Raw genomic sequence first — 112,856 nt, forward strand, 5'->3', positions numbered from 1 at the left:
CGCCCTTGAGATACCACCCTTGGATATCCTGCCTACTAACCCGCAGCAGTAATCCTGCTGGGGGACAGTGCCTGGCGGGTAGTTTGACTGGGGCGGTCGCCTCCTAAAGAGTAACGGAGGCTCACAAAGGTTGGCTCATGACGGTTGGAAATCGTCAGAAGAGTGTAAAGGCACAAGCCAGCCTGACTGCGAGACAAACAGGTCGAGCAGAGACGAAAGTCGGTCTTAGTGATCCGGTGGTTCTGAGTGGAAGGGCCATCGCTCAAAGGATAAAAGGTACCCCGGGGATAACAGGCTGATCTCCCCCGAGAGCTCACATCGACGGGGAGGTTTGGCACCTCGATGTCGGCTCATCGCATCCTGGGGCTGGAGCAGGTCCCAAGGGTATGGCTGTTCGCCATTTAAAGCGGTACGCGAGCTGGGTTCAGAACGTCGTGAGACAGTTCGGTCCCTATCTGCCGTGGGCGTAGGAAGGTTGAGGAGAGCTGACCCTAGTACGAGAGGACCGGGTTGGACGAGCCACTGGTGTACCAGTTGTCCTGCCAAGGGCAGTGCTGGGTAGCCAAGCTCGGAAGGGATAACCGCTGAAAGCATCTAAGCGGGAAGCCCACTCCAAGATGAGCCTTCCCATGAGGGTGCAGGAAGACTACCTGCTTGATAGGCTGGGGGTGTAAGCCCTGCAAGGGGTTGAGCTGACCAGTACTAATAACCCGATTGGCTTTACTTGCGGTGATGGACAAGACTTTTAACAGCTAACTTTCAGTATATAGTATCAATCCTAGTGGGAAAAGCGTAGGGGAAACACCCAGTTCCATTCCGAACCTGGCAGTTAAGCCCTACAGCGCTGATGATACTGCACCTTTCAGGTGTGGGAAAGTAGGTCCCCGCTAGGATTTATAGTATATACTGTAAGTCCTAAAGCTGCCTATTCATCATTTCAATCAACTCTTTTTAATAACCTATATATGGGTCTGGCACCTAACGTTTACTATGTTTTCCTGTTATCTAACTTATTTTATTATTAAATATGCATAGATAAAATATTTGACGCTTCATATTTTAATTAATTTGTTCTACTTATTGTGTAAGATTAGTATTCGTTCATTGATTATTCATTATTAATATTTTAGATTTTATTGTTTTATTATATTTATTTTCTTTACAACATCATTTTTCTAAAATATATTAATAAAAATAATTTATCTAATAGATTCATTTATAATTGTTTTAAAATTTAAGTTAACAAGTAATTTAAATTTTACATTTATATTACATTTTTAACTTATTTTTTTACTATTATTCTAAAATTAATTTTCAATTTAATTTTTTACTATTACATTTGCAATTAAATGTACTTTTTTTTGGTAATATAATCTTACAAATATTGTTTTTTTAAAGGGCGGGGGTATGACACTTGATGAGTTCATCGATCATTATTTTGAGGAAATTGAAAAAATAAATACCTATCATTTTAATTTTTTAGTAACTCATAGATTCACTTTTCCTAAACATAATTATCTTCAATTAAAAAGATTTATTGATACTGCAACAAATTTTTTGTCTGAAATTGATGATAATTTATTAAGAGGATTGACGGCTAAATTATATGGTGATGTCGATTCATTATATAAATATTACCAAAAATTTAAAAAAAAGACTGAATATGACGAGTATGTGTTTGTTAATGATTATCTAATGGAAGTTGACAGATACAAGGAGTTAAAAAACAGCCACGAAATGCTTAAAACTGAAATTGAAAGTTACAATAAAAGTATACAGGACACAGAATTAAAATTAAAACGATTTAAAAAAGTACCAAAAGATGAAAAAGAACTTGCCGAGTATAAAAAATTAAAAAAGAAACATGTTGATTCTATTTACTATATATCTAAAATTAAAGATGAATATTCTGAAGTTAAGAAAAAAATGTCAGAGTTAGAAAAGTATGAAAGAAAACAGTTTATACCGAAATTTAATAAATACAAGGAAATGCATCTTAAAAAACTTGAAAAAATTATAAATGTAAAGTTGTACTATTATGAAAAGTTATTATGGTTGCAGGCTTCAGAATCTGATTTAATAAAAAAATTTTTTGAAGAGTCAAATATTGATGGAGAGTTCTCTACAAAAACATTTATAAATTACTATTTAAAACACATAGATACAAGTAAAAGTTCAAATGGCGACTGGTATTCATATTTAAATGAGCTATTAAAGGTAATAGAATGAATTTATTTACAGAATATACAGAGGAAGAAATTGAGTTTTTATTATCACTGACTAACAATAAATATATAAACTTAAAAAAAGAGGTTAAGTTTTTGGAAAATATTGATGACTATGTTATAGATAAAGAAATAAAAAAAATAACCGTTAAAGAATTTGATCAAAAAAAGGTTATAGAAGATAATTACGATTTATTATACGTTATAGATGGTGAACTTGTGATACTTAAAGATAGTAAAATAATTAAAAAAATTAAAAATGATGAAGTATTTGGAATTAATAAGTTATTACATAACGAAAGTTATTATCTAGTTACAATAAAAAATACTAAAATATGTTTTATGGAACTAAAGAGTAAAAAAAGTGTTCTAATCAAATTATTAGATTATACTGTTAAGAAATGCTGTGAGCAAAAAATAGTTTAATTTTGCAAAAAATAATAAAAAACTCTTGACATATAAAATCAATTTGCATATAATTTCAGTCCACAAAGACAAGTTGGAGATGCCGGCGTAGCTCAGTTGGCTAGAGCAGCTGATTTGTAATCAGCAGGTCGGGGGTTCGAGTCCCTTCGCCGGCTCCATGTATTTCAGCGTTTGACCAGTTATACTGGTGGGGTTCCCGAGTGGCCAAAGGGGACGGGCTGTAAACCCGTTGGCGTTTGCCTTCGAAGGTTCGAATCCTTCCCCCACCACCATTGAGCGGGCGTAGCTCAGTTGGCTAGAGCGTCAGCCTTCCAAGCTGAGGGTCGCGAGTTCGAGTCTCGTCGCCCGCTCCAGTCATGACAAACTGGGAGCTGAGCAAACTGCTTATAATTGTTGTCTGCTCATATACTCCCGAAATTACTAATGTTTTGTGTTATAAAACATTGCTAGCAGTGTTTTTGCCCATATAGCTCAGTGGCAGAGCACTTCCTTGGTAAGGAAGAGGTCGCCGGTTCAATCCCGGCTATGGGCTCCAGCAAGGCCTTGTTGGAGTTCATTAATAGAGCTAATTTTTAAAAATTTTAAATGGAGGAATAAAATGGCAAAAGAAAAATTCCAAAGAACCAAACCACACGTTAATATTGGTACAATTGGACACGTTGACCACGGTAAAACAACTTTAACAGCAGCTATTACTGGTGTTCTTGCTCAAAAAGGTCTTTCTGAAATGAAAGATTATGACAACATCGATAATGCTCCTGAAGAAAAAGAAAGAGGTATTACAATTAATACTTCACACGTTGAATATGAAACTGAAAACAGACACTACGCACACGTAGACTGTCCAGGACACGCAGACTACGTTAAAAACATGATTACTGGTGCTGCTCAGATGGACGGAGCTATCTTAGTTGTTGCAGCTACAGATGGTCCTATGCCTCAAACTAGAGAGCACATCCTTCTATCAAGACAGGTTGGTGTTCCGGCAATCGTTGTATTCCTAAACAAAATGGATATGGTAGACGACGAAGAACTATTAGAATTAGTTGAAATGGAAGTTAGAGAACTTCTTAGCGAATATGATTTCGACGGTGACAATGCTCCAGTTGTAGCTGGATCAGCACTTAAAGCACTTGAAGAAGTTAAAGCTGGAAGCCTTGGTGAATGGAGTGAAAAAATCCTTGAACTAATGGCAGCTGTTGACGAATATATTCCAACTCCGGAAAGAGATACTGAAAAAGATTTCCTAATGCCAATCGAAGACGTATTCTCAATTTCTGGTAGGGGTACAGTTGTTACAGGTAGAATTGAAAGAGGTACTCTTAAATTAAATGACGATGTTGATATCGTTGGTTTCAAACCTACTGTAACTACAAAAGTTACTGGTATTGAAATGTTCAGAAAAGAAATGGACGAAGCTCAGGCTGGTGACAACGTTGGTGTACTTCTAAGAGGTATCAAAAAAGACGAAGTTGAAAGAGGACAAGTTCTTGCTAAACCTGGAACAATTACACCTCATACAAAATTTGAAGCAGAAGTTTACGCATTAACTAAAGAAGAAGGTGGTAGACATAAACCATTCTTCAACGGATACAGACCACAATTTTACATCAGAACAACTGACGTAACTGGAAGTGTAATTCTTCCAGAAGGTGTAGAAATGGTTATGCCTGGTGATAACGTAAAATTAACTGTAGAACTAATCGCTCCAATCGCACTTGAAGAAGGTACAAGATTTGCTATCAGAGAAGGTGGTAGAACTGTAGGTGCTGGAGTTGTAACTAAAATTATCGAATAAGGGTTTTCCCCTTATTTTTAAAGGACAGAGATGAGAGAAATTATTCATCTAAAATGCCAAGAGTGTGGAAGATTTAACTATCACACTACAAAAGAAAAAAGAGCACATCCAGAAAAATTTGAAGTTAGAAAATACTGTAAATGGTGTAACAAACACACTGTTCACAAAGAATCTAAACTTTAATTTTCGGGCTTCTGCCCTTTCATTTAGACTTGTACAGCAGGTCTAAATGAGCGGGCGTAGCTCAGTTGGCTAGAGCGTCAGCCTTCCAAGCTGAGGGTCGCGAGTTCGAGTCTCGTCGCCCGCTCCACGTGTAGGGCAGTAGCTCCAATGGTAGAGCGGCGGTCTCCAAAACCGCTTGTTGGGGGTTCGAGTCCCTCCTGCCCTGCCATCAACCAATTTTTGGAAGAGGTAACATGGGTAAATTAAAAACATTAATGGACTATATTAAAGCAGCTAAAAATGAGTTGGATAAAGTAATTTTTCCGACAAGCACAGAAATAAAACAGTCATTTATCTCTGTAGTAGTAGTTGTAACTGTAGTTACGCTATTTTTAAGTTTAGTTGATTTAATCATGAGCGGTATTTTAAAAGCCGTATTATAAGGAAACATATGAACTGGTATGCATTACAAGTATATTCTGGAAGTGAGCTTAGTGTTAAAAAAGCTATTGAAAATTTAAAAAACGAATTAAATCTTCAAGACGTTATTGGTGAAGTAATTGTTCCGACTGAAGAAGTAATTGAAGTCAAAAACGGTAAAAAGAAAATATTTGAAAGAAGTATATATCCGGGATATGTTTTCTTAGAAGCTGATTTAGATACTGAACTTTGGCATAAAATCCAGTCTCTTCCAAAAGTTGGTAGATTCATTGGTGAATCTAAAAAACCAACTCCTCTAAAAAAAGAAGATATCGAGCTTATACTCGAAAAAGCAAAAACTAAATCTGCACCTAAACCAAAAGTTTCTTTTGAAGAGGGTGAGATTGTTAGAATTAATGAAGGTCCGTTTGCAAACTTCACAGGAGAAGTTGAAGATTTTGATTATGAAAAAGGAATGCTTAAACTAAATGTAACAATTTTTGGTAGAAGCACTCCTGTAGAAATACATTACACTAAAGTAGAAAAAATAGTATAAAGGATTAGGGATGGCAAAAAAAGTAGTAGAAGTATTAAAACTTCAAATCCCAGCAGGTAAAGCAAATCCATCACCTCCAGTTGGTCCAGCGTTAGGACAAAGAGGTATTAACATTATGGAATTCTGTAAAGCTTTCAATGAAAAAACTAAAGACATGATGGGCTTTACAATTCCTGTTGAAATTACAGTTTTCAGTGACAGAAGTTTTACATTCATCACTAAACAACCACCGGCAACTGATTTATTAAAAAAAGCTGCTGGAATTCAAAAAGGTAGTTCAAACCCACTTAAAGACAAAGTTGGAAAAATTACTAAAGCTCAGCTTAAAGAAGTGGCTGAGAAAAAATTACCAGACTTAAACACTGACGATATTGAACAGGCAATGAAAATTCTTGCAGGTAGTGCAAGAAGTATGGGAATTGAAATAGTAGATTAATACCACTGGCGTGGAAGCAAAAAATTTGCGTAGGAGAGAAAATGGCAAAAAAACATTCAAAAAGATATCAAGAGCTTCTTAAAAAAATAGACAAAGATGTATATGCTCTAAAAGAAGCTGCTGAAAAAGTAAAAGATCTTAAGTCTGCTAAATTTGACGAAACAGTTGAATTGGCACTTAAACTCGGTGTAGACCCAAGACACGCTGATCAAATGATCAGAGGTAGCGTAGTACTTCCTCACGGAACTGGTAAAAATGTTAAAGTTGCAGTATTAGCAAAAGGCGCTAAAGCAGATGAAGCTAAAGAAGCTGGTGCTGATATAGTTGGTGAAGAAGAAGTACTTGAAATGATTCAAAACGGAAACCTAGATTTTGACATTTTAATTACTACACCGGATATGATGGGTAAGCTTGGTAGATTTGGTAAAATCCTTGGGCCTAAAGGGCTTATGCCAAACCCAAAAACTGGCACTGTTACTATGGATGTTGCACAAGCGGTTAAAAATGCTAAAGCTGGACAGGTTAACTTCAGAGTTGATAAAAAAGGTAATATGCATGTAGGTATCGGAAAAGCAAGTTTCGATGCTGATAAAATATATGAAAATGCAGTAGCATTTATTGAAAAAATTAATAAAATGAAACCTGCAAGTGCAAAAGGTAGATACATTCAAAATGCGGCTCTAAGTTTAACAATGAGCCCAAGTGTAAAACTAGACGTAAACGAATTGACTGAATATAAATAAAAAGGCTTTGGCCTAAGTCTAAATGACTTAGAAAGCAGGTGGGATTTCCCTTAATTTCCTGCCGAGTCTAAGTGAAAGGAGCTTTATGAAAAAAGAATTAAAAAAACAAATCGTAGAAGAGCTCTCAAAAGAATTTACCAATGAAGTTAGCGTATTCTACGCAGACTTCAAAGGTCAGACTGTAAAAGATTTAGAGGCTCTAAGAAAAGCTGTTAGAGAAGCTGAAGGTAAAGCAAGAATAATTAAAAATACTCTTGCAAAAATAGCTTTTGCTAACAACGGTATTGAAGCTGAGTTTGAAGAAAACAATATTTTTATCTGGGGTGAAGATCAAATCACTCTTGCAAAAATAATTACAAAACATGCAGCTGCAAACAAAGACACTTTTAAAATTAAAGGTGCAGTAATTGAAGGTGAAGTAAAAGACGCTGCTTATGTTGATGAAGTAAGCAAACTTCCAACAAAAGACGAATTACTTGGAATGGTTGCATTTATGATGAAAGCTCCTGTTGCAAAATTTGCATGGGCTTTAAATAAATTAATTGAAAAAAAAGAATCTGAATAAAATAAAAAATAAATAGGAGGAGTTACTATGGCTTGTACATTTGAACAAATTTTAGAAACTATTGAAAACTTAACAGTTAAAGAATTAAACGAATTAGTAAAATTATTCGAAGAAAAATTTGATGTAAGCGCACAACCTACAGTTGTAGCTGGTGCTGCTGGTGGAGCTGCTGGTGGAGCTGCTGAAGAAAAAACTGAATTCGACGTAATTCTTAAAGATGCTGGTGCTAAAAAAATCAACGTAATTAAAGTTGTAAGACAAATTACTGGTGCTGGATTAAAAGAAGCTAAAGAAATCGTTGACGGTGCACCTTCAACAATTAAAGAAGCTGTAAGCAAAGAAGAAGCTGAAGAAATTAAAAAACAACTTGAAGAAGCGGGAGCAACTGTAGAAGTTAAATAATTTCTCCCCTTGCTTTTTTTTATATATTTTGATATATATACAATCTCTACTAAATATTCTGCGCAGGAGAGCCTATGTTAAACCAATTAAAATCAGCCAATAGATTAAGATTAGATTTTTCTAAAATCCCACAAATATTGGATATTCCGAATTTACTACATTTACAACAAAACTCTTTCCAAGATTTTATCAATCTTAAAGAGCCTGAAAAAAGTGGTATTCATAAAGTTTTTAAGTCAATGTTTCCGATTACAGATGCCCAAAACAGAATTACTCTAGAGTATGCCGGTATAGAATTTAAAAAACCGAAGTATACTGTTCGTGAATGTATGGAAAAAGGTCTTACATATTCTATACCTATTAGAATTAAAATCAGACTTATCGTTCATGAAAGAGATGAAAAAACAGGTGAAAAAATTGGTATAAAAGATATTAAAGAACAAACTCTTTATATTAGAGATATTCCTTTAATGACGGAAAGAACCAGTTTTATTATAAATGGAGTAGAAAGAGTTATCGTAAATCAGCTTCACAGAAGCCCGGGTGTTATTTTTAAACAGGAAGAAGCACAAAATTCAAATAAACTATTATATTCTGCTCAAATTATTCCTGACAGGGGAAGCTGGGTATATTTTGAATATGATGTTAAAGATGTTCTATATGTAAGAGTTAACAAAAGAAGAAAAGTTCCTGTAACAATACTTCTTAGAGCTATGGATTATTCTAAAGAAGATATTCTTAGAATGTTTTATCCAATTATTGATATCAGAATACGTGATAATAAATTTTTAATGCCTACTAAAGCTTTACAAGCAGGCAAGCTAGATTATGATTTAAAAGATCCAGACGGCAATATCATATTAACGGCAGGTAAAAGACTAAGCGATAGAAAACTTAAAAAAATTCAAGAGGAATTAGAGTTTGTCGAATATCCAATTGAAATACTTATAGACAGACATTTAGCTGAGCCTATTTATGATCCGGTAACAGGCGAAGTATTGTTTGATACGTTAACAGTATTAAATGAAGTTAAACTTAAAAAAATTCTCGAATCACAGATAGAAGATTTTAAAATTGTTAACGATTTGGCTGAAGGTGTTGATGATTCAATTCTTAGAGCTTTCCACCAAGATATCGAAACACTTAAAATTTTAAGACAGGTTGAGGGAATTGAAAACGAAAACGATTTAGCAAGAATCAGAATTTACAAAGTTATGAGACCTGGTGAACCTGCAACACCTCAAACAGCAAAAGAACTGTTTGATAAACTTTTCTTTGATCCTGAAAGATACGACTTAACAAAAGTCGGTCGTATGAAAATGAATCATAAATTGGGCCTAAACGTTCCTGATGACGTAACTGTTTTAACTTATCAAGATATTATTAAAACTATTCAATATCTAATTGGAGTTAAAAACGGGGTTGGTCAGATTGATGACAGAGATCATCTTGGTAACAGAAGAATTAGAAGTATCGGTGAGCTTCTGGCGAACAGACTGCAAGACGGTCTTGCAAAAATGCAAAAAACTATCAGAGACAAAATGACAACTGTTACAAATATAAATGATCTGCTACCAATGGATCTTGTTAATACTAAACTTGTAACAACAACGATACTTGATTTCTTTGCAACAGGTCAGCTTTCACAGTTCATGGATCAGACTAACCCGCTTAGTGAAGTTGCACATAAAAGAAGACTTTCTGCACTTGGTGAAGGTGGGGTTACAAGAGAGAGAGCCGGATTTGAAATCAGGGACGTTCATCCGAGCCACTACGGAAGAATATGTCCGATTGAAACACCCGAGGGTCAAAATATCGGTCTTGTTAATACACTTTCAACATATGCAAAAGTTAACGAGTTCGGATTTATTGAAGCTCCGTACAGAGTAGTAAAAGACGGTCGTGTAACAGATGAAGTGGTATATCTGACAGCAACTCAGGAAGAAGAAAAAACAATCGCACCTGCATCTGTTAAAATCGACGAAGAAACAGGTGAAATTCTTGATGATTTAATTGAAGCGAGAAAAGACGGTGAAATTATCCTTGTCGATAAAAAAGAAGTTGATCTTTACGACCTTAACCCTAAAATGATTGTAGGGGTTGGAGCATCACTTATTCCATTCCTTGAGCATGACGATGCCAACAGGGCATTGATGGGGTCAAACATGCAGCGTCAGGGTGTGCCTCTACTTAGAAGCGAAGCTCCGATGGTTGGAACTGGAATGGAAAAATACGTTGCGCGTGACGCGTGGCAAATTGTTAAGGCTAAAAGAGGCGGAAAAGTAATTAAAGTTGACGCTAAAAATATTTACATTTTAGGCGAAGACGAAAACGGTGCTTATATTGACCATTACGGACTTGAAAAATATCTAAGAACTAATCAAAACACATGTTTTGACCAAAGACCTATCGTAAAAGAAGGCGATGTAGTTAAAGCAGGCGACGTAATTGCCGACGGTCCGAATATGGATAACGGTGAACTTGGTGTCGGTAAAAACGTTATGGTTGCATTTATGCCTTGGAACGGATATAACTTCGAGGATGCTATTGTTCTAAGCGAAAGAATTATTAAAGACGATGTTTATACATCGGTTCATATTTATGAAGAAGTTTGTGAAGTAAGAGAGCTTAAACACGGACTTGAAGAAATTACAGCTGATATTCCGGGTGTTAAACCTGAATATTTAACTCATCTTGATGAGAGCGGTATTATTAAAATCGGTACATACGTAAAACCAGGAATGATTCTGGTAGGTAAAATTTCACCAAAAGGTGATGTGAAACCGACACCTGAGGAAAGACTACTTAAATCAATCTTCGGTGACAAATCAGGACATGTTGTAAACAGCTCGCTTTATGCACCTGCAAGTATGGAAGGTGTTGTAATAGACGTTAAGGTTTACACTAAAAAAGGTTATGAGCTTGACGAAAGAGCAAAAGCTGCATATGATGAAGAAAAAGCTAAAATTGAAGAAATTTATAAAAATCAGTTAAGCATCATTGATAAAGAAGAAGTTTTGGCTCTTGCAAATCTTTTAGCAAACAAACCTCTTGCAAAAGATGTAGAACTAAACGGTAAAACTTATAAAGCGGGAGAAAAACTTCCAAAAGATGAGCTTGTAAATATAAACAAATTTCTTCTTTTAAGTTTAGTAGAGTATTTTGACGATGCGACTGTTCAGGAGTTTGAAAATATTAAAGCTAAATATCTGAATGAGAAAGACAATATCAGAAAAGAATACGATGAAAAACTTGAAGTTCTTGAAAGAGATGACATTCTGCCAAACGGCGTAGCTAAAATGGTTAAAGTTTATATTGCCAATAAAAGAAAAATCAAAGTCGGTGATAAAATGGCGGGTCGTCACGGTAACAAAGGTATTGTAAGTATTATCGTACCGCAGGAAGATATGCCTTATATGGAAGACGGAAGAACTGTAGATGTTGTACTAAACCCTCTGGGGGTTCCTTCAAGGATGAACATCGGACAAATTCTTGAAGTACATCTTGGACTTGTAGGTAAAAACCTTGGTAATCAGCTTCAAAAAATATTAGAAGAAAAACAGGCTGATTATGTAAATAAATTAAGAGAAAAAATGAAAGAAATCGTTGAAGTTGCACATTTTGGTGAACATTATAAAGATTTCTTAGATTCACTTACAAATGAAGAACTTCTTAAATACGCTCAGGACTGGGCTAAAGGTGTGAAATTTGCAACACCTGTATTTGAGGGTGTAAATGAAGATGAGTTTAAAAAGCTGTTTGAACTAGCAAGAATTCCGGAAGACGGAAAAACTCAGCTTTATGACGGAAGAACGGGTGAGCCTATTAAAGAAAGAGTAAATGTAGGATATATGTATATGTTAAAACTTCATCACCTTGTTGATGACAAAGTTCACGCGAGAAGTATAGGACCATACAGCTTAATTACTCAGCAGCCTGTAGGTGGTAAAGCACTATTCGGTGGTCAAAGATTCGGGGAAATGGAAGTTTGGGCACTTGAAGCATACGGTGCGGCATACAACCTTAAAGAAATGCTTACAACCAAATCTGACGATGTTGAAGGTAGAAACAAAGCTTACAGAGCTCTTACAAGAGGAGAGAACGTTCCGATTGAAGGACTTAGTGAAACATTCTTTGTATTATCTAAAGAGCTTAGAGCGCTTGGACTTGATTTAGAGTTTTATAAAAAGGAAGAAGACAATGAAGAAATTTAAGTACGTAAAACTTGACTGGGATGAAGAGAACAGACCAAAAGACATAGATGCTGTTCAAGTTAAAATAGCATCTCCGGAAGAGATCCTTTCTTGGTCTTTTGGTGAAGTTAAAAAGCCTGAAACTATTAACTATAGAACTCTAAAACCAGAAAGAGACGGGCTTTTCTGTGCAAAAATTTTCGGACCTATAAATGATTATGAGTGTCTTTGCGGTAAATACAAAAAAATGCGCTATAAAGGTATTGTTTGTGAAAAATGTGGGGTGAAAGTAACATCTTCTAAAGTTAGAAGAGAAAGATTCGGTCACATTGAACTTGTAACTCCTGTAGCGCATATCTGGTATGTTTCAAACCTTCCAAGTAGAATCGGAACGCTTCTTGATATTAAAATGAAAGATCTTGAAAGAGTACTTTATTATGAAGCGTACGTTGTATATGAACCTGGTGACGCTCCCGTAAACAAAGGTGATGTATTAGTGGAAGACGAATACAGAAAACTTGTTGAGCTTTACGGTGATACAGGTTTCCATGCTGAAATGGGAGCTGAAATTATTAAAAGAATGCTTGAAGAGCTTGATTTAGCTGAAATGTATCATACGTTAAAAGAAGAGCTTAAAAACACAAGAAGCGAAGCAAGAAAAAAAGACATTGTTAAAAAACTTAAAATTGTTGAAGGTTTCTTAAACTCTGACAACAGACCTGAGTGGATGATTATGTCAGTAATTCCTGTACTTCCGCCAGATCTTAGACCTCTTGTTGCACTTGACGGTGGTAAATTTGCGGTTGCTGATGTTAACGACCTTTACAGAAGGGTAATTCACAGAAACCAAAGACTTAAAAGACTAATCGAACTTGATGCGCCTGAGATTATTATCAGAAACGAAAAAAGAATGCTTCAAGAAGCCGTTGACGCACTGTTTGACAACGGAAGAAGAGGTAATACTATTAAAGGTGCAAACAAAAGACCTCTTAAATCATTAAGTGATGTTATTAAAGGTAAAACAGGAAGATTTAGACAAAACCTTCTTGGTAAAAGGGTTGACTACTCAGGAAGAAGTGTTATCGTAGTTGGACCTAACCTTAGAATGGATCAGTGCGGTCTTCCTAAAAAAATGGCGCTTGAACTGTTCAAACCGCATCTAATCGGAAAGTTAGAAGAAAAAGGTTACGCGACGACAATTAAACAGGCAAAAAGACATATTGAAGAAAAAACACCTGAAGTTTGGGAATGTCTGCAGGAAGTTGTTGATCAGTATCCGGTACTTTTAAACAGGGCGCCGACACTTCATAAATTATCTATTCAGGCATTCCATCCGGTACTTATCGACGGTAACGCAATTCAATTGCATCCGCTTGTTTGTGCGGCATTCAACGCCGACTTCGACGGTGACCAGATGGCTGTTCACGTACCTTTAAGCCAGGAAGCAATTGCCGAAGCAAAAGTATTGATGTTAAGTTCTATGAATATTCTATTACCGGCTTCTGGTAAAGCTATTGCGGTTCCTTCACAGGATATGGTACTTGGTATTTATTATATTTCTCTTATGAAAGACGGAGTAAAAGGTGAACATAAACTGTTCGCATCACCTGAAGAAGTGCTTGCGGCATTTGACGAAGGTGCTGTGGATTTACACGCAAAAGTAAAAGTAAAAGTAAAAGGTGAAGTTGTTGATACAACTCCTGGTAGAATGATTTTACATTCAATCGCACCTGATTTTGTACCGGTTGAGATGTACAATAAGATCATGAAGAAAAAAGATATCTCAAACCTTGTAGATTATGTATATAAATACGGCGGACTTAAAGTAACCGCGGAATTTTTGGATAACCTTAAAAACTTAGGTTTCAAATATGCGGCAAAAGTCGGGGTATCTATTTCTGCTGCTGATATCGTAGTTCCGGAAGAAAAACAGCAAATCGTAGAAGAAGCGCTTAAAAAAGTAAAAGAAGTTCAGGAACAGTATAAAAAAGGTCTTTTAACTGATCAGGAAAGATACAATAAAATTATCGATATCTGGACAAAAGCCAACAACGATATCGCAGATAAACTGATGGAACTAATGAAAAAAGACAAAGACGGATTCAACTCAATTTATATGATGGCTGACTCAGGTGCGAGGGGTAGTGCGTCTCAGATTAAACAGCTTGCAGGTATGAGGGGTCTGATGGCAAAACCTAACGGTGAAATTATCGAAACACCGATTATCTCAAACTTTAAAGAAGGTCTAAACGTACTTGAGTTCTTCATCTCGACTCACGGTGCGAGAAAAGGTCTTGCGGATACGGCCCTTAAAACGGCAAGTGCAGGGTATCTAACAAGAAAACTTGTTGACGTTTCGCAAAACTTCAGAGTAATCATGCAGGATTGTGGAACTCATGAAGGTATCGAAGTTACTGATATCGCAGACGGTTCTACTCTTGTAGAAAGTCTAGAAGAGAGAATTTACGGAAGAGTTTTAGCGGATGACGTTTACGATCCGATTACTAACGAAGTGCTTTACACTGAAGGTACGCTAATTACAGAAGAAGAAGCGAAAGAAATCGTTAGAAAAGGTGTTAAATCTGTAAAAATCAGAAGTGCTCTTACATGTAAAGCGCCTAAAGGTATCTGTGCTAAATGTTACGGTATGAGTCTGGCAGAAAGAAGGCTTGTAAAAGTTGGTGAGGCTGTAGGTATTTTGGCTGCTCAGTCAATTGGGGAACCTGGTACACAGTTGACACTAAGAACATTCCATACAGGTGGTATTGCGGGATCTACTCAGGAAGAGAGACAAATTGTAGCTGAAAAATACGGATACATCAGATACTATAACATTGAAACATACGACAGAGACGGCAAAAAAATCGTTGCAAACAGAAGAAACGCGGCTGTATTATTAGTAGAACCGAAATTAAAATCGCCGTGTGACGGAATTGTAAGAATTGAAACACAGCACGAAGAAGTACTTGTTGAAATAGAATGCGATGACGGAACTGTTAAAAGATATTCATTAAGAAAAAATGACCTTGTTAAGGGTACTGAACTTGCAGGTATTGCAGGTAAAACCGAAGGAAAACTGTATATTCCTTATAAAAACGCAAGAGTCAGCAAAGATGATGCTATAGTTGAGGTAATTAAAGAAGCATGGTATATTCCTCAAAGAATACCTTACGGTGCTGAGCTTAAAGTTGCTGATGATGAACCGGTTCCTTTGAAAGTTGAGGCTAAAGCCAGCGGTATGGTTAAATTTTATAAATTAACGGGTGATCATTTAGAGAGAATTTATGATATTAAATCTGGAAGTGAAATTGGCCTTGATAATGAATATAAGGGTCTGTTTGCGGTTATTGTTGATGATAATGATAGAGAGGCAGACAGATATTATATTGTTAGAGGTTCTAAAATTCTTGTAGACGACAACGCTAAGATTAAAGCGGGTGATTTAATTGCCGAACCTATTAAAGGTGAGAGCAAAGTGATTGCTGAGTGGGATCCGTTTGCGAATCCAATCCTGGCTGAGGCTGACGGTGTTGTTAAATTTGAAGACGTAATCGACGGATTTACTGTTACAACTCAGGTGGATGAATTAACGGGTGAGAGCAGAATTATCGTAAAAGAATATTTACCAAAAGGTTATCAGCCAAGAATTTTACTTGCGAATAAAGAGAAAGTATTCGAATATGTGCTTGAGCCTAAAACAGTTATTCACGTTCAGGAAGGCGCTGAGGTTAAACAGGGTGATATCTTGGCTAAAACACCAAAAGCGGTTGCAAGAAGTGCCGATATTACAGGGGGTCTTCCAAGAGTTAACGAACTGTTTGAAGCAAGAAGACCTAAATCGCCTGCGATTATCAGTGAAATCGACGGTACAGTTAAATTCGGTAAAACCGTAAGAGGTAAACAAAGATTGATAGTTGAAGGTGAAACAAGCGTAAAAGAATACCTTGTACCTCAGGACAGACAAATCCTGGTACACGAAGGCGACTTTGTACATGCTGGGGAGAGACTTACTGACGGTATTATTTCAAGCTATGATATTCTTAACATCCTTGGAGAAAAAGCGCTTCAGCAATATATCGTTGCAGAAGTTCAAAAAGTATACAGACTTCAAGGGGTTAACATTAACGATAAACATATCGAACTTATCGTTAACCAGATGCTAAGACAGGTAAGAATCTTAGACAGCGGTGATACTAAATTTATCGAAGGCGACTTGGTAAGTAAGAAAATGTTTAATGAAGAAAATGAAAGAATTAAAAAATTCGGCGGCGAGCCAGCGATTGCAGAACCGATGCTTGTAGGTATCACAAGAGCGGCTATTCAGAGTGACAGCTTTATATCAGCAGCGTCATTCCAGGAAACAACAAGAGTTCTTACGGAAGCAAGCATTCAAGGTAAATTCGATTATCTTGAAGATTTTAAAGAAAACATTGTTCTTGGTAGGGTTGTACCTGTTGGTACTGGTATGTTCTATCATCATGAGAGAGATTTAAAACTAGATCACGAATAATTTCTCTCTTTTCCTTCCTAAAAGTCAATAATCTACAAAATTTCTTTGAAAATTCATTAAAATTTGATATTATTTCACACTAAAAAAGTTAGTAAAATCACAGAAAAGGAAAGCTATGCCTACTATAAACCAATTAGTTAGAAAAGGTAGAAAACAGGTAATTAAAAAATCTAAATCACCTGCACTTGTAAGCTGTCCTCAAAGAAGAGGGGTTTGTACAAGAGTATATACTACTACTCCTAAAAAACCTAACTCAGCTTTGAGAAAAGTTGCAAAAGTTAGACTTACTTCAGGTTATGAAGTAATTAGTTACATCCCGGGTGAAGGTCACAACCTACAAGAACACAGCATCGTGCTTGTAAGAGGTGGTAGGGTAAAAGACTTACCAGGGGTTAAATATCACATCGTAAGAGGTGCTCTTGATACAGCTGGTGTTAAAGGAAGAGTACACTCAAGAAGTAAATACGGTACAAAAAAAGCTGACGCAGGTAAGAAGTAATATAGTGTTTAAGCGAATAAGCGCTTAAGTTGTGAAGTAAAAGGTACAGATATATAAGTTATAGTTGGTTTTGGTTATAGTAGGAGCAACATTATAAGTGTAAAATGTAAAGTGAAAAGTTATTAATTTTTAATTTTTCACTTTTAACTTTTAACTTGAAATTGCTCCTCACTGCCAAAAGGTAGAGTAAGTCCTGTGAAATGCAGGGTAAAAAACTGAAGAGAAGGAGATATTATGAGAAGAAGAAGAGCCCCAAAAAGACCGGTAATGCCGGATCCGGTATATAACAGCGAAGTAGTTACAAAATTTATTAACAAAGTTATGTGGGACGGTAAAAAAACATTAGCAGAGAGAATCGTATACGGTGCGATTGAAAAATTAGACGAAAAAGGTGAAGAAAAAGGAATTGACCTATTCTTCAAAGCGATTGAAAACGTAAAACCTTTACTTGAAGTTAGAAGTAGAAGAGTCGGTGGTGCTACATACCAGGTTCCAATGGAAGTAAGACCTGAAAGACAGCAGACTTTATCAATCAGATGGATTGTTGACGCTGCAAGAAACAGAAACGAAAGAACTATGGTAGAAAGACTTGCAAACGAACTTTTTGATGCTGCAAACGAAAGAGGAGCGGCATTTAAGAAAAGAGAAGATACTCATAGAATGGCTGAAGCTAACAAAGCATTCGCTCACTATAGATGGTAAAAACAAATTAAAAATGAAAAGTGAAAAGTTAAAAATGATTTTTCTTTTCTTCTTTTCCCCTTTCAAATTTCACACACAATCACAAATAAGGAGATAATATGCCAAGAAAAACCCCTTTACATATGGTAAGAAACATTGGTATCGCCGCGCATATCGACGCAGGTAAAACAACAACTACAGAGAGAATCCTTTACTATACAGGTGTTTCTCATAAAATCGGTGAGGTGCACGAAGGTGCAGCTACAATGGACTGGATGGATCAGGAAAAAGAAAGAGGTATTACAATTACTTCTGCAGCAACTACATGTTTTTGGAAAGACCACCAAATTAACATTATCGATACTCCGGGACACGTTGACTTTACAATCGAAGTTGAAAGAAGTATGAGGGTACTTGACGGTGCCGTTGCGGTATTCTGTGCGGTTGGTGGTGTTCAGCCTCAGTCTGAAACAGTTTGGAGACAGGCAAACAAATACAGAGTTCCAAGAATCGCATTCGTTAACAAAATGGACAGAATCGGTGCGGATTTCTATAACGTTGAAAAACAGATCAGAGAAAGACTAAAAGCTAACGCAGTTCCAATTCAGATTCCAATCGGTGCGGAAGACAACTTCAAAGGTGTTGTTGATTTAGTTAAAATGAAAGCTCTTGTATGGGATGACGAAGCTGCGCTTGGAAGTAAATATGAAGAGCAGGAAATTCCTGAAGATTTAAGAGAAAAAGCTGAAGAATACAGAGAAAAAATGATTGAATCAGTTGTTGAAACTGATGAAGCGTTAATGGAAAAATATTTTGCCGGTGAAGAGTTAACTGAAGAAGAAATTAAAAATGCTATTAAAAAAGCTACAATTGCTATTGAGATCGTACCAATGCTTTGCGGTACTGCATTCAAAAATAAAGGTGTTCAGCCGTTACTTGACGCGGTAATCGATTATCTTCCGGCTCCTGATGAAGTTGACTGGATTAAAGGTATTGATCCTAAAACTGGTGAAGAAATCAGTGTAAATCCAAGTGACGACGAACCGTTTGCAGGTCTTGCGTTCAAAATTATGACTGACCCGTTCGTTGGTAAACTTACATTTACAAGATTCTATTCAGGTACAATTACTTCAGGTAGTTACGTACTAAACGCAACTAAAAACAAAAAAGAAAGAGTTGGTAGACTTCTAAGAATGCACTCAAACAAAAGAGAAGAAGTTAACGAATTCTACAGTGGGGAAATCGGAGCAATCGTTGGTCTTAAAAACACACTTACAGGGGATACTCTTTGTGATGAAAAAAGACCAATTATTCTTGAGAGAATGGAATTCCCAGATCCGGTTATCAGCGTAGCTGTTGAGCCTAAAACTAAAGCTGACCAGGAAAAAATGGCAATCGCTCTTCAAAAACTTGCTGAAGAGGATCCAAGTTTCAGAGTGACAACTGACGAAGAATCTGGACAGACTATTATTTCTGGTATGGGTGAGCTTCACCTTGAAATTATTGTAGACAGACTTAAGAGAGAATTTAAAGTTGAATGTAACACTGGTAAACCTCAGGTTGCATACAGAGAAACATTCAAAAACCAAGTTGAGCAAGAATACAAATACGCAAAACAGTCAGGTGGTAGAGGTCAGTACGGTCACGTATTCATCAGATTAATTCCACAAGAGCCTGGAAAAGGTTATGAGTTTGTTGATTTAATTAAAGGTGGGGTAATTCCAAGAGAATACATCCCGGCAGTTGATAAAGGTATCCAAGAAGCTGCTCAAGGCGGTGTTTTAGCTGGATTCCCGGTAGTTGACTTTAAAGTTGAACTTTTCGACGGTTCTTACCATGACGTTGACTCAAGTGAGATGGCGTTTAAACTTGCTGGTTCTATGGCATTTAAAGAAGGTGTTAAAAAAGCTAACCCTGTTATTCTTGAGCCGATCATGAAAGTTGAAATCGAAGTTCCAGAAGAGTACATGGGTGACGTTATCGGTGACATCAACAGAAGAAGAGGTCAGGTTAACTCTATGGAAGATGTACACGGAATCAAAAAAATTAACGCATTCGTTCCACTTAGCGAAATGTTCGGTTACTCAACAGACCTTAGAAGTATGACTCAGGGTAGGGGAACATACTCAATGGTATTCGATCACTATGAAGAAGTACCAAGCAACATTGCTGATGAAATTATCAAAGAAAGACAAGGTTAATTCCTTGTTTTTTTCTTTTTTATATTAAATAAGTGTCAGGCACCTTATGTGTAGACACAGAATACTTTTTTCACTTTATAAACTGAAGAAAAAAACTAAAACCAGTTTTTTCTTTTGAATAATATTACACCTAAGTAAGATAAAAAGAATGACCCGATTATTATAAACGGCAGTGCCCATTGTTTGTTTTCAATAAAAAGAGGGACATTCATACCGAATAAACTGTAAATAACGGTCGGAATCATTAAAATAATTGAAATTGAAGTTAGCTGTTTCATGACAATGTTTAAGTTATTGGATATTACGGAGGCAAACGCATCCATCATTCCGCTTAAAATATCAGAGTATATCTGTGCCATTGTTAAAGCCTGTTTATTTTCTATAATGGCATCTTCAAGCAAATCTTCATTTATTTCACTTTTTATGTTTTTTGAATGGTTAAGTTTTGCTAAAATAATTTCATTTGCTTTAATAGAGGTAATAAAATATACAAGACATTTTTCCATTTTTAATAGATCAATAAGCTCTTTATTTCTAATGGACTGTTCGAGGTCTTTTTGTATTAATGAAATGTATTTATTGATCTGTTTAAGATATCTTAAATAAATTTTGCCGGTTCTAAGAAATATTTTTAAAATAAAATTTAAATTATCAGGAATCTTTTTATAATATTTTTTTATAAGGTTAAGTTCGTTTATTGGAAGTATTTCATTTTCTTTTGCGCAGAGAGTTAAAATATATTCTTTGGTTATAAAAATACCTAACGGCACTGTAAAATACGGGATATCATTATTAATATCATATATAGGGATTCTAAGAATTATAAGAGTGTAATCATCTTCATATTCGATATGAGAAACTTCATCCGGGTCTAAAATATCATTTATTACGTCTGAGGGAAGGTTTAGTTCTGTTTTTAAATATTCCAGCTCTTTATCTGTAGGATTTACAACATTAATCCAACAGTTAGTTTCAATTTTTTCTATTTCTTCGATACCGCCTGTTAATTTAAAATATTTAACCATAACAAAACCTTCCGGCAGAGATAATAAATAATTATAATACTAATTTGTTTAAATGTCCATAAAAGAGGAAAAATTAAAGGAAAGATTTAATTTTTTTAAGATCCAGCTGTTTTAAAATATTTACATATTTATTGTAATCATTTCCGTAAAAAAGAAGTTTTAAGGTATATTTGTCATTCAACTGAACGGCAATTACCCCTTTTTGTAGTTTTTTATCAATATAAACCGCACTTTTAAAGCCGTTTATTGTTAAATGTTTTAATAAGAAATTTTTTGTGTCATTGTTTACATTTAATTTTAAAATACCCGGAATTCTGTTTTCAATTCCTATATAAACAATATTGTTGGAACATTCATATTTTTTAATAATTTTAAAAAAGTCATTTAATGCTATTGGGGCATTTTGCGGTGTATAATAATTGATACTTAAACATTGTGCAAAACTGTCTGGCAGAATATGAGGAGACAGTGCAAAAGAAAGGCTCGCTATTAACGGTAAAATTATTTTTTTCATTTCCCGCTCCTTGATGATGGGTTGTTTTAATAATTATAAATCTTTTAATTTAAAGATGTATTAAATTTGTGTTTTTTAACTGTTTATTATTGACAATGAAAAATAAAAGTTATAAAATGCGTTATATACAATTTTATATAACGAATAAGGAGTGTTAATGTTTTACACCTACGAAGAAATTGACAGGCTTGTTTCTGAAGATATGCCGTTTTTTGATTTGACTCAGAAACTTCTGGATATAAAAGAAAAAGGAAAAATTTCATTTTTTACCAGAAAAGACTGTATTGTAACTGCAAGTGAGCTTATAGAAAAACTGGCAAAAAAACTTGAGCTTAAAGTAGTATTTAAAGAAAAAGACGGACGATTTGTTAAAGCCGGAAGCAAACTGTTTGAAGCAGAAGGAGAAAATGTACTGATTTTATGGAAAGTTGCTCAAAATATATATGAATATGCATTAAGCGTGTCTACATATGTACATGAGATGACCGCAAAAGCCAGAAAACACAATCCAAACATAGAAATACTTACAACCAGAAAGGTAATTCCTTTTACTAAAAAGGTTGCATTACAGGCTGTTATCGACGGAGGAGGGCTGCCTCATAGGGTGACAACAACAGAAACGATACTTATTTTTGAAAATTACATTAACCTTTATGGAGGATGGGATAAGTTTTATAAAAATTTCGAGAAATTAAAACATAAATCTATAGAAAAAAAATGGGTAGTGGAAGCGAAAAATTTTGAACATGCCAAAAAACTTGTAGAAATAGGAGTGGATGTTTTACAGCTTGATAAACTGGATATTGAAACAACAGAAAAAATTGTAGAAATCGCGCATGAAAAAAATATAAAAGTGATAAGTGCCGGAGGAATTAATATAAATAATGTGGAAGAATATGCAAAAGCGGGAGTAGACAGTATCGTTACAACCGCTCCTTATTTTGCTAAAGGAGCGGATGTGAAGGTTGTTATAGAGTCTTTTTAAGCTCTTTTACCCAGCCTTCCATTACTTCGTTTGCGATTAATGCAGGAGCTTCTAGAAAAGCTATTTCAAATTTTTCAGTATATTCCGTTACGCTGATACTTCTTGGTCTTGCTGCTGTGATTTTACCGTTTGGAAGTTTGTTTCCAAAACAGAAAAGAACCAATTTGCAGTCTTTTATTTCCGGATTGATTTCACCGTTTTCAAGCGATGAGGTGTGTGCGTAATGATCGAATTCACCGATATATGTACAAACAGGGTGTGAATTGATTTTTTCTTTGAAAAATTCGATAATTTCCTGAGCCGTTTTATAATGAGTTTCATTTTTTTCTACGTCTAATACGAATACAGGATATTTTTCCTGAACTATCATCTGTTGCATATATTCTCCTTTTTTTGGAGCGAAGTGTATCATAAATAAGGATAAATTATATCTGTTATAAGTAAAAATTATGTAATAAAAATATTTTAAATTTTTTTACAGTATTAAAGTGCTATAATTTCAACAAAAAAGGGTGAACATGGCTTATATGCTTATAATAGACAATGAAAATAAAAAAATAGAAATTCACTCTGATATGTGTGACGTTGTTTTTGACAAAAAAGAAGAGCTTTTTCTTGATCCGAACTGGGAATTTATTCCGTTTCATTACTATTCCGAAATAGAGGAATATTTAAACAATACGGAAGATTTTGAAGTTGTAGAATGTGAAATATGCAAACCTGTAGAAAATAAAGAGTCTCTTGATGAAGATTATGATGATATTTACGAAGAATTTGACGAAGATGAAGATTATGACGACACAAGATGTGATATAATATAGTTACAAAATATTTAAAAGGAGAAGATATGTTTAAAGAATGTTGCCCTGAATTAATACCTGTTATGGAACAAGTTGCGGCAGAAAATCCACATATAGCTAAATTAATCGAAAGACATCAAGAACTTAATAAAATAATTGATGAAGTTGAAGCAGGAAGAGAGCATATGGACGAACTTGAGCTTGAAAAACTTAAAAAAGAAAAACTTCATATTAAAGACGAAGTGTATGCGGCGGTAGTCGAATATAAAAAAGAAAAAGGAATTTAATCCTTTTTCGCAATTTTTTTCTATCTTAATATCTGACTTTCTTATATACTTTCCCAAAAAAAGGTGTTGTCATGTATACCGCAAAAGAGATTTTAATTTCTCAGATAAAACCTGCCCTAGGTTGTACCGAACCGGCTGCCATAGCTTTAAACGCAGCATATTTAAAAGATCTTACTGATGTGGACGGGAAAATAAATTTGACTATCAATACCAATTTGTTAAAAAACGCAATGTATGTTCCTATTCCGAATACAGGCAGAAGATTTGGAGTTAAATTTGCTTTTGCTTTAGGACTTTTGTGCGGAAATAAAGAAAACGGACTGAATGTTTTTGAGACAGTTACCGAAGAATGTATAAAAAAAGCTGCCGAAATGGAAAAAAATATAAATCTTGAAATCGTAAAAGGCAGTGAAATTTTTATAAAAAGCTCTTATAAGGGGTATGAGGTTTTAACGAAGACGTTTCATGACAATATAGAAAATATAAAAACCCCAAAAAAGGAAATAAAACTTGTAAACAGACAGGAAAGTGCAGATACCGGTGTTATAGAAAAGTGGCTTAAAAATCAGGATTTCGAAGTATTATATGATCTTGTGGAAAAAGAAGATGATTTCTCTTTTATTGAAGATGTTATAAATATGAATATGAAACTTTCAAAAATTGGACTAGAAGAAGACTGTGCACTTAATATCGGTAAAAGTTTTACAGGTAATGATGTAAAATCGAAAATTATTTCATATGCCACCTCTGCTTCTGATGCGAGAATGGAAGGGGTTAATTTCCCTGCCATGAGTCTGGTTGGAAGCGGAAATCACGGAATAAGCGCAACACTTCCCGTATGGATATACGCCAGTGAAAAGGGATTTTCAAAACATGAGACTTTCAGAGCTTTGGCTCTTAGCATGTTAATTACGGTATATGTGAAACTTTTTATAGGCAGACTTTCAGCTATATGCGGCGCCGCATTTGCAAGCGGATGTGGTGTTGCCGGGGCAATATCATATCTTGAAAGTAAAAACAGAAATATCTCAAAAAACGCCGTATCGTATCTGATACAGACAATAAACGGAGTAATTTGCGACGGTGCTAAAATGGGATGTTCTTTAAAAGTAATGCTCGGGGCTCAAAGCGGATATGAGGCTGCTGTTTTTGCATTGGAAAACAAGCCGGTTTTCAGTGACGGTATTTTAGAAGAAAATATAACAAACAGTATTAAAAATCTTAAAAATGTCTCAGATGCAATGAGCGGCGTTGATGATGCGATTGTCGATGTAATGAGAAATAAAGTTATTTAGAGAGTTTAAAATATCTGCTTTTGAGTAGACTCCTTACCGTTATGATTTTTTTATTGTTAAATTTATAAAGGTATGCATAAATGTGCCGGCCTAAAAGTTTATAATATATATAATCAACAAGTTCAGTGCAGTAATATTTATTATTAGTCAGACTGATTTGAGTATCAAATTCTATTTTTTGTTTTTTTAAAGTGTTAATAATTTTTTTTAATTTTTTTTGGTTTATCTTAAACAAGGGTTCTAAAATCACATAAGATGATGCAAGAGACAGGAATGATTTTAAAGGCACTATTTTTAAATTTTCGCCTTTTTTTTCATATTCGATATTGCAGACGTACGTTTTTTTGTTTTTAATAATGATAATACCGGAGTGGGAATATCCGCAGGGATCAATTTGAGAGAAAAGATTGCTTAATATGTTTGATTCTTTTCTAAGGATAATATCTCCTGTTTTTAATACAGGATGTGCATATAAAAAACAGAAAAAGAAAGTAAAAATTATTTTTTTATATTTACTTTCCATCCGTCTTTCGTTTCTACTACCGGAATGCTTTCATTGGTTACTTTCCCGTTAGCCAGAGTCTCTTTTAAAGTAACGAGAGCTTCTTTGCCGTTTTTTTTCACACCCACGACTTCTACGGATTTTAAGTTTTCACCAATTTTTTTCAGACATTTAGGCATATCGTTGTTCATTTCTTCCTGTGAACACTTCATAGCCATTGCCAGGGTGAAAAGCTCTTTTGTGGAATCTGTGGAATACTGTTTGAATGCGTTTGTGTCTCCATTAATAAATGAAGAAATGAATTCTTTTGCAGCAGTTTCAGGCGAATTTTTTTTGCTGCACCCCGTAAAAATCAATACGGCTGTAAATAATACAGCCAATAGCCCCTTTTTCATTCTTTCTCCTTTTATTTAGTAGAATAAAAATTATATCTAAATATTGACTATCAGTAAAAATATAATTATAATAGCGCTATATTTAAAAATATATAACGAAAGGCGATACAATGATTAAACTGCTGCTGATATTGATTTCTTTTATTTTTTCATTTGCTTCCGAAATATATGTGGCTGCTGCTGCAAACACAACATATGCAATGCCAGAAATAATTAAAAAATTCAATCAAAAATATCCTGATGTAAAGGTAAATGTTATTCTGGCAAGCAGCGGTAAACTTACGGCACAGATTATGCACGGTGCGGAATATGACGTATTTATGGCCGCTAATATGAAATACCCCGAGTTTTTATATAAAAAAGGAATTGCTAAAAGCAAACCGAAAATTTATGCAAAAGGGGCAATAGCTCTTTTCAGCGTAAAAAATATTAAACTTGATAATTTCAAAAAAGCTCTGTTAAATGCAAAATCTATAGCCATTGCAAATCCTAAAACGGCGCCTTACGGAAGAGCAGCCGTAGAAGCGATGAAGAATGCCGGTATATACGGTAATGTTAAAAACAGGCTTATTTTTGCCGAAACTGTAAGTGCCGTTATTCCGTATACTGTTAATTCCGCAGATATAGGGATTGTTGCAAAAAGTTCACTTTTTTCCCCTAAAATGAAAAAATACAAAAATTTTGCAGACGTTCCCAAATCTCTTTATAAACCTATAAATCAGGGTATAATAATGCTTAACAACAAAAAAGGCACGGTTAAGTTTTATAATTTTATTTTTTCAGACGACGCTAAAGAAGTGTTTAAAAAATACGGGTATATATTTTAAAGGATTTTTGTGAATAAATTAATCGGCGAGATTACAGATATACAGTCGCTTGAGAGGCTGAATTTAATAAAATGCAAAGTAGGCTCTCAAACTGTGAATGTTTTAATGCTTGAGATGAATATTGACATGAAGCCCGGGAAAAAAGCAGAACTGCTGATAAAACCGACTGCGGTCAGTATTTCGGGGGAAAGATGTTCTTTTGAGAATTCATTAAGAGGTCAGATTTCTGAAATCAATAAAGGCGAAATACTCTCAAGTATAACGGTTGATGTGGAAGGTTTTGAAATAGAATGTATTATGCTCAGCGAATATGATAATTTTGAGAAAAATGTTTTTGTCATGTTTAAAGCAAACGATGTGGCCATAGGAAAGGTTTTTGAATGAATATAGATTTTACCCCTTTTCTGCTTTCTTTTAAGCTGGCGTTTTTTACCACATCGATTTTATTGATTATAGGAATACCGTTTGCATGGTTTTTAAGTTCAACCAAATCTAAATTCAAGCCTGTTTTAGAAGCGATAAGCGCTCTTCCTATCGTTCTTCCTCCGTCAGTGCTCGGGTTTTATCTGCTTGTGTTTCTTTCTCAAAGTTCACCTGTAGGCAGGCTTTTTGAAGAAATGTTTAATATGAAGCTTGTTTTTACATTTGAAGGGCTGGTTGTGGCAAGCAGTATATATTCTTTTCCTTTTATGATACAGCCCTTGCAAAACGGTTTTGAAAATATTCCCAAAAATATTGTCGAAGCGTCTTATTTAAGCGGTAAAGGAAGACTTGCCACGCTCTTTAAAGTAATACTTCCTAATATGAAAACCTCTCTTATGACGGCGGTAATTATTACTTTTGCACATACGGTCGGCGAATTCGGTGTGGTTTTGATGGTAGGAGGGTCAATTCCGGGTAAAACTGAAGTGGCAAGTGTGGCGATATATGATTATGTTGAAACTCTTGATTACGAGAGTGCGCATATTTACAGTCTTATTATGCTTGCAATCAGTTTTGTCGTGCTTTTGTTTGTTTATATTTTTAACGAAAAACAGAAAAAGAGGTTTTTATGATTAAAATAAACATAAAAAAAATGCTCCACGGAAGCAGCGGAGAGATGGAGCTTGCCTGTGATTTTGAAATTGAAAAAAATGATTTTTTGGCAATTTCAGGTCCAAGCGGAAGCGGAAAAACAACTCTTCTCAGAATTATTGCCGGACTTGAAGAGTGTGAAGGGGAGATTACTGTAGAAAGTGAGGTGTGGCAGAATAAGAAAATAAAACTTCCTCCGCAAAAAAGGGAAGTGGGGTTTGTTTTTCAGGATTTTGCCCTGTTTCCCAATATGAGTGTAATTGAAAATCTTTTGTATGTGAAAAAGGATAAAGAATTTGCCTTTGAACTTTTGAAAATGGCAGGGCTTGAAGAACTTGCAGTTAGATATCCGAATACATTAAGCGGAGGACAGAAACAAAGGGTCGCGCTTTGCAGGGCTTTAATGAGAAAGCCTAAAATTTTGCTTATGGATGAGCCTTTTTCCGCACTTGATCCGGTAATGCGTGAAAAACTTCAAAACGACATAGCCGAATTTCATACCAGATTCGATTTGACCACTATAATGGTGTCTCATTCCCCGAGTGAAATATACAGGCTTGCAAATAAAATGATTGTGCTAAACAACGGAAAAGTGGAAAAATTATCCTCGCCTAAAGAACTGTTGTTAAAAACAAGCGGATCCGCAAAATTTGCTTTTGAAGGCAAAATTATAGATATAGTGGGGGTTGATGTGATAAATATTGCGATTATTTCAATTGCCAATCAGATTGTTGAGGTTGTAATTTCCAAAAAAGAGGCGGAAGAATTAAAAATAGGCGATAAAGTCGTGGTATCAAGTAAAGCTTATAACCCTTTAATTAGAAAAATATAAAAAACACACCGTTATATAAAAAAAAATATTACGAAGGAGGCGATATGAAAGCTTTAAGTCTGGCAATGTTATGTTTTATGTATCTGTTCGGTGAAATATATGTGGGAATTCCGGGCGGATACAAAGATATTTTTGTAAAAATGATCAATAAATATAATTCCACACATAAAATAAAGGTAAATGCATTATACGGTCCTATGGGGGTGTTGATGGCTCAGGCAAAGCTGAATAATTTGGATGTTATATTGGGTGATCGTGAAAAGCTGCAAAAAAACGGATTTAAAAACTTTGTAAAACTCGGATACGGCAAACTTGTAATACTTACAAAAGAAAAGCTTAAATGTGTTAATGAAATAAATAATTTGAAAAGACTTGCTTTGCCTAATCCTAAAGGGACAACATACGGAAAGGCAGCAGCAGAAGCATTTAAAAATTTACATTTACATCCTAATACGGTTATTGTTTCTTTAATGCCCCAGGGTATAAATTATTTAAAAATTTCACAATGTGACGGTGCGGTTGCAAATAAAACACAGGAAGTTTTATTAAAAAAAAGATTTTACGCTTTGGAAATTCCTCAAAAATATTACAATACTATTGTGATAGGTTTTTGTGTATTGCATAAAAACCGTGGAGCAGAAGATTTTATAAAATTTTTATCATCTCCTGAAATTGAAAAATATCTGCAAGGATACGGTATATGAGTAAAGAAGCTGTTTTTTCGTTAATTCTTACATTAAAAGTGCTTTGTGCCGATGTGATACTGCTGATTATATTTGGTACTATGCTGGTATACTATTTAATGGAAGAAAACAGTTTTTTAAAAAAAACAGTTTATATGCTTATAGACCTTCCCCTTCTTTTTCCACCGATAGCCACAGGGTTTTTACTTCTTTGGCTTTTTAGGGATAACGGATACCTCGGTAATATATTAAGCAAAATAAACATTCATATTGTATTCGGATTTTGGGGTTTGGTATTAGCCGGATTTGTCGCTTCCGTGTCTTTATTTATCAAGCCTCTTATAGCTTCAATTAGACAGTATCCTAAAAATATAATAGAAGCTTCGTATATTTCAGGTAAAAGTAAATTTAAAACGTTTATATTTATTATTATGCCGGGTATGAAAAAAGTGTTTATAGTTTCTTTTATTTTAAGTGTTTCAAGAATTTTCGGAGAAGTAGGTATCAGTTTGATGCTGGGAGGAAATATTCCATTTAAAACCAATACGATTTCAATTGAAATTTTTTCAGAGGTTTTTAACGGAAACATAGATACTGCTATGAATTTGAGTTTGATTATGTTTGCCGTATCTTTTGTATTGTTTGTTTTTTTAAAATATATAGAAAGTAATATAAAACATGATTTATTCTAACAGTTTTATAGCGATTTCGGTAAGGGCGTTTCTATAAATTTTTTGTAAATCAACCCATGCAAGTGCTTCATGCGGCAGTACCTGCTGCAGTCTGTAAAGTCCGCTGTCCTGTTTTTCTATTGTAGAATAAGTCTGGTGTAAATCGCCTAATAAAAACAGTTTGCTTCCTTCACTCATTCTTGAGAGTATCATACTCATATATTCCCTTGTGATAAGCTGTACTTCGTCAACAATCAGTACTTCTCCTTCAAGAATTGATACGCCCTGAATCATATTTAAAGGAATAATTTCAAATTTTTCAAAAAATAGCTGGGATTTTATAGAGTCGTATGTCTGACCTTTGAGATCTCGGTACAGGAAATTAAGCGCGCTTAAAAACCCTCCCGCCCATTCAAGCATTTTTTCATCTTTGCTTCCCGGCAGAAATCCTATGTCATAATCGCTGCTGATTCCTATAGGCGGTCTGGTTATAAATATTTTCTTTTTGGTCAGACTCAAAGCCGTGGCGGTTGCAAGCAGGGTTTTGCCGCTCCCGAATCTTCCTGTTATAAGACTCGCAGGGGCTTCTACCATTGCATAAACGGCGCATTTTTGGTAAATATCCAGAGGTTCGAAAATTTTGGCGTTTTTTATTCTTATTTTTGAAGTTTCTGGAATGTTGTCAATTCTCTCAATACCTTTATAAGGGTTATAGCAATACGCCAAGTCTCTTTCGTTCATTTCATCGTAGGTAATTATAAAATCCCAGTATTTGAGTTCGTAACTGTGTTTTTGTTTTATGTATTCAATTACTTCTTTTGCAGGTTTGATACCTATAAAATGACCATATTCAAAATTTTTGTCTTTTATTAGAATGGTAACTCCTTAGAATGGTTTATATTTAGTAATTCCTAAGATAATTATTTCCGATTTTGTAATTTTATATGGAATAATATAACCTTTAAAAATCAGGTCTCTGATACTGTCATCATTAAAGTATATTGATTTTCTGTATTTATATGGGAAAAGAGTTAAATTTTCTATTTTATTTTTTAGTTCTTTTTTAAACTCATAAGCAGATTGAGGCTTGTCTTTTTTTATAAAGTTCAAAATTGTCTTCATATCATCAAAAAAATGTTTTTCATAAACGATTTTATAGTTCATCTATTTTATTCCACATTTGGGAGTGCTCTATAATGTTTCCTTTCAATGCTGAGTTTAATCTTTTATTGAATTCGGCTTTATCGTTTTTGAATTTTTCAGACTTGATATAAATATCTTTGGCGATTAAATTGTTAACATAGTCGTTAATATCTACATTTTGGAGGTAATCAATAAATTCATCATTTATTTGGATATTAATCTTCATATTTATCCTTTCATTTTCATTGAGAAATCTTTAAATGTGGCCTGATGGATTATAGCTCCGCTGCTTACGGCGTCTATCCCGGTTTGAACGTAGTTTTTAATGTTTTCAAGAGTTACGTTTCCGCTCGCCTCGAGTAATATGCCTTTATGGTTTTCGTTTCTGTAATTTACGACCTTTTTAATCTCTTCGAAGCTCATATTATCGCACATTACGATATCAGCTCCCGCCTGCATGGCTTCTATTGCCATTTCTACGGTTTCCGCTTCTATTTCTATTTTTGTGGTAAACGGTATATTTTCCCTTGCGGTTTTTACGGCTTCTTCTATAGAGTTAAATAGTGCAAGGTGGGTGTCTTTTAGCATCAGACAGTCATCAAGTCCGAGTCTGTGGTTGGTTACGCCTCCGCATGCCGCCGCATATTTTTCAAATACTCTCAGTCCCGGTTTTGTTTTTCTGGTATCGAGAATATTTAGCTTTCCGTCTGTCAGTTTTACAAACTCATAAGCGTTGCTGGCAATTCCGCTAGCGTGCTGGAGGATATTGAGCATGGTTCTTTCTATTGAAAGAATATCTTTGGCGTTTCCGTAAATTTCAAGGATAATATCGCCATGTTTATAAAAATCACTGTCCCGAAAATAAAAATCAAATTTAACATCCGCCAGTTCGCTTAAATGTTTTATATATTCAATTCCCGCAACTACTCCTTCGCTTTTTGCTCTGATTATAGCGGTTGCGTTTTTATCTATCAGACTTCTGGCCAGATCTCCTCTTCCGATATCTTCGCTTAACGCGTTTTTTAAAAAATCCACTATCTGGTATTTCATCAGGTTCATGACAGCTCCATCATTCTTTGAAGTGCGGTTTTTGCGTATTTTGCAATTTTTGGGTCCACTTCGATTTTATTGTAATCTTTCCCTTCGTCTATCGCTTTTAAAAGTTTATAAAGTTCTTCCAAAGTCGTTTCATTCATTGAAGGACATTCCGGTTTTGTGGAACTTAATACGTATATATTAGGATTTATTTCGTTTTTCATTCTGTTTACGAAATTAAATTCAGTCCCGATAGCCATAGGAGTTGTAGGGTTTTCTTTTACGTAATTCAGAATCTGGGAAGTGCTTCCGGCAAAATCCGCAAGTTTTACCACTTCGGGAGAGCATTCCGGATGAACTACGATTTTGATATCGGGAAATCTTTCTTTGTAAAATTCCACATGTTCGGGCATAAAGAGTTGATGAACGCTGCAGTGACCGTCAAAACATATCATAGTGGCATCCTGCCAGTTTTCTTCTCCGATAATAGCTGAGGTTATACCGAGTCTGTTTGCGATGTTTCTTCCGAGGTTTTTATCAGGAAGGAAAAAAATTCTTTTATTTTGGGCGAGAGCCCATTCGATTATTTTCTGTGCGTTTGAGCTAGTACACGTAAGTCCGCCGTTTTCGGCAACTATGGCTTTTGTTTTGGCTGTTGAATTTATATATGTGATTGGTATAAAATCTATATTGTTTTCTTTCAGGGTTTTTATATTGTTTTCCACTTTAGCCTCTTCTGCCATTCTGGCCATGGAACAGTCGGAAAGGCGAGGCATGTATACGTCAATATCGGGATTTAAAATTTTTGCACTTTCTCCCATAAATTTAACCCCGCAAAATATTAGCGGGTTTTTAAGTGAACTTGTTTTTTTGGCAAGTTCTAGACTGTCGCCTGTAAGATCTGCTAAATCAAATATTTCGTCTTTTTCATAATAATGCGCTGCTATGGTTATATTATGTTTTTTTATAAGCTCTTTTACTTTATTTAGCATTTAGGTCCTTTTTATGCATATGTAAACAATGATTACTTTATAAAAATTATATTATAATTTCACAAAAAAGGAAAAATATGTCACCGTTAATATGGTATTTAATAGCTTATTTGGTAGGAGGAATTCCGTTTGGATATCTAATAGCTAAATATTTTGCAGGGATTAATATAAAAGAACAGGGAAGCGGCAATATAGGTGCTACAAACGTGCTTAGGGTTTTGAAACAGACTGATCCTGCCAAAGCAAAAAAACTTGCTGCGGTTACTCTTTTGCTGGATGCTTTTAAAGGTGCGGCCGTTATACTTGCGGCTAAAATGATGGGAGTCTGTCCGGCTACTCAATGGGCGATAGCTGTAATTGCGGTAATAGGGCATTGTTTTTCCCCTTATCTGAAACTTGAAGGAGGAAAAGGCGTGGCGACAACTGCCGGCGTTCTTTTAGTGCTTGTGCCAAAAGCTGTGCTGGTAGCTATTGTTGTATGGTTTATTATGGCTAAAACGGTTAAAATATCTTCACTGAGCTCTCTAAGCGCGATAATCGTAGGAATTGCGAGTACTTACGTTTTATATCCTGATCTTCCGATACATTCTCACGCTCCATTGATTATTATCGGGTTTATCGTTCTTTATAAACATAAAGACAATATATACAGGCTGATTATCGGGGAAGAAAAAAGAGTAATATAAAAATGGAGAATTGAGAATTGAGAATTGAGAATAATTATAAAATATTAATTGAAAATTTGGAATTTAAGGCTATAATCGGAATATTGCCCGAAGAGAGGGAAAAAACGCAAAAAGTTTTAGTACATGCGGAAATTGAATATGAAGGCAAAAACAATTATATAGATTATGCCGAAGTATGCGATTTAATTGAAAAACTTATGATTGAGAGGAAATTTCTGCTTATAGAAGACGCCATGGAGGCTATAGAAGCTAAACTTCTGGAGAAATATCCTCAGATGAAAAGCCTTGAACTTCATATAAAAAAACCTGAAATTTTAAGAAATGCTTTAGTGGGAGTGAAAATCTTAAGAAAATATTAATTTTTTGATATAATTTTTTCAAGTATTAGGTTTGGGGTCGTATTCGGCCGCTTGCCGAATACGAAATAAAGGAGAGAGTGTGAGACTTCTTGTGATTGAAAAAGACGAAACATTAAATCATCTTATTACTAAATCTCTTGAAGAAGTCGGTTATAAAAGCGATGAGGCTTTTACCGTCAGAGATGGTAAGTATTTTTTGGATGTCAGACATTACAATTTGGCAATTATAGACGCCGATTTCGGTTTAAGCGAAGTGTTTAAATTTATCGATTATGCTAAAGAGATATATCCTCTTATTAAAATAATCGTTATTTCAAACGACCAATCCGTAGAAACCGAAATAAAAGTTTTAAAAATGGGGGCGGATGATTTTATAAGAAAACCTCTGAATTTTGATCTGTTAATTACAAGAATAAACGTAGCCTTAAGAAGCGGTAAAGAGTCGCAAATTAAAATAAAAGATCTGATTATTATAAAAGACGAAGAAAAAATTATTTACAACGGTAAAGAAACATATCTAAAAGGCAAGGCTTTTGAAGTATTTACACATTTGGCCAGATATCCTAACCAGGTTATATCAAAAGAGCAGCTTTTAGATGCCATCTGGGAGGAGCCGGAGCTGGTAACTCCGAATGTTATAGAAGTTGCTGTAAATCAGATACGTCAAAAGGTTGACAAAGTTTTTAAAATTGATACAATTAAGACCATTCGCCGCAGAGGCTATAAATTTTGTTATCCAAAGGAGTAGCATGTCTTTAATGATTAACGATGAATGCATTGCATGTGATGCTTGTGTGGACGAATGTCCAAACGGCGCAATTGAGCCTGCAGATCCAATATACGAAATAGACCCGGACCTTTGTACGGAATGTATAGAGCACGGAGGAGAGCCTCAGTGTGTACAGGTATGTCCTGTAGATGCTATAGTGCCGGATCCGGATAATCAGGAAAGCGCGAAAGAACTGAAATTAAAAGCGGAATTTATTCATAAAGACGAAGAAGAGTAATGGCTAAAATTACGGCTGTAATAGATATAGGTTCTAACTCGGCCAGAATGGCTGTGTTTAAAAAAACCAGCCGTTTTGGATTTTATCTTCTAAGGGAAGAGAAATCCAAAGTAAGAATCAGCGAAGGCGCATATGAAAACGGAGGGAATCTTCAGGATTTTGCAATTGAAAGAGCCATAAAAGCTTTAAAAGAATTTCTTTTAATTGCAAAGTCTTTAAAGGTCAGAAAAATTTTAGCCGTAGCCACCTCGGCCGTAAGGGATGCTCCTAATAAGAGCGAATTTTTAGCAAGGGTCAGAAAAGAACTCGGTATAAATATAAAAGTGATAGACGGCGATAAAGAAGCGTTTTTTGGAGGAGTCGCCGCAGCAAACCTCTTATATGAAAAAAACGGAGTCACCATAGATATAGGCGGAGGTTCAACTGAACTTGCCTTAATTAAGAAAAAGCAGATTCAACAGACTATTTCGCTGAAACTCGGAACGGTAAGGCTTAAAGAGCTTTATTTTGACAAAGGCGATATAGAAGGCGCCAAAAAGCATGTAAGAAAAGAGATAAAAAGACTTGATGAGGCGTTTAAACAGAATAAAGTTTTCGGAATAGGCGGTACTATAAGGGCGCTTTCTCAGGTAATAATGAAAAGAATAGAATATCCGCTGGATATACTGCACGGATTCACCTACGACACCAAAGAACATATCAAATTTTTAAAGTCTCTTATTAAAATGAAAGATGAAGAACTTCTTAAAATAGGAGTAAAGCCCGAAAGGCTTGACGTTATAAGACCCGGAGTGCTTATTTTCACGGAGCTACTGGACTTTTTAGAGGCCAAGCAGGTTATTACAAGCGGTGTGGGTGTGAGAGAGGGTGTTTTTTTAACGGATCTGCTCAGACACGACAACTACAAGTTTCCGGAGAATTTTAATCCCTCGGTCAGAACAATTATTGACGTTTATCAAATAAATACGAAACTTTCTTCATATGAAACGAAAATAGCTTTGGAACTGTTCGATTTATTAAAAGACGAATTTGAACTTGATGAGAAATATAAGCTTCATTTAACCTATGCCATTAAGCTTTCACGTGCCGGCGAGCTTATAGATTTTTATGAAGCGCATAAGCATACCGATTATATACTTTTAAACTCTCTTCATTACGGTTTCAGGCATTGTGACAGGCTTCTAATGTCAAAAATAATCCGCTTTTATAAAAGAAAAAAAATAAAAAAAAGAGAAATTGAAAAATATAAATGTCTGCTTCCTCAAAAGAATATTATTGAAAAACTCTGTAATATTTTCTGGGTTGCTAAACTTGTAAATATTAATCTGTCAATGCCGGAAGTGACTATCAAAAAAGAAAAAAACTGCATAATAATAGAAGGTGAAAATTTATATCTTGCAAAAGAAAGAAGCAAAACAAGAGAACTGTTTTTCGAACTTATAATAAAAGAAAAAGGCATAGAATGAAAAAAACGCTTTATTTGATCCCTTTGGCTTTTTTAGGATGCAGCGTTTCTGATACTACGGTTAAGGTTAAGGAATTTACCAAATGTTACGTGCATCAGATGCCGGCTCCTTTTTGGGTGTGTTATCAATCTTCGTTTTTGAGTGTGGGAAAAGTTCATTCCGAAAAGCTTAACCGTTTAAAGCAGGAAGAAGCTTATTCCCTGGGTGTTAGCGAGCTTATATCCAAGCTTCAGAGTAAAACGAAGCTTTTTTTAAGAAAACTCGGAATAGAAGATAAAAAAATAGATTCGGATATAAAAGATTATGTTATTTTAAACGCTCTTCAGGGCGATACCTGGTACAATAAAAAAGAGCAGATGATATATGTGCAGGTTAAAATAGATAAAGAAGGGTTTAAAAAATTTCTTTTTAACAGATATAAAAAAATAGATAAGAAAGTTTTACAAAGCGCATTTGATGAAACCTTTTGATTTTATAATAATCGGAGGAGGTATTGCCGGACTTTTAAGCGCGTATGAGCTTAGGGATTATAATACTCTTTTAATAGATGAAAACGGAATACTGACTTCCGGAGCAAGTGCGGCTGCGGGAGCGTTTTTGTTTCCTAAAGTCGGATTTGACACCGCATATACAAGATTTATAAACCAGGCGATTGTTGATTCTCTAAAATTTTATGAAAAAGAAGGTATAGATACGCATAAAATTGGCGTAACAATTCTGCCAAGAGATGAGAGGGATATAGAAAAATTTAAACAGTATGAAAAAGATATTAGGCTTCCATATGAAAAAAGATACGGAGGATTTTTCTTTAAAGAAGGTGGGGTGGTTTTCCCTGAAGAGGTAAGAGAAAAAATTAAAGTAGATTTTGAAATCAAAAAAATTGACAAACTGGAAAAAGAAGGCGGTTTTTGGAAAGTAGGAGGATATACTGCCAAAAATGTAATTCTGGCAACCGGGCATAAAACGGTAATAGATATCCCTTATATAAATATTCGTCCTATCTGGGGAGAAAGAATAGAAGGAAGAGGAGAATTTAGAATTGAGAATGAAGATGGAATAAAAGAAGATTTTCTGCCTTGCCATTTTCATAAAAACTGTTCGTTAACCGAAGTCGGAGGAATTATCAAAATAGGTGCGACTCATAAACGAAACTGTCCGGAATGCAAAGAGAATGAAGAAGAAGCTTATGAGCTGATAAACAAGGCAAAAGAGATAGTTGATATTAAAAATTTTGAAATATCAAAAATTATAGGGGGATTTAGGGCTGCTAGTGTTGATTATTTTCCTGTGGTTGGTAAAATTATAGATGTAGATAAAACTATGGAATCAAACCCTAAAATAGTTAAAGGAGAGGTTCCAAAGTTTATTAGTTATTTAGAAGGCCTTTATATTATCAACGGTATGGGCGGCAGAGGTTTTTCTAACGCATATTACTGTGCCAAAGCTTTAAAAGAGCATATTGTCGGAAATAAAGATTTGGGTATTTTAGATACAAAAAGAGTTTTTATAAAATGGGCCAGAAAAAAAGGCGAAGAGTACTTAAAGGAGAAAAATGTTAAAAGTTAAAAACGTAACGAAGCAGTTTGGTGGAGTCGTGGCGATTAAAGATGTTAATTTTGAAGTCAAGCAGGGAGAAATATTTGCACTCGTAGGTCCTAACGGTGCCGGTAAAACCACTCTTTTTAATATCATCACAGGGGCGTTTGAACCTACCAGCGGACATGTTTATTTTAAAGATGAAGAAATTACCGGGCTTAGTCCTGTAAAAATCGTGGAAAAAGGTATTGCCAGAACATTCCAGAATATCAGACTTTTTAATTCAATGACTGTACTTGAAAATGTTTTAATCGGATTTCACAATCATATTGAGTATACGTTTTTCGAAGCTGTTTTCAGACTGCCTAGATTTTTCTCTCAGGAAAAAGTTCATAAAGAACTTGCAATGGAAATTTTGAAATTTTTGAAAATTGACAAATATGCAAATCACAACGCAAAAGCACTGAGTTACGGTAACCAGAGAAAAGTGGAAATTGCAAGGGCTTTGGCGACCGAGCCTGATTTACTGCTTTTAGACGAACCGGCAGCCGGTATGAACCCTAAAGAAACGGACGAACTTGCTGATACCGTATTCAGACTTAGAAGCGAAAAAGAAAAAACAATTCTTTTTATCGAACATGATATGAAATTCGTTCAGAAGATTGCAGACAGGGTAATGGTTCTTGATTACGGTAAAACAATTTTCGAAGGAAAACCTGCCGATATGATGAAGGATGAGACGGTAATAAAAGCTTATTTAGGAGATATCGATGTTGAAGGTTAAAAATTTAAAGGTAAAATACGGTGTTATTGAGGCGGTTAGAGGAATTGACTTTAATGTAAAAGCGGGTGAAATTGTCACTATTATCGGAGCTAACGGAGCGGGTAAAACTTCTACACTTAGTGCTATTTTCAACCTGGTTAAAAAAGAGGGTGAAGTAAGGTTTGTAGAAGGCGATATATCTAAACTTTCAACTGACAAAATAGTTAAACACGGAATGGCTTTGGTTCCTGAAGGAAGAAAGATTTTTATTAACTTAACCGTTGAAGAAAATCTTAAAATCGGAGCATATACGAATGAAGAAAATTACGAAACTCTAAAAGAGGAAATGTTTAGACTTTTTCCAAGACTTAAACAAAAAAGAAACAACTACGGAGGAAGCCTGAGCGGTGGTGAGCAGCAGATGCTGGCAATTGCAAGGGCTTTGATGAGTGAACCTAAAATGCTGGTACTTGACGAGCCGTCCCTTGGTCTAGCGCCTATAATCGTAAAAGATTTATTCGGGATTTTAGTGGATTTAAACAAAAACGACGACGTTACAATTCTTTTAGTAGAGCAAAACGCTGCGGCTGCTCTTAAAATTGCCGATAGAGCGTATGTTATGGAAAACGGTTCTCTTGTTATGGAAGATGAGGCAAAAGCCCTTCTTGCAAGTGACGAAATTAAGAAGAAATACCTCGGAGGTTAATTTCTGTTTAAAATCTCTCCGATTTTTTCTCTCATCCATTTACCCATTTTCATGTTATGATAAGCCCAGCTTAAATACTGCATATCTATTTCGGCTACATCTTCTATTTTCATGCCTTTATATTTGCCGACTCCGAATTTAAACTCCATAGGTTCATCCAGGTTTTCAAGGTGATGTTCTATTGAATATCTCACATCCGGGTCAAGATCCGTGAGGCTCAGCATATATTCTATATAATCCGGATCGTTTATAAGAACGTCTTTTATTTTTTCAAATTTATATTTGCCCTGATAGAATTTATCGTGAAGAACCGGCCTTGTAGTCAAATCGGCAAGCTCTTCAAAGCTTTTATCGAAGTTTTTTACCAGATATTCAAACAAAAGACCTAAAACTATTACATCTCCGAGTGCGTCGTGTGCGTTAATCTGGATATTGTATTTTTCGCATATCTCTTTTTCTTTTTTATAAAGTCCCAGTGCGTATCTGTTATACTGAAGTGAAAACTTGCCTTCCGGAATTAAATGTTTCAGAACCCTAAATGTGTCTACAAGTTTGAAAAACGAGTTAAAACCTTCTTTTTTAAGCATATCAAGGTCAAATTTGGCATTGTGTATTACAAGCAGGTTTTCGGGTGAATTAAGCTCTTTTAATCTTTTATATGCATCGGTGTGTTTTATTAAAGGCTTGTCTTCGACCATTTCGTTCGTAATGTGATGAACGGCCATTGCCTCAAAGCTGATTGGAAGAGGAGGCTTTACAAGCTCGTCGTGTATTTCTTCGATTTCAAGGTTTTCGTTTAAAACCAGATAGCTTAACTGTATTATTCTGTCTTCTTCTTTGTTTCCTGTTGTTTCGGTGTCAAGTATTATTATTTTCATCTATTTCCTTAATAAGTGGTATTTTTATTATGTATCCGTCGTCTTTGTTTAAAATCTCGAAATAAGGAGATTTTATTGTTTTATGTGGTTTGGTTTTTATGCCGATTTCTATAATCTGATATTTTTTATCGTTGATTTTAATATATTCGCCGACGTTTATTTTTGTTGAAATTATAGCTTCTTTTTGGTTTTCAAGCATATCGAAAATTATATCTAAAAGAGCCTTTTTATGTACAAGAATCGTAGGTATCGAAGGGTCGAACATGGTTGTAATGGTTATGTTTTGTTTAAGAGTGGAATATTCTATTGCAAAATTTAAAAGCATGGAAAGGTCTATTTCTTCTAATTCTGTTAATTCTATTGAATGGGTGTTTGTGTTTATAAAAAATCTTATTCCGACGTTGGTATCGTCTTTATAGCCTATACTGTAGCCGTTAAATTCGAAATCTTTGAATTTAACGTGTTTAAACTCCGTTTTTATTCCTGGATTAGCGGGAGCGTTGTTTATCACAAATTCGTAAACTTCTTTTTTATTGACGTACGACAGAAAAATTTCCGCTTCCTGGTTGCAGTATTGTATATGTCCTTTTTCGTTGAATATAATAAGCGGATTTATATCGTATTCACACCAGAATTCAAACATTTAAAGCCTTCATTTTTTTTGTTAAGGTAACTCGGTTTATTTTAAGATGGTTTGCTATTTGAAGTTTGCTTTTATATTTGGTCTTTGCCGCTTTAAAAAGGGCTTTTTCAAAATTGTTCAGTTCTTCTTCATAAGTGAAGTCTTCATTTATGTTTTCAAAATAATCAGTTAAAATTTTATAAACATCCTGTTTGTTTTCAGGCAGAAGGAATTTTGAAAAGATCTGTCTTTTTAAAGAATTCAGGTTTTCGCTTATATCCGGATGTTCAATGTGAATGTTTTTGCTGATTTTTAACTCTTCTTTTGCCTGCTGTTTAAATAAGTCTATAAAATCGTAAATATCTTCCGGGTGTTCTTTTAGAGGTTTTAATTCTATGTCCATAGTGAAATATTTTTTTAAAATTTCTTTGTTTAAAGGCTGTGTTCCGGTGGCTATTAAAAAGTTGTTTTTAAATTCAAGTACCGGATTTTTATCGAAATCTTCCAAGATAACTGGGTTTATTGTGGGGGTTTTGGGATTTATTACGGCATTAGGCGCTATATATTTGGCGAGAAAGGTTTTGCCGACTCCCTTTTCACCCCATATATAGACGTTTATTTTGAGCTGTTTACACATATCGGCGATGTTTTTTATTTTTTTTAAATATTCCGAAGTTGCTAAAAACATAAGCACCTTTTTGCTTATGATTATATCAAATATTTTTGTTTGTTTTTATGAAAAAAGTAAGTGTGGCAATCATTAAAGATATGCCGGCAAACAGCCAAAAAGCATTCGACATTAATGATATGTTTTTTAACGATATTTTAAATACCAGCATTAACGCTTCTATTGAAAGCGCTATAAGAATTGAAATAATAAATTTTACAAACGTTTTCTTTTCTATATTTTCGTCTTTTTTAAAGCTTTTAAAAAACACCTCCTGTTCGAGCAGCGTTTTTGAAAGGTCGAATATTGCAATTGCAATTGTGATGTAAATTATCGGTTTGAAAAAAGACATAATTGAAAGTTCTCCGTATTTGAATATTTCGTATACCGAATATGCCAGTATTGAAAATGATAAAAACATCATAAAAAATCCGCTCAGGGCGTAAAACAGCTTGGTTGTGGAATCAAATACGGTATGGGTTTCCAGAAGTTTTAGCCTTTCAAGCAGCGTTTTTAAATTAAAATCCAAAAAAAGCGTTTTTTCATTTTGAGGAATCGCTAAAGTAATGCATATATTTCCTGTGGCGGAGCTTTTATAAGGCGTACTCATTAAAGAGTTTTTGAAATCTATTTTTTTAAACAGATATTGTCTTGATTTTCCTTTTTCGTTTCCGTCTTCTTTGTTTCTGTAATAATTAGGAGAAATTTGTGTTTTTGACTCATTGTCTACCACATATATCAGTTCTAAAGATTTAAAATATTCAAATAGATGTTTCAAATTATGTTCTGAAAGAAGATTTGATGTGGTATTTAAAATGGTGTCTTTTAAAAATGATTCTATAAAAAATCTGTTTTGTTCGTATATTTCAAGCAGTTCATTCACTGTAAGCCTTTTTTTGGTGATTTATAAAGCTGAATGTGAAATATTGAATTTAAAAAGGAAGTAAAAGAAAGAACTCTTTTACTTGATTATAGATTGAAGCCTTTTTCACCGTGTTCCGCAGAGTCAAGACCCTCTATTTCAGCATCTTCGTCTACTCTTGCTCCGCCTGTTAGAAGACTTGCCACTTTGAGTACCACTGCAGTCATAACCGCAACGAATACGATTGTTACCAAAACTGATTCGATCTGAACCCATACCTGTCCTAATCTGTCTCCGTGTTTTAGAGGACCGTCCCATGCTAAATCTTTAAGAGCGAATATACCTGTTGCGATCGCACCCCAAAGACCTGCTATAAAGTGAACGCCGAACGCATCTAAAGAGTCATCGTATTTGAATATTTTTTTAAGAACCGTTACACCGAAAAATCCTGTAATACTTCCTCCCATGCCTATAACCAGCGCACCTACAATTCCTACAAAACCTGCTGCAGGAGTAATAGCTACAAGTCCGGCAACCGCACCTGAAGCCGCACCTAAAAGAGTTGGTTTTCCGAATTTAATATAATCAAGAATAATCCATGTAACAGCGGCTATGGCAGCTGCAAAGTTTGTCATTATAAATGCGCTTCCGGCTACATTGTCGGCTGCAAATTCGCTACCTGCGTTGAATCCGAACCATCCGAACCATAAAAGAGCCGCACCTAAAGCTGTAAGTATAACGCTGCTAGGCATCATCTGAGTTTTTGGATATCCTCTTCTTTTGCCTATCATAAGCGCTGCAACCAAACCTGCGAGACCTCCGTTCATATGGACGACTGTACCTCCGGCAAAGTCAAGAGCTCCGTCGCTCATTAAAAATCCTCCGCCCCATACCATGTGTGCTACAGGTGCATATACAAATGTTACCCATAATACAACGAATAACAGCCATGTCGAAAATTTAACCCTCTCAATAATACTTCCGCTTGCGATTGCCACAGTAATAGCTGCAAATGTTCCCTGGAATGCGATAAATACATACGTAGGATAACCGCTGCTTTCCAAATCGTTATAGCTTATACCGTTTAAAAACGCGTTTTTCAAATCTCCTATAACTCCGGCTATATTGCCGCTGAAAGCCAAAGAATATCCCCAAAACACCCATACAACCGTTGCTACGGCAAATGCCGAAAATACCATCATATACGTGTTAAGAGCGTTTTTAGCTCTTGTCATTCCGGCATAAAAGAGTGCAAGTCCTGCAGGCGTCATAAGCATAACAAACGCCGTTGCAACCATCATCCATGCGGTATTTCCGCTGTCGAGTTTAGGCTCTCCCGCAAAAGCCAGGCTTGCCAGTCCAAGCAAAGATAAAATTCTAAACAGCATCTCTTCCCCTTTCGCCTGTTCTGATTCTTATAGCTTCTTCCACAGGCAGTATAAATATTTTACCGTCACCGATTTTTCCCGTTTTTGCGTGTTCTGTGATAATTTCAACAGTTTTTTCTACGAAATCGTCATTTACAAAAATTTCGAGTTTAACTTTAGGCAGAAAATCAACCACATATTCCGCACCTCTGTAAAGTTCGGTATGTCCGTGCTGTCTACCGTGTCCTTTTACTTCGCTTACAGTAATACCTGTAATGTCTGATTCGATTAAAGCCTCTTTAACTTCATCAAGTTTAAAAGGTTTAATAATGGCTTCGATTTTTTTCATAAGCGCTCCTTTGTGTTTTGATGTTGTAATTATAATTCTAAAATATTCTTTTGAATGCTCTGTTTGTGATTAAAAATTAATCAATTAATGTACAAAAATTAATCAATAGATATAATTAGTCTGATTTTGACTTTTTTATGAAATATGCTAAAATCAAGGAAAAAAGGAGATTATATGTTAGCGCCTAAAAGAAGCGATGTTGATATGAACAGTGAAGAATTTAAAAAAGAAGAAGAAAAAACAAAAAAATTCGTACAAAAAGTAGTGGACCAGTTCGGGTGGTGTTTTAATCCGGATAAAGAAGTGTATGACGCTATCGTTATGGGTCTTACAAGAAATAAATTAATGTACGGTAAAAGATACTGTCCTTGTTTTATACCTGTGGGAGACAAAGAAGACAGAATCTGCCCTTGTAAACCGGCAGTAGACCATGAAGTGGCCGAAGGGTGCTGCCACTGCGGAATTTTCTGTAATCCTGAAAAATGTAAAGAGATGGAGGGATAATGAAAGCAGTCGATATAAATTCTCCTGAATTTCAGCAGGAATTTCTTAAAACAGAAAAGTTTGCGCATAAAACTGTTGAACAGTTCGGATGGACTTTTCATCCGGATGAAGAGATTGTCGAGAGAGTTTTAAAAGGCCTTACTAACAATAAGGTTGTTTACAGGAAAAGATTCTGTCCATGTTTTCCGATAGAAGAGAAAGACGGCAGATACGTCAGCAGCGATAACAGAATCTGTCCTTGCCCGCAGGCTATAAAAGAAGAGATTCCAAATGAGGGGGTATGCCACTGCGGAATTTTCTGTACTAATGAATTCGCTCAAAACTATAATAAAGAACATCCTAAAAAAGAAGCCAGGGAAGTTGAAGGTTTAAACGTAGGAGAGCTTGAAAGAATTTTAGAAAAAGAGCAGATTTTAGGCGAAGAGCTTGAAATACTTTTAAAGGCGAGAGAAGCCGGACTGGTGGATTTCAAGCTTATTGACATTAGAGAACCTTTTGAAAATCAAATGATGAGAATAAAAGGAACGGATGAACTTCTGCCTATAAGCAGGGTTCAGTATGATTTGGATAAATGGATGCAGTATAAAGATAAAAGAATAATTATTTACTGTCATGTAGGAAGCAGAAGCGGATATCTCCAAAGAGCTCTGCAGCAGCAGCTTGGATTTACCAAAGTCGGAAACCTTACTTACGGAATTGCCGATTATTACGGCGAAATAGAAAGAGGATAAAACAGTTAAAAATGAAAAATGTGAAATGAAAATTAGGAGTTAAAATAATGTTTGTTTTAGGAATACCTGTTAAAGACAATATCTGCGTTGGAAGCCGCGAGGCTGAAAAATTTGCGAAAGTTTTCGTAAACAACGGACAGATTGAAAAAATAGATTATGTTGATAACAGGGATGATTTGGTGGGGTTAGTGCATTTTTTTATAACTCCTAAAGAAGAGTATGTTTTTGATTTTTTAGAAGCCGGAGCGGAACCTTTAATGACGCCTTCGGAAGAAATGAGCATTAACGATATAGTAGAGGCGTTTTTATTCAGAGAGCTTTTTTCTTACGGAAGCGTATAAGAAGTGAAAAATTCTGGTGGAGAATTGAAAATGGATAATGGAAAATTAATTAATGAAATCATAGGATATGAGCCGAATATAAACGTGGGTGTGACGAGCGAAGAATTAAAAAAATTAATTGATTCGGAAGAGAAAAACGTAGATGTTTTAGATGATGATTTGAGTGCAAAAAGGTTTTACCATTTCATCGTATGTGATAAAAAAAGGGAAATCAAACCGCTTTTCAGAGCGCTTAGAAACGGCGGATATATGATTTCTCTAGTTGATATGGACGATAATGAACTGTATGATATAGGATTTAGCGCATTAAACAGAATGGACGGAATGCTGATAGCGAAAAAAGTCCATTCATGGAACGACTGGTAAAGGATGAATATGTTTTTAGAAGCTGCTTACGAGGTTGTAAGAAAAAGAGACGAAAAAATAAACGGGTATTTTAAAAAATGTCCTGACGATATAAGAGCTTTGTTTGAAGCGATTTTAAGAGAGCTCGGGCTTGAAATAAACGAAGAGAATCTTCTGAGTCTTAAAAAAAGATTTTTTCATCTGCGTGAAGACAGTATTTTAAATCTTCTCAAAAAAGGGAATTTCAGCGAAGAGGAAATAAAAGAGATTCAGCTTGATTTATATGAGCTGACAAAAAATTTCTGGTTAAAAGAACATGAAGAACTGATTCAAAACATGGTACCGTTTGTGGGACCTTTTTACGCCGAGATATTAAGAGGCGTGCACAAAATAGGGATAGCGTTTTCTAAATGGCAGCCTAATTGGACTAAACATATCATTCATACGGTAAATGAAGATTTGAGTAAAGAATTCGGAGGTGACGAAGCAAAAGTTATGGCTTATCTTCTGGAAAAGGACCTTTTGGATAAAGGGCACGACGGAGAAATAGGAGAAAGATGCTATTCTGTATTGGTAAAAGGCGAAAGCGGCAATTATATTGCAAAATGTTATTCCGAAATATTTGAAGATGAAGTAAATGAAGCGGTAAAGGCGATAGATGAGCTTATTTTGAATCTTGAAAATCTTGAGGATGAATATAAACTTCAGTGGATTTTATATTTCCATGCTCTTAAAATGGCTCTTTTAGAAAAAAACAGACACGAACTGATAAAAAAATGGGCGGATGTTGATAAACTCTGGATGGATATAAAATCCCCTATCCAGGTGGGACACCCTCTTGAATATTATGAAGACAAATACAGAAAGGCCGTTGCGCTTGAGCTTGATGTGAGAATCCAAAATCCTAATCTTAAAAGCGAAGTAAAAGAAAATATCGTCAAAATGTATAAAACATACTGCAAAAACGAAAATCTTTTAAATACCGCACTTGCGAATATAGATAAAACACAGCTGTACATTTCATTTCCGGCTACTTTTTACGGAGCGGAGTTTAACGGGCTTTTTAGCGCACAGGTGGTTCCTAACGATGAGATAGTAAGCAGGGAAAAAGGCAAAAAAATATTTGCTTTTGTAGACAAAGTGTATGAAGATATAAAAGCCAGACCTAAAATGGCTTTAAGCTATGAGATTTTAGGCAAAGAGTTTATGGATAAATTTTATAAAGATTTGGAAGATAAAGATAAATTTATAAAAGTTTACGATATTACGACCATCGGGCATGAATTCGGACATATTTTATGGGTGGATGAAAATACGGAAAGCGTAATGAACAAATCTGGAATGTTTAAAAACGTAGAGGAGTTTAAAGCTACTACCGGCGGGCTTATGGCGTTTTTTGAGAATGAAGATACGGAATTAAGAGAAGCCGTTTTGGAAGATACGATAAAAAGGGCTGTAGGACTTATAGCATGGATGGAAGTTGATGAAGTTCTTCCTTATTATATCGAGGGGCTTATCCATTTAACGGGACTTTTTGAAACGGAAGTTGTGAAATTTAACGGTGCAAGTCTGGATTATGATTATTCTAATTATGACAAGCTTAAAAGCTGGTATAAATCTACATATTTAAAACTTGCGCAGTATTATGCAGAAAAAAAAGACGCTAAAGAGTTTTTAGACGGATTTATTTATAAAGATAAAAATTATTATCCTAAAAATAAAGATGCAGATGAATTTGTGAAATATTATTATCAAAGATACAGGGAAATCGGAGATAAAATATACGGCGGTTAATAACACAGCATTGAAAAAGGGGGTAAAATGCAACACGGTAAACTTGATTTGAGTATAGAAAATATAAAAAGACTGCATGAAAAATGTAAGGCTCAGGGTAAAGATCTGTATATGTTTTTGAAAGATGAAATGCCTGATATATCTACTGAAGACAGACTTAAATATTTAGCAACGGTTTTGAATGATTATATTGAAGAGTATGAATGGAATGAACAAGATAAGCGTCATAAAGACAATGGATATTCAATTGTTAAATTTTGGCCTAAGAAATGAATAAAAAGAAGAACACGAATTAATCGTGCGCTCCTTTTTTAGATAACCAACCGAGATAGATTAATACAAAACCGTCCATTAAGAAGCTGATACCTACTATGATACCAACTGTAAACGGTGCGTTAAACGGCCATCCTACGATCATAATGATACCTAACAGCAAACTTAACAGTCCGTTTAGTGCAGCTAATCCCCAACCTTTTAACGGTTTTAAATCAAGCGCCATTCCGAAACTTGCAAATGCGTCCATAAAGAAATACGCCGCAAAAAGAATAGCTACCGCCGCAATACCGCTGCCAGGCCAGATTAATAAAAGTATACCTGTTACAAACAGCAAGAATACTTTAAACCATGCGCCTAAAGATTTTTGATGCGCTTTAAAAGTGATGTATCCTTCAATAATACTGCTACTTATAAACATTGCACCTAAGAAAATTACGAAAGCAACGCTTCCCGCAAACGGATTGATAATTGCAAATGTACCTGCAAGTACCATTAAAATACCTGTGATTATCGACATTGTACTGAATTCTTTCAGTTTTTCTTTGTCGATGTTGTTTAATACGAACATTTTTTCCTCCTTAAAAGTTTTACAAGAGTAATTATAAACTATTTTATTCCATAAAGTCAAGTAAGTTGAGTAAGAAAGGCTAAGAAGCCTTGTGTGAAGTTAATTATCTATAGGAAGACCTTCTGCAGGGAGTTCTTCTACAAACCAAGGTAAACCTTGTTTGTTCAGTTGATAAAGAAACGGACGGGCAGGAAATTCTTCCATGTTTTTAACGCCTGTTTCAAACCATGTTTTAGTAGCTATCATTAAACATCCGATCATTGCGGGCACACCGGTTGTATAGCTTACGCACTGCGCTCCAACTTCTCTGAATGCGCACTGATGATCGCAGATGTTGTATATGTAGTATCTTTTTTTCTGTCCGTTTTTATATCCTGTGGCAACTACTCCGATGTGAGTCTGTCCTTTCGTTCTAGGCCCCAGACTCGCAGGATCCGGAAGCACTTTTTTAAGAAATTCCATAGGACTTATTTCGCAGCCTTCTGCAATTTTAATAGGTTCGATACTTGTCATTCCGACATTTTGCAGGGCATTCAGATGCCAGAGATAATTATCGCTGAATGTCATAAAAAATCTGGCTCTTTTAATGCTCGGGAAGTTTTTGGTAAGACTTTCGAGCTCTTCGTGGTATAGTAAGTAGCTCGGGTACTCTCCGACTTTAGGATATTTCCATTTGAATTTAACGCTCATAGGGTCTATTTCTTTCCATTCGCCGTTTTCGTAATATTTGCCTTTTTGAGTGATTTCACGGATATTTATTTCCGGGTTGAAGTTTGTCGCAAACGGATATCCGTGGTCTCCCGCATTACAGTCAAGAATGTCAAGATATTCAATCTCGTCTAAAAGCTCCTGAGCGGCGAATGCCGTAAATACGTTCGTTACACCCGGGTCGAAACCGCTTCCGAGAAGCGCCATAAGTCCCGCTTTTTTAAAATCTTCATGTTTTGCCCACTGTTCTTTGTATTCGAATTTGGCCTCATCCGGATGTTCGTAGTTTGCCGTATCCACGTAATGTGCTCCTGCTTTAAGACACGCGTCCATAATAGCCAGGTCCTGATAAGGTAGGGCTACGTTTAACACGATGTCGCTGTTAGTGTCTTTTATGAGTTTAGCAGTCGCTTCTACGTCCATAGCGTCTATTTCGTAAGTTTTTATTTCTACGCCCAGACGTTCTTTAATGTCTTTTGCAATGGTGTCGCATTTGCTTTTTGTACGGCTGGCCAAAACGATATTTTTAAAAATATGATTGTTCATTGCGGCTTTAAAAGTGGCTACGCGGCTTACTCCTCCGGCTCCGATAATTAATAGATTGCTCATTGTTACTCCTTGATTTCCATGACTTTTATAGGAAGACCGTCTTTTTCCATTTCTTCAAAAAACGGTTTTGCGTCAAATTCTTCCACATTTTTGACGCCTTCATCCCACCAGATCTTTTTAGCCATCAGTTTACATCCGATAATAGCCGGCACACCCGTTGTATAGCTTACACAGTGCGCTCCCGTTTCTTCTATGGCTTTTTCGTGATTGCAGATGTTGTAAATGTAGAATTTTTTCTCAGCTCCGTTTTTTTTGCCTTTGGCTATTACACCGATATTTGTCTGTCCTTTATAATTTTTTACAAGCTCCTGTGGATCCGGAAGCACTTTTGCCAGAAACTGAAGCGGAGAAATTTTTACTCCTTCACATACTTCAATAGGTTCTATACTGAACATTCCGACGTTTTTAAGAGCATTAAAATGATAAAGATACTGATCGCTGAAACACATATAAAATTTTGCGCTTTTTAAATTAGGAAAATGTTTTACTATACTTTCAAGCTCTTCATGCCATATAAGTATGCTTGTTGCGTCACCGCATTCCGGGTAGTCGTGTTTTACCTGTATTTCAAAAGGGTCTGTTGTTTTCCATTCACCGTTTTCCCAGTATTTGCCTGGCAGATTGAGCTCTCTTAGATTGATTTCCGGATCGAAGTTTGTAGCGAAATATCTTCCGTGGCTTCCGAAATTACAGTCGTATATCTCTATTTCTTCAAGTTCATCCAGCAGATAATCCGCTGCGTATTTAACCATGACAGATGTGACTCCCGGATCAAAACCGCATCCTAAAAGAGCCATTGTATGGGCTTTTTTGAAATCTTCGTCAAGCGCCCACTGAAGATCGTAATATGTATCAGGATTGTCTTCCGTTTCAGCTAGTGCCGTATCGAGATATGCGCATCCTGTTTCGATACATGCGTGCATAATAGGTAGATTTTGGTAAGGAAGGGCCACATGGCAGATAATGTCAATATTTTCTTTTCTTATAAGTTCTATAACATTTTCTTTTTTATTTGCGTCAAGGGAATATGTTTTGATTTGAACGCCGAGTCTGTTTTGAATGTCAGCAGCGATATCATCGCATTTTGATTTGGTTTTGCTTGCCAGAACTATTTTTTCAAAAACGTCCGTGTTTTGGGCCGCTTTAAAAGCAGACACTCTTCCGACTCCGCCGGCGCCTATTATTAACAGATTTGCCATTATTCTCCTTTTTTATCAAATTATATCAATTTTTATATCAGTTTTATGTAATTCATTTGTGATATAATTAACATATAGGAAACCGCACAAAAGGATGAAAATGTTTTTCGGAAAAAAAGAAGATAAAAAAGTGCCTGATATTAGGGAAAAAGTAGATGAATGTATTAGAGATTTGAAATCAAAGGTTATAGACGAAACGTTTTTGGAAGGGCTTGATAAATGCAGTAAAACGGAAGAAAAGCTTGATTTTATTATCAAGTACCTTGAAAATATAAGTTATGAATTTAATTATTTTATTCAGAATTTCCCTGTAGCGCTTTTTGCAGTTGATCCGAAAAGAAAAATGATTGTCTGGAATAAAGAGTTTGAACATTTAACCGGATTTAGCGAATATGAAATAAAAAATCTGGACATTCCTCAGGCGCCTAAAATATTATGGCCTAAAAATCCTAAAGAGTGTAAAGTGTGCAAACTGGTCGGGAAATACGACAGTGAGAAAAAAAGCGGAATAGGCGTGGCTGAAATTATGACCAAAAACGGAGAAATAATTCCCGTTTATGTTTACATCGAGCCTATCGTAAAAAACGGAGAGGTAGTAAAAACTTATGTTAGCCTTAGAAACTTAATGGCTGAAAGAAAAAAAGAAGCGGAAATCAGAAAAGAATTTTTTGCAAAAGAGGCAAATGAACTGATTAAAGTATTGGAACATATTTCCAATCATAAACTGAATACGGAATTTACTATTTCCGAAGGGAATGATTTTAAAATCCTGGAAGAGCCTATCAAAGAGATACAAAAAACGCTTAGCAGTCTTGTAGTTTCGCTTAGAAATTCTTCAAATCTTGTAAAAGAGGTTTATGAAGATGTTTCTGACAGACTAAACAGGCTTCTTGAGTGGAATGAAACCAAATTTCTGCCTTCACAGATGGAAGTCAGCAACAGAGCAAACGAGCTTAGCGAGTCAATGAACGAGATTGAAAAAATGGTAGATATAATAAAAGACATAGCAGACCAGACCAATCTGCTTGCTTTAAATGCGGCAATAGAAGCCGCAAGAGCGGGCGAACACGGAAGAGGGTTTGCGGTAGTTGCGGATGAGGTTAGAAAGCTAGCGGAAAAATCGCAAAAAAGCGCGAGTGAAATTACGGCTGTTATTAATCTCATAAAATCAAACGTGCACAACATGAATATGGATATAGAAAATACACAAAACGAAGTGAAAGAGCTTATGGGGTCGCTGCAGGAGATTATAGACAAATTTGATTCTATGGCAAGAAATATTTTTGAACTTAACGAAATGATAAAAGATTTTGAGGTTTAAGATGAAAATTTCCTTAATACAGCAGGAATATAAAGGCTCTAAAGAAGCTACCGTAAAGCATACGCTCGAAATGATAGCTAAAGCCAGAGGCGAGCTGATAATACTGCAGGAACTTCACCAGAATGAATATTTCTGTAAAAGCGAAGATACGAAATTTTTCGATTATGCTGAAAGCTTTGAAGAAGATGTGGAATTTTGGAGAAAAGTCAGTCAGGAAAAAAACATTGTCCTTGTCGCAAGTCTTTTCGAAAAGGTGATGGACGGTATTTACTATAACACGGCAGTTGTTTTTGACAGGGGAAATGTGGCCGGAAAATACAGAAAAAACCATATTCCGGACGACCCGGGGTTTTATGAAAAATTTTACTTTACTCCAGGTGATGAAATGGAGCCTGTAGATACGAGTGTGGGAAGACTTGGCGTGCTTGTATGCTGGGATCAGTGGTATCCGGAAGCTGCCAGAATTATGGCTCTTAAAGGTGCGGAAATAATTATTTATCCTACCGCAATAGGATGGCTAATGTGTCCTGAAGACAGGGTGGATGAACTTTGTGAAAAAGAAAACACCCCTGAAGAAAAAGACAAAATGCTGAACGCATGGACCACCGTTCAAAGAGGCCATGCCGTTGCAAACGGCGTATATGTGGCGGCGGTAAACAGAGTAGGAAAAGAAAAAGATGAAAGCGGGGTGCTCGGAGGTATAGAATTCTGGGGCAACAGTTTCATATTCGGTCCCCAGGGTGAAGAAATAGCAAAAGGATCGTTTGAAGAAGAAATTATTGAAGCGGAAATAGATTTGAAACAGGCTGCCGAAATAAGAAAAATATGGCCGTTTTTCAGAGACAGAAGAATAGAAAATTACAGCTGTATAACTAAAAGATACTGTTAAGGGGATTAATGAAGTTTTTAGCTATTTTATTCAGTATAGTTGTTTTATATGCGGATATAAACGTTAATGTGTATGTTGATAAAGAGTTTAAACAAAAACTTCCCAAGCCGTTTGTAAAGAAAGAGTTTAAACACTTAAGCAAAAACGGCTTTTATATATTAAGCTATGACAAACTTCCATTGATAATGGAACATAATTTAAGCGTTATTTCAGGTATAGGAAAACTGAAAACATATATTCTCTCACATAAAAACCTTAATGATATAAGAGTGGTCGCAAATGCGAATCTACCTGCGAAAGTACTTTTTAAAGTGTTCGGGGATGTTAAATATACTACCGCGAGCCTTGATGATTTCAAAAAAAACAAAGTCGACGCAATAGTTACGTCAAAAAAAATATATGTAAAAAACGTTTTTCTTTACGATTTGGATAAGTTGGGGCTTGAATATAATAAATATTATCTCGTAGCAAGCAGGGAGTTTCTTAAAAACAATAAAAACGCCGCGTCGTTTTTAAATGCTTATTTTCCTAAATCAAAAACGAATTCTTCTCTTATTCTCACCGGATATTATTTAAATAAAAAGATTCATCTATCTTCAATGTACGATGATATGTTTAAAGAAATAGTCGCAAAAAAACTTAAAGTAGCGGTAACTCCGTACTGGCCTCCTTTTGAGCTGGAAGTTAAAGGGGAACTTAAAGGTATAGGTATAGATTTCTGGAGGCTTATAGCCAAAAGGGCCGGGCTTGATTATGAAATTATTACGCAGCCGATCTGGATAAAAATTTTAAACGGAATTAAAAATAAACAGTACGACATTACGCCTAACACATCCGAAACGCCGGACAGAAAAAAGTATGCGATTTTTTCAAAACCTTATGTTGAGTTTCCTTTGGCTATAGCCTGCAGAAACGGGCTTAGCATTAAAAAAATTGACGATATCACCTCACTGGCTGTCGGTTATCATTACACCGCCCATAAAATGATGAAACAGCATTATCCTTATTTAAATTATGTGCCCGCTAAAAGCGTAATAGACGCATTTGAACTTGTAAGAGATAGAAAAGCGGAATGTGTGGTGGATGTGCTTCCGACTATCGTCTGGCTTATTAATCAAAAAAACATAGGTGATATGAGAATCTATTTTAAGACGCCGTTTACGTTTAAACTTCAGATTATGTTAAGAAAAAATTTAAAAGGCGTAAGGGATAAAATCAATAAAGCCATAGACAGTCTTTCCGTATATGACAAAAATAAAATTATTTCCAAATATATCGGTGAAAAAATATATATAAAAGAAAACGGTTTTAGCGTATGGTTTTATCTTATTATCGCGGTTCTTATAATCGTAATAGTTTTTGTCGTATATAAAGCTAAAAATTACAAATTGAAATCGGAATTCGACGCACTTACCAAAATTTACAACAGAGGCACTATTGAAAAACTGTTTCATAAAAAAATAAAAGAAACAGACGGAAGCATAATATTTTTTGATATTGACCATTTCAAACAGGTAAACGACAAACACGGACATGAAAAAGGGGATCTGGTACTTGCCTCTTTAGCCAGAATTATTAAAGAAAATATCAGAAAAAGCGACTTATTCGGTAGATGGGGAGGCGAAGAATTTGTTATTATTCTGCCGAACGCTTCTTTTAACGCGGCGCATAAAATTGCTGAAAAATTAAGAAAAATTATAGAAAACAGCGATTTTGACGGTTTAAAAATCACTATAAGCGCCGGGGTTACTGAATTTAAAAAAGGTGAAAATGAAAATGACGTTATAAACAGAGTCGATGAAGCGTTATATGAAGCGAAAAACAGTGGTAGAAATCAAGTAAAAGGTAAAAAATGAAAATAGCTCCTAGTATTTTAAGTGCTGATTTTGGAAATTTGGCGGATGATGTAAAAGCGGTATGCGAAGCCGGTGCCGATTATATACACGTAGACATAATGGACGGGCATTTTGTGCCGAATATGACAATGGGTCCTATGATTGTTGATGCTGTGGCCAAAGTGGCTACAAAACCTTTGGATATACATTTTATGGTTGAGAACATACCGTTTTTTATAGATCTTTATAAACATATCAAACCCGAATTTATCTCTTTTCATATAGAAGAAGAAAAACATATAAACAGAGTTATTCAAAAAATACGCAGCGAAGAGATCCGTCCGGCTGTGGTGCTGAATCCCGCAACTCCTGTATGCTTTTTGGAAAATATAGCGGCGGATGTGGATATGGTGCTTTTGATGAGCGTGAATCCGGGATTTGGAGGTCAAAAGTTTATTCCCGAAGTACTTGATAAAGTAAAAGAATTAAGAAATTTGGCAGAGCGTAAAAATCCTGATCTTTTAATAGAAATAGACGGAGGCGTTAATGATAAAAACGCTCCTTTGCTTAAAGAAGCCGGAGCCGACATACTTGTAGCAGGAAGTTATGTTTTTAAACAAGAAGATTATAAAAAAGCCATAGAGAGTCTCAGGGTATGAGGGTAAAGATCTGCGGCATTACTAATTATGAAGACGCTAAACTGGCCTGTGACGCGGGAGCGGATGCGTTAGGGTTTGTGACATATCAGAAGTCTCCAAGGTTTATAAAACCGGAAGAGATAAAAAAGATAATTACCAAACTGCCTCCGTTTGTTACTAAAACGGTTCTTTTTGTAAATGTGGATGCTAAGTATGTAAACGAAGTGATGAATTACACGAAAGCGGATCTTGCGCAGATACATTTTGAGGCGGATGATAAATTTTATGAAAGTCTTAAGTGCAGGCATATAAAAGTAATCCGTGCGAAAGAAAAAAACGATATTGAAAAATTTGCGGGAGAGTATAAAATAGTCGACGCTTATGTTCCGGAATACGGAGGAAGCGGTAAAAGAGTGGCTCTTGATTGGTTTGAAGGAAGGGATAATTCGGATATTATCCTTGCAGGCGGGCTGTCTGCCGAAAATGTTTTTGAAGTCGGAAGATACGGATTTTACGGTGTGGATGTCAGCAGCGGCGTAGAAAGAGAACCCGGAAAGAAAGATAAAAGAAAAGTAAGAAAATTTATAGAGCTTGCCAAATACGGTTTCAGGTGCGGATAAGAATAGTAGATAGTAAATAGTTGATAGTAGATGGTTTATAGTTGATGGTGGATGGTTAACGGTTGATGGTAAATTGTGGATGGTATTAAAATAAAAAGGTAAAGATTGAAAGCGTTCGTATTAAAAAAAATTGCCCAGAATTTAAAGAAATATAAATATATTAAAAGGGCGCTCAGGGTTGATGAAAACCTGATTTTAATGCAGTTTGACAAAGACAAGTATTATTTTGACCTTACAAAAGGTAGCGGGGATATTTATATAAATATAGACTATCCTCTCTCACGCAAGTTTCAGGCGCCTTTTGACATTGTTTTAGAAAAAAAGTTTACAAAAGCGGAAATTGTGAACGTTGAGGTGAAAGAAAGGATTCTTACAATTACGGCCAAAAACCAGAACCGTTTTAAAGAAGAGAGAGTAAAAATAAGATTTGAATTTACGGGGCGGTATACAAACGCCATTATTCTTGATGAAAACGACACAGTGATAGAATCTTTGAGGCATATAAGCGAAAGCCAGTCTTCGAGGGTTGTAAAGCCGGGAGTTAAACTTGAGGAACTACCGCCTTTTGAAATTAAGGAAAAAGAGTTTGAAATAGAAGATCTTGAAAGTTACACAAAAGATCTTTTTGAAAAAAAATACCAAAACCGCCTAAAACAGAAAAAAGAAGCGATAATTAACCGTATTAATAAAAAAATAAAAGAGATCCAAAAAAAACTCTCAAAACTCGACGATGAACAGAAACTTCTTGAAAAAGCGGAACTTTATAAAAAATACGCCGATATTTCAATGGCTAATCTGTATCAGATTAAACCGTACAGCAAAGAGCTTAAAACATATGACTTCGAAGGCAATGAAATAACAATTCCGCTGCCTGAGCTGAAAAACGTCAACGAAGTGGGAAATTATTTTTACAGCCTTGCCAAAAAGGCTAAAAGAAAAGCCCAAAATCTTCATATAGAAAAAGGACATCTAAATTCTCAGCTTGAGTTTTTGGAAAATTATAAAAAACTTATTGAAAAAACGCAGGATTTGGGAAGTTTAAACTATTACAGGCCTCCTAAAAAAGAAAAAAGCGCTGATGAAAATGTTGCCGAGTTTTTTATAGACGATTATAAAATAATGGTCGGAAAAAATGAAAAAGGAAATATAAAACTTTTAAAAACGGCAAACGCAAATGATTTATGGCTGCATATTAAAGATTATCCGGGTGCGCATGTAATTATAAAAAACAATAAACTCTCCATTCCTCAGCAGGTAATAAACGAGGCTGCAAAACTAGCAGTTGCGTTTTCTAAAAAAAATGAAGGAAATGTCGATTATACTAAAAGAAAATTTGTAAAGGTCAAAGATGGCGCTAACGTAGAGTATGGCAAATATTCGACTGTAAAGGTAAAAATATGAGCTTAATAGGACAAGTGACATTAATAAATCAAAACATGCATGTGGCATCCGCAATGGCTGCCGATAATATTGCCAGAGAGCAGATAAGCAAAGAGACACAGAAAATAATTAATGAAGAAAAAGAGCTTAAAGTTAAAGAAGTAAGACCTGTGGAACAGACTGAAAAAATTCTTCCGGAAGACGATTCCAAAGAAGAAATAGAAAGAGAAAGCAGACATATAGATTTAAAAGCTTAACAGCACAAGTCTGTAAAGTAAGTAAGCGGTTAAGTTGTCAAGACACTGCCGTCTTTACAGCTTAGCTGCTTCTCCACTTCAAAACTTTAATATAGTATAATTAGAAAAAAGGAATTTAATGAAAGAACGTTTAATAACGTCACTGGTACTGATAGTCATTTTATTGTTAGTAGGAATAATTGATAACAGATTTGTAACGGGACTGTTTATCGGAGCTATTGCTATTGGAGGCGTTTTAGAAGCTCAAAAACTTTTTAAAACGGAAGAGAGGGAGATTTTTTATATTGCGGCTGCGTCTGTTGCTCTTTCTTTAATAATAAATCCTTTGGCCGCCGCTGTTTTCGGAGTGATTGTAAGCGCATCGTATATAGCTTATTATCAGAAAGACTTAAAGATTTTATCTCCGGTATTGTATCCTTTAGTTTCTTTAATGATTTTATATGCCCTTTATGTAAAAAACTCAATGGGAATTATAGGGTGGCTTATTGTAATAGTTGCTTTAACGGATTCATTGGCTTATTTTACAGGTAAAAATTTTGCAAAAAAATTTATACCTCAAGGATTTTGCGCCACGTCTCCTAACAAATCATGGGAAGGCGTAATAGGCGGAGTGGCCGGCGCTACTGTTATAGGCGCTTTTGTAGGGTTATATTTTATGGGGTTTTTCCAGGCGTTTTTTATTTCCCTTCTTGTAAGTCTCTCAAGCGTTTTTGGCGATTTGTTTGAAAGTTATCTGAAAAGAAGAGCAGGAGTAAAAGACAGCGGGGATATACTTCCGGGACACGGAGGAATACTCGACAGAATCGACGGTTATCTGTTTGCCGCACCTGTAATGTTTGTATTAATGGGGGCTTAATTGGTTGTTTTAGGCTCTACGGGAAGTATAGGTGTAAATACCCTGGAAATAGCCAGAAGATACAGTTTGGAAATAGAAGCTCTGGCTGCAGGAAACAATTTTGAGCTTCTGAATAAACAGATTAAAGAATTTTCACCTAAATACGTTGTCGTAAAAGATAAAAAAACGGCTGAAAAAATAGAATTTAAAGATGTTTTATACGGCGAAGAGGCTTTGCTTGAAATTATTGAACGTGTAAAAAGCCCGCTGATTGTAAACGCGCTGGTTGGAGATGCCGGACTGAAACCTACTCTTAAAGCACAGGAATGCAATAAAAAAATAGCGCTTGCAAATAAAGAATCTCTTGTAAACGCCGGTAAATTTATAGATACTGCAAAAATAACCCCTGTCGACAGCGAACATTTCGCTCTTTGGTATCTTTTAAATGAAAAGTCTAAAGTAAAAAGTGAAAAATGCAATGCAAAAAAACTTTATATAACCGCAAGCGGAGGGGCTCTTAGAGACTGGGATATGGAAGATATCAAAAAAGCGACTCTTAAAGACGTTCTTAATCATCCTAACTGGTCTATGGGTGTCAAAATAACTATAGATTCGGCAACAATGGTAAATAAGCTTTTTGAACTGCTTGAAGCAAAATGGCTTTTTAACACTTCCGATATTGACGCTTTTATAGAAACAAAATCCGTAATACACGCACTTGTAGAATGGAATGACGGTTCAACCACCGCCCATATAAGTAAAACGGATATGAAACTGCCTATTGCCTATGCTGTTATGGATGAGGTCTGCGATGAGATTTTAGAACCGGTAAATCTTTTAGAAGTAGGAAATTTAGAATTTAGAAAAATAGAACCGCAGAGGTATCCCGTATGGGATATTAAAGATCTGCTTTTGGAAAAACCTGATTTGGGGGTTATTGTAAATACGGCCAATGAGTTTGCCATTGAGAGATTTTTGCAAAATAAAATATCTTTTTCTGCCATAAGCAGCACGATATTGCAGGCAGTTAAAAAATTTGAAAATATAGATATTAACAATATAGAAGATATATTTGAAGTAAAAAAAGAAGTAAAGGTTTGGTGTGAGAGTGATTTTATTTGATCTTGACGGAACGCTTATAGATTCTACGGAAGCCATTCTCGAAGGTTTTAGCATCTCTTTTAAGTCGTTTGGAAAAGAACCTCCCGCAGATGAAGAGATAAAAAAACTTATAGGCCTGCCTCTTGATGTAATGTTTTCTAAACTAGGCGTTGAAAAAGAGAAAGTATGGGATTATGTTGATGCGTATAAAAAACATTACCGTAAGATTTCAAAACAAAAAACGGTGCTGCTTCCTTTTGCTAAAGAAGCCGTAACGGAAGCTTCGAAATTTGCAAGGCTCGGAATTGTTACGACAAAAACCGGAGAGTATTCAAAGGAGCTTTTAGAACATTTTGGAATTATGAAATATTTTGAGGTTTTAATAGGCAGAGAACACGTTCAAAACCCAAAACCTCATCCTGAACCCGTTCTTAAAGCCGTTCATATAATGAACGCCGTTAAAGAGGCAACATGGATGATAGGTGATACCTGTCTTGATATGGTGAGCGCCAAAGAAGCGGGTGTTAAGTATATAGGTGTTAAATGGGAATATGAATCTTTACATAATATGAAAAAATGTGCTGAAATAATAAAAGACAACGCATATGAAGCGGTTCTTTATATAAAGGGAAAAAGAGATTAAAACTTTTTCCAGAAATCTCTGCTTAAAAGCATTAATACGGTAAAAAATTCAAGTCTTCCGATTATCATTCCTATTGCCAGTACAAATTTTTGTGTCTGTGTGAAAAACGCGAAATTATCTACAGGCCCCACATGTCCGAATCCAGGTCCTATGTTTCCTACGCAGGCTATTGACGCGCTTAGGGAGGTAAGCGTGTCGTAACCGTTTCCGAATAAATAAAGCGCAATGGCTGTCACTGTTAAAATATATAAGAATATAAATGCGCTTACGTTGTTGATAATTGTCTGAGGGACGGTTTTATTATCTACCTTTACGGATATAATGGCGTTAGGGAAAAGAGTTTTTTTAATTTGGTATTTAAGGTTTTTAAACATTACAACAAACCTGATTACTTTAATCCCTCCGGCGGTACTTCCGGCGTTACCTCCGACAAGCATCGCTATAAAGATGAGGGCTATCGCCCATTGACCCCACTGCGAATAATCCACCGTTGCAAAACCTGTAGTAGTAAGAATGGAGCTTATTGTAAAAAATCCGTGCGTTAAAGCATAAAAAAGGGAATCATGAGTGTTAAAATAATGAACCATACTCACTCCGATTGACAAAACAATGAAAATAACTGTATACCAGATAACTTCTTCGCTTTTATACCCGCTGTAATCTTTTTTTAGGAGTTTAATGTGCGCTATAAAGTTTATACCGGAAATAAACATAAAAAACGTTGTTGTCCAGAGTATCCAAGGGTTGTGAAGCCAGTAGCCCATTGATTCGTTTTTGGTTGAAAAACCGCCCGTCGATATGGTTGCAAACGCATGGTTGATGGCGTCAAAAAGACTCATTCCCTCAAATTTAAGCAACAATGCGTCTATAAACGTAATAGTAAAATATACTCCCCATAGTTTAAGGGCGGTATGTTTTATTTTAGGAGTTACTTTATCGGGTGTGATTCCGGTAGATTCACCTTTAAACAGGGCTAGTGATCCGGTAGGGTTGATTAAAGATAAAAGACCGACTCCGAGCACGATAATACCCATACCGCCGATCCAGTGCATGGTGCTTCTGAGCATCAAAATGTTTTTAGGAAGGTCGGCTATATCCGAATATATAGTCGCACCCGTTGTAGTAAATCCGCTGGCGGCTTCAAAAAATCCGTCTATGAAAGTAACATGTGTTTCAAGCATAAGAGGTATTGCACCTAAGGTGGAAAGCATTATCCATACGAGATTAACGCTTAAAATGGCATCTTTGATTTTCATTTTCATTTCGTGGTTTCTCAGCCACAGAAGTATAAGTATGAATATAAAGGTGCTTACTGTGGAATAGAACACGAAAGATTTAATGTTTTCATGATATATTATTCCCGTAATCATAGGTATTAAAAAGAAAAATTCCGTCATCAGGCCGACAAGCGCTAAAAATTTTAGAATATTTTTTATTGTGTTTTTATCCATTTTTTATCCTGTATTGGAATTTTTAAAAGTATAATTATAGCATTATCAGATATAAAAGAGTGTTAAAAAAGGGATTAAAATTTTTTCCAGAACTGTCTGGTCAGAAGTATCAAAACAGTATAACATTCCAGTCTTCCGATTATCATTCCTATGGCAAGCACTACTTTGTCAAATCCGCTAAATCCGGAAAAATTGTATACGGGACCGACATGCTGAAGGCCTACACCTATATTGCCTACACATTCAAGTGTGGCGGAAAGAGAAGTTAATGCGTCATGCCCTCCCGCAAACAGAATAAGAGATATTACGGTTACGGTTAAAATATATAAAAATATAAATGCGCTTACATTGTTTACCACATATCTTGAGACCGTTTTTTTATCTATTTTTATAGAGAGTATTGCATTTGGATAAAGAATTTTCTGGATTTGGTATTTAAGGTTTTTAAACATTACAACAAAACGGATGGTTTTTATACCTCCCGCAGTGCTTCCGGCATTACCTCCAAAAAGCATAGTTACAAGAATAAGCGCCTGTGCTAGATGCGTCCATGTATCGTAGTTGACTGTGGCAAATCCCGTACAGGTAAGTATTGAGGTAATGGTAAAAAATCCGTTGGTAAGTGAAAAAAAGAAAGTGTTGTTTGAATGAAAATAATGAACAAGGCTTAAAGCGAGTGAAAACACCAAAAAGATTATAACGTACCATTTAACCTCTTCGCTTTTATATCCAGAAAAATCGCCTTTTATAAGTTTTATATGGGCTATAAAGTTCATACCTGAAATAAACATAAAAAATATAGCAGTCCACAGTATCCAGGGGTTGTTAATCCAATATCCGAAAGAGTTGTCTTTTGTCGAAAAACCTCCCGTGGCGACACAGGCAAACGCCTGGTTGATCGCGTCAAACCAGTTCATTCCTTCTAGTTTGAAAAGAACGATGTTGGCCACTATCATACAAAAATACACAATCCATAATATTAGAGCGGTGTGTTTTATCTTCGGAGTGATTTTATCGGGGGTTATACCGGTGGATTCGGATTTGAAAAGTGCGAGTGTCCCTGTCGGGTTGATAATGGATAAAAGTCCTATTCCTAAAACGATAATACCCATACCTCCGAAAAAATTGGTGGTGCTTCTTAACATCAGAACCGTTTTAGGAAGGTTGCTTACCTCTGGATATATAGTGGCTCCGGTTGTAGTAAAGCCGCTTACCGATTCAAAAAAAGCGTCTATAAATGAAATATGCGTCATCATTATCATAGGAATCGCAGCAAGAACAGAAACCATCAGCCAAACCAGGTTCACGCTGAGAATGGCCTCTTTTATTTTCATTTCGATTTTGTGGTTTTTTAGCCAGTATAAAATAAGTCCGAAAAGCAGGGTTGTCACAATGGTGAAAAAAATAAAACCGTCTATGTTTTCATGATATATTACTCCCGTCGTTACGGGAATAAGGAAAAATAGGTTGTTTAACAAACCTACAAGCGCTAAAAATTTTAGTATGTTTTTTACAGAGCTTCTATCCACTTCCTGTTTCCTGAAAAATTGAACTCCATAACTATATCGTTTGGTTCGAGTTCCATTTTGTCTTTTAATTCGATGATTCTGTCGTTTCTAATGATAAGAGTTTTATTGTTTTCCTTAGGAGGAGTTACTTTTTTAGGCTGAAATATCTGTTTAATGAATATTTTGCCTTTGGCTCCTAAGAAAAATCTTTCATATATTAAAAGTCTGGAATCTATTTCTTCCAGTATTTCGTAATAAGCAGCGATTTTAGGCCCTCTTATAGTTGAGAGTTTTAATGAGTGCATAAGAGAATAGTAATTTAAGTTATTATTGATAGTTATTATTTTTTTGATTCCGAGTTTTTTTGCCTGAAGGGACTTGATAATGTTGCTTTCGTCTTTAAGCGAAGCGGCTATGGCTATGTCTGAATAGTGAAGGCCTTCGTTAATAATCATCTCCTCGTCTTCATAAGATGAGTTGATTACCATTGCCTCTTCTCCGAGCAGTTCCGCTGCTATTGTAGCCTGCGCTTCGTCTTTTTCTAGTATTTTTACGTTTAAATTGAAAGATATCAGTATTTTGGCTATTTCTATACCCAGAGGATTTGCACCGTATATAAGTACATTTTGTATAACCTCTGGTGAAACGGTGTCAAGTTTGTTTATTATATTTTTTAGTTTTTCTTTTTCACCTAAAATATAAAGAAGATCTTCTTCTTCAATGTAGTCTTCTTCGTTTAAAAATAGAAACTCTTCTCCTCTTTGTACGCCTATTACTATTACGTCTTCATCGTTAATAGCGGAAACTTTGTCTATTTCCGGTTTTTGAACCGTTAATGACAGAAGTATAAAATCGTTAAAAGGAAATTCTTTTATATTGTTGGCTTTAGGAAATTCAATTAGCTTTGCCACTGCCGTAGCCGATAATTTATATGGGAAAATAAGTCTGTTAATATTCAGTTTTTGGAAGTTTGTAGATATGTATGATGTATTTGTAAGTCTGACTATGGTGTTTTCTATATCTATAAGGTTTTCTGTGACTATCGTTGAGATAAGATTGATTTCGTCATTGTTTGTTACCGCAATAAAAAAGTCGAATTTTTCTTCAAGCCCCATATATGCCCTTGAATCTCTCAAATCCGCACATATGGTCATAACATCAAGTGTTTCTTTAAGTATTTCAAGCGCTTTTTCGTTTTTGTCTATAATTACCACGTTATGTTTGTGTGACAGGGCTTTTGCGACGTTATATCCGACTTTTCCGGCACCTGCTATTAATATGTTCATATATAGCCTTTTTCTAAAATTACAACTGATTATTATAGCACTAAAACTGTAAACATGTAAAAAAATGCATGTGATTTAATTAAAACTTATACATAAAAGAGCTGTATATACGGAAAAATATATTTCAAAAAGTAACATTTTATATAAAAATGCGCAAATAAAATAAAATGAAATAATTTCGGATGAAATTTATGCTATATTAATACTACTTTAAGTAAAAATTCGCTAAAATATGACAAAAAAAGGATAAATATGTTACAAATCAGATGGCACTCTCGCGCAGGACAAGGGGCAGTAACAGGTGCAAAGGCTCTTGCTGATGTTATGTCTAGAACAGGAAAGTATGTACAAGCATACTCAGTTTACGGTGCAGAAAAAAGAGGGGCACCGATGACTGCATATGACAAAATCGCCGATGAGCCTATTTTAGACCATTCAAAATGGATGACTCCGGATTATGTATTGGTTATCGACCCTTCTTTGGTATTCCAGGAAGAAATCGTAGACAATACTACTGACGATACGGTATTTATAGTTACAACACATTTAAGCAAAGACGAGCTTTTAAAGATTGCAAAACATCTTGAAGGTAAAAAACTTTATACTATTGACGCTATTAAAATTTCTCAGGAAGAAATCGGAAGAGCGATTCCAAATACTCCTATGCTTGGGGCATTTATTAAAGTTTCACAAATTTTACCTTTTGAGGACTTTTTAGTATCAATTGAAGATATTCTTTCAAAATTCCCTCAAAAAATTATTGACGGTAACTTAAGAGCTATTAAAAGAGCTTACGAAGAAGTAAATTAAGGAGATATTATGGCAACACCTAAAGAAATGTTAACGACTTGGGATCAGATTCAGTTTGGTGCGGTATTACCATCATTTGAAGATCCGGAAGCAAAAAAAAGAAGTAAATTCCATTCATATAACTATAAAGTTGCTGACTGGAGAGTTGAAAAACCTGTATTTAACAGAGATTTGTGTATAGACTGTGATTTTTGCTGGGTATTTTGTCCGGACAGCTGCTTTGAAGTAGAGGAAGTTGTAAATAAAAGAGGTAAAAAACAGGCTAAAATCAAAGGTATTAATTATAATTTATGTAAAGGATGCGGTGTTTGCGTTGATGTTTGCCCGACACCGATTAAATCGCTTTTAATGTTCCCTGAACATGTTGAAAATGAAGAGGCTCTAAAACAGTGGCCTAAAAAAGATAAATAAAGGATAGATAATGGCTGAAAGATATGAATTAAAAGCAAAGGAAGTTTGGGACGGTAATATGGCGGCTGCTCATGCCCTGCGCCAGGCTCAGGTTGATGTAGTTGCTGCTTATCCGATTACTCCTTCAACACCAATTGTTCAAAATTACGCTCAGTTTTTAGCTGACGGATATGTAGACGGTGAATTCGTAATGGTTGAAAGTGAACATTCAGCTATGAGTGCGTGTGTCGGTGCTGCAGCGGCCGGTGGAAGAGTTGCAACTGCTACGTCTTCTCAGGGTTATGCTTTAATGGTAGAAGTTTTATATCAGGCAAGCGGTATGAGGCTCCCTATAGTTATGACAGTGGTTAATAGAGCATTAGCATCTCCTTTAAATATTCATGGTGACCATGCTGATTTATATCTTGGAAGAGATGCTGGATGGATTCATTTAATTGCTAACAATCCTCAAGAAGCATATGATATGACTTTATGTGCATTTAAAATTGCTGAAGACAGTAGAGTTAGACTTCCTGTTACAACTAACCAGGACGGGTTTTTAGTGTCTCATACGGCTCAGGTGGTTCAACCACTTCAGGATGAAGAAGCTCAAAAATTTGTAGGAAATTATAAAGCTCTTAATCCTATGCTTGATACTTCAAATCCTGTAACTTACGGTGCACAGACAGAGGAAGAGTGGCATTTTGAACATAAAGCTGCTCAGCACAAAGCTTTAATGGACAGTTTTTCTGTAATTGAGGAAGTATTTAATGAATTTGCTGAACTCACAGGAAGAAAACACAATCTTGTAGAAAGTTATAAAATCGAAGATGCAGATATTGCCCTTGTTGTTATGGGTAGTGCTTATGAAACTGCAATGCTTGCTGTTGACAGGGCAAGAGAAAACGGTATTAAAGTTGGTCTTGTGATGCCGAGAGTATTCAGACCTTTCCCTTATAACGAAGTAGCTAAAAAACTTAAAAATGTAAAAGCAGTTGCTGCTTTAGACAGAAGTATGCCTATGGGTACTACAGGCGCTCTTTACAACGAAGTTGCCGGTGCGCTTGCTGCAAACGGACAAAATGCAATTATGACTAACTATATTTACGGTCTTGGCGGAAGAGATACAACAGTTGAACATATTTTAGAGGTAATTAACGAAACAAACGAAAACGCAAAAGCTGGAAAAAGAGTAACTGACTTACAAGGTTTCATAAACCTTAGAGGTCCTAAGTTATCATTTAATTAAGGAGTTTTTATGAAAAATATAGGTACTTTAAAAGAATTCGCATGTACTCCTGATAGATTTCAAGGTGGACACAGACTGTGTCCCGGATGTGCGCATAGTATGATAGTAAGAGAAGTTGTAAATGCAACTGATGATGATTTGGTCGTTTCTACTGCGACAGGATGTCTTGAAGTTTGTACGGCTATATATCCTTATACTTCATGGGATGTGTCTTGGCTTCATATCGGATTTGAAAATGCTGCGGCTGCAATTTCCGGAGCTGAAGCTATGTACAGTGCATTAAGCAGAAAAAACAGACTTTATAACGAAGACAGAAAAGTAAAATTCGTTGCATTCGGTGGTGACGGCGGTACTTATGATATCGGATTCCAGTCACTTTCAGGTGCAGCTGAAAGAGGTCACGATTTTCTTTATGTGTGTTTGGATAATGAAAACTATGCAAATACTGGTGGTCAAAGAAGTAGCTCTACCCCAATAGGAGCACACACCTCAACGACACCTAGAGGTAGAGTAAGCTATGGTGAAAAACAGAGAAAAAAAGATTTAACTATGATTATGGCCGCACATGGATGTCCTTATGTTGCAACTGCTATTCCTGGTACTAAACACTGGAAAGACCTTGCAACTAAAGCAGCAAAAGCAATTAGTACAGTAGGGCCGACATTTATTAATGCATTAAGCCCTTGTACAACTGAGTGGAAATTTAAACCTGAAGAAACTGTTGAAATCGCGGACCTTGCGGTTGAAACTTGTGCATTCCCTCTATATGAAATTGAAGACGGTCACAAATTAACAATTACATACAGACCTAAAAACAAACTTCCTATTGAAGAATATTTAAGCAGACAGGGAAGATTTAGCCATCTGTTTAAACCGGAAAACAAATGGATTATTGAAGAATGGCAAAAAAATGTTGATGCATATTGGGAATATTTACAAAGAAGAGAAGAAGCCGGAGTTTAATCTTCTCTTTTTTTGTTGTTATAAATATAAGTGTCAGGCACTTATGAGTTTTTATCAGTTTTTTTCAGCAGTTTTAGTGAAAATTGGTAATACGGATATTAATATTTTAATAAAATAGATAAAAAATTAAATAATATATAAATTAATGTTTTTTAGCCGATTTTGATTTAAATATAGTACGTTATAAATGCTTTGACTTAAAAAAATATTGAATTTTTTAAAATTTGTATTAAAATAACTTATATCGGTTTACTTTTCAAAATTTTCGATTTATAATAAAAAATAAGTTGTCAGCTCGTCAAAACTACTGTAAAACATAAAATTCATTTAAAGGAAAAAAAATTAAAAAAGATTATTCCTTAATCATAGATACGTTTATTATTGGTATTATCGGTTCGGTGTGTGCTCAGATTTTTATTGTGCTTCTTCATTTTATCAGCAAATTTTCTCTGGATTATTTAGTCGGTTATATTCCTCAGGATACAATTAAATTACTATCAAATTATACAAATTACGGTGAATATAACGCGGTTATGCTCTTAATCGTAATAGTGACCGGAGGGCTTATAAGCGGATTTTTGGTTTATACGTTTGCGCCGGAAGCAGAAGGGCACGGAACAGATACCGTAATTAGAGCGTTTCACAGACAAGGCGGATATTTAAGAGGAGTGGTTGTTCCTGTAAAAATAATAGCATCAGCTGTTACTATCGGTACGGGAGGAAGTGCCGGTAGAGAAGGACCGACTGCACTTTTTAGCGCAGGGGTAGGGTCTTTATATTCGAATTTTAGAAAAGTAGGATGGAAAAGAAGACAGATATATGTGCTTATCGGTATGGCCAGCGGGCTTAGTGCCGTATTTAAAGCTCCTTTAGGCACGTCTATTTTTGCGATTGAAGTTTTGTATGCGGATAATGAATTCGAAACTAGAGAGCTCATATATCTTCTTTTCGGTCCATTGATAGCATATACGATTACCGGATTTTTATTTGGTTGGGAGCCTATTTTTCACGTTCCGAACGTGCAGGTTACGGAAGTTAAAACGTATCTTGAAATCGTAATACTGGGGATAGCAAGCGGAGCTATCGGACTAATACTTCCTAATGTGTTTTACGGTGTGAGGGATTTTTTCAGATCATTACCTGTAAAACCGCATGTAAAACCGGCAATAGGCGCACTGCTTGTGGGAATTATCGCTTTGTATTTTCCTGAAGTTTTAGGCGGCGGTTACGGGTTTATACAAGAGAGTATAAACGGAAATATGCTTGGATATTTTGTTCTGTTTTTGCTAATTGCCAAAATTCTTGCTTTTTCGTTTACAGTCGGAAGCGGGGGCAGCGGAGGGGTGTTTGCTCCGTCTCTGTTTATAGGAGCAATGCTAGGGGCGTTTGTTGGATATCTTCTGCATGCACCGATTGCAGCTTTTGTAATAATAGCAATGGCCAGCGTATTTGGAGCGGCAGCCAGAACGCCTCTTGCGACTATTATTATGGTTGTGGAAATGACCGGAGGGTACAGTCTTTTAGCTCCGACTACTCTTGGTGTTTTGAGTGCGTATATAGTGCATAATATGCTTGCAAGAATAATACAGCCAAAATATATTTCACTGTATGAAGCTCAGCTGTTAAATAAAGAGTATTCGATTTCATATCAGATGGACAAAATAAGAGATATTTTAATCTGCCATTCTAAAATATTAAATCTGAAAAAAGCCGTCGTTCAAAGGGAAGATATCATAAGTCTTTTGGAAAAAGGCGAAGCGGTTGAAGTAGGCGACAATAAATACGTGTTTTTCGGAACATTTACAAAAGAAGTTAAATTAAACGAAGGGGATCTTTTCAAAAAATACAGAGGTGCGGAAATTCTGTATGTGTTCAGAAACGGAAGATGGCTTCATAACTCCGTAATTACCTCCATTAAAGAAGGCGATGAAGTTCTTTTGATAGGTAAAAAAGAAACTATAGACGTAATTAAAAACGAATTTATTCCTCTTTCACAGACTTTTGCCAAACTCAGAATACAGGAAGAGAGTATTCAATAAGAGGTGTTTATTTTTGAAATATCTTCAAATTAAACTAACGTTTCCTTCACTTTTTTTTATATTTTTTTTGATAAGATTATTATAAGAAGTTGTTTTTGTAAGTAGTTTTTATTAAGGTATTTGTGAATTTTTTAATCAAAATTACAAATTCAGCTTCTTAAATTACTCAAAGGAGCTGTAAATGGGATTTGTTTCTTTAGAGGAAAAAGAAATAAATAACGAAACACTGCCGCAAGAAGTATCCAACAATGAAAATTTTCATCAAGAGTTTGAAATCATGGAAAGCGATTTGGAAAATTTGTCTGAAAAATTACATACAAAAACCGCTGAAGGTCTGGCTGCAATTGAAGAACTGAAAGGCACTATGGAACAGATAGCGGCGGCTGCCGAGGAAAGTGCCGGAGCCGCAGAGGAGACGTTAAGTGCTATTACGGAGATTAAGCAAAATTCCAAATATTTAGAGGTCGAAGTTCAAAATACGGTTGAAACGATACTGGATTTTAAAGATTTGCTTAACAGTTCGATAGATTCTTTTGAAGAAGCCAGCGAAAGCTTAAAAAACACTTCTCAAAAAGCTGAAGAAATTTCGTTAAAAGCCAAAAAACTTTTAGATGCCAGTAAACAGATAAACGATGCAGTAGAACTTATAACTAAATTATCCAAAAAAACGGGTCTTCTGGCATTAAATGCGGCGATTGAAGCTGCACGCGCGGGGCAGAGCGGAAGAAGTTTTACCGTAATGGCGAGCGAAATCAGGGCAATGGCAAAAAAATCAAATGTATATGCCGAAAAAATCAGTATTCTTGTTAACGACATTCAGGAAAAAATACATAATGCAAATAACGATATGGGAAAGATTAAAGAAGATATAGAAAAATTTTCACAAGAATCTTTAAAACTTGCCGCGGAAATGAGGGAAATCGGAAATATTATTGAAAAAATAGTGGCGGATGCCGAGAAACTTATTGAAAATATTAAATTAACCGTCGACGAAATAGAAGATCTTCATCAGGCAAGCGAAACAATAGCCGCTGCGGCTGAAGAGAGCGCAAGCGCCGTCAGTGAAGTTACAAACACTATTGCTTCTCAGGTAAATGCTTTTAACGAGTCTCAAAAAGCAGCTGAAATCTTAAAGGAAATTTTAAAAAAAGACAATTTTCAAAACGAACTGGCGACTGCAAGCGAAGAACTCAGCTACAGTGTGGCACAGCTTGAAGATTCAATGAGAGAGATAGTCGAGGCTCTTTCCCAGATAGAGGAAGCTGCCGAAATTTCAAAAAACGATGCCAATAAAGCACAGGATATTGCAGGTAACTGCGTAAATTATATAGCTAAAGCCAAAGACTTTATGGAAGAAATTTATAATGGCTTTTTGAGCATTAAAGAAAAATTTAACGATATATCCAAAACTTTGATCAGAATGAAGGATGAATCGGCCGAGAACATATTATCGTCAAACGAGCAAAAAGCCAAAATTAACGAAATCAAATCCAAAATCAGAAAACTTAATAATGCGATAAGAAAGATAGAACTTTCAATTGTACAGATAGGTGCCCTTTCCATCAACGGAGCCGTGGAAGCTGTAAGAATAGGCGAAGGCGGGGAAGGATTCAGCGAAGTCAGCCACGATATCAGAAATCTTGCCGATACTTCGGAAGAAAATCTGGATAAAGTAATAGATATTATTGATGAAGTAAATGAGGAAAACGACAAAATACTTGTTGAAATTAACAATATATTTTTAATTCTTGAAAATGAAAGCAATAAACTTAAAGAAACTACAAACGAATTCGACAACAGTCTTAATATGCTAGAAGGAGTTATGCACAAAACGGAAAAATTAAAAACCTCGATAGATGAAATGAACATTGCGCTCGAACAGATTCAGCTTGCGGCCAAACAGACGGTGGAAGCTGCGGAAATATCGAAAAACAACGCAAGCGAATCCAAAGAGGCAGCGAATATTATTTTAAATATTTCAAAAGAAATGAGCGCGATTATAAATAAACTAAAAGAAATTTCATTAAATATGGTAAAGAGTGAGTTATGAAAGTAGCGGCACTTGAGTTTAGGGTTGCCGATAAGTTTTTTGCCATTGAAATGAGCAGGGTTAAGCATTTTTTTGAAGTTGAAAATATAATACGGCTTGATTTTCTTCCTTCTTTTGTGGAGGGTATTGTAAATTACAACAATTACGTATATCCATTGATTTCACTGAAAAAAGCGTGGCATATAGATGACGGAAAAAAAGAAGATACGGCTGTAGCCATTGTTTTTAACAACAGGGAATATGCAATATTGATTGATGAAATAATTAAAATAGACGAATTGGATAAAAAAGAGAATTTTCTGGTTGAAGTGTTTGAAGAAAACGGAAAACTTATAGGCAATTTAAATCTCGAATTTTTAGACGATTATAATATTCCCACTTTTAAAAACAGAACCGAAAACAAAGAACGAAAAAAAGATGTCAACAAAGAGAGTTTTCTGCTTTATGAATGCGGCGGGGAAATACTGGGGATTGATACTTCGGTAGTTAAAAAAATCGAAGACTATGAAAACGATAGCGTAGTTGTAAACGGTATGCTTGTAAAACTGGTTTCAGGGGAAAAAATATACAAAGAGTGTGAAAAAAGAAACATTCTAATTCTTGAAGATGAAAAAGTGCTTGCATGTCCCATTGGAAATATAATAGATGTGCATTTGATAGATAAAGATGAAATCACGCTGGTCCGTGATGATGTTTTTGAAAAATATTTTCTTTTTAAATCTCAGGAAGTTAAAATTTTTTCAAAAAATTATTTAAAAAAGCTGATTGACAAATTCGGAGCGGTTGTTAAAAAAGACAAAGTCAAAAAATTTGATGAAAAAATTGAAGTTTTACTGCTTAATATCTGTGGAGAAAGATTTGCGATAAGAATGAGCAGTGTTGCCGATATCAGCGAATATAACGAGGCAAGTCTTAATTTTGCAAATGACAATCCTCATGTAAAAGGTATAATTACCACAAAAGAAGGCGCAACTTTTATATTAAGTTTTGAAAAAGTTTTAAATAAAAAACCTGAAATAACGGACGATTCCAAAATTATAGTTATAAAAGACGAAAAACATTTAAAAGCCATTTTGGTAGACGGTATCGATGATATCATTTACGTAAAAAAAGAAAACATTCTTTTAAGCAATGACAACGACGGTATTATCGGAGGAATGGTGCTTAAAGACAAAGAAATGATCCCTCTTATTAATATAAGCTGGCCTAAGGATCTCTAATGTTTAAGGGTTTTGAAGAAGATAAAATATTCAGATTCAAAGAGTTTGACGAAGCAAGAATTTATATAGAAAACTTTAAAGACGACAAAGACACTTACGAAGCTGTCGATTATATGATAAACCATAAAGAGTATTATTTTCTGCTTAAAAACGTGTTAAAGCAGATAGATACCAAAAAGAATATTTTGGCATATCTTTTTTTTAACCTTCCCTGTCTTAAAAGAGAGGAGGATTTGGATTTATTGATAAAAATAGTAAAAAGGTCTGACAGGATCTTAAAAAAAATAGTTATAGACTATATAAAAAGCTGTAACAATGAAGAATTCGCAAAAAAAATGTATGAAAGGGGATTGAAAACCGAAGCGGTAGAAATTCTTAAGAAATTTCCCGGCTGTGTAAAATATTTAAAAGAAAAATTAAGCGGTGAACAGGATGAGGAGGTTATAAAAAAAGCCGTGGAGTTTTTTGAAATTTATGATGAGGAATATGCCAAAAAATTAAAGGAAAAACTTGGAAATAAGTGATTATCAGTTAAAAAAATTGAGAAATTATCTTAATAATGAAATAGGCATATATGTTGACGACTCGAAAATGCAGACAATATATAAAAGAAAACTGCTGAAACTTTTAAAAGAGAAAGGTTATAGTGATTTCGAGGAGTTTTATAAAGACCTTGTATTAAAAAAGAGCTCTTTTTTAAAGCAGGATCTGATTAATGTTTTTATGGTTAACGAAACTTATTTTTTTAGGGAAAAATATCAGTTTGATACGTTGGTAAAGCATGTCTTGCCGGAGCTGCATATAAAAAGACCGGCCAATGAGATAATCAATATATTATGCGCACCCGTTTCCAGCGGAGAGGAGCTTTATTCGATAGCGATTATGCTTATGGAAGAAGGAGAGCTTATTAAAAAAAGGGATTTTATGCTTTTAGGCATTGATGTCGATTCAGATGCGATAGCTAAAGCGAAAGCAGGAATATATTCAGCCAGAAGCGTGCATAAACTTCCTCCGGAACTTATAGAAAAATATTTTGTAAAAACAGGGAATCTTTATAAGGTGAAAGATTTTCTAAAAAAAGCGGTTAATTTCAAAATAGTTAACATAATGGATAAATATCAAATGAAAAAACTAGGAATGTTTGATGTGATTTTCAGCAGGAATATGCTTATATATTTTGATGAAAAATCAAAAAGAGAAGTTTTGGCCACATTTTACAATATATTAAAAAACGACGGATATCTTTTTTTAGGACACGCGGAAAGAGTGCCAAGTGATATAGTTTTGTTTAAAAGTATGAAGATAGGAGACAGTTTTGTTTACAAAAAAACTGCTGATAGTTAGTCCTTCCGCCGTTTTCAGGCTTACTCTTAAAAAGTTTTTGGAAAACAGGTTTGAGGTTGATACAAATAAAAACAAAGAAATAGATTTAAAAAAATATGATTTAATTATTTTTGATAAAGACTACGGGGATGAATATAAAAAATTTTTAAATAAAGTTGTGCTTATAGGCGGAGAATGCGAAGACTGTATTGAAAAACCCGATTTTATATCAGAAGAGTTTAAACAGAATCTTTTAAATTTAATAGAAAAAAAACTTGGTATCAGACAGAAAAGAAAAAAAATACCTGAAATAATAAAAGGGGCTGAAAAATATGTGCTTATAGGTTCTTCAACGGGAGGTCCCGGGCTTATTGAGACAATAGCAAGGTCTTTGCCTGAGGATTATCCTTATCCGGTGTGCGTGGTTCAGCATATGCCCGCTAATTTTACGTCTAAGTTTGCTTCAAGGTTGAATTCGGTGTCAAAATTAAACGTTGTCGAATCGGATAATACCCAGCCGGTTGTAAAAGGGTATTTTATTATCGCCAAAGGAGGATGGCATTTGCATTTCAGAAATAAAGACGGGATAGTTTACTGCAAACATGCCCCTAATTCCAAAAACAAATTTTTTGTGCCAAGTGTAGATGAAATGTTTTTTTCCGCTCTTGAAGTAATGAATCCGAAAGATATAATGGCAGTAGTGCTGACAGGCATAGGCGATGACGGTGCGGACGGGCTAGTCGCTTTAAAAAAAGCGGGAGCTTATACTATAGCCGAATCGGAAAAAACGGCGGCGGTATACGGAATGCCGAAAGCCGCAAAAGAAAGAGGCGGAGCCTGTAAAATATTGGATTTTCCAGATATTGTAAAAGAGATATTAAAATTTGGAGAACATTAAATCCATTTTTTCTTTTTAAGCCACCAGTATATGCTTCCGGCTATTGTGATATTTACGATCCACGTCATCAGATACCCGTATTTCCAGTGCAGTTCCGGCATATATTCAAAGTTCATTCCGTAATTTCCAACCACGAACGTCAAAGGAAGGAAAATAAGTGAAATTGCGGCTAGGCGCTGCATTGCTTTATTCATTTTAGTAGACAGAATACCCATATGCAGGTTTAGCAAATAACCTGTTCTGTCAAGAAGGGTTTTTGATTCGTCGATCAGATATTTAAGGTGTTCGTTTAAGTCGATGAATTCGTATTTCAGATCTTCTTTTATATTCGAATCGAATCTGTGGTACATTCTGTTTAAAACGTCTTTCTCGTGTATAGAGACTTTGGTGATTCTGTTTAAAGTACGTCTGGCATAGTATATGTCTTTTTGAAGTTCGTCCTCTTCTATGTTTTCGTGGAAAATAGAATCTTCCAAGTTTTCCAGGGCTTCGTCTATTACGTCAATTATCAAAATTGTATTGTCAACTAGAATATCGGCAATCTGGTATAAAAGATATTCGAAATTTTTATACTTATGTCTTCTTTTGGCGAATTTTTTAGCCAGTTCTACTATAATGTCTCTTTCTTCGGCTAAAATGAAAAGTTTGTTTTCGGTAATAATAAATACTACGTTTGAATCGTCATAAAGGAGGTTTTCCTCTTCGTCGAATTTGATGTATTTTAATACAAGAAATTTAAACTCATCTGCCTCTTCGTATGTAATAGACTGGTCTTCGCTCTGAATATCTTCTATAAAACTTTCCGGAAACGAATGGGTTTTAAGCCAGTTGATAATATCTTTGTTGTCAACCGTTGAAAAAATAATCTGTCTGTCGTTGTTGATAATTATTTTTTCAGTCTGCTGGAGTTTGTCGGTGAAGATAAACATAGCGCACCTCCTTTAGGAGGTTGCAGAGGAGATATAATTTGTGTTACATCGCCTCTACAACCTGAAATGTTTTGTAATTATACAAAAAAAAGTTAACTTATATTTAACCGCTCTTAAATATAATCACAAAAAAGGAAAAAAATGAAATTAAGATATTTTTTTGTAATAACGTTTATATCTTTTAATATAAGTTTTGCATATCAGGTAAAACCGGAAAACAGAGTAATCGAATATAATAAAAAAACTGAATATAAAAATTTAATAAATCAGGCCAATAAATTAGCTTTGAATAAAAATATAGAAAAAAGTCTTGAAACGGCGAGAAAAGCATATGAATTGTGTCCTAACAAAAAAGAAGCTCTTTTAATTATGGCAAGAGTGTATAATTTTAAAAAAGATTTTTTAAATTTGAGAAAAACCGCGGAAAAGATTGTTGAAATTTCACCTAGTAATTATCTTGGAAATATATACCTTGCAAATTCGTATATGAAATCCGACAGGGTTAAAGTAAAAGAGATTTTAACCTCTTTATTAAAAAAACATCCGCAGGATGCTCAGATTACAACTAAATTAAAGGTATTGAATGAAATTTAAATTCAAATTTAATATCGAGCTTACACAGACACAGCTTATTATTCTCTCTTCGCTGTTTTTTGTTCTGTTTGAGAATTTCGTGTTTTTTAAAAAGTCGTATGAGGCCTTTCATAACGTTTTGTTTATGCTGGGGCTAGGAGGGCTTTTATTTGTCGTTATTTCAACTCTATTGATTTTAATTTCAAACCGTTATATTATTAAACCTTTTTTGATTGTGCTGTTTCTGGTTTCTTCGGCGGCGGCATATTACATGCAGGCTTACGGCACTATTATTAACGATAAAATGATTCAAAATATCTTTGAAACAGATACGAATGAGGTTAAGGATTTGCTTAATTTCACACTGTTTGCATATATTTTGTTTTTAGGGGTGCTTCCTTCGCTTTTTGTATATAAAGTCAAAATAAAAAACAGGGGGATTAAAAAAGAGATTATTTCAAGACTTAAACTTGTTGCTTTTAACATACTGCTTGTACCGGTGTTGTATCTTATGTTTTCAAAATACTGGGTGTCTTTTTTTAGAAGCCACAAAACACTGAGAATGTATACCAACCCTACTTATTACATATATTCTCTAGGAAAATACATTGACGAGAAATATTTCACAAAACCGATGAAGTTCAAACATATAGGTATGGATGCAAAAGTAGAGGAAAAAGGTAAACCGAAACTTGTTATATTCGTACTCGGAGAAGCGGCGAGGTATGACCATTTTTCATTAAACGGATATAAAAGAGATACGAATCCAAACCTTGAAAAAATAAAAGACCTTATAGATTTTCCAGACGTTCATTCGTGCGGTACCGAAACTGCGGTTAGCGTGCCGTGTATGTTTTCACCGTATAACAGAAGCGATTATTCCGATAAGCTTGCCAAACATACGGATTCCGTAATAGACATAATAAACAGAGCTGGCGTGAATGTATTATGGAGGGATAACGATTCCGGCTCCAAAGGAGTGGCCAGCAGAATTAAAAATTATGAAGATTACAACAATGCGAATATAAAACCTTACTGTAAAGACGGAAACTGTGTTGATGACGTGTTGCTTTACAAACTTCAGAAGTGGATTAACGATCTGAATAATTCAAAACCGGTATTTATAGTGCTGCATACAAAAGGCTCCCACGGACCGGCGTATTATAAAAGATATCCGAAAAGTTTTGAAAAATTCAAACCTATATGCAAAACAAACCAGCTTCAGGACTGTAAAAGAGAAGAAGTCGTAAACGCATATGACAATACCATTTTATATACGGATCATTTCTTGGATGAGGTAATAAAATTCTTAAAGAAAAACGAAGGCAAATACAGGGTTGCCATGTATTATATGTCCGATCACGGTGAAAGTCTCGGTGAAAACGGAATATATCTGCACGGTATGCCTTATTTTATAGCGCCGGACGTTCAGAAGCATCCTGCAAGTGTGGCTTGGTTCGGTAAAAATTTCGATATAAACGTCAGCTGCGTTAAAAAGATAGCAAAAGACGCATATACCCAGGATAATCTATTCAGCACCCTTTTGGGGCTTTTGGATGTAAAAACAAAAGTGTATAATCCTAAGATGGATATATTTTATAAATGCAGGATTAAAAAATGAAACCTAAATACAGTTTTTTTAAAAATTTTAAATACGCAAGGGAAGGGTTTGCAGAGGTTTTTAAAAAAGAAACCTCTTTTAAACTAGAAATAATTTTTTTTGCAGTTTTATCTGTTGTGGCCGTTTTTCTGCCGTATCCCGTATGGGCTAAAATAATACTTATATCGGGGATGCTTGTTCCTTTGATAGTGGAACTTTTGAATTCCGCGATAGAAAGAGTTGTAGACATGGTTACAAGCGAATATCATGAACTTGCCAAATACGCTAAAGACGCGGCGGCAGCCGCTGTGATGATTTCTATATTTTTCAGCGTACTGGTATGGATCTGTGTAATTGTTTATTTTTGGTAGAAAAACTCTATAATAGCCTCTACTCCGTTTTTTCCGTCGCTGTTTAATTTTATTTTTCCGTTGTGAAGGTTGATAATCGATTTTACGATTGAAAGTCCGAGTCCGAAACCTTTTACTTTTTTGTTTCTGCTTTCATCAACCCTGTAGAATTCATCGAATATAAACGGAAGTTTTTCTTTAGGTATTCCTATTCCGTTGTCTTTTATTTTAAGAATTATTTTATTTTTCTCTTTTTTCAGAGTAATGTTTATTTTAGTGGCTCCGTATTTAATGGAGTTTTCTATCAGATTGGATATAGCTATCATTAGAAGCGTTTTGTCGCCTTTTAAATAGTATTCTTCATCCTCTTTTATATTAAGGTCAATAGAAACTTTTTTGGTGTATTTTTCAAAAAGCTCAAGAATAATGTCTTCTAAATCTATATTTTCGAAGTTCTGTTTGTTTAGAGCGTCTTTTTTAGTTAAAAACAGCAGTTTGTCAGTAATTTCATTTATGTAGTTTATTTCGTTAAGCAGTGACTTTAAAAGCTCTTCGTCGCATTCGTTGTTCATAAGGGCGACTTCTATTTCGCCTTTCATTATCGTCAGAGGCGTTTTCAGCTCATGAGAAACGTTCGAATTGAATATTTTAAGCCTTCTGAAAGACTCTTCTATATTATTTGCCACTTTATCGATAAATTTATATCCGATGAGCAGCACTATCAGATAAATAAAAAGCGATACTGCTAGTGAAATGGTTTTTACGATCTGTATTTTGTCGTCGTTACCGGATATTACGGTGGAAACCTGAATAATTTTGCCGTTTTTTATGTAGTTGTATATTAAAAGTGTTTCTTTACCGGTAGGTGTGTCTATTTTTTTGGTTATAAAGCCTTCTATGTTTTTTTTGTCTTTTTGCATTATAAAAGGGTTTGTTTTATTGATTATTCTTATAAAAAGCGGATAAACCTTGTATTTATGCTGTATTCTTAGAAGAGTGGTTTTATTAAACTGTTCGTTTGAAATTTCTGTAGCGATTATTACGAGTTTGTCTTTTAAATGCATATTAAAAGAGCTGATAAGGAAGAAGATTAAAGCTCCTTCGAATATTGCGATTATTAAAAAAACTACAATCGCAAACTGTATAAAAAGAGTGTTTCTGAGATTATTCATCGCTTAGTTTGAATCCCATGCCTCTGTATGTTTTAATAAGTTTTTTGTCGAAATCTTTGTCTATTTTTTTTCTAAGATGTGAAATATATACGTTAATTACGTTTGAATTTATTTCATCGTCCATTTCCCATAAGTTACTTTGGATCATATCCGTATTTACTATTTTGTTTTTGTTAATCATAAGATATTTTAAAAGTTCGAACTGTTTTGCAGTAAGTTCTATAAGCTTTCCGGCTCTTCTTACTTCTTTTGTTTCAGGATTTAACTCTAAATCAGCCACTCTTATAATATTATCGTTTAGGTTATTGCTTCTTCTGTAAAGCGCTTTTACCCTTGCTATCAGTTCTTCAAATTCGAAAGGTTTAGTAAGGTAGTCGTCAGCTACGCTTAAACCTTCAACTTTATCTTCAATATCCCTTTTTGCAGTTAAAATAAGAGCCGGCGTGTTTTTTTCTTTTTTAAGCTCTTTAAGCAGTTCTATTCCGCTGATTTTAGGAAGCATCCAGTCTACAATTAATACGTCGTAATTGTTGTTTTGCGCCATATAAAGGCCTTCTTCACCGTCTGTTGCTATATCTATTCTATACCCGACTTTTCTAAATCCGGCCTGAATGAATTTTACTATTTTTTCGTCATCTTCTATTAGTAGTATTTTCATGGGATCTCCTTTGTTGCTATACTAATATTATACAAAGTTTAATACAAAAATGTTAAAATTTGGTTAAAAAATTTAATATTTGTAAAATTTAAAGGAAATATATGATTTTGGCAATTGAAAGCAGCTGTGACGACACCTCTTTGGCTGTAATGGAAATAAAAACGAAAAAACTTCTTTTTCATAAAAAAATATCCCAGGAGCTCGAACATTCGGTATACGGAGGAGTGGTGCCGGAGCTTGCCAGCAGGCTTCACGCGAAAGCCCTTCCGGAAATACTTTCCAGAACAAAAGAGTTTTTCCCGAAACTAAAAGCCGTTGCCGTGACTAATGCACCAGGTCTTTCCGTTACCCTTCAAGAAGGCGTAATGATGGCAAAGGCTTTAAGTATATCTTTAAATATATCTTTGATAGGCGTAAACCATTTAATAGGCCATATCTATTCTCTTTTTATTGAAAAAGATGAAATAAAACCCATGATGGTGCTTCTTGTCAGCGGAGGACATACTAAAATACTGAATTTTAACGGGATTGACGACGTATGCGAAATTGCCAGCACGATGGATGACAGTTTCGGGGAGAGTTTTGATAAAGTCGCTAAAATGCTGGGACTAGGTTATCCCGGAGGGCCGGTAATAGAAAAGCTTGCCGAAAAAGGCGCTGAAACTGTAGGACTTCCTCTGCCTCTTAAAAACTCTCCCGAGATTGCGTTTAGTTATTCCGGTATTAAAAACGCCGTAAGACTTGCCATTGAAACGGGCAGGTATAAGTCTGAGGATATTGCGGCCTCTTTTCAGGCCAAAGCTATTGAACATCTTGTTTTTATGAGCAAAAGGGCCGTTAAAAAATACAGACCTTTCAATTTTGCGATAGTCGGGGGCGCCAGCGCCAATTTGAAATTAAGAGAAGAGTTTGAAAAATTGTCAAAAAAATTCGGTTTTAAACTGTTATATCCGGAAATGAAGTTTACTTCCGACAATGCGGCCATGATAGCAAGGGCTGCAGTTGAGATGTATAACAAAGGAATGTTTACGGATTATAAAAAAATAAAGATAATTCCGAGAGTTGAGTTTGAAAAATGCGAATAAATGTTTAAAATACAAAACAGTTTCAAATCCGGCTGTTTTGCTGTTAGATAAAGTGTCTGTCACTTAATTATAAAGCAAAAAAGGAAAGCAGAAATTATAATCTGCTTTCGTATCTTCTAAGCATCCAAAGTTTTCTAAGGATTTTTTTACGAGTCGCGATTTTTTCTTTTTTACGTCTTTCGCTCGGCGGCTCGTAGAATCTTCTTTTTCTAAGTTCTACTACGATCAGGTTTCTGTCAACCTGTCTTTTGAACTTTCTGTAAGCAGATTCGAAATCTTCGCCTTGATGTACTACGATTCCTGGCACTGCTCTCACCACCTTTCGTTTTTTTTGTGAATGAAATTTTACCAAAATTTTTAAAAAATAAAAAATATAACAATTTTATAAATTCCTTTTTAAACGGAAAGAGTAAAATATAGATTGTAAAAGGGTAAAATGTTATAATTCCAATTAAAAAGGTGCTAAATGAGCAAATATATTTTTGTAACCGGCGGAGTTTTGAGTTCACTCGGGAAAGGTATTACTTCAGCTTCTATTGCCACGCTGCTTCAGCACAGCGGTTTTAAAGTATCTATGGTAAAAATAGACCCTTATATAAACGTTGATCCGGGAACAATGAGTCCTTTTGAGCACGGAGAGGTTTTTGTAACCGAAGACGGTGCTGAGACGGATCTTGATATCGGAAATTATGAGAGATTTTTAAATACGAATCTCGGTAAAAAGAACAATTTTACAACCGGACAGATATATTTAAGCGTAATTGAAAAAGAAAGAAGAGGGGATTATTTAGGAAAAACGGTACAGATAATTCCTCATATTACGGACGAAATCAAAAGAAGAATAAAAGAAGTCGCAAAAGACGTTGATATTGTGGTTGTGGAACTCGGGGGAACGATAGGGGATATTGAAGGTCTTCCGTTTTTAGAAGCTGTAAGACAGCTTAAACATGAAGTCGGCAAAACAAACGCAATGTTTGTGCATGTGACTTTAATACCTTATATAAAAGCAGCCGGAGAGCTTAAAACAAAACCTACACAGCACAGCGTTCAGGAACTCAGACGTATAGGTATCACGCCTCATATGCTTGTGTGCAGAACGGAAAAGCCCCTGCCGAAAGCCCTTAAAGAAAAACTTGCCGACAGCTGTGACATAGAAAGAGACGCCGTTATAGAAGCGGTTGACGCTCCGACGGTTTATCAGGTGCCTTTGAACTTTTTAAATCAGGATATATTGACGCCTATTTCTAAACAGCTTGATTTAGGGGAGCTTCATCCTGATATGACCGAATGGAACTTTATAGTCAAAAAAATAATTTCACCTCAAAAAAGCGTAAAAATAGCTTTTGTCGGAAAATACCTTCAGTTAAAAGAATCATACAAATCATTAATCGAAGCGCTTATCCACAGCGGTGCCCATCTTGATATGAGAGTGGATATAGAATGGGTTGACAGTGAAAACCTTGAAAAAATGGACGATGAAAAAATGGATGAGCTGTTTAACGAAGTAAGCGGTGTTTTGGTTGCAGGAGGTTTTGGGGAAAGAGGAGTAGAAGGAAAACTTAAAGCCATAAAATACGCACGTGAAAACAAAATCCCTTACCTTGGTATATGTCTTGGAATGCAGCTTGCGGTAATAGAATTCGCAAGAAACGTATTGGGACTTGAATATGCAAACTCTCAGGAGTTTGATCCGGACACTCCGGAACCTGTCGTTTATCTGATAGACGAATTTATCGATGCAAGCGGACAAAAACAGCTAAGAACCCATAAATCTCCTCTTGGCGGGACAATGAGACTCGGAGGATATGAGTGCTTTGTAAAAGAGGGGACTAAACTTTACGATGCTTACAAAACGGATAAAGTAATCGAAAGACACAGACACAGATACGAAGTAAACGGTGCGTATGAGGACGCTCTTAAAGAAAAAGGTATGATAGTAAGCGGTAAAAGCGTTGAAGGTCTGGTAGAAGCGGTTGAACTTAAAGAACACCCTTGGTTTGTAGCCGTTCAGTTCCATCCTGAATTTACCAATAAACTAAAATCACCTAACAAGGTTATTATGTCATTTGTAGAGAATGCCTATAAATGTCAAAGAAGCTGCTGATTAATGCTCACAAAAGAAAAAATAAAACAGATACTCTCAAACCGAATCGAAGAGCTCAGCTCTTCAAACCTTCCACATTATTCACTTCTTTCAGATATCGATAAAGCCGCCGAAAGAATAATCAAAGCTATAAAAAACAATGAAAAAATTGTCATAGTGGGCGATTATGACGTAGACGGAGTCAGCAGCAGCGCAATTATGAAACTTTTTTTTGATTTTTTAGAATATAGCGCTGAAATCGTTATACCCGACAGGTTTGAGGACGGATACGGACTTACTCCCAAACTGCTTGAAAGAATTGAAGCGGATCTGATCATTACCGTCGATAACGGAATTACCAGTTTTGAAGCTGCTGAAATCTGTAAAGAAAGAGATATAGATTTAATTATAACCGATCACCATACGCCTTTGATAAATGAGAAAAAAAGCGATTCTAAGTTTAAACTTCCCGATGCGTATGCAGTAGTAAACCCAAAAACCTCTCCGGATTTTCCTTTCAAAGAAATATGCGGGGCGGAAGTGGCATGGTATCTTTGTGCGGCTGTTAAGAATTCGCTTAAAGTCAAAATAGATTTGAGGGAATATCTCGATATTCTGTGTATTGCCATAATAGCGGACGTAATGCCTCTTACACATATGAACAGAACTCTGGTGAATATGGGATTAAAAAGGCTAAACGGCGCATTAAAACCTTTTTCAAAAGCTTTAAAAAGGTTTTTTAACAAGGATTTTTCGAGTGAGGATATAGCTTTTCAGATAGCTCCTAGATTAAATGCGGCGGGAAGAATGGCGCATGCAAACACGGCTTATGAATTTTTAACAAGCACAGATGAAAACAGGGCTTTTGATCTGCTTATGGAGCTGGACGGACTGAATAATTTAAGAAAAGAGACGGAAAAAGAAGCAGTCGAATCCATAGATGTGGATAATGAAAGTTTTATTGTCGTAAAGGGCGATTATCACGAGGGAGTGGTGGGAATAATCGCCAGCAGACTGGTATATAAATATAAAAAACCGGCAATTGTTTTAAGTAAAAAAGACGGAATGCTTAAAGGAAGCGGCAGGAGTCTCGGAAATATAGATATTTTTGCCCTTGTAAATGAATGCAGCGAAATTCTTGAAGGTTTCGGCGGACATAAAATGGCATGCGGTCTTTCATTAAAAGAGGATAATTTCACACTTTTCAAACAGGCTGTAAACGAAAAAATAGTAAAATATTCAGATGAGGATTTTTTTATTGAAGACTATGTTTTGGGCGAACTTCCTTTTAGTGAAATAGATATAGAGCTTTTGGATATACTTAAATCGTTTGAACCGTACGGAGAGGGAAATCCAAAACCAAAATTTACGGCGGCGGCTAAAATAGAACATATTCAAAACCTTAAAGAGAATCATTTTAAGCTTATTCTTTCTCAGGACGATATTGTTTTACCTGCCGTTATTTTCAGATATGACGGAGAGTTTGACGAATTTATAAAGTTTAAATTCAGCGTAAACGAAAACAGCTATTACGGAAGAAGCGTGCAACTAATGATAGAGGAGATATTATGAAACATTCCATTTTCAAGGCTTTAAACGACAGCGAGGTTGAAGAAATACTTCCTTATTTTCAGCAAAAAAAGGTAAAAGCGGGTGATTTTATAGTTAAAGAGGGCGAATATTCCGACAGTGCTTTTTTACTGCAAAGCGGAGAAGTTTCCGTAATAAAAGAAACTATTTATAAAGACGACTATATTATTACTGATATTAAAGCCGGAGGCGATGAGTTTTTCGGAGAGGTTAATCTGATTGACAGAGGGCTGGTGACTTCTACCATTAAAGCAAAAACGGACTGTGATATTCTTCAGATTACACATAACGATTTTATAAATATGATGGATGAAAAGCCTACAATAGCAATTAAACTTTTATGGGTTGTAGCTTATGATATTTCTAAACATTTAAGAAAGGCCGACAGTGATGTAATAACCCTTTTTAATGCTTTTGTTGAGGTTGTTGAAAATGACTGACGGAAGGAAGGATGAAGGGTAAAGGAAGAAGGATGAAAGTGAAAGGAAAATATAAGAGTTGAAAGAAGTATTGACTAAAGACGGCAGTATTACGTTAAAAAGCGAAAAATATAACGAATGCTACCATTCAAGCGAGGGAGCTTATACGGAAAGTCTTTATAAACATGTTCTTCCGGGATTTAAAGCGGCAGAGCGGTTTGATTATTACGGAGATGAAATCAGAATACTAGATATCTGTTTCGGTCTGGGATACAATACTCTCACAGCCGTGCTTCACAAACCCAAAAACGTTAAGCTGAAAATTTTTTCTCCCGAACTCGATGCTGATCTTGTCAAATCTTTAAAAAACTTCAAATACCCGGAAGAATTTAAAAATTTATTGAGTGTAATCAATGAACTCAGTGAAAATTTTTATTATAAATCTTCCGATGTTGAAATAGAAGTGTTTGCCGGTGACGCAAGAGAATACATCAAAAAACTTGAAAATATACATATAGTTTATCAGGATGCGTTTTCTCCTAAAGTAAACGGGGAGCTTTGGAGTATGGAATATTTCAGGGATATTTCGAATATTTTAAACAAAAGTGGTATAATTACCACATACAGCGTTGCAACGCCGGTAAGATGCGCTTTTTATAAACTGGGTATGAAAATTTATACTCATCCTTATAATAATATAAGAAAAGGCACTATCGCGTCATATAAAGAACTTGATTTTCCTAAAGTAAACTTTGAGGAAAAACTTAAAAGAGTAGAATGTAGAACTTATTAAATAAAAAGGGGGTGGATTTAGTTATTACAGGGAAAGGATAAAATAAATGCGTTTTATACTGTTTTTATTAATAAATTTTATATTTTTATATGCGCAGGGTTTAATAGAAACCATCCCCGAAACCGTAAAATACGATAAAGCAAAAGCGGAACTCGGAAAACTTCTTTTTTTTGATACGGAATTTTCCCTTGATAAAAAAATAAGCTGTGCAAGCTGTCACAATCCGGCTCAGGGCTGGGCGGACAAAAGAAAGGTTTCTATAGGATCTTACGGAAGAAAAGGGGATATACAGTCTCCGACCGTTTTAAATGCCGGATTTAATTTCAGACAGTTTTGGAACGGCAGGGCGAAAAATCTTAAGGACCAGATTAAAGGGCCTGTTGAAAATACTCACGAAATGGGTATTAGTAAAAAAGGCGTTATTGAAATATTAAATTCTTCCGAATATTATAAAAAGCTGTTTAAAAAAGCATATCATACGGATAAAATAACATTCGGAATGTATGCCGACGCCATAGCCGAATTTGAAAAAGCTTTAATTACCCCGGATTGTAAATTCGATCTTTATTTGAAAGGAAAAGCAAAACTTACCAAAAAAGAAGAGGAAGGTTACATTCTATTTAAAAAATACGGCTGTATTACGTGTCATAACGGGATTAACATAGGCGGCAACTCTTTTCAGAAAATGGGTGTTATTTTTCCTATAAAAGACTGCACAAAAGACAGGTATTCCGTTACCCATAATTCTTTGGACAAATGTGTGTATAAAGTTCCTACTTTGAGAAATATTGCATTAACCGCACCTTATTTTCACGATGCAAGGACATATAGCTTATATGAAGCGGTACAGATTATGGCATATCATAATCTGGGATTTAAACTTTCCAAAAGCGATGCCGAAAAGATTGTGATTTTTCTAAAAACACTTACCGGCAAAACTCCTGCAATTATGAGAGAAGAGAAATGAAAAAAGCCAGTCTGAGTTATAAAATAAAACTTTACATTATAATATTTATAGGCGTTGTTATAGTAGGGCTATTATATAAATTCGACAGGTATACCCAGTATTATTTTTTGGAAAACAATAAAATACAAAAACAGTTCAGCAATATTAAAAACGCCGAACTTCAGCTTCGTTACGAAGTACTTGTTACCAGTATTTATATGTATACGAATAACGATAAAATCATAAAAGCGACGGATAAGCTTCAGGAGTGTATTAATAAGCTTTTATCCAATCAATATTTCAAACACCAATACCCATATCTTTATCGGCAGATGCTGAAATATAAAAAACTTATTGATAAAAAAATAGAAAAAGTATATGAATTCGAAACACTGAATTCTCCTATTAAAAATTCTATAATGTATCTTGCCGATCTGTTGGACAGACTTCCAAAAATAAGCAGAGAAAGAATGAAATACCAGCGTTTGCAAAATGCTTTTAAAAGCAATAACCTTTACGCTCAGAAAATGATAAGCGTGGTTTCTTCCGTATTTTTGGCGAGAAGCAGTCTTGATAAGGATTTTATTAAAAATCTCGATTTTGATTTTTTTAGAAATTACAAAACTCAAAATCCCCATTTCAGGCAGTTTAATAAAGTTCTGGTGGCTAATTTAAGAGTGTTCGTAGATTATTTCAACAGATATACGGATGTATTAAAATCTATTACGGATAACAGGGCGGCCAAACTTTTGGAGCAGATACACGAAGAGCATCTTGAGAGGGTAAACAATAAAATAGTTATTATTAAGATAGTTTCTATGCTTCTTATTGCTTTTGTATTGATAGCGGTATTTACCGTTGTGTTTTTAATGTCAAAACTCCATATGGACTATGAAAAACTTGAAGTTTTAAACAGAAGACTTAACATATCTTATATAACCGATAAGCTTACAGGTCTTTACAACAGAAACAAATTTGACAGTGACGTAAAAAAATTAAAAAACCCGGTATTAATACTCGTAAACATTGACAGGTTTAAACATATAAACGACTATTACGGTTCAAAGGTGGGAGACGAGCTGTTAAAAAAAGTGGCCGTTGTCATACAAAACATACTTCCGGAAAATCTGAATGCCCAGCTTTACAGACTTGGAGCCGACGATTTCGGTATTTTGTACGATTATGAATATTATCCTAATATAAAAACCCTGGCGAGAAAAATAGTCAAATATTTTGACAGCAACGAATTGGAAATAGAAAATATTAAACTTAACATTTCCGTAAGTATAGGTATAAGTACAGTGGAGCCTCTTCTTGAAAATGCGGATATCGCTCTTAAATACATAAAAAAATCTTTAAGAAAAAAAATAATGTTTTATTCGGAAAACATGAATGCCAAAAAAGAGATACAGCAGAATATTGAAAAAAGCAAAATATTATATCAGGCTATTAAAGAAAACAGAATTGAACCGTTTTTTCAGCCTATAGTGGATACTTATACCAAAGAGATAACTAAATACGAAGTACTTGCAAGAATAATAATAAACGGCGAGCCTCAGTCCATATATCCTTATCTTCAGATTGCCAAAGACAATAAGCTTTACGGCGATATTACAAAAATAATAATGAAAAAAACATATGAAAGGGTTATTAAAAAAGAAGAAATTGATTTCAGTATTAACATTTCTATTGAAGATATATTAGATACTAGTATAGTAAGACATATGTATTATCTTTATCTGAAAAACAGATCTCTTGCAAAAAGGGCTACTTTTGAAATACTGGAAAGTGAAGCGATTAAAGATTACCAGGAAATAGAAAAATTTCTTCGAAGGGTGAAATATTACGGGTCTAAAATAGCAATTGACGATTTCGGAAGCGGTTATTCAAATTTTGAGCATTTAATTAATTTAAACGTTGATTATATAAAAATAGACGGTTCTTTAATAAAACAGCTGGCCGTTAATCCGAATGCTTATAAAATAGTAAAAGTAATAAACGATTTTGCGAAAGAAACAGGTATTAAAACGATAGCGGAATTTGTAGAAAACGAAGAAATTTACAATTTAGTAAAAAAACTACATATAAATTATTGTCAGGGATACTATTTTTATAAGCCTAAACCGTATTGTTTTACATAATTTTTACAAGTTTTATGTAAAATTTGACATAAATCTTACAAATTTAACAATAATTTAATGTTTGTGTTCTATAATTCTAATCCCCCCCCCTTTTTCATCCTTTCTCCTTTTTAGATTTACTAAAAAGAGATATTGACGAAATGTTCGATTCCGTCTTTAACGACCACAGCGTCGATACAAAAGGCGGAATCGATACCATTTATTTTAATATAATATTGTGCTGAATTTATAATTCTTTTTAATTTAGCGGGTGTTATGTTAAAAATAGGTTCGAATGTTTTACCGCTTTTTACTTCAATAAAATGAAAAACCCCGTCTTTATATGCGATTATGTCTATTTCACCAAATTTTGTATAAAAATTTCTTTCGATTATTCTATAACCTTTTTCCTTTAAATATGAGCATGCTCTGTCTTCCGCGATATTTCCTTTTTTACGAGTATTCATCGAGTATCTTTATATGGGTGTCTGGTATTTTGGCAATTTTTCCGTTTTTGATATACACTACGCTTACTTCCAAAACAAAGATTTTTTTGCCTTCTTTATAGATTTCCTGCATAATCTGAACTTTTACTTTTGTCCGGTTTAATATTTTTGTTTTAACCGTTAACAGATCTCCAAGTTTAGCGGAAGAGATATATTTTGCTTTCAGCCCGCTTACCACATAGCCTTCGTTTTCAAAAAATATTCCTTTTTCAAAAAATATTTCGCTTCGTGCCTTTTCACAGAATTTTATATATTCGGTATGATAAACTATTCCTCCGGCATCGGTGGAATCGTAATAAACTCTAATCTGCATATTAATCCTTTTATTTGAATGATATAATTCTATCAAAAAGGTTTTATTTGTACGATGTCATTATTTTAGGAGCGGGAGCTTCGGGACTGTTTCTTGCGGATATGCTGAAAAATAAAAAAACGCTTATTATCGAACACAACAATACGTACGGTGCTAAAATTAAAATAAGCGGCGGCGGAAAATGCAATATTACCAATAAGAAAGTAAGTGCGGAAAATTATTATCCTAAAAGTGAATTTGTTAAGAAGGCTTTGGAAAAAGCAGATAACAGATCATTGCTGGAATGGATTAAAAAGAAAAAACTGAAAGTTAAGGAATTAAAAAAAAACCAGTATTTTTTTGATTCTTCTGAGGTTTTCTTAAAAGTTTTGCGGCCTAAATGCAAAGTTGTATACAATGCGGAAATTTTAGAAGTAAAAAAAGGTTTTGAAGTTGTTACTGACAAAGGCGTATTTAAAGCAAAAAATGTTGTTGTAGCTCTTGGAGGGGCAAGTTTTAAAAAACTCGGGGCAAGTCTGAAAGGTTATGAAATAGCGGAAATATTCGGAATCAAAATAAATCCTTTAAGACCTGCGCTTGTAGGTTTTACCGTTCAGCCCTCACAAGCATGGTTTAAAAAGTTAAGCGGAGTGTCTTTTTTGGCTGATGTTAAAGTGTCTTCTAAAAAATTCCGCCAAAACATTCTGTTTTCCCACAGAGGAATTACCGGTCCCGCTATACTGAATGCATCTTTGTATTGGGAGAGGGGCAAAATAAATATAGATTTTTTAGTCGGAAGAAAAATTGAAAACCTGTTGAAAAACCCTAACCGTCAGATAATCACACAGCTGCCTTTGCCAAAAGCGTTTGTTAAAGAGTTTTTAGAGCATATAGATATTAAGGACAGACCTGTAAAACAGCTGAAAAAAGAAGAAATGGAAAAACTTAAAGTTCTTGAAAACTATGAGTTTGCTCCTGCCGGCACGTTTGGATTTGAAAGGGCGGAAGTGACTAAAGGCGGTGTTGCTACGGATGAACTTAATGAATTTATGGAATCAAAAAAAGTGCCTGGTCTGTATTTTATAGGAGAAGTAATCGATGTTACTGGAGAGCTGGGAGGATATAATTTTCAGTGGGCTTTTACCAGCGCCTATTGTGCTTTTTTAAGCCTATAATGTTCTAATTTAAGAGTCAAATCAATGTTTTCTTTGTTTTTTATAAAATCTATGGGGAAATATATTCTCAGCACCGCTTTATAATTTTTAAGGGCGTCTATTAAATCGTAAAAGTTTTTAGGCGATTTTATTTTTGCTTTCATGATATAGGTTGTTTTTATAAAATCTTTTTTATATACGGTTGAGTTTATTTCCTTAATTGATGAAATACTCATATATTTTGAAGCGAACATTTTGAAATTATTTATATCAAAATTTCTCCTCAGGGCGTTTAAAATTTTTCTGTTGGCGTTTTTCAGTTTTTTAAGTTCGGTCAGTCTTTCTTTATATTCGTTTGTGGTCATATCCAATGTATATTTTGTCTGGTAATATTCGGTTTGAGATTTTTTAAAAGAATGAATCGCAGGTGAAATTATAAAAGCTATAAAAAGCAGTGTCAAAACTATAAAAAGCGTAAAAAACAGGAAGTTTTTAATAACATCTATGCCGTAAACTTTTACTTTTGGCAGTTTAAAAGAAAATTTAGGCATTTTCATTGTTCTTCTTTCAGATAATTTTCAGATTTAAATTTATACCATCCGTTGCTCATCTGGTAAAAATATGTTTTGGTTTCGGTAAAAATCGATTCCAGAGGAGGCAGCATAAGCATATTGTAAATATCTTTCGTAGGCGTGATACCGTATATAATCAGTTTGTTTTTATCAAAATAGATACTGTTTAAGGTAATAGGGTCAGGTATAAGGTCCAGCAGATTTTTAATACTGTCTTTCATTAAAGAGTTTTTAACCATAATGTCTTCATATAAAGTTTTCTGTTTGTATATAAACTGCTTTTCTACAGATATATCTGCTATTTTCTGTTTTAAAGAGATAATCTCTTTGTTAAAAGACTCTGTCTCTTTATTGTAAAGGATGGTTTTAATTTCCAAAAACAGGGCAAAAAGTGTATATAATATAATTGAAATACCTATAAAAATAAGCCAGAGTTTGGTATCTTCTTTTATCAGAGGCTTCGGTTTAGGCGTTATAAAACTATACATTTTTCCTACTTATTTCGTTTAATGTTTTTAATATATCCAGTTTTTCAAGGCTGCTTTGAATAAAAATTTCATCGTTTATTATTTCGGTAATGTTTTCTTCTATGCCTATGGTATCAAAAATATAAATTTTTTCAATAAAATCTCCGCCGTTTTCATAATATTCTTTAAGGGCAGTTTTAATATGCTCTTTTATTTTATATTCGATGTTTAGTGTTTCTATGTTTTCCGTCTCTTCTTCCATGTCTTCGACGTTTTCTATGTTTTCGTCTAACGTTTCGTCAAAATCTTCTACTATATCCATATCAGAAATGTCTTCAATGTCTTCGTTTTCCGGATTTATTTCCTCATCAGCCGTTTCTAATATATCGGAAAATACCGGGATGTGGTCTTTATAGATTAAAATATAAGAATATTCCTGCGTTGAAAGAATATAAAGAGCGTTATGTCTCAAAGAAGATTTGACGTCTATCAGGGCAAACGCGGAATATAAAAAGTCTATAAAAGGATACTCTTTTTTTTCTTCCATCAGTTCGTAAAGAGTAATGTAAAAAGAGTATTTTTTGTTTATGCATATGGATTTTATGTTTTCAAGTTCAATACCTAGTTCTTTATATTTGTGTTTGTCGCATGAAGGAACCGTTCCCTGGTTTTGCGTAGCTACGAAAGTGGATACGTATGTCTGGGGGTTGTCGTCTATAACTTCGTCGATGTATTGTTTAAGTTCTTTTTTATTTTCGAATTCTTTTGTTTCGGAAAATATTAATTTTTCCTTTTTATATCTTTCATTTAAAACTTTATAAATATTCTCATCTTTATAAAACGCTATAAGGTTTGGTTTGAACAATAATTTTTTCAAGAACATAGCGGATGAGCCTTGAGATAATTTTTTAATTTTAAAGTGTCGCTGAGTTTGGTGTATATTTGCGTGGTTGATATAAACTCATGTCCTAAAAGCTCGCTTACGTCGTTAATTCTGGCACCGTTTTGAAGCATATAAGTGGCAAACGAGTGTCTTAACTGGTGAGGTGTGACGTGTATACCGTGTTTTTTGAATGCTTTTTGAACAAGATACCTTATTTTGTCGCTTCCTAAAGGTGTGCCGTTTTTTTCAAAAAGATATTCTTTTTTAGGGTTTGTCTGAAGATATTTTTCTATAAATTCTTTAAGTTTAGGGTGAAGGGGTAGTATTCTCGTTTTGGAGCCTTTACCCGTAATTTCTATCCATTCGCCTTTTATGTCGTTTAGTTTTATACCTGCCGCTTCGCTGATTCTGAGTCCTAGGGAGAATATGACCATTATGGCAAGGTATTCATCCATTGTCGCTGATTTAAGTGCTTTTTTTATATGTTCCATGCTTACCGGTTTCGGAAGTGTTTTAGGGACTTTTACGTGTTCGTCTCCAACAATTTTGAATTTATGCCCTTCAGTTTCCAAAAATTCAAAAAAGCTTCTGAGGGCTGAAACTTTTTTGGCTATGGTTTTTTTGTTCAGATTTGCTATATGCAGTCTGTAAGGAGTTATGTCTATTATGCTGTTTTCTATTTCAATATGCTCTATTGCTTCATTGAGGATAGTTTCATATGTTTTATATGTGTTTATTGATTTTGTTTTTTTAACAAAGCTAAGATATTTGTTAATCTCTTTTTGCAAAAACTTTTTCATATATCTCTTTTGCCTTTTCGTATTGTTGTCTGGCTTTTAATTTAAGTTCCTCACCTATCAAAAGAGAAGGTTTAAGGTTTTTATATTCGTCAAGTAATATTTCAAGCATAATTTTTACTTTTTGACGTTCTTTGTCCGTTATTTTCGGTTTGTTTGCTATTGCTTCTATTTCCTTGAAATATTTGTTTGAATCTTCAAGAAAATTTACCCACTCTTTGGCTATTTTAGACTGGGTGTATACGGTAAAGGCCATTCTGTTGTAAGGGTCGAGGATATAAGCCTCTTTCGCTTTTACAAAAGCCTTGTCGTATTCACCGTTTTCAAAATAATATCTGGCCTCCAGAGAGAGGCGGTATGATTTATTAAGGGTAAAATAAAGCACAAATCCGATAATAATTATACCAAGAAATAAAAGTAACTTTTTTATATTACCTCCCCTTTTAATGTGTGTTTGTTTGCCTCGGTTATTTTAACATCGACAATTTCACCTAAGTATTTATCCGTTTCAGGTATTTTGACGGTGAAAAAATTGTCGCTTTTGCCGCTTCCGGGTTCGTCAATCAGCACTTTGTAAATTTTGCCTATCTGGTTTTTTGCTATTTCGTCAAGTATTTCCCCGTGTCTTTGCTGCAGTCTGTAGAGTCTTTCTTTTGCCGTCTGTTTATCCACCTGGTTTGACATTTGAGCGGCTTCCGTTAAAGGACGGGGGGAATATACAAAACTGAAAATCTGCTCAAATCTTACTTTTTCAAGAACGTCCATGGTTTCTTCGAAGTCTTTTTCGCTCTCACCCGGAAAGCCTACGATTATGTCTGTCGTAATACTGACATCCGGAATCTGGCGTATTATTTCACATCTGTTTAAAAACCATTCTTTTGTATATCCTCTTCTCATGGCTTTAAGAATTTCACTGCTGCCGCTTTGAAGAGGGAAATGTATGTGTTTGCATATTTTAGGGTTGTTTGCGAATTCGTCAAGAAATCTGTCGTCGGCATGAAGAGGGTGAGGGGATGTGAATCTGATTCTTTCGATTCCTGCGATTTTACTTACTTCCCTTAAAAGGTCGGTAAAATCTACTTTAGGATGATCGACACTGAATCTTTTGCCGTAATTGTTTACGTTTTGTCCTAGAAGCGTGATTTCTTTTACGCCTTCGTTTGCTAATTTTTCAACCTGTTTTAATATCAGATCCATCGGAATTGAAAGCTCTTTGCCTCTAGTTTTCGGAACTATGCAGAATGAGCATTTTTTATCGCATCCGACCATTATGTTTACAAAATCTTTATATGGATTTTTTCTTGTGTTTTTGAAAATATATGTCGTATCGTCGTAATTTATGTCGGTTATTACAGCTTTAGGTGTGTTTAAGGCTTCTTTTATGCGGCTGACGTTTCTGGCTCCCAAAACAAAACTGACAAAAGGCGCTCTTTTTATAATTTCTTTTCCCATATGGCTGGCGGTACATCCGCACACGCCGAATTTTGCGTCAGGATTTTTCTTTTTAAGCGCACCGAGTTCTGAGAATAGTTTTTGAACGGGTTTTTCTCTTACCGAACAGGTGTTAAGTAGTATGAGTTCCGCTTCTTCCGGATTTTGTGTAGTTGTGTATTCGTCGGAAAGTTCGGCGATGATATGTTCGGAGTCTTTGACGTTCATCTGACATCCGAACGTTTCTATGTAGAGTTTTTTCAATTTCCGCCCTAGATTATGTGAAGTTCGTACATGTAAGCGCCTTCGTCAAGGCCGAATTTCACTTCTCTGAAATATACGGAATATCCGTCGTTTTCAAGTTTGTCGATAAGATCTTTAAGATCTTTGTACGAAGTATCCTTGTGAAAATAGAAAAATGAGTTAGGTTTTATCTCTTTTAAAAACTCTTCATACGTTTTTTCTATGATGTTGTTATCAGTACTGATAAGTTTTAACGTCATTGTAATCCTTGTTATTATTATTTTAGCAAAAATTTTTGTAAAATTATAACTAAAAAAGTGGGTAGTATGTAGTGAGTGAGCAAGCAGTTGTCGTTAAATATTTTTTAACCGCTAAAAACCCACTGCCGAATACAAACTTAAAAAAGGAAAATCGTGGAAAAAGTATTGGATTTATTATCACTGGTAGCAAATGAAAAAGGGCTTGATTTTGACGAAGTGAAAGAAGCGTTTAAACGTTCTGTTATCAAAACGGCTAAAAAGGTTTTAGGAGATATTGACGTAGAGGTTGATATTGAAAACGGAGAGCTCAAAATTTATCAGATTTTTGAAGTAAGAAATGACGATGTCGCTTTGGAAGAGCCTGAAAAATATTTTTATCTTGATGAAGCGAGGGAGTTTGACCCTAACGCGCAGATCGGCGACAAACTGAAAGTTGAACTTGATCTGGGAAAACTCGGAAGAAGCGGCGCAATGGCCCTTCAGAGAGAATTTGAAAGAGAAATAACAAGACTTCTCGAAAACGAAATTTACAGAAAGCTTATTTCGAAACTGAACACTATTGTAAGCGGAGAAGTGGTAAAAGTAGACAGCGAAGAAAACACATGGGTAGAGCTTGAAGGCGTAAAAGGCGTTCTCCCAATGAGAAACAGAATCAAAGGCGAAAAATTCGAAGTAGGGGATGTTTTAAAAGCTCTGCTTAAATTCGTTCATTTTGATACAAACAGAGGTATAACAATAGAGCTAAGCCGCACGAATCCTAAATTTTTGGAAAAGCTTATAGAATCAGCCGTGCCGGAAGTCAGGGACGGTATTATCAAGATTCATACGAGTGCGAGAATTCCGGGTGTGAGAAGCAAAGTGGCCGTAAGCTCTCTTAATCCTAAAGTAGAACCGATAGGAACTATTATCGGTAAAAACGGAGTTAGAATCAATTCCGTTTCAAACGAACTTAACGGAGAAAATATCGACGTAATAGAATATTCTCCAAAACCTGAAATTTTTATAGCCCGTGCGCTTTCTCCTGCAATAGTCAAAAATGTGCAGGTGGATGAGGATAAGGCTTTAGCGGTTGTTGAAGTCGATCCAGACCAGAAAGCCAAAGCGATTGGAAAAAACGGTATAAACATTACACTTGCCGGAATGCTTACGAAATATAAAATAGAGCTAAAAGACGCTGAAGAAAAAACAAAAGACACTAGCAAGCTTGAAAACTTGTTTAAAATATAACGGAGAGTAGATGAAATATTTTTATGTCTCTTTTATTATAGCGGCCGTAGGCCTTGCCCTTTCTTTTTTTATAGGCGGTTTCAGTGCGGTATATCTGACCGCGATTTTGGCTGTTTTAGAAATTTCATTATCTTTTGACAACGCCGTTGTTAACGCCAAAATATTAAAAGACATGGATAAAATCTGGGAAAGAAGATTTTTGACCTGGGGTATGGTAATCGCCGTATTTGGAATGAGATTTATATTCCCTATTTTGATAGTTGCGGTTGCAGCGAATATGGGTATTACGGAAACTTTAAACATAGCGATCAACCATCCTCATCAGTATCATGAAGTGCTTTTGAAAAGCGAAAACCTCATATATGCGTTCGGTGGGGCCTTTTTATGGCTGGTGTTTACGGACTTTTTATTTGAACATAAAAGCGTAAGATGGATCAAACCCGTAGAGAGATATGCCGAAAAACTGGGTAAAGTTAACAATATTTCGCTAATAGTCGCGACGGTTATCGGTATTATAGTTATTTATGACTCAAAGTCATATGAAATAGGCATAGCTTATCTTTTGGGTATGCTGACTTATTCCCTGCTTAACGGTATAAACGAAGCGTTTGCCGTTGAAGGCGCTAAAAACGGACTTATGGGATTTTTGTATCTTGAAATTTTGGATGCAAGTTTCAGTTTCGACGGCGTAATAGGCGCGTTTGCGATTACGGGCAATATATTTTTGATTATGATAGGTTTGGGTATCGGCGCAATGTTTGTCAGAAGCCTTACTATCTGGATGGTTGAAAAAGGAGTCTTAAACGAATACAAATACCTTGAGCACGGAGCCCATTATGCAATAGGGGTTCTGGCGGTTATTATGCTTTTGAAGATATTTATGCATATAGGTGAAGTTTTAACCGGAACCATCGGTTTGGGACTGCTGGTAATAGCGTTTTTACATTCCAAATATGAGAACCGCTAAATTATTTTTATTTCTTCTTCCAGTTTTATTCCAAACGTTTCAAAAACTCTTTTTTTCGCCTCTTCAATAAGAAATATCATCTCTTCAAACGTTCCGTTTCCCGTATTTACGAAAAAATTCGCATGTATTTCGCTGACTTTTATTCCGCCTTTTGCCATGCCTTTCATTCCGACGGCTTCTATAAGCCTTCCTGCGTAATCTCCCTCCGGATTTTTAAATACGCTGCCTAAACTAGGGTCTTTCGGCTGATTTTCCCTGAATTTTTTCAGTTTAAGATCAAGTTCAAAATCAAACCCTTCTTCAAGTTCGAAAACAGCTTCAAATACCGGTTCATATATATCCGAATTTCTGTATCTGAAATTTATGTCTTTTTTTTCTTTTATACCGCTGAGGGTTTTGAGGGCTATAAGTCTGTCGGATATTTCATATTCTTTAACGCCCGCGTTCATTTTAATACTGCCTCCGATACTGCCGGGCAGTTTGCTTAAAAACTCAAATCCTTTTATATTGTTTTTTTTGCAGAAAGTGTAAAACACCCTGTTGTTCGTTTTGCCTCCCACATGCAGATAACCGTTTTTTATTGTTATAAATTTATATTTGTCGTCGAGTATTGCAAGATTTTCGGCCTGCGGTGAAATCAGGGTGTTTGTGGCTCTGCCGATAATAAACTCTCCTTCATAATTGTCTTCGTTTAACAGTTTTACTTCCGTTTTCGGACCTATTTTAATACTGGAAAGTTTCGAAAAATCTATAATCATACCTGTCCTTAAAGAAAGATAAGTTTTTGTTATGTTAATAATAAATTCATATTATTGTAATAAAATATTAAAGACTCCAAGGAGAAAAAATGAAAAAAATCAAATCATTTTTTTATCGTTTGTTGTTCGATAACGAAAATATAGAATTCTATAAATACTTCAAGGAATCTTTCAAAGAAATTATAACATCATCCAATATGAAAATTGATGTTTTGTCTATTTTGTTTTTTTTGGGAAAGTGGCTTCCTTTTGCCATTGCGGTCGGAATCACCACTGGTATAGTGGCTTCCGTAATGGATCTGATTGTAGTTAACATAAACGGCTTTTTATCAAGAGACGTCATATACTTTTTTATTTATCCGGTGCTGGTTGCATGGGTTGTGGGATATACGATAAAAAGATATCCGGAAGTGGAAGGACCCGGAATAGGCTTTTCGATACTTCATTTAAAAACCAGAAAATATATTCGTTTCAGTGTAATAATCCATAAATTTATAGTTTCCGTATTTACGCTTTCAGGCGGATTTATAGCCGGAAGGGAAGGGCCTTCGTTCTTTTTAGGGGTGGCTTTTGGAGAATGGATAGGCAAAATATACGGATTCAGCAGAAAATATAAAAATCTTTTGGGTTTAATCGGAGGAGGGGCGTTTACGGGTGCTCTTTTGAAAGCGCCTTTAGGGAGTAGTATTTTTGCAATGGAACTCGAAAATATGTATGATTTTGACTATAGGCCTTTTATTCCTATGATTGTGGCTTCTATTGTAAGTTATCTGACTTTTTCGTTTTTCAGGGGTAATCACCCTTTTATAGATTTGAGCGGAAAGCCGGTGTGGGATTTGAATACCATTCCTTATATTATTTTAATGGGCCTTACCATTTCGGCCGTTATTTATATGTATACGATAATATTTCATTTCTCCCAAAAGGTTTCCAGGATTTTTCCTATGCATAAAAAGCCTATAGTGGGGACTCTGCTTGCGGTGCCGGTGATATTGTTTTTATACTATTTTACAAAAGACATGGATGTGCTTTCGGCGCCCGCTAATATGGCCATACTTTCGAAAATGGCGAATTTCAGTTTTTCCATACAGGATGATCTGGTAATAATACTCAGCACGTTTTTTATAACCAGTTTTACTTTGGCGTTCGGAATTCCGGGAGGACTGGTTCTTCCAGTGCTTATTATGGGTTCTGCCATAGGCAACATATTCGGGCATTTTTTTCCGGGGGAGCTGGTGACGTTTACGCTGGCGGGAATGGGCTCCGCACTTGCAGCCGCGGCAAAAACGCCTCTTGCCGCGATAGTTATGATTACGGAAATGAGCCATGACGATGTGGTTATACCTATGACCGCGGCCGTAATTACCAGTTATCTTACAAGTTTCGGATACAGCACGTATCTCGGACAGAAAAATATTTTTAAAGGCAATTTAAAAAATTTTTCTTCGTATAACAGAGAAAAAATATGAAAAAAGAAGAGTTTTTACATTTTCTGTTTATTCCCGTAGTGATAGGGATTTTAGGCGGTTTTTCAGCTATTCTGTTCAGATGGCTTATTAATTTTTTCGAAACGGTTTATAACAAAATAGATATATTTCATTCTCCTTATCTTTATCTTTTTACAATGCCGCTTGTTTTTTGGTTTTCCCATTTTCTGATACATAAGCTGTTAATCAATACAACAAACGTAACGCTTGACAACATAGCCAAAAAAATATCAATTATGAGAGGGAATTTTTCAATACTTAAAGGATTTTTGGTACTGTTTTTGACTTCTTTAAATATTGGTTTCGGAGTTCCCGTCGGAAGAGAGGCGCCTATCGCCAAACTGGGAGGTCTTTTCGGAGAAGTGTTTTTGATGTTTGTAAAAACTTCAAAAGTAAATATGCCCATTTACCTCGGAGCAGCTGTTTCTTCGGCAATAGCAGCAACTTTTAACGCGCCGCTTGCGGGTATAATTTTGGGAATTGAAATAATACTCGGAAAAATAAACACATATATTATTATTCCAATGATTGTGGCATGTTCTACTGCTACACTGATGGCCAGGGAGTATCTGGGGGATTATACCGCCTTTTTTGTTCCTCATCTGGAATTTAGGGATGTTTATTTTTACATCGTTCCGGTTGAAGGTGTCTTTTTTGCGTTTTTGGCTCTTATAATGGCTTATTTTTTCGATCTTTTCAGAGAAATGCGTATAAGATTTAAACACAAATGGGACAAAATCGTTATATTAAACGGATTTATCGTAGGTCTTTTAATCGTTGCCGTTCCTGAAACAATGGGGGTCGGTTACAATTACGTAACGGCTCTTTTTCAGGACAGTTTTACTTTTACACAGGTGTTCAGCATTACCGTTATTAAGCTTGTTGCTGTTATTATAGCAATAGGCAGCGGTCTTTTCGGAGGGCTTATGTCTCCTTCCATTTTTATAGGGGCGTTTGGGGGATATTTTCTGGGAGATCTGTTTATACATTTTAATGTGGATCCTAAAGTTTTGGCTTTAGTCGGAAGCGTTGCTATGCTCAGCGGCATATCCAGGGCGCCTCTTAGAAGTTCGATTATAATTATTGAACTTACGCATTCATATCAGCTGCTTATCCCTTCGCTGATAGCAGCCAGTATAACGTCATTTATTGTGGCTAAATTTGAACCGGGAAGCTATTTTAAAAGAAGCCTTATCCAAAAAGGAATCGATATTGAAAATCAAAAAGTGCTCAGGTTTTTAAAAAATCTGAAATTTGAAAAATATCTTTTAGATGTTCCGCCTGTAAGCGAAAATATGAAAATATCAAAAGTTAAAACGCTTTTCAAAAAACATCATATAAGATATCTGCCTGTCGTAAACGACAGTAATGTATTGGTGGGAGTTCTTTCCGTAAGGGATTTGAGAAAATCATATTTTAAAAGCAAAAACGCAACGGTTAGGGATTTGATGAGCAAACATCCTATAATTCTGCATAAAGACGCTTCAATGGATGAAATAATTAAAACAATAGGGCTGCTGACCGCATCCAATGTGCCGTATGTGGATCAGGAGGGAAAATACATCGGAATGCTGGATTTGAATAAACTGTTTAAAGATATTTCAATGGTGGACAGATACAAGCTTATCTGAGAAACGTAGGAATTAAACTGAAAACGTATTTTGTAAAATCCGTCATTTCATTAAGCATCCACGGCATTGTTAAAATCAGAACGGCCGCTATAGCGAGAATTTTAGGCACAAAGCTTAAAGTCATTTCGTTAATCTGTGTCGTTGCCTGAAAAATGGAAATTAAAAGCCCTACTATCATACCTACCAAAAGAGCCGGAAGCGCAAGCAAAAGAGCCAGTTTTAACGTTTGAACCGCCAAAGCTATAATTTCAGATTGCAAAGTCAACTCCTAATACTTTCATGACAGCCCGGTCAACTTTTTTCATTTCTTCTTCTGTCAGTTTCGTAACCAGGCCTTTTGAAAAAATTATTTTTCCTGTTGATATTATACCAATTGCGGTGGCAACTATTTCACTGTCTTTTGTCATTAAATCCCTTTTTTTAATAAGCACCCTGTAATCCCCTCCTAAAAGCTGGCCTGAAAGAGGCAGGACGACTACTGTGTGGTATATGTCTTCATAACATGCGAAATTCAGGTAATCGTTTTGATAAATTAAAAACGGGCGGGTTTTTGCGGAATCTGTCAGTTTGGCAAAATAAACTTCGCCTCTTTTAAATTCAGGAACTTTTTCGCCTTTAAACTCTCCTTCGAAAAATTCAATATAACTGGCTCTTTGGGTTCTGGGTCTGCATTTAAGGGAAAGTTCGTTTCTTTCAAGCCATTTTTTGAATTTTTCTTTTTCCATTTTACTCTTCTTCGAATCTGATATTTTTATATTCTTTAGGAATAAGATATTCTCTTATATCTTTTATTTTAGGCAGCAGTTTGGCTTTATGTCCTATTTCATACAGTTTATTGATTGCGTTTAACTGTTCTTCGTCAAGTTCTACGGATTTGTCGTTTGCATACAAAGAAAGGTATTTGTCTAACGTTTTATCATCAACCCTTACGAGGTTTCTTTCTATTAGCATTTTAGCAAGTAGGTTTTTATGTCTGTTGGCCACTTCAACGGCTCGTGTCAGGATATTTTCAATGTTTATCGCATCTATCAGCGGAACGGATCTTCTTATTGCCATGCCTCCTAAAGGAAGAGGCGTTTCACCGGCCATATCTACCCATAAATCCCAAAGCTCTTTTTCCACTTCAAGTCGTTCGTTAAATGTGAGAATGCTTTCGTGTATAAGCACTCCGGCGTCAACTTCTCCGTCAAGGACGGCTTTTTCAATATCAAGAAAATTTTTGTAAATAATTCTGGCTTTTGGATAGGCTATTTTGAATATTAGGGCGTTTGTCGTGTATTCGCCGCTTAATGCCACTTTGAAGTTGGGTTTTAGTTTTTCCCCTTTTAATTTTACAAGTTTCGGACCGTAGCCGTATCCGAAGCTTATCGCCGTTCTTAAGAGTGCGTATTCGTCTTTTATAAACGGATATACACCGAAACTTATAGCGCTTACGTCATATATGTTTTTTAAGGCTTTTTGGTTCAGCGTTTCAATATCTTCGGCAATATTTTGAAATTTATATTTTTTAGACGGCTTTCCGGTTAGGGATTCTGTTATCCAGCCGAACTTGATGGCGTAGTACATAAATATATCGTCTGCGTCAGGCGAATGTGCGATCATAAAATTTTTCATAAATCTTACACCTTTTTTTGAAAATTATATCATAATAGGCTTTTTTGTCTCAAAATGCTGTTTAAAAGCTTTATATATAGTATAATATATTACCTCAAATAGTGTAAAGGATTGTGAATGATAGGGGTGGGGAGTTTAAAAGAAAGGATTGTAAAGCTTAACTTTCTATCGATATTTTCAATAATAATACTGTTTTCAATATTAAGTTTTACATTCGTATATTTTATTATAGAAACTTCATTAAAAAAAGAGATAGAGTTTATTCAAAACGATTATCTGTATACAAGAAAAACTATTGTTAAAAACGAAGTGTATAATTTAATCAACTATATAAACCAGATAAGTAAAATAGAAAATAAAAAATATCTACATAAACTGAAAGAAAGTGTCATATTTCTGTCAAATGTTTTAAAGAAGGAAAATCCTTCCAATTTTAAATACGTCCTTTCCGAATTTGCAAAAAAACATCCGTTTTTTATTGTTGCGCTGAGCGATTTAAACGGGAATAAGATATTTGCCAATTTTAAAGATTACAATAAAACGAAACGCAAAAAATTCATTAATGAAATACTTTCAGGCAAAATTGTCAATAACGGTTTTTTGACGTTAAATACTCCGGAAGGGGCTATATATGCCAGCAGCAGGATTTTTACGAATATATTTAACGGGAAAAAATATTTTATAACCAATGCGGTATTAAAATCCACAATAGACAAAAACATTCAGTCCGCCATAGCCAATCTGTTAAACACAGTTAATTCTCTATTCAGCAACAGTCATGTGACTATAGTGAAAATAACAACCAAAAATCCCGGAGAATACGGAAAATTTATTGTTAATGCGCTTGATAAAAATTTAAACGGCAGTTTTGTAGACAGTAAGAAAAATTTTGAATATTTGAGGGAATATATAAAAAATATTTCTAAAGAGAATGAAAAATATCTCATATATAAATATAAAAATAAAACCTGTATAGCTTTTATAGCTAAATACAAACCGTTTAACTGGCTTATAATAGACAGTCTTGATATTTCCAAAATTAAAGAAATTATCAAAAAAAGAAAAGAGCTTATTAAAAAAGAGATATTTAATATTTTCGTAATGTATATAGTTATTTCTGTTATTTTTCTGATACTTGTATATTTTATTACAAAATATGAAAACAATCTTCTGTCAATAATTGTGGATAAATATGAAAAAAGAATTCATTTCAAAAGCGAAAAACTGCAAGAACTGAACAAAAATCTTCAAAAAGAGATAGATAAAAAAACTCAGGAGCTTGTTCAAAGCTTTTTTACCGATCCTTTGACCGGTCTGCCTAACCGTGAAAAACTTCTTGTTGATGTGGACAATCACAGATATGTGGCTATATTAAACATCGACTCTTTTAAAGAAATAAACGATTTTTACGGTTTGGACCTGGGAGACGAAGTTTTAAAAAAAGTAGCGGAAATTTTGAAGAAACTGGATTTGGGGTATAAACTTCCGGCTGACGAGTTTGCAATAATAGGAGATGATCTTGAAGAGTTGAAAGAAAGGGTTAAAAAAATAATAGAAGAGGTTGAAAAACAGAAAATAAAAGTAGACGGAAGTGTAGAAGTCGAAATTTCTATGAGTGCCGGAATAGGAGAAAACCTTCCTCAGGCCGACATGGCTTTAAAATTTGTAAAAACCAATAAAAATTCAAATGTAAATATTATGGTTTACAACGACCATCTTCCGATAGTCAAAGAATACCATAACAATATAAAATGGAAAAATATACTTAAAAAAGTAATTAAAGAAGACGGTGTAATCCCTTACGTACAGCCTATAGTAAACGCGTCAGATTATAAAACGGAAAAATACGAATGTCTGATAAGAATAGAATATGAAGGAGAAATTTATCCGCCTTATCATTTTCTGGAGATTTCAAAAAAAACAGGCCAGTATATTGATCTTCAGAAAATTATGATTGATAAATGTTTTAAAACTTTTAAAGACCTTGATTACAAATTTTCAATAAATCTTTCGGCATTTGAACTTGCAAACGAACAGTTTAGGGAATATCTGATCACTAAAATTGACGAATACAATGTTGCAGACAAACTGATTATAGAGCTTTTGGAAGATGAAAAACTTCACAATGAAGAACTTATGGGGTTTTTGATATTCCTTCATAATCTAGATGTGGAATTTGCGATTGACGATTTCGGAAGCGGGCACAGCAATCTTTCTTATCTTCTCTCAAAACTGCCGGTATCCATATTGAAAATAGACGGATATCTCATTAAAAATATTAATGAGAATCTTAACAACTACAAACTGGTAAAAGCGCTTGTAAATATGGCAAAAATATTTAATTTATCCGTAGTTGCGGAGTTTGTGGAAAATGAGGAAATAGCGCTTATTTTGAAAGATTTGGGAGTTGACTATCTTCAGGGATATTATTTCAGCAAACCTGTTCCTTTGGATAATTTAAAAAATAAACTTTAAAATTAATTTAGAATAAATACATTTGATATAATTGCATAATATTATCTAAAAGGATTTAAATGGATGCAAATAAGCAAAAAGCTCTTGAACTTGCAATGAAACAGATTGATAAGCAGTTTGGGAAAGGCTCTTTGGTTAAATTAAGCGAAAAAGACATAGAGCCTATAGCTGCCATTCCCACAGGAAGTTTCGGGCTTGATATGGCTCTTGGAATCGGAGGTATTCCTAAAGGGAGAATTACGGAAATTTACGGTCCTGAGAGCAGCGGTAAGACGACTTTGGCGCTGTCTATTATCGCTCAGGCTCAAAAAGAAGGCGGAGTGGCGGCGTTTATAGATGCGGAACACGCTCTTGACGTAATATATGCAAAACATATAGGCGTAGATGTGGATAACCTGCTTGTTTCCCAGCCTGATTTCGGAGAGCAGGCTCTTGAGATAGTGGAAACGCTTGCAAGAAGCGGGGCTGTGGATATTATCGTAATCGACTCCGTAGCCGCCCTTACGCCTAAAGCGGAAATAGAAGGAAATATGGGTGACGCTCAGGTTGGTGTTCAGGCCAGACTTATGAGCCAGGCTTTAAGAAAGCTTACTGCGGCTATTCATAAAATGAATACAACCGTTGTATTTATCAACCAGATCAGAATGAAGATAGGTATGATGGGATACGGTTCTCCCGAAACAACAACAGGAGGTAACGCTCTTAAATTTTATTCTTCAGTAAGACTTGATGTAAGAAGAATAGCCACTCTTAAACAGGCAGATAAAGAAGTCGGAAACAGGGTTAAAGTTAAAGTAGTGAAAAATAAAGTGGCTCCTCCTTTCAGAATAGCCGAATTCGATATTATGTTCGGTAAAGGTATTTCCAGAGAAGGAGAGCTTTTAGACTACGGTGTTAAGCTTGACATAATAGACAAAAGCGGAGCATGGTTCAGTTACGGTGCTACCAGACTGGGACAGGGTAAAGAGAATGCAAAAGAATATTTAAAAACGCATCCTGAACTGGCTCAGGAAATAGAACAGAAAATTAAAGACGCTTTGGGCGTTGAACTTTCTCATATGATAGAAGCTATTGAAAAAGACGAAGACGAATTAAATTTAAAAGGAGAGTAAATGATATTCATAGAAGATATATTTGCCGATGAGGTATTAGACAGCAGAGGAAATCCTACTGTAAGAGCCACAGTTACTTTAAGCGACGGAACTCAGGCAAGCGCAATCGTACCTAGCGGTGCAAGTACAGGGGCTTTGGAAGCGCTTGAGCTTAGAGACGGAGGAGACAGATATTTAGGAAAAGGCGTTTTGAGAGCGTGTGAAAATGTAAACACTATAATAGCTAACGAATTAATAGGCGTTTCTCCTTACGATCAGGCGGAAATCGACGGTATTATGCTTGAACTTGACGGAACGGAAAATAAAAGCAAACTAGGTGCTAATGCCATTCTCGGAGTTAGTATGGCCGTAGCCAGAGCCGCTGCAAAATCTCTTAATATGCCGTTATTCAGATATCTCGGCGGATCTAATGCGGTTATTATGCCGACTCCTATGCTAAATATTATTAACGGCGGAGCGCATGCGGACAATGATGTTGATTTACAGGAATATATGATTATGCCGACAGGTTTTGATGATTTCGCGGAAGCGCTCAGAGCCAGCAGCGAGGTATATCATACGCTTAAAAAACTTCTTGAAAAAGACGGGCACAGCACAGCGTTAGGTGATGAAGGCGGATTTGCTCCTAACTTTAAAAACAATGAAGAGCCTATTGAATATATTTTAAAAGCTATCGAAAAAGCCGGATATAAACCTGGAGAGCAGATTAATATAGCTCTTGACGCTGCAAGCAGCGAATTTTATAAAGACGGAAAATATGTTTTAGCTGGAGAAAACAAAACATTAAGCGCGGAAGAGCTTGTGGATTATTATGAATATTTATGCAATAAATATCCTATTGTTTCTTTAGAAGACGGTTTGGCGGAAGACGACTGGGACGGATGGAAAATCCTTACGGCAAAATTAGGAAACAAAATTCAGCTTGTGGGAGACGATTTATTCGTAACAAACAAAAAAATCCTTAAAAAAGGTATAGATTTAGGCGTGGCTAACTCTATTTTGATTAAATTAAATCAGATCGGTACCGTAACGGAAACAATGCAGACTATGAGACTGTCATACAGAAACGGATATACTTGTGTGGTTTCACACAGAAGCGGTGAGAGTGAAGATGCATTTATAGCGGATTTTGCCGTTGCTATGAACAGCGGTCAAATCAAAACGGGCGCTCCTGCAAGAGGTGAAAGAAACGCTAAATATAACAGACTTCTTGAAATCACAAGAAGCATTGCCGGTGCAGAATATATCGGAAAAGAACTATTTTAAAAGGTGAAAACTTTTTTTGTTTTCACCGGAGTTAATCAATGATTGATTTTGACGATTTACAACAGAAAAAATTTGATTACAAAATAGCTCTTGTTGTAATAATCGCATTTTTATTTGCTTTTTATGTTTATGATCTGCTGTTTGGAAGCAGGTCTTATATGAGGCTTTTGGATTTGCAAAACGAATATAAAACTCTTCAGACCCATGTGGGTGAATTAAAAAAGAAAAATGAAAAACTGCAAAAAGAGTATTTTGAATTAAAAGAATTAGAAGGCGGCGAGTGAAAAAATTACTGTTTTTATTTATTTTTACGTTCTTGTTTGCTAGAATCAACCCGTTTGTTCCGGTTGTCAAGCCTCAAAACACGATTATTGTAAACCCGTCATATTTTAAAGAAGCCAAGGTGTATCTTCCGAGTGACGCAAGGGTTTTAAAAAAAGTAATTTTCGTATATCAGAGCGTAAGCGGAGATATTAAAGAAAAAACCGTAGAAATAAATAAACACATTGACTTTCACAAGCCTATCTACATATCACACACTCCTAAAAAATTTCCGATGGAAGAGCTTAATTTTTTAGATCTTTTCAAAATGTATATAAAAAACAAAAAAATATTTATTCAGACAAAAGACAAACTTTTAAGAAACTTTTTTCTGGTTAAGCCTTTTAGAATAGTGCTTGATTTTAAAAGAGACGCCGATTTTCTCACTATTAAAAAATATCTTAAAAATTCGTTTGTCAAAAAAGTTGTCGTAGGAAATCATAACGGATATTACAGGGTTGTTATATACTTTGACGCAAAATATATGTATAAACTGACCAAGACACAAGAAGGTATCAAAATTGAACTCCAATAACCTTATTTTAACCGGTTTTATGGGCAGCGGCAAATCCACAGTCGGAAGACTGCTTGCAAAAGAGCTTAACACATATTTTCTTGATACAGACGTGCTGATTGAAAGTTTTGAAAACAGAAAAATCAGCGATATTTTTCAAAGCGACGGAGAGGAAGCTTTTAGAAATATGGAAAAAAAATGTTTTGAATGGATCAAAAACAGCGTCAAAAACACAATAATTTCGGTAGGCGGGGGTTTTCCTGTATTTATACCGGAAATAAAAGAAGCCGGCAAAGTGGTGTATCTGAAAGTTGATTTTGAAAACATATTGAAAAGAATGACCGAAGAGGAAAGAACTAAACGCCCTCTGTTTCAGGATTTGGATAAAGCAAAAGAGCTTTTTGACAAAAGAGATAAAATATATTCCCGTCTAGCCGATATTGTAATATACAATAACAGTTTGGAAAACACTTTACAAAAAATAAAGGATTATTATGCAGGTATCAAATAATACCGACATGAGGACGGCTATACAGGTAGACGTTCAGAAAAAAGCACAGGATGTGGTAAAAAACGTTGTAGGCGATATTTTGGAAAAAACATTCGAAAACACTATGAAAGTAGAGCAGATGTCCGCAGCGGCGACGGGCAGAGGAACCAACATAAATATAAAAGCTTAATTTGCTTTTTTAGTTAATGCGTTTGTAGTAAGCAGACAGTGTAGGGATGTTTTTATTATCCGCTTTTTTCATATTATGATATTAAAAACTGTTAAAATTAAAATAAAAATATAAAATTCGGTTGTAAAACACGATACAAACTGTCAGTGTTAAAGAAAAACAGTTTTATTTACAGTGCCAGACACTTATTGTAAGAGATGGTATAATTGCAGATAAAAACGGAGAACTAATGAACTGGAAAGAAAGTTTATTTGATTTTTATAAAACAAGAAATGATTTTATAAAAAAATACATTAATGAAAATATTGATTTTACGGATGTGTATGATCCGTATTTGCCTGAAAAAAGAAGCAGTCCAATAATGATTATCGGTGAGGCTCCCGGAGCTAACGAAGTAAGGCTGAAGCAGCCTTTTGTCGGGAAAGCAGGGGAAAACCTGAATTATTTAATAAATTTAAGCGGCTTAAGCAGGGCAGAAGATTTTTTAATTACGAACGCTTTTCCTTTCAGAACATTTGAGGGAAATAAAAACAGAACGCCAAAAGCTTCCGAATTAAAAATCGGGGCAAAACTTTTAGAAGATGAAATAGAAATAGTAAATCCTGCTCTTATACTTCTTTTGGGAAATTCAGCAATAAAAGCGTTTTCATATATACCCTGGGCAAAAGAGGTTAAAAATTTACAAAAATGCGGTGTTTATGATATAAACGGATACAAAGTGGGACTCTGTTTCCATCCTTCGCCCCTGGCATTTAACCGTAAAGATATAAGAGAATCTTTAGAAGCGTTCTTTAAAAACCTAAAAACACTTATATGACACTTTTTTACTTTACATTGATGTATGAGTTTAATATAATTAACCAAAAAAAGGAATATAATGGCAAGAGAAATTAACGATCAGATTTTAAGTTTCGGAGAAATTCAAGAACCTCATGAAAGTTTTACGATAGCATACGGCAGCGTAAGGGTAGAACAAAACAGACTTTATAAAGACGTTCTTCCGACTGATGCCGTTAAGCAGGTTATTATTATGCTTCAGGAACAGGCTCAGGAAATGGGAGCTGACGGAGTTAAAAACATTACGGTAACGGTAACGCCTGCCACTAACGAAAACGGTGAAGCTGTTATGGATTATTACGGAATGGGAACGCTTATAAAACTTAAATAATTACCCGCAAAGCATCTCTACAACGGCCGGCAGAAATTTATGCTCGGCTTTTTTCAACTCTTTATGATATTCTTCAAAAGTTTTATATTTGTCTGCATTAATATGATACTGCAGTATAATGCTTCCGCTGTCAAGTTCGATATCTGCGTAATGTATCGTTATACCGGTTGATTTTTTGGCTTCAAATGAAAGCCTGTCTGCGTTAAGGCCTTTAAAATCAGGCAGAATACTCGGATGCAGATTTATGATTTTGCCTTTGAATTCATTGATAATATATTCAGGCACTATTCTCATATATCCGGCTAAAACAATCAAATCGGGATTTAACTGTTTTAATTCTGATAAGATTTCATTATGGTCTTTACTTATGAGAATTGGAGGAAGATTTTTGTTTTTTAGCACTTCGCTGTCTTCGCGGTTGGTTACGCCTAAAACTACTTTGTAATTACTCTGCTGTTTTAATATATTTAAAAAATTGCTTCCGCCTTTTCCGAAAAATACGACTATTTTTTTCAATTAAAGCCTTTTTGTGGAATTTTATCATATTGGTTTTGATTTGCCGTTGGAATATTTTTGCAAAGAATAATATAAAAGAAAAAAGCGGCAGAGCGCATAATGATATAAAATTATATCTGTAACGGCACAGATGTTTAACAAATAATTTAAACTGTCTGTAAAACAGATATTTACAGCGTATTTGCAGGAAAATAATTAAATTGTTGAAGTAAATAGTGACAGACACTTAAAGTTTAATTAATAAATGGTGCCCAGGGACGGAATCGAACCG

General features: G+C 35.1%; 123 protein-coding genes, 7 tRNA genes, 2 rRNA genes and 2 pseudogenes (2 of these 134 cut by a window edge). 93 read left to right on the plus strand and 41 right to left on the minus strand.

Annotation, left to right across the window (positions count from 1 at the left end; genetic code table 11):
• The 23 genes from C3L23_RS00800 to fusA all read left to right on the plus strand — a co-directional run.
• Positions 1–727: ribosomal RNA gene (locus C3L23_RS00800) — 23S ribosomal RNA — on the plus strand; it begins 2,182 nt to the left of the window's first position.
• Positions 728–777: 50 nt separating this feature from the next.
• Positions 778–893, plus strand: a 5S ribosomal RNA gene (rrf, locus tag C3L23_RS00805).
• A 514-nt stretch (positions 894–1,407) separates the two neighbouring features.
• Positions 1,408–2,229 (plus strand): hypothetical protein, encoded by an 822-nt coding sequence (locus tag C3L23_RS00810; protein ID WP_127679273.1) that lies wholly within the window; start codon positions 1,408–1,410, stop codon positions 2,227–2,229.
• The gene (locus C3L23_RS00815) at positions 2,226–2,651 is read left to right on the plus strand and encodes a hypothetical protein (protein ID WP_127679274.1); all 426 of its coding nucleotides are present in this window, start codon (positions 2,226–2,228) and stop codon (positions 2,649–2,651) included. The genes C3L23_RS00810 and C3L23_RS00815 overlap by 4 nt, the downstream gene beginning before the upstream one ends.
• A gap of 81 nt (positions 2,652–2,732) precedes the next feature.
• Positions 2,733–2,809: transfer RNA gene (locus C3L23_RS00820), tRNA-Thr, on the plus strand.
• A 28-nt stretch (positions 2,810–2,837) separates the two neighbouring features.
• Positions 2,838–2,923, plus strand: a tRNA-Tyr gene (locus C3L23_RS00825).
• 4 nt (positions 2,924–2,927) lie between these two features.
• A tRNA-Gly gene (locus C3L23_RS00830) sits at positions 2,928–3,004 on the plus strand.
• Between the two features lie 107 nt (positions 3,005–3,111).
• Positions 3,112–3,186, plus strand: a tRNA-Thr gene (locus tag C3L23_RS00835).
• A 63-nt stretch (positions 3,187–3,249) separates the two neighbouring features.
• Positions 3,250–4,449, plus strand: coding sequence for an elongation factor Tu (gene tuf, locus C3L23_RS00840; RefSeq protein ID WP_127679275.1), 1,200 nt, complete (start codon positions 3,250–3,252; stop codon positions 4,447–4,449).
• A gap of 30 nt (positions 4,450–4,479) precedes the next feature.
• The gene (gene rpmG / locus C3L23_RS00845; RefSeq protein ID WP_012663752.1) at positions 4,480–4,632 is read left to right on the plus strand and encodes a 50S ribosomal protein L33; all 153 of its coding nucleotides are present in this window, start codon (positions 4,480–4,482) and stop codon (positions 4,630–4,632) included.
• A 50-nt stretch (positions 4,633–4,682) separates the two neighbouring features.
• A tRNA-Gly gene (locus tag C3L23_RS00850) sits at positions 4,683–4,759 on the plus strand.
• Positions 4,760–4,764: 5 nt separating this feature from the next.
• Positions 4,765–4,840: transfer RNA gene (locus C3L23_RS00855), tRNA-Trp, on the plus strand.
• A 46-nt stretch (positions 4,841–4,886) separates the two neighbouring features.
• Positions 4,887–5,054 carry a preprotein translocase subunit SecE gene (gene secE, locus C3L23_RS00860; RefSeq protein ID WP_246831074.1) on the plus strand — a complete coding sequence of 56 codons (168 nt, stop codon included), beginning with the start codon at positions 4,887–4,889 and terminating at the stop codon, positions 5,052–5,054.
• Between the two features lie 8 nt (positions 5,055–5,062).
• Positions 5,063–5,587, plus strand: a complete 525-nt coding sequence (gene nusG, locus C3L23_RS00865) for a transcription termination/antitermination protein NusG (RefSeq protein ID WP_127679277.1) — start codon at positions 5,063–5,065, stop codon at positions 5,585–5,587.
• A gap of 10 nt (positions 5,588–5,597) precedes the next feature.
• On the plus strand, positions 5,598–6,023 hold the full coding sequence (gene rplK / locus C3L23_RS00870; protein ID WP_015901971.1) for a 50S ribosomal protein L11: 426 nt from the start codon (positions 5,598–5,600) through the stop codon (positions 6,021–6,023).
• Between the two features lie 41 nt (positions 6,024–6,064).
• Positions 6,065–6,766: a 50S ribosomal protein L1 gene (gene rplA / locus C3L23_RS00875; protein WP_127679278.1), complete on the plus strand. Its 702-nt coding sequence runs from the start codon at positions 6,065–6,067 to the stop codon at positions 6,764–6,766.
• An 85-nt stretch (positions 6,767–6,851) separates the two neighbouring features.
• Positions 6,852–7,331, plus strand: a complete 480-nt coding sequence (rplJ, locus tag C3L23_RS00880) for a 50S ribosomal protein L10 (protein WP_127679279.1) — start codon at positions 6,852–6,854, stop codon at positions 7,329–7,331.
• A 27-nt stretch (positions 7,332–7,358) separates the two neighbouring features.
• Positions 7,359–7,733, plus strand: a complete 375-nt coding sequence (rplL, locus tag C3L23_RS00885) for a 50S ribosomal protein L7/L12 (protein ID WP_127679280.1) — start codon at positions 7,359–7,361, stop codon at positions 7,731–7,733.
• A 74-nt stretch (positions 7,734–7,807) separates the two neighbouring features.
• Positions 7,808–11,947 carry a DNA-directed RNA polymerase subunit beta gene (gene rpoB / locus C3L23_RS00890; RefSeq protein WP_127679281.1) on the plus strand — a complete coding sequence of 1,380 codons (4,140 nt, stop codon included), beginning with the start codon at positions 7,808–7,810 and terminating at the stop codon, positions 11,945–11,947.
• Positions 11,934–16,436 (plus strand): DNA-directed RNA polymerase subunit beta', encoded by a 4,503-nt coding sequence (gene rpoC, locus C3L23_RS00895; RefSeq protein ID WP_127679282.1) that lies wholly within the window; start codon positions 11,934–11,936, stop codon positions 16,434–16,436. Before rpoB ends, rpoC begins: the two co-directional genes overlap by 14 nt.
• A gap of 115 nt (positions 16,437–16,551) precedes the next feature.
• Positions 16,552–16,935 (plus strand): 30S ribosomal protein S12, encoded by a 384-nt coding sequence (gene rpsL, locus C3L23_RS00900; protein WP_015902097.1) that lies wholly within the window; start codon positions 16,552–16,554, stop codon positions 16,933–16,935.
• 234 nt (positions 16,936–17,169) lie between these two features.
• Positions 17,170–17,637 (plus strand): 30S ribosomal protein S7, encoded by a 468-nt coding sequence (gene rpsG / locus C3L23_RS00905; protein ID WP_127679283.1) that lies wholly within the window; start codon positions 17,170–17,172, stop codon positions 17,635–17,637.
• Between the two features lie 98 nt (positions 17,638–17,735).
• Positions 17,736–19,817: an elongation factor G gene (gene fusA / locus C3L23_RS00910; protein ID WP_127679284.1), complete on the plus strand. Its 2,082-nt coding sequence runs from the start codon at positions 17,736–17,738 to the stop codon at positions 19,815–19,817.
• Positions 19,818–19,912: 95 nt separating this feature from the next.
• On the opposite strand, the gene C3L23_RS00915 is transcribed toward fusA, so the two are convergent.
• Together C3L23_RS00915 and C3L23_RS00920 are read right to left on the minus strand one after the other, a co-directional pair.
• Positions 19,913–20,842, minus strand: a complete 930-nt coding sequence (locus tag C3L23_RS00915) for a magnesium transporter CorA family protein (protein WP_127679285.1) — start codon at positions 20,840–20,842, stop codon at positions 19,913–19,915.
• 73 nt (positions 20,843–20,915) lie between these two features.
• A complete protein-coding gene (locus C3L23_RS00920; protein WP_127679286.1) occupies positions 20,916–21,356 on the minus strand; it encodes a hypothetical protein in 441 nt (146 codons plus the stop codon).
• A 157-nt stretch (positions 21,357–21,513) separates the two neighbouring features.
• On the opposite strand from C3L23_RS00920, the gene modD reads away from it, so the two are divergent.
• Complete coding sequence (gene modD / locus C3L23_RS00925) at positions 21,514–22,341, plus strand: ModD protein (protein ID WP_127679287.1); 828 nt, start codon at positions 21,514–21,516, stop codon at positions 22,339–22,341.
• Here the strand turns inward: modD and C3L23_RS00930 are convergent.
• Complete coding sequence (locus tag C3L23_RS00930) at positions 22,325–22,720, minus strand: DUF6858 family protein (RefSeq protein ID WP_127679288.1); 396 nt, start codon at positions 22,718–22,720, stop codon at positions 22,325–22,327. The genes modD and C3L23_RS00930 overlap by 17 nt on opposite strands.
• A 139-nt stretch (positions 22,721–22,859) precedes the next feature.
• On the opposite strand from C3L23_RS00930, the gene C3L23_RS00935 reads away from it, so the two are divergent.
• From C3L23_RS00935 to C3L23_RS00945, 3 genes are all read left to right on the plus strand, one after another.
• On the plus strand, positions 22,860–23,162 hold the full coding sequence (locus C3L23_RS00935; RefSeq protein WP_127679289.1) for a hypothetical protein: 303 nt from the start codon (positions 22,860–22,862) through the stop codon (positions 23,160–23,162).
• Positions 23,163–23,188: 26 nt separating this feature from the next.
• Positions 23,189–23,428, plus strand: a complete 240-nt coding sequence (locus C3L23_RS00940; protein WP_127679290.1) for a YdcH family protein — start codon at positions 23,189–23,191, stop codon at positions 23,426–23,428.
• Positions 23,429–23,499: 71 nt separating this feature from the next.
• A complete protein-coding gene (locus C3L23_RS00945; protein WP_127679291.1) occupies positions 23,500–24,723 on the plus strand; it encodes a serine dehydratase subunit alpha family protein in 1,224 nt (407 codons plus the stop codon).
• On the opposite strand, the gene C3L23_RS00950 is transcribed toward C3L23_RS00945, so the two are convergent.
• Together C3L23_RS00950 and C3L23_RS00955 are read right to left on the minus strand one after the other, a co-directional pair.
• On the minus strand, positions 24,716–25,246 hold the full coding sequence (locus C3L23_RS00950; protein ID WP_127679292.1) for a YiiX/YebB-like N1pC/P60 family cysteine hydrolase: 531 nt from the start codon (positions 25,244–25,246) through the stop codon (positions 24,716–24,718). The genes C3L23_RS00945 and C3L23_RS00950 overlap by 8 nt on opposite strands.
• A complete protein-coding gene (locus tag C3L23_RS00955; RefSeq protein ID WP_127679293.1) occupies positions 25,222–25,620 on the minus strand; it encodes a DUF4878 domain-containing protein in 399 nt (132 codons plus the stop codon). The genes C3L23_RS00950 and C3L23_RS00955 overlap by 25 nt, the downstream gene beginning before the upstream one ends.
• Positions 25,621–25,730: 110 nt before the next feature.
• Between C3L23_RS00955 and modA the strand changes: the two genes are divergently transcribed.
• Genes modA through C3L23_RS00985 form a run of 6 tightly spaced genes read left to right on the plus strand, consistent with a single transcriptional unit; the run spans position 25,731 to position 29,728 of the window.
• Complete coding sequence (modA, locus tag C3L23_RS00960; RefSeq protein WP_127679294.1) at positions 25,731–26,447, plus strand: molybdate ABC transporter substrate-binding protein; 717 nt, start codon at positions 25,731–25,733, stop codon at positions 26,445–26,447.
• Positions 26,448–26,456: 9 nt separating this feature from the next.
• On the plus strand, positions 26,457–26,831 hold the full coding sequence (locus C3L23_RS00965) for a hypothetical protein (RefSeq protein ID WP_127679295.1): 375 nt from the start codon (positions 26,457–26,459) through the stop codon (positions 26,829–26,831).
• Entirely contained in the window at positions 26,828–27,502 is a 675-nt protein-coding gene (modB, locus tag C3L23_RS00970) for a molybdate ABC transporter permease subunit (RefSeq protein WP_127679296.1), read from the plus strand. Before C3L23_RS00965 ends, modB begins: the two co-directional genes overlap by 4 nt.
• On the plus strand, positions 27,499–28,353 hold the full coding sequence (locus C3L23_RS00975) for an ABC transporter ATP-binding protein (RefSeq protein WP_127679297.1): 855 nt from the start codon (positions 27,499–27,501) through the stop codon (positions 28,351–28,353). Before modB ends, C3L23_RS00975 begins: the two co-directional genes overlap by 4 nt.
• A 44-nt stretch (positions 28,354–28,397) precedes the next feature.
• The gene (locus tag C3L23_RS00980) at positions 28,398–29,057 is read left to right on the plus strand and encodes a substrate-binding domain-containing protein (RefSeq protein WP_127679298.1); all 660 of its coding nucleotides are present in this window, start codon (positions 28,398–28,400) and stop codon (positions 29,055–29,057) included.
• The gene (locus C3L23_RS00985; protein ID WP_127679299.1) at positions 29,054–29,728 is read left to right on the plus strand and encodes a molybdenum ABC transporter permease; all 675 of its coding nucleotides are present in this window, start codon (positions 29,054–29,056) and stop codon (positions 29,726–29,728) included. The genes C3L23_RS00980 and C3L23_RS00985 overlap by 4 nt, the downstream gene beginning before the upstream one ends.
• Here the strand turns inward: C3L23_RS00985 and C3L23_RS00990 are convergent.
• The 5 genes from C3L23_RS00990 to nadA form a co-directional block, all read right to left on the minus strand.
• Positions 29,720–30,448 carry a PhoH family protein gene (locus C3L23_RS00990; RefSeq protein ID WP_127679300.1) on the minus strand — a complete coding sequence of 243 codons (729 nt, stop codon included), beginning with the start codon at positions 30,446–30,448 and terminating at the stop codon, positions 29,720–29,722. The two genes, C3L23_RS00985 and C3L23_RS00990, sit on opposite strands and share 9 nt — an antisense overlap.
• Before the next feature lie 144 nt (positions 30,449–30,592).
• Positions 30,593–30,871, minus strand: coding sequence for a type II toxin-antitoxin system RelE/ParE family toxin (locus C3L23_RS00995; protein ID WP_127679301.1), 279 nt, complete (start codon positions 30,869–30,871; stop codon positions 30,593–30,595).
• Positions 30,861–31,076, minus strand: a complete 216-nt coding sequence (locus C3L23_RS01000) for a hypothetical protein (RefSeq protein ID WP_127679302.1) — start codon at positions 31,074–31,076, stop codon at positions 30,861–30,863. The genes C3L23_RS00995 and C3L23_RS01000 overlap by 11 nt, the downstream gene beginning before the upstream one ends.
• Positions 31,077–31,078: 2 nt before the next feature.
• On the minus strand, positions 31,079–31,900 hold the full coding sequence (gene nadC, locus C3L23_RS01005) for a carboxylating nicotinate-nucleotide diphosphorylase (protein ID WP_127682101.1): 822 nt from the start codon (positions 31,898–31,900) through the stop codon (positions 31,079–31,081).
• Between the two features lie 5 nt (positions 31,901–31,905).
• Complete coding sequence (gene nadA, locus C3L23_RS01010) at positions 31,906–32,877, minus strand: quinolinate synthase NadA (protein WP_127679303.1); 972 nt, start codon at positions 32,875–32,877, stop codon at positions 31,906–31,908.
• Positions 32,878–32,954: 77 nt separating this feature from the next.
• Between nadA and plsY the strand changes: the two genes are divergently transcribed.
• From plsY to C3L23_RS01055, 9 genes are all read left to right on the plus strand, one after another.
• Entirely contained in the window at positions 32,955–33,563 is a 609-nt protein-coding gene (plsY, locus tag C3L23_RS01015) for a glycerol-3-phosphate 1-O-acyltransferase PlsY (RefSeq protein WP_127679304.1), read from the plus strand.
• A gap of 17 nt (positions 33,564–33,580) precedes the next feature.
• On the plus strand, positions 33,581–33,922 hold the full coding sequence (locus tag C3L23_RS01020; RefSeq protein ID WP_127679305.1) for a dihydroneopterin aldolase: 342 nt from the start codon (positions 33,581–33,583) through the stop codon (positions 33,920–33,922).
• Between the two features lie 79 nt (positions 33,923–34,001).
• A complete protein-coding gene (gene hsrA, locus C3L23_RS01025) occupies positions 34,002–34,670 on the plus strand; it encodes a homeostatic response regulator transcription factor HsrA (RefSeq protein WP_127679306.1) in 669 nt (222 codons plus the stop codon).
• A 1-nt stretch (position 34,671) separates the two neighbouring features.
• The gene (locus tag C3L23_RS01030) at positions 34,672–34,929 is read left to right on the plus strand and encodes a YfhL family 4Fe-4S dicluster ferredoxin (protein WP_127679307.1); all 258 of its coding nucleotides are present in this window, start codon (positions 34,672–34,674) and stop codon (positions 34,927–34,929) included.
• Positions 34,929–36,395 carry a Ppx/GppA phosphatase family protein gene (locus C3L23_RS01035; protein WP_127679308.1) on the plus strand — a complete coding sequence of 489 codons (1,467 nt, stop codon included), beginning with the start codon at positions 34,929–34,931 and terminating at the stop codon, positions 36,393–36,395. Before C3L23_RS01030 ends, C3L23_RS01035 begins: the two co-directional genes overlap by 1 nt.
• On the plus strand, positions 36,392–36,865 hold the full coding sequence (locus C3L23_RS01040) for a hypothetical protein (RefSeq protein ID WP_127679309.1): 474 nt from the start codon (positions 36,392–36,394) through the stop codon (positions 36,863–36,865). The genes C3L23_RS01035 and C3L23_RS01040 overlap by 4 nt, the downstream gene beginning before the upstream one ends.
• Entirely contained in the window at positions 36,852–37,961 is a 1,110-nt protein-coding gene (locus C3L23_RS01045) for an FAD-dependent oxidoreductase (protein ID WP_127679310.1), read from the plus strand. The genes C3L23_RS01040 and C3L23_RS01045 overlap by 14 nt, the downstream gene beginning before the upstream one ends.
• A complete protein-coding gene (locus C3L23_RS01050) occupies positions 37,948–38,715 on the plus strand; it encodes an ABC transporter ATP-binding protein (RefSeq protein WP_015902335.1) in 768 nt (255 codons plus the stop codon). Before C3L23_RS01045 ends, C3L23_RS01050 begins: the two co-directional genes overlap by 14 nt.
• Entirely contained in the window at positions 38,702–39,400 is a 699-nt protein-coding gene (locus tag C3L23_RS01055; protein ID WP_127679311.1) for an ABC transporter ATP-binding protein, read from the plus strand. Before C3L23_RS01050 ends, C3L23_RS01055 begins: the two co-directional genes overlap by 14 nt.
• Here C3L23_RS01055 and C3L23_RS01060 read toward each other — a convergent pair.
• The 6 genes from C3L23_RS01060 to C3L23_RS01085 all read right to left on the minus strand — a co-directional run bounded on the left by C3L23_RS01060 (position 39,397) and on the right by C3L23_RS01085 (position 44,145).
• Positions 39,397–40,278, minus strand: coding sequence for an exonuclease domain-containing protein (locus C3L23_RS01060; protein WP_127679312.1), 882 nt, complete (start codon positions 40,276–40,278; stop codon positions 39,397–39,399). The two genes, C3L23_RS01055 and C3L23_RS01060, sit on opposite strands and share 4 nt — an antisense overlap.
• Positions 40,259–40,921: a hypothetical protein gene (locus C3L23_RS01065; protein WP_127679313.1), complete on the minus strand. Its 663-nt coding sequence runs from the start codon at positions 40,919–40,921 to the stop codon at positions 40,259–40,261. Before C3L23_RS01065 ends, C3L23_RS01060 begins: the two co-directional genes overlap by 20 nt.
• Positions 40,914–41,588, minus strand: a complete 675-nt coding sequence (locus C3L23_RS01070) for a Fis family transcriptional regulator (protein WP_127679314.1) — start codon at positions 41,586–41,588, stop codon at positions 40,914–40,916. The genes C3L23_RS01065 and C3L23_RS01070 overlap by 8 nt, the downstream gene beginning before the upstream one ends.
• Positions 41,589–41,613: 25 nt before the next feature.
• Positions 41,614–42,450 (minus strand): hypothetical protein, encoded by an 837-nt coding sequence (locus tag C3L23_RS01075; RefSeq protein WP_127679315.1) that lies wholly within the window; start codon positions 42,448–42,450, stop codon positions 41,614–41,616.
• Between the two features lie 86 nt (positions 42,451–42,536).
• Positions 42,537–43,817, minus strand: a complete 1,281-nt coding sequence (locus tag C3L23_RS01080; protein ID WP_127679316.1) for an ammonium transporter — start codon at positions 43,815–43,817, stop codon at positions 42,537–42,539.
• Entirely contained in the window at positions 43,807–44,145 is a 339-nt protein-coding gene (locus C3L23_RS01085; protein WP_127679317.1) for a P-II family nitrogen regulator, read from the minus strand. Before C3L23_RS01085 ends, C3L23_RS01080 begins: the two co-directional genes overlap by 11 nt.
• Before the next feature lie 174 nt (positions 44,146–44,319).
• On the opposite strand from C3L23_RS01085, the gene C3L23_RS01090 reads away from it, so the two are divergent.
• Genes C3L23_RS01090 through C3L23_RS01115 form a run of 6 tightly spaced genes read left to right on the plus strand, consistent with a single transcriptional unit; the run spans position 44,320 to position 48,133 of the window.
• Positions 44,320–44,649 (plus strand): ferredoxin-thioredoxin reductase catalytic domain-containing protein, encoded by a 330-nt coding sequence (locus C3L23_RS01090; protein ID WP_127679318.1) that lies wholly within the window; start codon positions 44,320–44,322, stop codon positions 44,647–44,649.
• Positions 44,649–45,380, plus strand: coding sequence for a ferredoxin-thioredoxin reductase catalytic domain-containing protein (locus C3L23_RS01095; protein ID WP_127679319.1), 732 nt, complete (start codon positions 44,649–44,651; stop codon positions 45,378–45,380). The genes C3L23_RS01090 and C3L23_RS01095 overlap by 1 nt, the downstream gene beginning before the upstream one ends.
• Positions 45,381–45,427: 47 nt before the next feature.
• Positions 45,428–45,721: a hypothetical protein gene (locus C3L23_RS01100; RefSeq protein WP_127679320.1), complete on the plus strand. Its 294-nt coding sequence runs from the start codon at positions 45,428–45,430 to the stop codon at positions 45,719–45,721.
• A gap of 30 nt (positions 45,722–45,751) precedes the next feature.
• Positions 45,752–46,087 (plus strand): hypothetical protein, encoded by a 336-nt coding sequence (locus tag C3L23_RS01105; protein WP_246831076.1) that lies wholly within the window; start codon positions 45,752–45,754, stop codon positions 46,085–46,087.
• A gap of 9 nt (positions 46,088–46,096) precedes the next feature.
• Entirely contained in the window at positions 46,097–47,860 is a 1,764-nt protein-coding gene (gene ciaB / locus C3L23_RS01110; protein ID WP_127679322.1) for an invasion protein CiaB, read from the plus strand.
• 27 nt (positions 47,861–47,887) lie between these two features.
• A complete protein-coding gene (locus C3L23_RS01115; RefSeq protein WP_127679323.1) occupies positions 47,888–48,133 on the plus strand; it encodes a hypothetical protein in 246 nt (81 codons plus the stop codon).
• Positions 48,134–48,152: 19 nt separating this feature from the next.
• On the opposite strand, the gene C3L23_RS01120 is transcribed toward C3L23_RS01115, so the two are convergent.
• From C3L23_RS01120 to C3L23_RS01130, 3 genes are all read right to left on the minus strand, one after another.
• The gene (locus tag C3L23_RS01120; RefSeq protein WP_127679324.1) at positions 48,153–48,704 is read right to left on the minus strand and encodes an HdeD family acid-resistance protein; all 552 of its coding nucleotides are present in this window, start codon (positions 48,702–48,704) and stop codon (positions 48,153–48,155) included.
• A gap of 99 nt (positions 48,705–48,803) precedes the next feature.
• Entirely contained in the window at positions 48,804–50,021 is a 1,218-nt protein-coding gene (locus C3L23_RS01125) for a saccharopine dehydrogenase family protein (RefSeq protein ID WP_127679325.1), read from the minus strand.
• Positions 50,022–50,023: 2 nt separating this feature from the next.
• Positions 50,024–51,220, minus strand: coding sequence for a saccharopine dehydrogenase family protein (locus C3L23_RS01130; protein WP_127679326.1), 1,197 nt, complete (start codon positions 51,218–51,220; stop codon positions 50,024–50,026).
• Between the two features lie 100 nt (positions 51,221–51,320).
• Here C3L23_RS01130 and C3L23_RS09680 point away from each other — a divergent pair.
• The 11 genes and pseudogenes from C3L23_RS09680 to C3L23_RS01180 form a co-directional block, all read left to right on the plus strand.
• Positions 51,321–51,848, plus strand: a pseudogene (locus C3L23_RS09680) (PAS domain S-box protein); the annotation flags it as partial.
• 339 nt (positions 51,849–52,187) lie between these two features.
• A pseudogene (locus tag C3L23_RS09685) lies at positions 52,188–52,541 on the plus strand (methyl-accepting chemotaxis protein); the annotation flags it as partial.
• Between the two features lies 1 nt (position 52,542).
• Positions 52,543–53,430, plus strand: coding sequence for a carbon-nitrogen hydrolase (locus C3L23_RS01140; protein ID WP_127679328.1), 888 nt, complete (start codon positions 52,543–52,545; stop codon positions 53,428–53,430).
• 8 nt (positions 53,431–53,438) lie between these two features.
• Positions 53,439–55,286: a diguanylate cyclase gene (locus C3L23_RS01145; RefSeq protein ID WP_127679329.1), complete on the plus strand. Its 1,848-nt coding sequence runs from the start codon at positions 53,439–53,441 to the stop codon at positions 55,284–55,286.
• Positions 55,283–55,924 (plus strand): ribulose-phosphate 3-epimerase, encoded by a 642-nt coding sequence (rpe, locus tag C3L23_RS01150; protein ID WP_127679330.1) that lies wholly within the window; start codon positions 55,283–55,285, stop codon positions 55,922–55,924. The genes C3L23_RS01145 and rpe overlap by 4 nt, the downstream gene beginning before the upstream one ends.
• The gene (locus C3L23_RS01155; RefSeq protein ID WP_127679331.1) at positions 55,921–56,523 is read left to right on the plus strand and encodes a phosphoribosylanthranilate isomerase; all 603 of its coding nucleotides are present in this window, start codon (positions 55,921–55,923) and stop codon (positions 56,521–56,523) included. Before rpe ends, C3L23_RS01155 begins: the two co-directional genes overlap by 4 nt.
• Before the next feature lie 105 nt (positions 56,524–56,628).
• A complete protein-coding gene (locus tag C3L23_RS01160) occupies positions 56,629–57,924 on the plus strand; it encodes an NFACT RNA binding domain-containing protein (protein WP_127679332.1) in 1,296 nt (431 codons plus the stop codon).
• Positions 57,921–58,160, plus strand: coding sequence for a hypothetical protein (locus C3L23_RS01165; protein ID WP_127679333.1), 240 nt, complete (start codon positions 57,921–57,923; stop codon positions 58,158–58,160). The genes C3L23_RS01160 and C3L23_RS01165 overlap by 4 nt, the downstream gene beginning before the upstream one ends.
• 118 nt (positions 58,161–58,278) lie before the next feature.
• Positions 58,279–59,016, plus strand: a complete 738-nt coding sequence (locus C3L23_RS01170) for a phosphatidate cytidylyltransferase (protein ID WP_127679334.1) — start codon at positions 58,279–58,281, stop codon at positions 59,014–59,016.
• Positions 59,017–60,117: a 1-deoxy-D-xylulose-5-phosphate reductoisomerase gene (gene dxr / locus C3L23_RS01175; RefSeq protein ID WP_127679335.1), complete on the plus strand. Its 1,101-nt coding sequence runs from the start codon at positions 59,017–59,019 to the stop codon at positions 60,115–60,117.
• Positions 60,098–60,739, plus strand: coding sequence for an HAD family hydrolase (locus C3L23_RS01180; protein ID WP_127679336.1), 642 nt, complete (start codon positions 60,098–60,100; stop codon positions 60,737–60,739). Before dxr ends, C3L23_RS01180 begins: the two co-directional genes overlap by 20 nt.
• Here the strand turns inward: C3L23_RS01180 and C3L23_RS01185 are convergent.
• The 3 genes from C3L23_RS01185 to C3L23_RS01195 all read right to left on the minus strand — a co-directional run bounded on the left by C3L23_RS01185 (position 60,736) and on the right by C3L23_RS01195 (position 64,984).
• Complete coding sequence (locus C3L23_RS01185; RefSeq protein ID WP_127679337.1) at positions 60,736–62,190, minus strand: TrkH family potassium uptake protein; 1,455 nt, start codon at positions 62,188–62,190, stop codon at positions 60,736–60,738. The two genes, C3L23_RS01180 and C3L23_RS01185, sit on opposite strands and share 4 nt — an antisense overlap.
• A gap of 74 nt (positions 62,191–62,264) precedes the next feature.
• The gene (locus C3L23_RS01190; RefSeq protein ID WP_127679338.1) at positions 62,265–63,719 is read right to left on the minus strand and encodes a TrkH family potassium uptake protein; all 1,455 of its coding nucleotides are present in this window, start codon (positions 63,717–63,719) and stop codon (positions 62,265–62,267) included.
• Entirely contained in the window at positions 63,701–64,984 is a 1,284-nt protein-coding gene (locus C3L23_RS01195) for an NAD-binding protein (RefSeq protein ID WP_127679339.1), read from the minus strand. Before C3L23_RS01195 ends, C3L23_RS01190 begins: the two co-directional genes overlap by 19 nt.
• Before the next feature lie 252 nt (positions 64,985–65,236).
• Between C3L23_RS01195 and C3L23_RS01200 the strand changes: the two genes are divergently transcribed.
• The 10 genes from C3L23_RS01200 (at position 65,237) to C3L23_RS01245 (ending at position 75,926) form a co-directional block, all read left to right on the plus strand.
• Positions 65,237–65,794, plus strand: coding sequence for a pyruvate flavodoxin oxidoreductase subunit gamma (locus C3L23_RS01200; RefSeq protein ID WP_127679340.1), 558 nt, complete (start codon positions 65,237–65,239; stop codon positions 65,792–65,794).
• A 9-nt stretch (positions 65,795–65,803) separates the two neighbouring features.
• Positions 65,804–66,205 carry a 4Fe-4S dicluster domain-containing protein gene (locus C3L23_RS01205; RefSeq protein WP_127679341.1) on the plus strand — a complete coding sequence of 134 codons (402 nt, stop codon included), beginning with the start codon at positions 65,804–65,806 and terminating at the stop codon, positions 66,203–66,205.
• A gap of 10 nt (positions 66,206–66,215) precedes the next feature.
• A complete protein-coding gene (locus C3L23_RS01210; RefSeq protein WP_127679342.1) occupies positions 66,216–67,433 on the plus strand; it encodes a 2-oxoacid:ferredoxin oxidoreductase subunit alpha in 1,218 nt (405 codons plus the stop codon).
• Between the two features lie 9 nt (positions 67,434–67,442).
• Positions 67,443–68,396, plus strand: a complete 954-nt coding sequence (locus tag C3L23_RS01215; RefSeq protein WP_127679343.1) for a thiamine pyrophosphate-dependent enzyme — start codon at positions 67,443–67,445, stop codon at positions 68,394–68,396.
• 398 nt (positions 68,397–68,794) lie between these two features.
• A complete protein-coding gene (locus C3L23_RS01220) occupies positions 68,795–70,435 on the plus strand; it encodes a chloride channel protein (protein WP_246831077.1) in 1,641 nt (546 codons plus the stop codon).
• 181 nt (positions 70,436–70,616) lie between these two features.
• The gene (locus C3L23_RS01225; protein WP_127679345.1) at positions 70,617–72,485 is read left to right on the plus strand and encodes a methyl-accepting chemotaxis protein; all 1,869 of its coding nucleotides are present in this window, start codon (positions 70,617–70,619) and stop codon (positions 72,483–72,485) included.
• Complete coding sequence (locus C3L23_RS01230; protein ID WP_127679346.1) at positions 72,482–73,705, plus strand: chemotaxis protein CheW; 1,224 nt, start codon at positions 72,482–72,484, stop codon at positions 73,703–73,705. Before C3L23_RS01225 ends, C3L23_RS01230 begins: the two co-directional genes overlap by 4 nt.
• Entirely contained in the window at positions 73,705–74,229 is a 525-nt protein-coding gene (locus tag C3L23_RS01235; protein WP_127679347.1) for a hypothetical protein, read from the plus strand. The genes C3L23_RS01230 and C3L23_RS01235 overlap by 1 nt, the downstream gene beginning before the upstream one ends.
• Positions 74,216–75,049, plus strand: coding sequence for a protein-glutamate O-methyltransferase CheR (locus C3L23_RS01240; RefSeq protein ID WP_127679348.1), 834 nt, complete (start codon positions 74,216–74,218; stop codon positions 75,047–75,049). The genes C3L23_RS01235 and C3L23_RS01240 overlap by 14 nt, the downstream gene beginning before the upstream one ends.
• On the plus strand, positions 75,021–75,926 hold the full coding sequence (locus C3L23_RS01245) for a CheB methylesterase domain-containing protein (RefSeq protein WP_127679349.1): 906 nt from the start codon (positions 75,021–75,023) through the stop codon (positions 75,924–75,926). Before C3L23_RS01240 ends, C3L23_RS01245 begins: the two co-directional genes overlap by 29 nt.
• Here the strand turns inward: C3L23_RS01245 and C3L23_RS01250 are convergent.
• Positions 75,923–76,855 carry a magnesium transporter CorA family protein gene (locus tag C3L23_RS01250; protein ID WP_127679350.1) on the minus strand — a complete coding sequence of 311 codons (933 nt, stop codon included), beginning with the start codon at positions 76,853–76,855 and terminating at the stop codon, positions 75,923–75,925. The genes C3L23_RS01245 and C3L23_RS01250 overlap by 4 nt on opposite strands.
• Before the next feature lie 141 nt (positions 76,856–76,996).
• Between C3L23_RS01250 and C3L23_RS01255 the strand changes: the two genes are divergently transcribed.
• From C3L23_RS01255 to C3L23_RS01265, 3 genes are read left to right on the plus strand one after another with little or no spacing between them, the layout of a single operon-like run.
• Entirely contained in the window at positions 76,997–77,449 is a 453-nt protein-coding gene (locus C3L23_RS01255; protein ID WP_127679351.1) for a lipopolysaccharide assembly protein LapB, read from the plus strand.
• A complete protein-coding gene (locus C3L23_RS01260) occupies positions 77,439–79,049 on the plus strand; it encodes a phosphoethanolamine transferase (RefSeq protein WP_127679352.1) in 1,611 nt (536 codons plus the stop codon). The genes C3L23_RS01255 and C3L23_RS01260 overlap by 11 nt, the downstream gene beginning before the upstream one ends.
• Entirely contained in the window at positions 79,046–79,399 is a 354-nt protein-coding gene (locus C3L23_RS01265; RefSeq protein ID WP_127679353.1) for a diacylglycerol kinase, read from the plus strand. Before C3L23_RS01260 ends, C3L23_RS01265 begins: the two co-directional genes overlap by 4 nt.
• On the opposite strand, the gene C3L23_RS01270 is transcribed toward C3L23_RS01265, so the two are convergent.
• Both C3L23_RS01270 and C3L23_RS01275 read right to left on the minus strand, forming a co-directional pair.
• Positions 79,387–80,550: a cell wall metabolism sensor histidine kinase WalK gene (locus tag C3L23_RS01270; RefSeq protein WP_246831078.1), complete on the minus strand. Its 1,164-nt coding sequence runs from the start codon at positions 80,548–80,550 to the stop codon at positions 79,387–79,389. The two genes, C3L23_RS01265 and C3L23_RS01270, sit on opposite strands and share 13 nt — an antisense overlap.
• Positions 80,543–81,208 carry a response regulator transcription factor gene (locus tag C3L23_RS01275; RefSeq protein ID WP_127679354.1) on the minus strand — a complete coding sequence of 222 codons (666 nt, stop codon included), beginning with the start codon at positions 81,206–81,208 and terminating at the stop codon, positions 80,543–80,545. The genes C3L23_RS01270 and C3L23_RS01275 overlap by 8 nt, the downstream gene beginning before the upstream one ends.
• A 101-nt stretch (positions 81,209–81,309) precedes the next feature.
• Between C3L23_RS01275 and tsaD the strand changes: the two genes are divergently transcribed.
• Positions 81,310–82,293 carry a tRNA (adenosine(37)-N6)-threonylcarbamoyltransferase complex transferase subunit TsaD gene (gene tsaD / locus C3L23_RS01280; RefSeq protein WP_127679355.1) on the plus strand — a complete coding sequence of 328 codons (984 nt, stop codon included), beginning with the start codon at positions 81,310–81,312 and terminating at the stop codon, positions 82,291–82,293.
• Between the two features lie 94 nt (positions 82,294–82,387).
• On the opposite strand, the gene rpsU is transcribed toward tsaD, so the two are convergent.
• Positions 82,388–82,600 carry a 30S ribosomal protein S21 gene (rpsU, locus tag C3L23_RS01285; protein ID WP_012663671.1) on the minus strand — a complete coding sequence of 71 codons (213 nt, stop codon included), beginning with the start codon at positions 82,598–82,600 and terminating at the stop codon, positions 82,388–82,390.
• Between the two features lie 159 nt (positions 82,601–82,759).
• Between rpsU and pyrG the strand changes: the two genes are divergently transcribed.
• From pyrG to C3L23_RS01315, 6 genes are read left to right on the plus strand one after another with little or no spacing between them, the layout of a single operon-like run.
• Positions 82,760–84,397 carry a glutamine hydrolyzing CTP synthase gene (gene pyrG, locus C3L23_RS01290; protein ID WP_127679356.1) on the plus strand — a complete coding sequence of 546 codons (1,638 nt, stop codon included), beginning with the start codon at positions 82,760–82,762 and terminating at the stop codon, positions 84,395–84,397.
• A gap of 3 nt (positions 84,398–84,400) precedes the next feature.
• Positions 84,401–85,948: a single-stranded-DNA-specific exonuclease RecJ gene (gene recJ, locus C3L23_RS01295; RefSeq protein WP_127679357.1), complete on the plus strand. Its 1,548-nt coding sequence runs from the start codon at positions 84,401–84,403 to the stop codon at positions 85,946–85,948.
• Entirely contained in the window at positions 85,945–86,406 is a 462-nt protein-coding gene (locus C3L23_RS01300) for a Crp/Fnr family transcriptional regulator (RefSeq protein ID WP_127679358.1), read from the plus strand. The genes recJ and C3L23_RS01300 overlap by 4 nt, the downstream gene beginning before the upstream one ends.
• Positions 86,407–86,464: 58 nt before the next feature.
• Entirely contained in the window at positions 86,465–87,178 is a 714-nt protein-coding gene (locus tag C3L23_RS01305) for a tRNA (5-methylaminomethyl-2-thiouridine)(34)-methyltransferase MnmD (RefSeq protein WP_127679359.1), read from the plus strand.
• Positions 87,179–87,224: 46 nt separating this feature from the next.
• Positions 87,225–88,145 carry a cytochrome-c peroxidase gene (locus tag C3L23_RS01310; RefSeq protein WP_127679360.1) on the plus strand — a complete coding sequence of 307 codons (921 nt, stop codon included), beginning with the start codon at positions 87,225–87,227 and terminating at the stop codon, positions 88,143–88,145.
• A complete protein-coding gene (locus tag C3L23_RS01315) occupies positions 88,142–90,265 on the plus strand; it encodes an EAL domain-containing protein (RefSeq protein ID WP_127679361.1) in 2,124 nt (707 codons plus the stop codon). The genes C3L23_RS01310 and C3L23_RS01315 overlap by 4 nt, the downstream gene beginning before the upstream one ends.
• Before the next feature lie 119 nt (positions 90,266–90,384).
• Here C3L23_RS01315 and C3L23_RS01320 read toward each other — a convergent pair whose 3' ends face one another.
• Together C3L23_RS01320 and C3L23_RS01325 are read right to left on the minus strand one after the other, a co-directional pair.
• Positions 90,385–90,711 (minus strand): YraN family protein, encoded by a 327-nt coding sequence (locus C3L23_RS01320; RefSeq protein WP_127679362.1) that lies wholly within the window; start codon positions 90,709–90,711, stop codon positions 90,385–90,387.
• Complete coding sequence (locus C3L23_RS01325; protein WP_127679363.1) at positions 90,698–91,063, minus strand: YbgC/FadM family acyl-CoA thioesterase; 366 nt, start codon at positions 91,061–91,063, stop codon at positions 90,698–90,700. The genes C3L23_RS01320 and C3L23_RS01325 overlap by 14 nt, the downstream gene beginning before the upstream one ends.
• A gap of 47 nt (positions 91,064–91,110) precedes the next feature.
• On the opposite strand from C3L23_RS01325, the gene C3L23_RS01330 reads away from it, so the two are divergent.
• Positions 91,111–92,217, plus strand: a complete 1,107-nt coding sequence (locus C3L23_RS01330; RefSeq protein ID WP_127679364.1) for an aminoacetone oxidase family FAD-binding enzyme — start codon at positions 91,111–91,113, stop codon at positions 92,215–92,217.
• Here the strand turns inward: C3L23_RS01330 and C3L23_RS01335 are convergent.
• From C3L23_RS01335 to C3L23_RS01365, 7 genes are read right to left on the minus strand one after another with little or no spacing between them, the layout of a single operon-like run.
• Entirely contained in the window at positions 92,193–92,753 is a 561-nt protein-coding gene (locus C3L23_RS01335; RefSeq protein WP_127679365.1) for a hypothetical protein, read from the minus strand. The two genes, C3L23_RS01330 and C3L23_RS01335, sit on opposite strands and share 25 nt — an antisense overlap.
• The gene (locus C3L23_RS01340; protein ID WP_127679366.1) at positions 92,750–93,256 is read right to left on the minus strand and encodes a hypothetical protein; all 507 of its coding nucleotides are present in this window, start codon (positions 93,254–93,256) and stop codon (positions 92,750–92,752) included. The genes C3L23_RS01335 and C3L23_RS01340 overlap by 4 nt, the downstream gene beginning before the upstream one ends.
• Complete coding sequence (locus tag C3L23_RS01345; RefSeq protein WP_168175687.1) at positions 93,249–94,100, minus strand: hypothetical protein; 852 nt, start codon at positions 94,098–94,100, stop codon at positions 93,249–93,251. The genes C3L23_RS01340 and C3L23_RS01345 overlap by 8 nt, the downstream gene beginning before the upstream one ends.
• Before the next feature lie 8 nt (positions 94,101–94,108).
• Positions 94,109–94,918, minus strand: coding sequence for a tyrosine-type recombinase/integrase (locus C3L23_RS01350; RefSeq protein ID WP_127679368.1), 810 nt, complete (start codon positions 94,916–94,918; stop codon positions 94,109–94,111).
• Positions 94,890–95,300, minus strand: a complete 411-nt coding sequence (locus C3L23_RS01355; protein ID WP_127679369.1) for a hypothetical protein — start codon at positions 95,298–95,300, stop codon at positions 94,890–94,892. The genes C3L23_RS01350 and C3L23_RS01355 overlap by 29 nt, the downstream gene beginning before the upstream one ends.
• A gap of 41 nt (positions 95,301–95,341) precedes the next feature.
• Positions 95,342–96,610, minus strand: a complete 1,269-nt coding sequence (gene miaB, locus C3L23_RS01360; RefSeq protein ID WP_127679370.1) for a tRNA (N6-isopentenyl adenosine(37)-C2)-methylthiotransferase MiaB — start codon at positions 96,608–96,610, stop codon at positions 95,342–95,344.
• An 8-nt stretch (positions 96,611–96,618) separates the two neighbouring features.
• Complete coding sequence (locus tag C3L23_RS01365; protein WP_015902014.1) at positions 96,619–96,849, minus strand: HP0268 family nuclease; 231 nt, start codon at positions 96,847–96,849, stop codon at positions 96,619–96,621.
• Between the two features lie 153 nt (positions 96,850–97,002).
• Here C3L23_RS01365 and nusA point away from each other — a divergent pair, with 153 nt between their 5' ends.
• Both nusA and C3L23_RS01375 read left to right on the plus strand, forming a co-directional pair.
• Positions 97,003–98,076 (plus strand): transcription termination factor NusA, encoded by a 1,074-nt coding sequence (gene nusA / locus C3L23_RS01370; protein WP_127679371.1) that lies wholly within the window; start codon positions 97,003–97,005, stop codon positions 98,074–98,076.
• A 10-nt stretch (positions 98,077–98,086) separates the two neighbouring features.
• On the plus strand, positions 98,087–99,043 hold the full coding sequence (locus C3L23_RS01375; protein WP_127679372.1) for a DUF475 domain-containing protein: 957 nt from the start codon (positions 98,087–98,089) through the stop codon (positions 99,041–99,043).
• Here C3L23_RS01375 and C3L23_RS01380 read toward each other — a convergent pair.
• Entirely contained in the window at positions 99,040–99,801 is a 762-nt protein-coding gene (locus C3L23_RS01380) for a UDP-N-acetylmuramate dehydrogenase (protein ID WP_127679373.1), read from the minus strand. The genes C3L23_RS01375 and C3L23_RS01380 overlap by 4 nt on opposite strands.
• 89 nt (positions 99,802–99,890) lie before the next feature.
• On the opposite strand from C3L23_RS01380, the gene C3L23_RS01385 reads away from it, so the two are divergent.
• Positions 99,891–101,270 carry a chloride channel protein gene (locus C3L23_RS01385; RefSeq protein ID WP_127679374.1) on the plus strand — a complete coding sequence of 460 codons (1,380 nt, stop codon included), beginning with the start codon at positions 99,891–99,893 and terminating at the stop codon, positions 101,268–101,270.
• Complete coding sequence (locus C3L23_RS01390; RefSeq protein ID WP_127679375.1) at positions 101,267–102,919, plus strand: chloride channel protein; 1,653 nt, start codon at positions 101,267–101,269, stop codon at positions 102,917–102,919. The genes C3L23_RS01385 and C3L23_RS01390 overlap by 4 nt, the downstream gene beginning before the upstream one ends.
• On the opposite strand, the gene fliQ is transcribed toward C3L23_RS01390, so the two are convergent.
• From fliQ to C3L23_RS01405, 3 genes are read right to left on the minus strand one after another with little or no spacing between them, the layout of a single operon-like run.
• On the minus strand, positions 102,912–103,178 hold the full coding sequence (gene fliQ, locus C3L23_RS01395; protein WP_127679376.1) for a flagellar biosynthesis protein FliQ: 267 nt from the start codon (positions 103,176–103,178) through the stop codon (positions 102,912–102,914). The two genes, C3L23_RS01390 and fliQ, sit on opposite strands and share 8 nt — an antisense overlap.
• Positions 103,168–103,644, minus strand: a complete 477-nt coding sequence (locus C3L23_RS01400; protein ID WP_127679377.1) for a type II toxin-antitoxin system PemK/MazF family toxin — start codon at positions 103,642–103,644, stop codon at positions 103,168–103,170. The genes fliQ and C3L23_RS01400 overlap by 11 nt, the downstream gene beginning before the upstream one ends.
• A gap of 1 nt (position 103,645) precedes the next feature.
• Positions 103,646–104,533 carry a menaquinone biosynthesis family protein gene (locus tag C3L23_RS01405; RefSeq protein ID WP_127679378.1) on the minus strand — a complete coding sequence of 296 codons (888 nt, stop codon included), beginning with the start codon at positions 104,531–104,533 and terminating at the stop codon, positions 103,646–103,648.
• A gap of 117 nt (positions 104,534–104,650) precedes the next feature.
• Here C3L23_RS01405 and C3L23_RS01410 point away from each other — a divergent pair, with 117 nt between their 5' ends.
• The 9 genes from C3L23_RS01410 to C3L23_RS01450 all read left to right on the plus strand — a co-directional run bounded on the left by C3L23_RS01410 (position 104,651) and on the right by C3L23_RS01450 (position 112,069).
• Complete coding sequence (locus C3L23_RS01410; protein WP_127679379.1) at positions 104,651–107,008, plus strand: bifunctional diguanylate cyclase/phosphodiesterase; 2,358 nt, start codon at positions 104,651–104,653, stop codon at positions 107,006–107,008.
• A gap of 59 nt (positions 107,009–107,067) precedes the next feature.
• Positions 107,068–108,120, plus strand: a complete 1,053-nt coding sequence (recA, locus tag C3L23_RS01415; RefSeq protein WP_127679380.1) for a recombinase RecA — start codon at positions 107,068–107,070, stop codon at positions 108,118–108,120.
• A complete protein-coding gene (gene eno, locus C3L23_RS01420) occupies positions 108,121–109,386 on the plus strand; it encodes a phosphopyruvate hydratase (protein WP_127679381.1) in 1,266 nt (421 codons plus the stop codon).
• 38 nt (positions 109,387–109,424) lie between these two features.
• Entirely contained in the window at positions 109,425–109,670 is a 246-nt protein-coding gene (locus C3L23_RS01425; protein ID WP_127679382.1) for a septum formation initiator family protein, read from the plus strand.
• A complete protein-coding gene (locus C3L23_RS01430) occupies positions 109,667–110,242 on the plus strand; it encodes an AMIN domain-containing protein (protein ID WP_127679383.1) in 576 nt (191 codons plus the stop codon). Before C3L23_RS01425 ends, C3L23_RS01430 begins: the two co-directional genes overlap by 4 nt.
• A complete protein-coding gene (locus C3L23_RS01435; protein ID WP_127679384.1) occupies positions 110,229–110,732 on the plus strand; it encodes a shikimate kinase in 504 nt (167 codons plus the stop codon). Before C3L23_RS01430 ends, C3L23_RS01435 begins: the two co-directional genes overlap by 14 nt.
• The gene (locus tag C3L23_RS01440; RefSeq protein ID WP_127679385.1) at positions 110,716–110,901 is read left to right on the plus strand and encodes a shikimate kinase; all 186 of its coding nucleotides are present in this window, start codon (positions 110,716–110,718) and stop codon (positions 110,899–110,901) included. The genes C3L23_RS01435 and C3L23_RS01440 overlap by 17 nt, the downstream gene beginning before the upstream one ends.
• 229 nt (positions 110,902–111,130) lie before the next feature.
• Positions 111,131–111,718: a uracil-DNA glycosylase gene (locus C3L23_RS01445; RefSeq protein WP_127679386.1), complete on the plus strand. Its 588-nt coding sequence runs from the start codon at positions 111,131–111,133 to the stop codon at positions 111,716–111,718.
• A gap of 60 nt (positions 111,719–111,778) precedes the next feature.
• Positions 111,779–112,069: a hypothetical protein gene (locus C3L23_RS01450; RefSeq protein ID WP_127679387.1), complete on the plus strand. Its 291-nt coding sequence runs from the start codon at positions 111,779–111,781 to the stop codon at positions 112,067–112,069.
• Here C3L23_RS01450 and C3L23_RS01455 read toward each other — a convergent pair whose 3' ends face one another.
• Both C3L23_RS01455 and C3L23_RS01460 read right to left on the minus strand, forming a co-directional pair.
• Complete coding sequence (locus C3L23_RS01455; protein ID WP_127679388.1) at positions 112,070–112,585, minus strand: formyltransferase family protein; 516 nt, start codon at positions 112,583–112,585, stop codon at positions 112,070–112,072.
• Between the two features lie 245 nt (positions 112,586–112,830).
• A tRNA-Phe gene (locus tag C3L23_RS01460) sits at positions 112,831–112,856 on the minus strand (it continues 50 nt past the right edge of the window).

The organism is Nautilia sp. PV-1, assembly GCF_004006315.1.
Taxonomy (GTDB): domain Bacteria; phylum Campylobacterota; class Campylobacteria; order Campylobacterales; family Nautiliaceae; genus Nautilia; species Nautilia profundicola_A.

What these genes read in the sequence shown, in the direction of transcription:
- C3L23_RS01390 (WP_127679375.1), top strand. Translation starts at nt 101,267, where the DNA reads ATGAAAAAAGAAGAGTTTTTACATTTTCTGTTTATTCCCGTAGTGATA.
- C3L23_RS01105 (WP_246831076.1), top strand. Translation starts at nt 45,752, where the DNA reads ATGGATAATGGAAAATTAATTAATGAAATCATAGGATATGAGCCGAAT.
- C3L23_RS01185 (WP_127679337.1), bottom strand. Translation starts at nt 62,190, where the DNA reads ATGGATAAAAACACAATAAAAAATATTCTAAAATTTTTAGCGCTTGTC.
- C3L23_RS01195 (WP_127679339.1), bottom strand. Translation starts at nt 64,984, where the DNA reads ATGAACATATTAATAGCAGGTGCCGGAAAAGTCGGATATAACGTCGCA.
- nadA (WP_127679303.1), bottom strand. Translation starts at nt 32,877, where the DNA reads ATGCTAAATAAAGTAAAAGAGCTTATAAAAAAACATAATATAACCATA.
- C3L23_RS00980 (WP_127679298.1), top strand. Translation starts at nt 28,398, where the DNA reads ATGAAAGCTTTAAGTCTGGCAATGTTATGTTTTATGTATCTGTTCGGT.
- C3L23_RS01425 (WP_127679382.1), top strand. Translation starts at nt 109,425, where the DNA reads ATGATTGATTTTGACGATTTACAACAGAAAAAATTTGATTACAAAATA.
- rpoB (WP_127679281.1), top strand. Translation starts at nt 7,808, where the DNA reads ATGTTAAACCAATTAAAATCAGCCAATAGATTAAGATTAGATTTTTCT.
- C3L23_RS01035 (WP_127679308.1), top strand. Translation starts at nt 34,929, where the DNA reads ATGGCTAAAATTACGGCTGTAATAGATATAGGTTCTAACTCGGCCAGA.
- C3L23_RS00940 (WP_127679290.1), top strand. Translation starts at nt 23,189, where the DNA reads ATGTTTAAAGAATGTTGCCCTGAATTAATACCTGTTATGGAACAAGTT.
- C3L23_RS00930 (WP_127679288.1), bottom strand. Translation starts at nt 22,720, where the DNA reads ATGCAACAGATGATAGTTCAGGAAAAATATCCTGTATTCGTATTAGAC.
- nusG (WP_127679277.1), top strand. Translation starts at nt 5,063, where the DNA reads ATGAACTGGTATGCATTACAAGTATATTCTGGAAGTGAGCTTAGTGTT.
- C3L23_RS00950 (WP_127679292.1), bottom strand. Translation starts at nt 25,246, where the DNA reads ATGGAAAGTAAATATAAAAAAATAATTTTTACTTTCTTTTTCTGTTTT.
- C3L23_RS01030 (WP_127679307.1), top strand. Translation starts at nt 34,672, where the DNA reads ATGTCTTTAATGATTAACGATGAATGCATTGCATGTGATGCTTGTGTG.
- C3L23_RS01400 (WP_127679377.1), bottom strand. Translation starts at nt 103,644, where the DNA reads ATGGAAAAAGAAAAATTCAAAAAATGGCTTGAAAGAAACGAACTTTCC.
- C3L23_RS00985 (WP_127679299.1), top strand. Translation starts at nt 29,054, where the DNA reads ATGAGTAAAGAAGCTGTTTTTTCGTTAATTCTTACATTAAAAGTGCTT.
- fusA (WP_127679284.1), top strand. Translation starts at nt 17,736, where the DNA reads ATGCCAAGAAAAACCCCTTTACATATGGTAAGAAACATTGGTATCGCC.
- C3L23_RS01205 (WP_127679341.1), top strand. Translation starts at nt 65,804, where the DNA reads ATGGCAACACCTAAAGAAATGTTAACGACTTGGGATCAGATTCAGTTT.
- C3L23_RS01120 (WP_127679324.1), bottom strand. Translation starts at nt 48,704, where the DNA reads ATGTTCGTATTAAACAACATCGACAAAGAAAAACTGAAAGAATTCAGT.
- C3L23_RS01060 (WP_127679312.1), bottom strand. Translation starts at nt 40,278, where the DNA reads ATGAAAATAATAATACTTGACACCGAAACAACAGGAAACAAAGAAGAA.
- C3L23_RS01085 (WP_127679317.1), bottom strand. Translation starts at nt 44,145, where the DNA reads ATGAAAAAAATCGAAGCCATTATTAAACCTTTTAAACTTGATGAAGTT.
- C3L23_RS00920 (WP_127679286.1), bottom strand. Translation starts at nt 21,356, where the DNA reads ATGAAAAAAATAATTTTACCGTTAATAGCGAGCCTTTCTTTTGCACTG.
- tsaD (WP_127679355.1), top strand. Translation starts at nt 81,310, where the DNA reads ATGATTTTGGCAATTGAAAGCAGCTGTGACGACACCTCTTTGGCTGTA.
- C3L23_RS01310 (WP_127679360.1), top strand. Translation starts at nt 87,225, where the DNA reads ATGCGTTTTATACTGTTTTTATTAATAAATTTTATATTTTTATATGCG.
- C3L23_RS01065 (WP_127679313.1), bottom strand. Translation starts at nt 40,921, where the DNA reads ATGTTTGAATTCTGGTGTGAATACGATATAAATCCGCTTATTATATTC.
- C3L23_RS01215 (WP_127679343.1), top strand. Translation starts at nt 67,443, where the DNA reads ATGAAAAATATAGGTACTTTAAAAGAATTCGCATGTACTCCTGATAGA.
- C3L23_RS01165 (WP_127679333.1), top strand. Translation starts at nt 57,921, where the DNA reads ATGAGCTTAATAGGACAAGTGACATTAATAAATCAAAACATGCATGTG.
- C3L23_RS01450 (WP_127679387.1), top strand. Translation starts at nt 111,779, where the DNA reads ATGGCAAGAGAAATTAACGATCAGATTTTAAGTTTCGGAGAAATTCAA.
- C3L23_RS01125 (WP_127679325.1), bottom strand. Translation starts at nt 50,021, where the DNA reads ATGAGCAATCTATTAATTATCGGAGCCGGAGGAGTAAGCCGCGTAGCC.
- C3L23_RS00915 (WP_127679285.1), bottom strand. Translation starts at nt 20,842, where the DNA reads ATGGTTAAATATTTTAAATTAACAGGCGGTATCGAAGAAATAGAAAAA.
- rpe (WP_127679330.1), top strand. Translation starts at nt 55,283, where the DNA reads ATGAAAATAGCTCCTAGTATTTTAAGTGCTGATTTTGGAAATTTGGCG.
- C3L23_RS01000 (WP_127679302.1), bottom strand. Translation starts at nt 31,076, where the DNA reads ATGAAGATTAATATCCAAATAAATGATGAATTTATTGATTACCTCCAA.
- C3L23_RS01095 (WP_127679319.1), top strand. Translation starts at nt 44,649, where the DNA reads ATGAAAGCAGTCGATATAAATTCTCCTGAATTTCAGCAGGAATTTCTT.
- C3L23_RS01235 (WP_127679347.1), top strand. Translation starts at nt 73,705, where the DNA reads ATGTTTAAGGGTTTTGAAGAAGATAAAATATTCAGATTCAAAGAGTTT.
- pyrG (WP_127679356.1), top strand. Translation starts at nt 82,760, where the DNA reads ATGAGCAAATATATTTTTGTAACCGGCGGAGTTTTGAGTTCACTCGGG.
- C3L23_RS01050 (WP_015902335.1), top strand. Translation starts at nt 37,948, where the DNA reads ATGTTAAAAGTTAAAAACGTAACGAAGCAGTTTGGTGGAGTCGTGGCG.
- C3L23_RS01250 (WP_127679350.1), bottom strand. Translation starts at nt 76,855, where the DNA reads ATGTTTATCTTCACCGACAAACTCCAGCAGACTGAAAAAATAATTATC.
- C3L23_RS01145 (WP_127679329.1), top strand. Translation starts at nt 53,439, where the DNA reads ATGAAGTTTTTAGCTATTTTATTCAGTATAGTTGTTTTATATGCGGAT.
- C3L23_RS01200 (WP_127679340.1), top strand. Translation starts at nt 65,237, where the DNA reads ATGTTACAAATCAGATGGCACTCTCGCGCAGGACAAGGGGCAGTAACA.
- C3L23_RS01275 (WP_127679354.1), bottom strand. Translation starts at nt 81,208, where the DNA reads ATGAAAATACTACTAATAGAAGATGACGAAAAAATAGTAAAATTCATT.
- C3L23_RS01300 (WP_127679358.1), top strand. Translation starts at nt 85,945, where the DNA reads ATGAAACATTCCATTTTCAAGGCTTTAAACGACAGCGAGGTTGAAGAA.
- C3L23_RS01055 (WP_127679311.1), top strand. Translation starts at nt 38,702, where the DNA reads ATGTTGAAGGTTAAAAATTTAAAGGTAAAATACGGTGTTATTGAGGCG.
- C3L23_RS01100 (WP_127679320.1), top strand. Translation starts at nt 45,428, where the DNA reads ATGTTTGTTTTAGGAATACCTGTTAAAGACAATATCTGCGTTGGAAGC.
- C3L23_RS00945 (WP_127679291.1), top strand. Translation starts at nt 23,500, where the DNA reads ATGTATACCGCAAAAGAGATTTTAATTTCTCAGATAAAACCTGCCCTA.
- C3L23_RS01325 (WP_127679363.1), bottom strand. Translation starts at nt 91,063, where the DNA reads ATGCAGATTAGAGTTTATTACGATTCCACCGATGCCGGAGGAATAGTT.
- plsY (WP_127679304.1), top strand. Translation starts at nt 32,955, where the DNA reads ATGTCACCGTTAATATGGTATTTAATAGCTTATTTGGTAGGAGGAATT.
- C3L23_RS01255 (WP_127679351.1), top strand. Translation starts at nt 76,997, where the DNA reads ATGAAATTAAGATATTTTTTTGTAATAACGTTTATATCTTTTAATATA.
- rpsL (WP_015902097.1), top strand. Translation starts at nt 16,552, where the DNA reads ATGCCTACTATAAACCAATTAGTTAGAAAAGGTAGAAAACAGGTAATT.
- C3L23_RS01380 (WP_127679373.1), bottom strand. Translation starts at nt 99,801, where the DNA reads ATGATTATAGATTTTTCGAAACTTTCCAGTATTAAAATAGGTCCGAAA.
- tuf (WP_127679275.1), top strand. Translation starts at nt 3,250, where the DNA reads ATGGCAAAAGAAAAATTCCAAAGAACCAAACCACACGTTAATATTGGT.
- C3L23_RS01260 (WP_127679352.1), top strand. Translation starts at nt 77,439, where the DNA reads ATGAAATTTAAATTCAAATTTAATATCGAGCTTACACAGACACAGCTT.
- C3L23_RS01315 (WP_127679361.1), top strand. Translation starts at nt 88,142, where the DNA reads ATGAAAAAAGCCAGTCTGAGTTATAAAATAAAACTTTACATTATAATA.
- C3L23_RS01375 (WP_127679372.1), top strand. Translation starts at nt 98,087, where the DNA reads ATGAAATATTTTTATGTCTCTTTTATTATAGCGGCCGTAGGCCTTGCC.
- rpmG (WP_012663752.1), top strand. Translation starts at nt 4,480, where the DNA reads ATGAGAGAAATTATTCATCTAAAATGCCAAGAGTGTGGAAGATTTAAC.
- rpoC (WP_127679282.1), top strand. Translation starts at nt 11,934, where the DNA reads ATGAAGAAATTTAAGTACGTAAAACTTGACTGGGATGAAGAGAACAGA.
- recA (WP_127679380.1), top strand. Translation starts at nt 107,068, where the DNA reads ATGGATGCAAATAAGCAAAAAGCTCTTGAACTTGCAATGAAACAGATT.
- C3L23_RS01080 (WP_127679316.1), bottom strand. Translation starts at nt 43,817, where the DNA reads ATGCTGTTTAGAATTTTATCTTTGCTTGGACTGGCAAGCCTGGCTTTT.
- rpsG (WP_127679283.1), top strand. Translation starts at nt 17,170, where the DNA reads ATGAGAAGAAGAAGAGCCCCAAAAAGACCGGTAATGCCGGATCCGGTA.
- C3L23_RS01265 (WP_127679353.1), top strand. Translation starts at nt 79,046, where the DNA reads ATGAAACCTAAATACAGTTTTTTTAAAAATTTTAAATACGCAAGGGAA.
- C3L23_RS01090 (WP_127679318.1), top strand. Translation starts at nt 44,320, where the DNA reads ATGTTAGCGCCTAAAAGAAGCGATGTTGATATGAACAGTGAAGAATTT.
- rplL (WP_127679280.1), top strand. Translation starts at nt 7,359, where the DNA reads ATGGCTTGTACATTTGAACAAATTTTAGAAACTATTGAAAACTTAACA.
- ciaB (WP_127679322.1), top strand. Translation starts at nt 46,097, where the DNA reads ATGTTTTTAGAAGCTGCTTACGAGGTTGTAAGAAAAAGAGACGAAAAA.
- C3L23_RS01340 (WP_127679366.1), bottom strand. Translation starts at nt 93,256, where the DNA reads ATGTATAGTTTTATAACGCCTAAACCGAAGCCTCTGATAAAAGAAGAT.
- rplA (WP_127679278.1), top strand. Translation starts at nt 6,065, where the DNA reads ATGGCAAAAAAACATTCAAAAAGATATCAAGAGCTTCTTAAAAAAATA.
- modD (WP_127679287.1), top strand. Translation starts at nt 21,514, where the DNA reads ATGTTTTACACCTACGAAGAAATTGACAGGCTTGTTTCTGAAGATATG.
- C3L23_RS01410 (WP_127679379.1), top strand. Translation starts at nt 104,651, where the DNA reads ATGATAGGGGTGGGGAGTTTAAAAGAAAGGATTGTAAAGCTTAACTTT.
- C3L23_RS01405 (WP_127679378.1), bottom strand. Translation starts at nt 104,533, where the DNA reads ATGAAAAATTTTATGATCGCACATTCGCCTGACGCAGACGATATATTT.
- rplK (WP_015901971.1), top strand. Translation starts at nt 5,598, where the DNA reads ATGGCAAAAAAAGTAGTAGAAGTATTAAAACTTCAAATCCCAGCAGGT.
- C3L23_RS00995 (WP_127679301.1), bottom strand. Translation starts at nt 30,871, where the DNA reads ATGAACTATAAAATCGTTTATGAAAAACATTTTTTTGATGATATGAAG.
- C3L23_RS01130 (WP_127679326.1), bottom strand. Translation starts at nt 51,220, where the DNA reads ATGGCAAATCTGTTAATAATAGGCGCCGGCGGAGTCGGAAGAGTGTCT.
- C3L23_RS01040 (WP_127679309.1), top strand. Translation starts at nt 36,392, where the DNA reads ATGAAAAAAACGCTTTATTTGATCCCTTTGGCTTTTTTAGGATGCAGC.
- C3L23_RS01230 (WP_127679346.1), top strand. Translation starts at nt 72,482, where the DNA reads ATGAAAGTAGCGGCACTTGAGTTTAGGGTTGCCGATAAGTTTTTTGCC.
- nadC (WP_127682101.1), bottom strand. Translation starts at nt 31,900, where the DNA reads ATGAAATACCAGATAGTGGATTTTTTAAAAAACGCGTTAAGCGAAGAT.
- C3L23_RS01350 (WP_127679368.1), bottom strand. Translation starts at nt 94,918, where the DNA reads ATGAAAAAGTTTTTGCAAAAAGAGATTAACAAATATCTTAGCTTTGTT.
- C3L23_RS01440 (WP_127679385.1), top strand. Translation starts at nt 110,716, where the DNA reads ATGCAGGTATCAAATAATACCGACATGAGGACGGCTATACAGGTAGAC.
- C3L23_RS01115 (WP_127679323.1), top strand. Translation starts at nt 47,888, where the DNA reads ATGCAACACGGTAAACTTGATTTGAGTATAGAAAATATAAAAAGACTG.
- C3L23_RS01225 (WP_127679345.1), top strand. Translation starts at nt 70,617, where the DNA reads ATGGGATTTGTTTCTTTAGAGGAAAAAGAAATAAATAACGAAACACTG.
- recJ (WP_127679357.1), top strand. Translation starts at nt 84,401, where the DNA reads ATGCTCACAAAAGAAAAAATAAAACAGATACTCTCAAACCGAATCGAA.
- C3L23_RS01070 (WP_127679314.1), bottom strand. Translation starts at nt 41,588, where the DNA reads ATGTTTTTAGCAACTTCGGAATATTTAAAAAAAATAAAAAACATCGCC.
- C3L23_RS01270 (WP_246831078.1), bottom strand. Translation starts at nt 80,550, where the DNA reads ATGAATAATCTCAGAAACACTCTTTTTATACAGTTTGCGATTGTAGTT.
- C3L23_RS00975 (WP_127679297.1), top strand. Translation starts at nt 27,499, where the DNA reads ATGATTAAAATAAACATAAAAAAAATGCTCCACGGAAGCAGCGGAGAG.
- modB (WP_127679296.1), top strand. Translation starts at nt 26,828, where the DNA reads ATGAATATAGATTTTACCCCTTTTCTGCTTTCTTTTAAGCTGGCGTTT.
- C3L23_RS00990 (WP_127679300.1), bottom strand. Translation starts at nt 30,448, where the DNA reads ATGAACGAAAGAGACTTGGCGTATTGCTATAACCCTTATAAAGGTATT.
- C3L23_RS01385 (WP_127679374.1), top strand. Translation starts at nt 99,891, where the DNA reads ATGAAAAAAATCAAATCATTTTTTTATCGTTTGTTGTTCGATAACGAA.
- secE (WP_246831074.1), top strand. Translation starts at nt 4,887, where the DNA reads ATGGACTATATTAAAGCAGCTAAAAATGAGTTGGATAAAGTAATTTTT.
- C3L23_RS01445 (WP_127679386.1), top strand. Translation starts at nt 111,131, where the DNA reads ATGAACTGGAAAGAAAGTTTATTTGATTTTTATAAAACAAGAAATGAT.
- C3L23_RS00815 (WP_127679274.1), top strand. Translation starts at nt 2,226, where the DNA reads ATGAATTTATTTACAGAATATACAGAGGAAGAAATTGAGTTTTTATTA.
- rplJ (WP_127679279.1), top strand. Translation starts at nt 6,852, where the DNA reads ATGAAAAAAGAATTAAAAAAACAAATCGTAGAAGAGCTCTCAAAAGAA.
- eno (WP_127679381.1), top strand. Translation starts at nt 108,121, where the DNA reads ATGATATTCATAGAAGATATATTTGCCGATGAGGTATTAGACAGCAGA.
- C3L23_RS00955 (WP_127679293.1), bottom strand. Translation starts at nt 25,620, where the DNA reads ATGAAAAAGGGGCTATTGGCTGTATTATTTACAGCCGTATTGATTTTT.
- C3L23_RS01365 (WP_015902014.1), bottom strand. Translation starts at nt 96,849, where the DNA reads ATGACGTTAAAACTTATCAGTACTGATAACAACATCATAGAAAAAACG.
- C3L23_RS01320 (WP_127679362.1), bottom strand. Translation starts at nt 90,711, where the DNA reads ATGAATACTCGTAAAAAAGGAAATATCGCGGAAGACAGAGCATGCTCA.
- C3L23_RS00810 (WP_127679273.1), top strand. Translation starts at nt 1,408, where the DNA reads ATGACACTTGATGAGTTCATCGATCATTATTTTGAGGAAATTGAAAAA.
- C3L23_RS01140 (WP_127679328.1), top strand. Translation starts at nt 52,543, where the DNA reads ATGAAAATTTCCTTAATACAGCAGGAATATAAAGGCTCTAAAGAAGCT.
- C3L23_RS01335 (WP_127679365.1), bottom strand. Translation starts at nt 92,753, where the DNA reads ATGAAAATGCCTAAATTTTCTTTTAAACTGCCAAAAGTAAAAGTTTAC.
- C3L23_RS01155 (WP_127679331.1), top strand. Translation starts at nt 55,921, where the DNA reads ATGAGGGTAAAGATCTGCGGCATTACTAATTATGAAGACGCTAAACTG.
- modA (WP_127679294.1), top strand. Translation starts at nt 25,731, where the DNA reads ATGATTAAACTGCTGCTGATATTGATTTCTTTTATTTTTTCATTTGCT.
- C3L23_RS01045 (WP_127679310.1), top strand. Translation starts at nt 36,852, where the DNA reads ATGAAACCTTTTGATTTTATAATAATCGGAGGAGGTATTGCCGGACTT.
- C3L23_RS00935 (WP_127679289.1), top strand. Translation starts at nt 22,860, where the DNA reads ATGGCTTATATGCTTATAATAGACAATGAAAATAAAAAAATAGAAATT.
- C3L23_RS01170 (WP_127679334.1), top strand. Translation starts at nt 58,279, where the DNA reads ATGAAAGAACGTTTAATAACGTCACTGGTACTGATAGTCATTTTATTG.
- C3L23_RS01210 (WP_127679342.1), top strand. Translation starts at nt 66,216, where the DNA reads ATGGCTGAAAGATATGAATTAAAAGCAAAGGAAGTTTGGGACGGTAAT.